The following is a 113176-nucleotide window of genomic DNA, read 5'->3' as shown; positions in this document are numbered from 1 at the left end:
GGTGTGGAACAGGTGGGCGCCGTACTTGTGTACCTCAATACCGGTCTGCGGTTCCGGCTCTGAGTAGGCATTGCCGCCGATGTGGTGGCGGCGCTCGACGACAAGCACTCGCTTGTTCAGCTGAGTGGCGGCACGCTCGGCGATGGTGAGGCCGAAAAACCCGGATCCGACGACGATCAGGTCGAACTGTTGGTTTTCTCCGGTCACGTGCAGTCAGGGTACTGGACCCCCCTGCCATCGCCGGGCAGGGCGCTCGCTCGCGGCCGCCAGCGCGACGTACCCATCTGATCGCAATTGGCTCACGATTTGATTTCGTCCCACTAGTAACACCAGTAACTCTGGTTACCATCGAAAGCGTTGGTTCCGGTGCCGATCCGCCGATCCGACACCCGCGGGAAATCCCGCGACATCACACGCAAAACCGCAGAACACCATAAGTGATCGACCCGATATTGAGGAGACTTCCGTGCCTAATAGTCGCCGCCGCCGGCTTTCGACAGCCTTGAGCTCGGTCGCCGCGCTGGCCGTTGCAAGTCCGTTTGCCATCGCCCTCGCGACCAACATGACCCAGGCCGCCGCGCCCGCGCCCTCGCAGCAGGAATTCGTGCAGGCCGCGATCGTGTCCGACCTGCCCGGTGAGGTCATGGGTGCAGTTCAACAGATGACGTCGCAGTTCGGCGTCCAGATCCCCGGTCTGTCCGGTCTCAACATCCCCGGTTTGGGTGGTGGCGCGCTTGGCGGTGCCAACTCGGCGATTTCACCGGGTGGCCTCACCACGCCGGGCGGCCTGACCAGCCCGTCGGCGCTGACCAACCCAGCGCTGACCAACCCGGGCCTTACCAGTCCGACCGGATCCACTACCCCGGGTCTTACCGACTCGGCGTTGACCAACCCCGGCCTCACCAACCCAGCCGCTCCGGCGACGACCGCGGGGCTCACTCCCGCAGCGGGTACCAGTGCGACGGGTGTGAACCCGGCTCTGACCGACCCGGCCGCGACCGGGGGGCTGACATCCCCCGCCGGTGAAATCCCGATCACGCCGAACCCGGCGCTGGGCACCGGCCTGACCAACCCGGCCCTGGCCGATCCCGCGCTTGCGGGCCTCGGTACCCCCGGGCTCGGCGGCGGCAGTGGACTGGGCGGCGGCAGCAGCCTGATCAGCGATGCCATGTCGGCCGTCAACCAGCTGGGTATCACCCAGGCGGTCGACCTCATCAAAGGCGCCATCCCGGCGGCCGCCTCCGCGGCGGCTCCGGCTCCGGCCGGCTGATCCACACAAGCTAGATAGCGAAACGACACCGCAGGGCACAGAGGCTCTGCGGTGTCGTTGCGTGTGATGAACCCGTCAAATATCAAGATCGCCCATTGGCGCGTGTCGAATCACCAGTCACATTTGTCTCATACGTAACATTCCTGGTGGTCGTGTCACTCCGTGTGACACGTCCGGTGTCATCCAGGAGATAAGACGTGCGCGTACGACCAGTACGACTCAGCAAGATGCCCGTGAAGCGGCAGCTTGCGCTGGCCGTTGCCGCGACCGCGACGGTAATGACCGTCAGCGTGGTCGATCACCTCAAGACCGAACAGGCCGACGAGACCGCCATCACCACGCAGTCACTGCAGAATGCCGCGACTCATGACGTCTTGACCGCTGAGGTGGGGCTGCCCGGCCCGAGCACCCCGGCCACCGTGCACGACATTCATCAGGCCGACTCCTTCAGCCTCATCGCGGTGCGCGGCGGGGACCTCGCCTCCGTCGACGTGTCGGTACGGGCACAACAGACCGACGGCAAATGGGGGCAGTGGTACGAACTCGATCCCGTGGAATCCGGTGATCCGACCGCCGAGCACAAGGGGATCCCCGCAGCGACGGAACCGGTGTTCGTCGGCTCCACCCATTCGGCGCAGATCGCGGTGCAACCCAAATACGGCGCAAACGTCAAGCCCCCGAGTGGCCAGGCGCAGGCCGCCGGTGCGGCCGCGCCCAGTCTGGGTTACCGGCCCGCGAGCATCGAGCAGCCGCTGACCACCGGACTCGATGCCATCCTCATCAGCCCCAAGCTGGCACCCGACGGCGGACGGTTCGAAGAACGGTGGTCGGCACCGGTGGCGCTGCCACAAGCGGGACCACGGATCGTCACCCGCGCCCAATGGGGCGCCAACGAATCGGACCGCTGCCCACCGGTTTTCAACAGGGACGTGCGCGCGGGGGTGGTCCACCACACCGCCGGAAGCAACAACTACTCGCCATACGATTCGGCCGCCATCATCCGGGCGATCTACGCGTATCACACCAAAACTCTCAAGTGGTGCGATATCGCGTACAACGTCCTGGTGGATAAGTACGGCCAGATCTTCGAGGGCCGCTTCGGCGGGATCACCAACAATGTGCAGGGCGCACACACCGGTGGATTCAACGAGCACAGTTGGGGCCTCGCGCTGATCGGCGACTTCACCCGTGACGAGCCTTCCCCCGCGATGCTGCAATCCGCCGGCCGGATGCTGGGCTGGCGGCTGCGGCTGGCCGGGGTGGATCCGCGCGGACAAGTGGACCTGGCTTCGGAGGGCGGCCCGTTCACCATGGTGCCTGGCGGAAAAGTCGTCACGCTGCCAACGATTTTCACGCACCGCGACGTTGGCAACACCGAATGCCCGGGTGAGGCCGCCTACCGTCTGATGCCCCGGCTGCGCGATATCGCGGCGGGTGCGGCCAATGGAGACCCGCCCGATCTGGTGGATTCGATGCGCGGTGGCGCCATCTACGACACCTGGATGCGGCTCGGCAGCACCGACAGCGACCTTGGTGCACCCACCTCCACTGAGCAGCAAGCCGCCGGCGACGCCCGCTTCGCCACCTTCCGCAATGGCGCGATGTACTTCTCCCCCGGCACCAGCACGCATCCCGTCGTCGGGGCGATCTACCACGCCTGGGCCGAAACAGATTTTGAACGTGGGCCTTTGGGCCTACCGGTGACCGATGAATTGAGCGAGCCGAACATCATCGTGCAGAACTTCCAGAACGGCTCCCTGATCTACGACCGGGCCAGTGGCCGGGTATCGAGTGTGGTCAGCGGGGAGACCCGTGAGGTGCTCGGGGTGGCACCGGTGGCGCCTAACGGCTTACCTGAACAGTTCTCAGCACCCGCACCCCCCGCGGCACCGCCACCACCCCCGCCAGCCCCTCCGCCTCCGCCACCGCCGATGGAGCAGTTCGTTCCCGCCGCCTAGGCATCAGCCGGAAGCGAGACGGGGCGTAAACGCCTCAGCCCCACCAGCGTTCGAGAACCTTAGCCACACCGTCGTCATCGTTGGTGGCCGTGACCTCGTTTGCCGCGGCGCGCGCGTCCGGGTGCGCATTGCCCATCGCCACTCCATGGCCGGCCCAGCGCAGCATGGCCACATCATTGGGCATATCGCCGAAGGCAATGACCGAATCCGGCTGCACCCCCGCTTGATCCGATACAGCGGCCAATCCGCTGGCCTTGCTGATCCCGGCGGGCATCACCTCGATGAGCCCGTTATCGGTCGAGTAGGTGATGGCCGCACCAGCCGCGAGCACCAGTGGTTCCAGCACCGCCGCCATATCCGAGCTGCGCGCTCCGGCCTTGCGCACCAATAGCTTCACCGCCGGAAAGCTCAGCAGATCGACCAGGGACACCTCGGTGTTATCGGGGTTCAACCAGGCGTGCTCGTATCCGGGCGAGCTCACAAACTGCGGCGTCGCGGCGTCGTGTGCACTACGGCCCACCCGCTCCACCGCCAGACCCGCCCCGGGAATGGCCGACTGCACGAGTTCAGCGAGCACGGCCAGCTCCTCTGCTTCCAGCGTCGCCGCCGATATGATCCGGTCCTTATCAGCGTCGTACAACACGGATCCATTGGCACACACTGATATTGGCGCAAAACCGAGCGCATCGACGATCGGGGTGATCCAGCGGGGTGGACGTCCGGTGGCAAGCACGAAGTGGGTGCCGGATTCGACGGCGGCAGTGATGACGGCACGAGTCCGGCCGGACAGCACCTCGTCGGAATCGATCAGCGTCCCGTCCACGTCGGACGCGATGAGCGCGGGATGGGTCATCGGCGACCCGGGTCTGTCCTCTTACGCGCACGCTCTGCCAGTTCAGCCTGATCCAAGAGCTGAGCTTCTTCCAGCGTCGGCGCGCTGCCACCCAGGCGACGCGGCAACCAGTAGGCACCGGGCTCACGTGAGTAATCGGCCTGCGCCTGCTCCAACAACTGCTCCATGACGTTATGCAATGCCGTGGTGGTCCTTTCAAAATCCTCGCTTGCGGCCAACGACGGCCCTACCACCACATTGACAGGAATCTTGCTGTGGCGCAGATTTTTTGGATGGCTCTTGGTCCAGATGCGCTGGGCACCCCATACGACGAGTGGGACTATCGGCACGCCTGCCTCATGGGCCATGCGGGCGGCGCCGGTCTTGAACTCCTTGAGTTCGAAGCTGCGACTAATGGTCGCCTCCGGGTACACACCGATGATCTCACCGCTTCGGAGGCTGCCCACTGCGGCCTCGTAGGCCCAGTGGCCCGCACTGCGGTCGACGGGAATCGCCTTGGTGTGCTTGATCAGATAGTTGACGATCGATACTTCCTGCATCTCGGCCTTGACCATGAAACGCAACCGGCGGCCCGCCTCGACGCTCGCCAACGCAGCCGGGAGAAAGTCGACGTAACCGGTGTGGTTGATCGCGATCACCGCACCACCACTGGCCGGAATCTCTTTCAGGCCTCGATATTCGATCTTGGCCCCGGTCAGGAAGACCGCTGTGTTGGCGGTCATCTCGAGGAGTCGGTAAACCGGTTCCATCTAGATTTCCTTCTGGGCCTGCTTTTCTGCCTCACGTGCGGCGCGCTGAGCTTTACGTTCGGCCGCGTCCTGGGCGTCCCATTGGGCGGCCTCGGCCAGCGTCGGCGCGGATCCACCCAGCCGATGCGGCACCCAGTACTCACCGGCCGGATGCTGGCCGTAATCGTCCTGCACCTCGAGCAGCAGGTGCTGCATGCGTGCATGAAGTAGCGCGGTCAGATCCGGGACCGACAGGGTCGGCTGAATGGGTGTGCCCACCGCGATAGAGATGGGAGTGTTGCTACGCCCCAGATTCTTGGGGTGCCCCTTGGTCCAGATGCGCTGCGCGCCCCAGATGACATGCGGGACTATCGGCACGCCGGCCTCGATGGCCATCCGCGCGGCCCCCGACTTGAACTCCTTGATCTCGAAGCTGCGGCTGATGGTGGCCTCCGGGTACACCCCGACGAGTTCACCGGCCTTGAGCTTCTCGACCGCCTCGGCGTACGAGGCGGACCCGTCGGTGCGGTCGACCTCGATATGGCCGAGCGAGCGCATGAGCGGCCCACCGATCTTATGGTCGAAGACTTCCTTCTTCGCCATGAACCGCACCTTGCGCCCCTTCTTCTGAAGGAACGCCGGCAGTCCGGCGAAGGTGAAATCCATGTACCCGGTGTGGTTGATCGCCACCACCGCCCCGCCTTCAGTCGGCAGGTTCTCGATACCCGTGACGGTGAACTTCAGGCCTTGAACAGCCCATACGGTGCGGGCAAGCCCGATCACCGTTCCATAGACAGGCTCCACGTGACGAGCCTAGCGCTGACCGTCCGCTTCGCGCACTCGAGATACCCGTCCTAGGGTCACTCAAGCCTATATCGTTCATAGTTGATACGATCGTATTTACTTTGATCATTTGGAGAAGGGTTGCAACATGAGGGTGATCGCATTGGGCGGGCCGGGAGCCATGGGCGCAGTAGCGGCGCGTGTCACGGCACTGCGCGGCGATATCGACGAGCTCGTCATCGCCGACCGCGACCTCGCCGCCGCAGAACTCCTTGCTGCGCAGCTTGATTCGCAATCGAGCACCCACGTCAACGCCACCCGTGTCGACGTCACCGACACCGCAATGCTTCGCGCGGCGCTCGACGATGCGGACATCGTCGTCAACACCGTCGGCCCGTACTACCGGCTCGGCCTCGCGGTGCTGCAAGCGGCCATCGAGACCCGCACCCACTACATCGACATCTGCGACGACTGGGAGCCCACCATCGAGATGCTCGCGCTGGACGGTTCCGCGCGTGAAGCCGGTGTCTGCGCCGTTGTCGGCATGGGCGCAAGCCCCGGCGTCTCCAACCTGCTGGCCACCCACGCCGCGCGCGAACTCGATGCGCTCGAGGACATCTACACCGCCTGGCCCGTGGACGTCGCCCAGCCCGCCAACTCCGATGACCCGTTCGCCACCCCGGACGGCAATCCCACCGCGGCGGCACTGCACTGGATGCAGCAGATCAGCGGGACAGTCGCGGTGGTGCGCTCGGGCGCACTGACGCATGAGCCACCGCTACAGGCGATACAGCTGGGGCTTCCGGGTGACCGCGCGGGCACCGCCTACACGGTGGGGCACCCCGAGCCGATCACCTTGAGCCGCACCCTGCGGCCCACCGGCGCCTCCGCCAACCTGATGCTGCTCAAACCCGCGACCGCGGCGTACCTCGACGCGATCCGTCGCGATATCGACCGTGGCCTGCTCACCAACGACACCGCAGCCCGCCTCGTCCACAAGCCGACGCTGGTCCGCGGAATGCGCGCGCTATGGCAGGGGAGGCAGTACGCGACCGCGGGCACGCTGCCGCACTTTTTCGCTGCCGCTACCGGACGCAAAGCGGGCCGACCCTGGACATCGGTGGCCCATATCGACCCCATCGCGATGCCGCCCGATATGGCCGAGGCCACCGGAGTTCCGCTGGCGCTCGGGCTTTCGCAACTACTTGTCGACTCCGCCCGCACACCGGGTGTGCACCCGCCGGAGACCGCCATCGATCCGGCCGTCTTCTTCAGCGATCTGGCCGCCCATGTCGGGCGTGATTCTGTAGTGGTGGCCGAACAGGGACCGGCGGCCTAGCGCTGCACGAGCCCGCCGCCGTCGGCAACGATCACCTGACCGGTGATGAACGAACCCGCATCCGATAGCAGCAGCAACGCCGGCCCGATCATCTCGTCGGTAGAGGCCAGGCGTCCCATGAACGACTGCGCGGCCATGGCATCGATGATCTCCTGCGGGTTCTGTTGCAGCATGTAGGTGTCGACGGTGCCGGGGGCCAAGGCGTTCACCCGGATACCGCGGCCCGTGTACTCCGCCGCCATCGACCGAGTGAACGACATGAGCGTGGCCTTCATCGCCGCATACATCGACAGCATCGGCACGTACTGGAATGCCGCCACCGACACCACATTGAGCACCGAGGCATGCTCGCTGGCCGTCAGGTGGGGCAGCGCCGCCTGCACCAGGAACACCGGCCCACGCACGTTGACGTCGAACGACTTGCCCAGCGCATCGGGCGTGTAACCGCCCATGGGCTGCGCGATCGGGTTGGCGGCCGCGTTGACCACAATGTCGACACCGCCGTACTCGTCGACCGTGCTCGCGACCAGCCTGTCGATATCCTCGAGATCTCCCATGTGGGCGGGCACACCGAGCGCCCGATACCCCTTGTCGTGCAGTTCACTCGCTGCCTGAGTGCAGGCGTCGGCCTTCCGGCTCGACACCACCACCGATGCCCCGCAGGCACCGAGGGCCTCCGCGATCGCATACCCGATTCCCCGGGTACCGCCCGTGACAATGGCGGTGCGGCCCGACAGGTCGTAAAGCGCTTGGAAGTCATTGAGGTTCACGCTCGGCACGCTACTCGCTGGCCAACAACCGGCAGACTGAAACGGTGACGATTCCGACCGAGCCGGTGGCCATCCCCGAAATCGTGTCGCAGCTCGCGGCGGGACGCTCGATACTCCCGGTGTGGAACAACGAAATTGGCGGTCGCACCTTCCAAATCGGCGATGGGCCCAGCCGCGAGTTCGTGAAGGTATCGGCGCCGCACCCGGAGATCGACCTACAGGCTGAGGCCGAGAAGCTCACCTGGACGAGCCAATACATGACGGTTCCCGTCGTGCTGGGCGTCAACACCGACACACCACTGCATTGGCTGCACACCGCCGGCATCCCCGGAGATAGCGCGGTGGCGCCCCGCTGGGTCGACAACCCTGAAACGGCAGTCCGCGCCATCGGTTCCGGGCTGCGTGCCCTGCACGACCGGCTGCCCGTCGAAGGCTGTCCGTACAGCTGGTCGGTGGCCGACAGACTGGCCCGCGTGGCGGACCACACCGACCTGACACCGCACCCGCCGATCGATCACCTGGTGGTCTGCCACGGTGATGCCTGTGCGCCCAACACTCTCCTCGACGACTACGGGAACTGGTCTGGGCATGTGGACTTCGGCGACCTGGGCATCGCCGATCGCTGGGCCGACCTCGCGGTGGCCAGCTGGTCGCTGGAATGGAACTACGGCGCCGGGTGGGATGCGACCTTCCTCGAGGCCTACGGCGTCACAGCAGACTCCGAACGCATGGCCTACTACCGGCGGCTTTGGGATGCCGAGGACTAGTGCCCGGGGCGGCGGGCAAATCTCCGTAATCTGGAGTGCATGCGTCCTCCGACCCGCCGGGCATTGCTCCTGCTGGCACTCGTCACGACCCTTGTGGTGGTGGCGAGCGGTGCCATCGGCTTCTACCGTTCCCGCACCGCAACCCCGGCGTTTCCCGTCGTCAACACCTCTGCACTGTCGCCGGGACGCGCAGCCGTCGTCCGCATCCTCGGGCAGGAATACGCCGAGCAGGCGGGAATGGCGAAGTACTCCGAGGGCAACGACGAGCCGTGGTGTGCCGACTTCACCAGCTGGGTGATGCGCGCGTCGGGCACGCCGTTCGCCAACCCGAACTCAGGGCACTGGCGCATCCCCGGGGTGCTGACGTTGACCTCGTATCTCAAAGACCAAGGACGATACGAGACCCGCGACTACTCGCCGCGGCCCGGCGACATGGTGTTGTACGACGAACCGAGCCCAAAGGGCCAGCACGTCAACATCGTGCTCATCAACGACAACGGCACCCTCACCACCGTCGGGGGCGGCGAGGGCCGCGGAGTGGGGTTGTCGACCTATGCGGCCACTGATGACCTGGGCATCACCGGGTATGGGCGCTACGAGTGATCCTGCGTCAGATCACGATCGAGCGCGAAAGGCTGACCGCCGCCTGGTATTTGGCGATTCCCTCGATAGCGCAGATCGCAGCGGAGCCCCTGCGGTTGACCACCGGCGTCACCGTGATCGTCGGGGAGAACGGCTCCGGCAAGTCCACGTTCCTGGAGGCGGTGGCCACGTCATGGGGCGGTATCGACGCCCTAGGCAACCCGACGCGGCTTCCGGGTGCGGTCAAATACTGGGCGCCACCACCCGGCCGTGAAGACACCGATCTCTCGTGGGCGGTGACATTCGACGCCGAGCATCCACGCCCCGGCGGGGGATGTTTCCTGCGCGCCGAGGCCATGCACCAGCACTTCACCACGGTCGACCAGCGCACCCCCCAGCAGATCTTCACGGGCAACCTCAACGAGCGCTCTCATGGTGAGTCGTTTCTGGCCTTCCTTGCCGAGCGGGACATGGAGCGCGGGCTTTTCATCCTCGACGAGCCCGAAGCTGCGCTCTCCTTCACCTCGTGCCTGCAGTTGATGGCGATGCTCGACGCCGTCGTCGCCGCGGGGTCTCAGGTCATCATGGCGACCCACTCCCCCGTTCTGGCGGCATTCCCCGGCGCCACCATCCTGGAGTTCAGCGAGGACGGCGTTCAGCGACAGGACTGGCAGAACCTGGAGATGGTGATCCACTGGCAACGGTTCCTGGCCGATCCGCAGTCCTATCTGCGCCACCTGTTCGAGGCGCCGTGACCGGGCTCTGCTGACGCAGCACTCCTCCGCTAAATGCCGCTCGACTGCGCGGACATCCGGTGGGTAAGGCCTTCGAGAATCGCGGCGGCTTCGGCGAGGGTGCGCTGCTCATCGGACGGCAACGTGCTCAGCCACGGATCGAGAACGGACTGACGCTCGGCGCGCATGGCGACAAGGGCCTCACCCCCCGCCGGGGTCAGCGTGATCCGCTGCGCCCGCTTATCGGTGGGGTCGACACGGCGTTCGACGTATCCGGCATCCTGCAGTCGCCGCAGCTGCACCGTCATGGTCGGCTGGCTGCAGTGATCGGCCAGCGCCAGCTCCGAGATCCGGGCGTCCGCCATCTCACCTACGAGAGCGAGAAGCCGCGCCTGTCCGGTGGGTACGGGCAGCTGGGCCTGGCTGGACACCCAGCGGTTGAGCCGCGCGATCACGGTAAGGACGTCGGCGGTAAGGCCATCGGTGGTGGTCACGAACCCAATTTTACGTAGCTTCTCTAACCATCTATCTCTGGTCTAGAGGATTTCGGTGCATTTTCCCGCGGTACGCGCACACTTTTGCACCGAAACCGCAGCTCGATAGGCTGGGAGCCATGCGAGTCACCAGTGTCGGCCACGCCGGATTCTTCATCGAGACGGCGGCAGGCAGCATCCTCTGCGACCCCTGGGTCAACCCTGCGTACTTCGCCTCCTGGTTCCCGTTCCCCGATAACAGCACCCTAGACTGGGACCGACTCGGGAACAGCGACTACCTCTACGTCTCGCACCTGCACAAGGACCACTACGACCCGAAGAACCTCACCGAGCACGTCAACAAGGACACGGTGGTGCTGCTGCCCGACTACCCGGTGCCGGACCTTCGGCGCGAGCTCGAAGGGCTGGGTTTCCACACCTTCGTGGAAACCCAGGACTCGGCGAAGCATCGCATCAGCGGCCCCAAGGGCGATCTGGACATCATGATCATCGCGCTGAGGGCTCCGGCCGATGGGCCCATCGGGGACTCCGGCCTCGTAGTATCCGACGGCACCACAACGGCTTTCAACATGAACGATGCACGCCCTGTGGATCTGGACGTCCTGGCCGAAGAATTCGGCCATATCGACGTGCACATGCTGCAGTACTCGGGTGCCATCTGGTACCCGATGGTCTACGACATGCCCGCCCGCGCCAAAGAGGCCTTCGGCACACAGAAGCGCCAGCGCCAGATGGATCGGTGCCGTCAGTACATCGCACAGGTTGGCGCCACCTGGGTCATCCCATCCGCGGGGCCACCATGCTTCCTGGATCCCGAGCTGCGCGACTTGAACGACGACCAGGACGATCCAGCGAACATCTTCCCGGACCAGCTGGTCTTCCTGGACCAGATGCGCCGGCACGGCCACGACAAGGGCTTGCTGATGATTCCGGGCACTGTCGCCGATTTCACTGGCTCCGAACTGAATTCGTTGACGCACCCGGTGTCCGACGAGGAGGCCGAACACATCTTCGGCGCAGGCAAGGCCGCATACATCGAGGCATACGCTCAACGGATGGCTCCCGTGCTGGCCGGCGAGAAGGCGTCCTGGGCGCCCGCCGAGGGCGAGCCACTGCTTGGCCCACTGCGTGCCAAATTCGAGCCGATCATGACACAGACCGATCAGATCTGCGATGGCATCGGCTATCCGGTGGAGCTGCGACTCGGCGCCGAGACGGTGGTGCTGGACTTTCCCAAACGCATTGTCCGCGAGCCGATTCCCAATGAGAAGTACCGTTACGGCTTCGCGATCGCACCCGAGCTGGTGCGCACGGTGCTACGGGATGACGAGCCGGACTGGGTGAACACCATCTTCTTGTCCACCCGTTTCAAGGCCTGGCGGGTGGGTGGCTACAACGAGTACTTGTACACGTTCTTCAAATGCCTCACCAATGAACGCATCGCCTACGCCGACGGCTGGTTCGCCGAGGCCCACGACGACAGTTCATCGATCACGCTCGACGGTTGGGAGCTGCAGCGCCGCTGTCCCCACCTCAAGGCCGACTTGTCGAAATTTGGTGTGGTGGAGGGAAAGACGCTCACGTGCAACCTGCACGGGTGGGAGTGGAACCTGGAGAACGGCCGCTGCCTGACCTCCAAGGGACACGAGCTCAGATCGAAGAGGCTCAGCTAGCTCGGGACCAGCTCGAACATCGGAATCACCCGGTCGATGCGCGACTGATAATCGCCGAAGAACGCGTACTTGGCCACCAACGCCGGGAACATCTCCGCGCGCTGCGCCGAATTCAGCTCGCACACAACGGCATCGTAGGTATCCGGAACCACCTCGACCTTGACCGCGGGATTGGCGCGCACATTGAAGATCCACGCCGGGGGATTCTGCTGCCCACCATTGGATCCGACAATGAACCTGCGCCCCAGGTGCTCGAAGTAGCCCAGCGGTGTCAGCCGTTCAATTCCCGATTTGGCGCCGGTGATCCTCAAGATAAGCACCGACATCTCACTGTCCGGCACTCCCGGCAGCTTGCCGCCGTTCTCACGGAGCAGCTTGATCATCCGGTTATTGTGTTTCTGCACACCATTTTCAGAAAGTTCCCGGTAGGTATCCGAGGTCACACCTTCAGTCATGCGTCGACGCTAGCGGGAACCCCGCCGCACCGCGTCAACTCTCCCGCCTAGTGGACGCTTCGCACCCGCTGCCGCAGCTCAGACACCTCATCGGATTCGGTGGAGTAGACGCGCACCACCGCCTCGTCACCTGCCTGCAGATACGTGGACTCCCCCAGCGGTGTGTACTTGGTCGCGCCGATGCCGATCAGCACATGCGCCGGATGCCCGGCGGCCACCATGAGTGCGCCCACGTCCTCCAGCGGCGTATCCGGAGAACCCTTTTGGTTGTCCAGCCGCTCGGTGATCCAGTCCAGCAGAACCTCACCGTAGTAGGAGTATCCGAGCAACGGGCTGTCGACGCCGTACTCATGCTCCTGCCCATCCGCGGTGTGCAGCTGGCAGCTCAGCCGCAGGGTGGCGGTCGGCCCGTCCGGGGTGAGATCGCCAACCTCAAAGAACTGTTGCGCAACACCTTTCGACGCAGCACCCCAGTTCTTCTTATAGCTGATCTTCGGCGCGTTGGGCCGCCGGATCGAGCAGTCGTTGAAGGCACCCAGCGCGAACGGCTCCAATGACGCGACGATGTCTCCGCGCCAGTGCACCCGGCACGCCAAGCCCACCTCGGGCTCGATCTGCAGGTTCAGCGGGGTATCGCTCTCCGGCAGCACCGTCGCGTCGTGCGAGAGCGGGAAGTGTCCCAAGAACCCGCTATCGCCAGGGACGTACCAGGGGAAGATCCCCTTGGGGGCGGATGTCCCGGCGGGAGTATCCGTGACGACATTCACGAAATCCGCTGACTCCCCGGCCTGTTCGAGATGGCCGGCAAAGTTCCCGGCCACCCCGAAGCCGAACCAGGTACGCAGTTCCCCGAGGTCCAGCTCGATCACTTGGGCTCCAACACTTCGGTTCCGACGAACGGAACCAGAGCCTGAGGCACCCTGACGCTGCCGTCGGGTAGCTGATGGTTCTCCAGGATGGCCACCAGCCACCTGGTGGTCGCCAGCGTGCCGTTGAGAGTCGCAGCCGTCTGCGGCTTGCCATTCTCGTCGCGGTAGCGCACCGCCAACCGACGTGCCTGGAAGGTGGTGCAGTTGGAGGTGGAGGTCAGCTCTCGGTAGGCCTGCTGCGTGGGTACCCATGCCTCACAGTCGAACTTGCGCGCCGCGGACGAACCCAAATCACCTGCTGCAACATCGATTATGCGATAGGGCACGTCGATATGGGCCAACATCTGCCGCTCCCAGCCCAGTATTCTGTCGTGCTCGGCCTCGGCGTCCTCGGGCTTGCAGTAGACGAAGGCCTCGACCTTGTCGAACTGATGCACACGCATGATGCCGCGGGTGTCCTTGCCGTAGCTGCCGGCTTCACGACGGAAGCAGCTTGACCACCCCGCGTAGCGCAACGGCCCGTTACCCAGGTCGAGAATCTCGCCGGAATGGTACCCGGCGATCGGCACCTCGGATGTGCCTACCAGGTACAGATCGTCCGCCTCGAGGTGGTACACCTCATCGGCGTGCGCACCCAAAAATCCTGTGCCACCCATGATTTCGGGCTTGACGAGCACCGGCGGGATCAGCAGGGTACAGCCGTTGGCCACCGCGGTCTGTACGGCCAGCTGCAGCAGGCCCAGCTGTAGCAGTGCGCCGTACCCGGTGAGGAAGTAGAACCGCGCGCCAGACACCTTGGCACCGCGCTCCATGTCGAACAGCCCCAGCGATTCACCCAATTCCACATGATCCTTGGGGTTTTCGATGGCCGTCGGCTCACCTACCAGCTCGCGGACCACGAAGTCCTGCTCACCGCCGGCAGGGACTCCGTCGATCACCACGTTGCTGATCGACTTGTGCGCCTCGGTGAACGCGGCCTCCGTAACAACCTGGTCGGCCTCGGCGGCCTTCACCTGCGTCGCAAGTTCGGAGGCGGCCGCCAACAGTGCGGGGCGCTCCTCGGGCGTCGCCTGGCCAACCTTCTTACTGGCGGCCTTCTGCTCGGCACGCAAGGTGTCACCCGCGGAAACGGCGGACCGCCTCGCGACATCGGCATCGAGCAGCACATCGACGAGCGCCGGATCCTCGCCCCGCAGACGCTGCGAGGCACGCACCGCATCGGGGTTTTCACGCAGAAACTTCAGGTCGATCACGCACTGAAGACTACGGGGACGTCAGGCCCCGAACAGGCTCAGGTACTCGGCCTTGTTGAACATTCGTGCCGCATCGAGAGCCGACGGCGTCCCCGTCGCGGGATCGGCCCCCGCCTTCACAAGGATCTCGACGATATCGTCGGCGCCTTTGAACACCGCCCCCGCCAACGGGGTCTGCCCCTTGTCATTGGCGCGGTTCACATCGGCGCCTCGCGATATCAGCGACCGGACCGTTGACGTGTTGCCGTGATAGGCGGCGAGCATGACCAAGGTGTCGCCGGCCTCATTTGTCAGGTCCACGGGTGCGCCGGAGTCCAGGTAGGCAGCCAGAGTGGACGCATTGCCTTCCCTGGCCATATCGAACAGTTCGTGGGCGAGCGAGGCGACCTGCTCGGCAACGCGGGCCTGATGCTCTGCGTCGCCCGCTGGAGTGTCCCCGGCGTCGTCGCCGTCATAACGGTCAGGTCCCATCGTTGTCACAGAGTTCAATCTAGCCGCGCATACGGACTGCATCGCTGGGCTAACCCTTGTCGTCACCTGTAACAATGACTGCAGTATGAGTGACGAAGCCGAACCCAAGCCGAACGTCGAACAGGAAGAGTCCGCCGCGGGCGAATCCACCAACGACGAGCTGGGCCACGACACATCCGGAAACTCCACAGCCGAGTCTCCGGATGCTGCCGCGCCGCCCGTGGAAGCCTCAGACACCCCCACCGAATCTGCCGAGGCCGCCGAATCACCACAGGCGGAAGTCCAGGAATACCCCGATACCCACGATGCCGACAAGGCTCACGCCGACGAGCTCGAGGACCAGAACGACGCCGCGCCGAAATCCGAGAAACCCCACTGGTGGGAAGGCTTGAAGGAGGGGCTCAAAGAGCGGTCCACACACCGCGCATTGCTGCTCGTCACCTTTGGCGGACTGTTCATCGCAGGCCTTACCCAAGCGCTGCCGGATGGCTGGACCTCGGCGGACCGTTTGGTCAACAAGATCGACTCCAACCCCGTGCCGAGTACCGGCGCCCCGGGCAACAGCACCTTCAACTCCGCCAAGGCCGGTGAGTGCCTCAACTGGCCCGCCTCCACCGCCGATGTCAGCATCGTCGACTGTGTGAGCGATCACCGCTTCGAGGTTGCCGAATCCATTGACCTGCGCACTTTCCCGGGCAAGGAGTACGGCCCGGATTCACCGCCACCCACGATGGGTCGCATCCAGGAGATCAGCCAGGAGCAGTGCCAGGTCGCCATCAACCGGTACCTGGCAGATCGGTACGACCCGAATAGCCGTTTCACCATGGGCATGCTGTGGTCCGGCGAAAAGGGCTGGTCCGAGGCGGGTGAACGCCGAGTGCTGTGTGGACTGCAACTCCCCGGCGCCGACAACCAGCAACAACTGTTCCGCGGCAGGGTGGCCGAGCAGGATCAGTCCAAGATCTGGCCGGTGGGCACCTGTCTGGGCATCGACTCCACCACGAATCTGCCCACCGAGCTCCCGGTGGACTGCAGTAAGGCCCACGCCATGGAGATCACCGGGACGGTGAGCCTGGCCGAACAGTTCCCGGGGTCGGTTCCGCCCGAGCCCGATCAGGACGCGTTCATCAAGGACAACTGCACCCGGTTGACCAACGAATACATGGGCAACCCAGATGGGTTCCGCGCCACCACGCTGACGCTGTCGTACAACACAATCACCTTGCCCAGCTGGACCGCCGGTAGCCGGCAGGTGAGCTGCAATATTGGCTCTACCTTGGGTAACGGCGCATGGTCGACCCTGGTCAACAGCGCCAAGAGCGGGCCACTGCTGATCAACGGGCAGCCGCCGGTGCCGCCGCCGGATATCCCCGCAGACCGGCTGAACATGCCGCCGATCCCGCTGTCGACCACCCCGGCCCCCACTCCGACACAGCAACCCACCTACACGCAGCAGCCGACGTATACGCAGCAGCCAACCCGCACCCAACAACCAACACAGCAGACGACGCAGCAGCCGACACGGACGTCTCAACCACCGACATCCTCTGCCGCGCCGAACCCCAGCAACCCTCCCGGCAACACGATCGTGACGACGCTGCCTCCGGGCGCGGGTCCACCACCGCCGCCGGCTGGCCCACCGATGGACGGTCCCCCCATGGAGGGGCCGCCGATGGAGGGAGCGGTACCGGGGCAGGCGCCTGCGGGGGCTCCGCCACCCGGGCCGGCCTAGCTGTGCCTGCCTCCGACGCCGACGCCTAATGCCTGTCCAGATGAGCGAGCAACGGTTCGAGGAGCTGGTATCCGACGCTCTCGACGCTGTACCACCGAAGCTCGCCGCTGCCATAGACAATGTGGTGGTGCTGGTTCAGGACCGTCATCCAGAGGATTCGGACCTCCTCGGGCTGTACGAGGGCATCGCGCTTACCGAACGCGACAGCTTCTACGCCGGTGCACTTCCGGACACCATCACGATCTATCGCGAGCCGTTGCTGGAGATGTGCTCCAGCGAACACGAGGTGGTCGATGAGGTGACGATCACCGTGATTCACGAGATCGCTCATCATTTTGGTATCGACGACGAGCGATTACACCAGCTGGGCTGGGGCTAAAGATGCGGCTGGGGTTTGCTGGAAAAAAACGCAAAAATCTTGGAGAATGATGGAACCGAATAGAGGGATCCGCCGTCCTTCTCTAGTGAAAGGGCAAATCTGCCCTTAGGACGACGCGAGACAAGTGGGGGAAAGGGGACAGAAGATGGCTGATGTACCGGCGCCCGCCCAGCGTGAGGAAATCCGTTGGGATCTGGCCAGCCAGCCGGGGACTGTTCTGCAGGTCGATCCGGATGTGATGAAGGATGCCGCTGTCGAGTACGACGCGATGGCGCACCGACTGCAGGACGCTCTCGACAAGCAGCTCGAGGCTGCGAAGTTCGGCTCGGCGGGCCGTGACGAGGTGTCCACCGCCGTTGCGAACGCCTCCGCGAAGACCAACGAGAACTTCGAGAAGGTCGCCAAGGACGGCATCGAGCAGCTCAAGCGCATCGCCGAGGCATTCCGACGGAACTCGCAGGCCTTCGTCGACCTCGAACGCAACAATGCCGCCCGTCTCAATGGTGTGGGGGAATAGATCATGACCGGATTCACTGGTGTCAACTGGGTGGCCCGCAAGGCAAAGAAGCTGGCCCTAGACCTGACCACGGGTGCAGGCCCGACCCATGTCGTCGACAGCGCGCTGTCCTGGCAAGAGATCAGCACCGCGTTCGCCGAGGTGCACGAAAACAGCCTGCGCGTCAGCGAGCTGCTCACGGAGGGGTACCGCGGGCCTCACGCCGAGGACGCACTGAACAAGCTGACCCCGTTCACCGAATGGGTCGAGAAGATGGCGGGACTGACCCAGGAGGTCAGCGACACCGCGAACACGTACGCCGAGTCGTACAGCACCGCGGTCCTCGATATGCCGCATATCAGCGACCTGGCTCAGCTTGAGAAGGCCAAGTCCGAGGCACTGTCTGCGGGCGGACCGCTCTTCGGGCTCTCCGCCACCACCGAGGGCATGGAACAGGACCTCGATCTGCAGGCCGCCAAGGCCATGGAGACCTACGAGTCGGCCAGCGAGCCCGCAGCCAAGGTAGTCGAATTCCCGCCCGCTCCGGAGATCATCAAGTACCCGGAAGAGAAGTCCGAGGCCAACAGCGGCAACACCGGTGTTAGCGCTGCAGGCGTCGGCTTGTCCGAGATGGGCCCGAGCCCGCTGAGCCCGGACTCGATTCCCGGTGTGCAAAGCGCCCGCGCGGCGGCCGTATCGATGACTGCCAACCCGATCTCCGCCGGTGGCGGCGGTTTTGGAATGGGCGGGATGGGTGCCCCGATGGCCGGCATGATGGCCGGTGGTGCGCTGGCTGCCAGCGCAGGCAAGGGCATCAAGGCCGGCAGTGGCGGCAAGAAGGATGAGAACGAGGACGACGAGAAGCTCGCCGCCATCGGCGCCACCGGTGTCTTCATGGGTGACGAGAGCAAGCCCGTCGAGCTGCCGGACATCCTGACCAACAAGTCCGGTAGCGATAAGGTCGCCGATTTCGAAAGTGTCGACGCCGCATCGCTGTTCGAGCGCGGAGGCTCGAAGGGGGCGGTGGCGCCACCGGTTCTCGGCGCGAGCGCGGAGCTGTGACCGTCCGCCTGGACTTCGACGAACTGGAACTGACCCGCGAGATCACCGGGAACGATCTCTTGCCGGTTGTGCTGGCAGCGGGTCCGCGCCACGAGGACGAAGTCGCTCACCGAGATGCCCTGGAGGGTGCGCGTTCCAGGCTCAAGGAACGCAACCTACTGAAGGGCGAGGACCTTCACCCGACGCTGCGCGACATGCTGACCTCGGCCAGCAGGGCCACCGGCCAGGTGGCAGTGCGGCGCTGGGCGGGATCGCAGATGCTGCGGCTGTGCTTGGTCGAACACGGCGAGGCGCATGTGCTGCTGGTCAACGACGGCGAAGGTGTCGCCATGCGGTCGGTGACGGGTTCACTCGGCGCCGAACTGTGGCGCTACCTGGGCGATGCCACACCGCTGAAGTTCGGGTCGATCAACGCGCCCGCTGAGCAGCTGGCACTGGCGCTCAACGCCGAGCCCGGCGATATGGCCCGTCGACTCATGGCGCTCGGCGCCACCAAGGTCGACGCGGTAAGTGTCGCGAAGGCGATGGCTCGTCGCGGCGCGATGACCGAGATCACCGCGATCCGACGGATCGACGGCGTGACCGATCGCGCACCGGGCGGAGTTGCCGTGTACGACACCGCCTTTGGGCGGATCATGGCCACCCCGAGCACCTCCAGCGACGGCGCCCTGTGGGCGACGTTGACGCCCGCGACCCCGCAACGGATGGGGCACGCGCTCAAAAGCCTCGGCCTGGAGTAGGCGGACAACACGCCGCGGGGCCGCCGCTTTGCGAGAAGGCGCTGCCATGTCTCGATGATCTTGTCGGTCTTACGTGCAGGTGGCGCGGGCTACCCGGCGCCAGCAGTCCACGACCTGGCGGATCTCGGACGCACCGACAGGGTCAGCACACACCGCACGCCCAACACCACGAACACGTCGGTCGACGCCTACTAGCCGGAGAACCGCCCGCTCGGCTACCGCGACTTGTCGGTATCCGGTGCTACAACTCGGGTATGAAGAAATCACCGGAGTGGCGCGACGCCATCCACTGCGGTGTCGCATGCCGCGATTGCGCCCGCGATATCGACCATTGCCATGGCACGTTGATCGTGCATCCTTACCGTCACGCCGACTGCACCGCATTCGACTGCGACGGGCCGCACCTACTGCGGCACAGCCTCGTCATTGATTGCGTTACCGCACAATGCGATTGCGGTAGGCAGATACAGCTGGCCGGTTAGCCCATCGGATCGGCCGACTGCGCCAACTCCTCGGCACTGGCCGCTTCCTGATGGGGGAAGGGCGCCGCCGCCTCGCCCCAATGCACGCAGCTCCATCGTCCGTCTGTAATCGGTGCCAAGACAACCGCTTCCGTATTGAGCAGGTGACGGTTCACCGCGAAGCCCGGATCAACTCCGGCAAGCGCGGCGGCCACCAATCGGATCGCCGCCCCATGGCTCACAATCACCACGTCGCCGCCTGACGCGTCGTTTTCGAGATGGCGCCGACGCAGATCGGCGACCACGGGTAGATACCTGTCAAACACGTCCTGAGCGGATTCTCCGCCGGGCATCCGGGCATCGACATCCCCGAAATGCCAGCGCTCGTACACCCGGTCGAAGATCTCAAAGGACTCCAGGTCGCTGCGGTCCTCCAATTCACCGGCCTGCACCTCATGTAAACCCTCGGCTTGAAGTGCCGGCACCCCAAGATGTTCGGCGATTCCACTGGCAGTTTGTATGGCGCGTAACGCCACCGAATGCACCAGCACCGCGGGTGGGCGCTCCTCGTACTGTTCTGCGAAGAGACGGGCCTGCTGCATTCCGAGTTCGGTCAGCGGCGCACCCGGCGGTTTGGTGTCCAGTCGGCGCTCGACATTTCCATATGACTGTCCGTGCCGCACCAGGATCAGGCGTCCACTCACAGCACCTCCCCTTCCCGTAACCCGTTGAGCCACTCCGAGGCGTCATCCAGCACCGGTGGGTTGGCCCCCCCGGATGCCGCCGCTCGTGGCCACGATCCCAGATACCGCACATCCTGACAACGACGATGCAGTCCTTTCAGTGCCTCGCCGACAGCGATGTCGTCGACATGGCCGACACAATCCAGGAAGAACCGGTAAACGCCCAAACCGGTGCGGGTAGGCCGCGACTCGATGAACGTCAGGTCGATATCCCGGATTGCGAACTCGTTCAGAGCACCGGCAAGAGCTCCCGGCACATTCCTCAGCGCCAAGACCATCGAGGTCCGATCCGATCCGGTGGCCGGAGGCGGCGATCCTGGCTGCCCTACCAACACGAAACGGGTGTGTGCGTTGGGCTCGTCCACCACACCGCTGGCGCGGGTGTGCAGTCCCCACCGCTGGGCGGCCCATTCCGTAGACACGCCGGCGTCGGCACGCTCGGCGTGCACGTCCTCGGCGGCGGCGGCGTTCGAATTGGCGGGCACCAACTCCGCATCGGGCAGGTTGATGGCCAACCACTCCCGCACTTGCGCAGCGGCGATCGGAAAAGCTGCCACGGTCTTGACTGCATCCGCCGAGGTGCCCGGCCGCACCACGATGCTGAAGGACACCGGAAGCACGGTCTCAGCAAAAATCTGCAGTGGCGCACCGCCCGCCAGCGTGTCAAGGGTCGGCACTACTCGTCCCTCAAGCGAACTCTCGATCGGAACGCAGGCATAGGACGCGTCGCCCTTCTGTACCTGCTCCAACGCCTCGCGGGGGCTCACGACCGGGACCGGCTCCACCGAATCCGCCCCGGGGATGAGGCCCGACGCCTGCAGCCTGGTCAACGCAGCTTCCGAGAAGGTGCCTTGCGGCCCGAGGTATGTGATGCGCTGCACACTTCAAACCTTAGGCGTTCGACCGCCCGGCGAACCCTCGACACAGGCGGCAGCACAGGTGTCCCTTGCACTCTCCGCCGCCCGTTGTTAACTTAGGCTTACCTCAGTTCGTCGGGTTCTTCAGGGTTCGAAAAGGAAAGGGTCACCATGACCGCAGCACCGCCAACCACCGCCGAGCGCGTTCGTTCGGCCTGCGCACGGGCCGTGAGCTCAACCCTCGCCATTGCCGGTGCCGATGTCGTCGGCACGTCGCTGCACCATCTGTTCGACGACGGCACCTTCGCCATCGCGGTCCCATCGGAAAGTGCCATCGCTGCGACGGTGATCACCGCAGGCCGACCAGGGATGCCAGCACTCCTGGAACTGACCGATCAGGCGCCACTTCCGCTGCGTGAGCCGGTCAGATCACTGGTCTGGGTGCGCGGCAACGTGGTAGCCGCCTCCGATCGGGAGGCTCGCGGCATCGTCGATGTCATCGCCAGCCGCACACCCGATCCGGCACTCCTGGATATCCGCACCGATATGCGGCTGCGCACGGAGCCGGGCTCGGTGCTGCTGTGTCTGACCGTGGAATCCGTCGTCGTCGCCGATTCGACAGGAGCCGAATCGGTGGACGTCACGTCCCTACTCGGTGCCCGACCCGATCCCTTCTGCGCACTTGAGGCCGGGTGGCTGTCGCATATCGACCAAGACCACCGGGATCTCGTCGAACGGTTGGCGCGCCGGCTTCCGCTGAATCTGCAACACGGCGAGGTGCGGCTACTCGGCATCGATCGCTACGGCATCCAGCTGCGGGTCGAGGGCGCCGACGGCGATCACGACGTCCGGCTGCCCTTCAACCAGCCCGTCGACGACACCGCGGGCCTGAGCCAGGCCCTGCGTATCCTGGCCGGCTGCCCATTCCTCAACGGGTTGCGCGCGCGCAAGATCTAACCCAGCAACAGCTCACGTAGCACCCCGGCGAACATTGCCGGAGCATTCCGATGCGCAAAATGATCTTGTCCCACAAGCTCTTTCACTCGCGCGCCAACCACCCGCCGAGCCAGATACCCCACCGGCTCGCGGAATTGCGGCGGCGAGTTCATTCCTTCGAGAAGCAGCATCGGGGTGACCGTCCGGGTGTACTCACCGAGCACCTCGACACATCGATCCAGCGCCTCGAACTCCCGTGAGACGGTCACCGAGCGCGCTCGAACCGCCGCACTCCCTTCCCGATTCGCCGCCGCCACGCCAGCCGATACCGGAAGCGGTGGCTCGTAAAGGACCACGGCCGCCGCATCGAGTCCACGGCGCAACGCCTCCAGCACGACGACGGCGCCGAACGAATGGCCGAGTATCACCGCATCGGGTCCCGCCGCGGCCGCCACCGCGATCACATCGTCGGCCTCCCGCGCCAGGCTGTGTTCCTCCGCGTCGGTACTCGCACCGTGACCACGCCGGTCGATGAGGAAGCAGGTGAAATCCCGGTCCAGTGCCGCAGCGACATCGGACCAGCTCGATCCGGAATCCATCGCGCCATGCACCACCACCAGCGGAGGACCCGCACCTGAGACCGTCAGACTCAACCGCACCCCATCGGGCGACGCCACATAGCGGAGAGTGCTCACCACATCGGACACTCTTCCACCAATACCAGCCACAATGAGCGCCGTGGCCGAATCGGATATGTCACCGCGCACAATCCGCATCGAGATGGGGATCGTGCTCGCCATCACCTTCGGGATGAGCGCCCTCAGCGCCATCCTGCAGTTCGCCGCGGCCGCCCTGGCGGGACTGTCCGAACAAACCGTCGCGCTCAACCCTCGGCGCGCCGAGCTCAGCCTGATCGACCTCGGATTGAACCTGGTGTCGATCACACGGCTGGCGGCGTGGGGCGCGCTGGCAGTTTACCTGTTGTGGCGCAGCGGATTCCGCCCATCATCGATCGGGCTCGGCCGCTGGCGCTGGCGGGCCGACGGTCTTGGCGCGCTCGGACTCGCGGCCCTCATCGGGCTTCCGGGTCTGGCACTGTATGTCGGCGCACGCTGGATGGGCTTGAGTGTCCAAGTAATTCCCGCCTCCCTCGATGACACCTGGTGGCGAGTACCGGTGCTGGTGCTGTCCGCGTTCACCAACGGGTGGGCCGAGGAAGTCGTGGTTATCGCGTACCTGCAGACCCGGCTGCGACAACTGGGATACGGCGCGGCGACCGCCATCACGTCGTCGGCGCTGCTGCGCGGTTGCTACCACCTATATCAGGGCGTCTCGGCAGGGATCGGAAATCTGGTGATGGGTCTGGTCTTCGGGTATGTCTGGCACCGCACCGGACGGCTGTGGCCGCTGGTCGTCGCCCATGGCGTGATCGACACCGTGGCCTTCGTGGGGTTCGCGTTGCTCCGGACACACCTGGGGTGGCTCGATTAGCCTCGTGGTAACCGATGAGACGAGCCCAATGACCGAACCCACCATCCCCTTCCGTGGACGGCACCCCCGCCAACAGGAGGACAGCCAGGTCATCCGTCGGCATCCGCAACCGCCACCACCACGCGACACTCCACCCCGGCGGCAGGGTCCCCCACCTCCTCGCCGAGGACAAATGCCGCCACCGCGGCCCAGGTCCCGTGATCCCCGGCCGCGGCGGTCCGCGGCTCCAGCCCCGCCCCCTCCCCCCGCTCCACCGCCGCGTCCGCAGCGTAAAAGGCAGTGGGGCAAGTGGATACGACGCACATTCGTCCTGACAATGACCTTCGTGCTCGTTGGGTTCTGCACAATCATCGGTACGGCGTTCTGGATCGACGGACGGTTGCACCGCGTGGATGCGCTCACCGACTATCCGGAACGACCCGCGCCCGGCAGCGGCACCAACTGGCTTCTCGTCGGCTCCGACAGCCGTCAAGCCCTCAGCCCGGAGCAGGAGGCGGAGCTCGCCACCGGTGGAGACACCGGCGATGGACGCACCGACACCATCCTGTTGGTGCACATACCCGCGTTCTACGACGGGGGAGCGACCACCATGGTGTCCCTCCCCCGCGACTCATACGTACCCATCCCCGGATACGGCAGCGACAAGATAAATGCCGCGTTCACGCTCGGCGGCCCGGCATTGCTCACCCAAACCGTCGAACAGGCCACCGGGCTGCGCGTCGACCACTACGCAGAGATTGGATTCGGCGGATTCGCCTCGGTCGTCGATGCCGTCGGCGGCGTCTCGATGTGCCTCGATGAGCCCATCGACGATCCACTGGCCGGGATCAACGTGGCGCCCGGGTGTCAGATGCTAAACGGGCCCAATGCACTTGGATACGTACGTAGCCGAGCCACGCCGCGTGCCGATCTGGACCGCATGACGCATCAGCGCGAGTTCATGGCTGCGCTGTTTCACCGGGTGAGCGGCCCGACGGTATGGGCCAACCCCTTCCGCTGGTATCCACTCGCCACATCCACCGCCGACGCCATCACCATCGCTCAGGGCGATCACAGCTGGAACTTGGCCCAATTGGGCTGGGCCCTAGCAGGTTCCGTGCAGAACCTGACGATGCCCATCGGCTCATTCTCCTCGAATTGGTCAGGTGACATCGTTTCCTGGGACGAGGAGGCCGCCGGGCGGCTGTTCGACGCCCTTCGCACCGGTCAACAAGTTCCTGCTGACCTGTTGCCCGACCCGGCCACACCGACCCCTTGACGCACTAGGCTTTTCGTTGTGGCTACCACCGATCTGCATGCGCGTGCATCCTCACCATTTCTCGAACTCTTGCGTGACCAGATACGCAATGAATTCACGGCCTCCCAGCAGTACATCGCTATCGCGGTCTACTACGACGATGCCGATCTGCCGCAGCTGGCCAAGCGCTTCTACGCGCAGGCGGTCGAGGAGCGCAACCACGCGATGATGATCATCCGCTATCTCATCGACAAGAACGTCGCGGTGGCGATCCCGGGCATCGATCCCGTCGTCAACGAATTTGCCGACGCGCGCGCGCCCATCGCCCTGGCCCTCGAACAGGAGAAGCGCGTCACCGATCAGATCACCGAACTCGCTCGCGCGGCCCGCTCGTCGGGCGACTATTACGGCGAGCAGTTCATGCAGTGGTTCCTCAAGGAACAGGTGGAAGAGGTCGCCACCATGGATACGCTGTTGACCGTGGTCGACCGAGCCGATCACGACCTGTTCGATCTGGAGAATTTCGTGGAACGCGAGCTCAATCGGCTCGTCGGCCAGGATCCGACCGCGCCCGCGGCCGCCGGGGGCGCACTCTAATCAATTTTGTGCACGACGATTTCCAATTAGCGATGCGCAGAAATTAACTTTGGCTAAGTTAAGCACTTATCCAATTAGCCTCCGCGATATCCGCCTATTACTTAGGTGACGATAACCTCATTAAGGCTGACCTTGGCTGACAAGGCCCCTGACCTGGTCTATTGTCAAATCCATGACCGCGACGGACACTCCTAAAACGAAATTCAACGCGCTTCTCCACGATCAGATTGGCCACGAGTTCACCGCCTCACAGCAATACATTGCAATAGGCGCGTATTTCGATGACGCCGATCTCCCGCAGCTCGCCGCGCATTTCTACAAGCAGGCGGTCGAGGAACGCAATCACGCGATGATGATCATCCGCTATCTCATCGATCGGCGGGTCTCGGTCGAGATCCCCGGCGCCGGCGCAGTGACCAACGGGTTCACGGCACCGCGTGAGCCGCTGGCTCTGGCACTCGCTCAGGAGCAGACAGTCACCGATCAGGTCACCGAGCTCGCGCGCACCGCGCGGGACGAAGGCGACTACATCGGCGAGCAGTTCATGCAGTGGTTCCTCAAGGAACAGGTGGAAGAGGTCGCCCTCATGGACACACTGCTCACGGTCGCCGAGCGTGCCGGCGATAACTACTTCGACCTTGAAGAGTTCGTGGCCCGCGAGATCAGCGTCGAGTCAACCGCCGATGCGACTGCACCCCCAGCAGCGGGTGGCGCACTCTAGGCACTCAACCAAGATGTCCCCCACTTCGGCCCGTCGCCGAGGTGGGGGACATCTTTGTTTCGCGGGTTGTCGAATACCTATGTTCGCTGTCTGCGTCTTTCCGATAACCTTGACCGGGTCGCGGGGATAGTCGCTTTTGCCGGCACAGCGAAAAGGGGTGCAAAGGTTGTTCCGCGGTAGGCAAATTCAACTGACGCTGACCGCGTCCCGCGCGATCGAGTCACACCGAGCACTCCCCCTGTTTGTCGACGTCTTCGCCGAGCAGTTGGTACTGGCCTCGGGCGATCCCTACGCACTGGCGCTTCTCGAGTCGACCCGTGACGACTCTCCCCATGACGCCGCGGCAGACCGCACCATCTTCATCGCCCGCTGCCGCGCCCTGATGACACGCCACTACGACGATTCCCTCCAGGCCGCGGCGCAATCGGGGGTCCGCCAGGTGGTGCTCTTGGCCGGTGGGCTGGACACCCGCGCCTATCGGCTGGACTGGCCCGATGACACAACGCTATTCGAGGTCGACTACCCGGAGTTGCTCGATTTCAAGGAGCACGTTCTCGCGGAGGCCGGAGCGGCACACCGCACAACGCGGCGGCAGGTCGGCACGTTCCTGAGCGGGCCGTGGCAGTCTGATTTGACGGCAGCAGGTTTCGATCCCGATCTGCCGACCGCATGGCTCGCCGAAGCACTCATCTCCCATCTGCCGGGCCCGAGTCACGATGCTCTCTTTGAGCGGGTCATCGAATTGTCCGCACTGGGCAGCACCATCGCTACCGACACTGACGGGATCTCACCATCCGGTCAATCGTGGGCGGATGTACGCGATGCACTCGAGGCCGAGGCATTCAACGCCTCGGAACTCATGCGCGCTCACACGCATGAGGAGCGAACACGATCCAGCGAGTGGCTCTCGGGGCACGGTTGGCTGGCACAGACGACCACTGGACATGAGCTGGCGGACCGATACGGTGAGCATCTCAGCGGCGAATTGGAGCCCTACGCCGAGGAGTTCGCCAAGCGCAGGTTCCTTACCGCCACGCTGCCCGTGTCGTACTTGCACTAGGAAAGGCGCGGATACAGACCTCATCGGTTCGCCCGCGCAAGGACTCGAAGTCGAAGTCTTCCTCGCTGGCGGACTGCCGGGTGGAGAGATCAGCTAGGGCGCGGTACCCGTGAGTCCCCGCTGCAACCATGCCTTGGTCCTGCCGGGATGGTTGGTCGCGATCCAGGCGACACCTATGCTCCGGCAGAACTCGACGTCCTCGTAATGATCGACCGTCCAGCAGTAGGTCGCCCTGCCCTGCGCCGCGGCCCGGTCTACGAGTTCCGGATGTTCACGCAGTGTGGCCACGGACGGGCCGACCGCGGTAGCGCCCACCGTGGTGGCCGCGCTGCCGCCAAGGTATCGCGACGTCTCGCCTAATAGCACCGTGGGCAACATGGGTGCGGCACGACGTATCCGCCAGACCGCGGCAGCCGAGAACGACATGACGACCGCGCGCGACATATCGGCCGAGGCCGGCGCAGCAATGCCGAACCGGTGCAGCAGTGCGAGCACCTTGTTCTCCACCAATGACCCGTAGCGGACCGGATGCTTGGTTTCGATGAAGAGCTTCACCGGGCGGTTCCAGTCGAGTACGAGCGAAACCAGCTCCTCGAGCGTCAGCAGCCCGGTGCCCGAGCCGGCCTCCGCACCGCCGGGGTGCCAGCCACCGAAATCCAACGCGCGCAGCTGACTCAGCGTCATCTCGCTGACCAGGCCGGTCCCGTTAGACGTGCGGTCCACTCTGCGGTCGTGCACACAGACCAGTTGTCCGTCCCGAGTCAGGCGGACATCGCATTCCACCCCGTCGGCTCCCTCTTCGAGGGCAAGCTCATACGCGGCAAGGGTGTGTTCGGGCCGGTCCGCCGACGCGCCCCGATGCGCGACGACGAACGGATGCCGCTCGCCCCTGCCGTCTATGTCCTCGCCGCTTCGCGCAAGCGGCTCATCACCAGGCTCCGACGACTCGGTCACGCTCCAATGCTGCCGGTTCTTGCCCCGCTGGTTCAACCGCAGCGCCGGAATTGCCCTCGCGTGTCGTCAGTACATCCGGTCGATCGGCATCGATGGGCACCGGTCGCTGCAGCGACTCCACTGCCAGCCAGCGCACCGCCCGGTGATGTCCCTCCGGCGCGGTGAAGCCCTGGTACACCCTGCGGAGCCACCACGCCGCGACCGCTGCCACCGCGTAATCGACGGCGGTGAACAGTGCGTTGTCGGCGATTCCCTGCACAGTCGCCGAATCTCGGACCATCCATGCCACGAGTACCAACAGCCATGTGGTACCCCACAAGATCGACCACCAGACGATGTTTCGGTACTGCCGGTACCACCGGTTCTCGATCTTGGCGAGCTCCAGGAGCAGCAGCGGCACACCCACGATGTTCACAATGGGTGCCAGGCAGCCCACGCGGATCTCCCATGGACGCCTCGGATCGTCGAATCCGAGGTCCCGGTACGTCTCGGCGCGGCGCCCGATCATCCAGTCGGTGAGGAACCACGCGGTGGCCACCATGACCGCAAAGGCCAGCGACACGCTGAGGAGCACTAGCCCATTCGACGTGCTGGCGACGAACCGCGGGATCAGCGCTCCGCGGTTGTAAGCCATCAACGCATATCGAAGAAAATGCGCACACGAAACGATTGCCAGGGTGATGATTGTGGCGAGTAGAAGCCTTTCGAGCACACGGCTGGGGATGTGCCCCCCGGCTATCCCTTGCCGCGACGAACCTGCGGGCTCAATGTGGTCCACCAGACCCCAGCGGGGGATGTACCCGTAGCGCGGCGTCGGTCCCAGCGGACGTCGCCGACGCGCCGGCGTCGGGGGCGAGCCGGGGCGTACGGCAATCCACCGGTACCCCGCAGGGAGCCGTGTGGGACGGGCCGGAGGGCGCATTGCGGACGTTGCCACGGAGATCTGCTGAGTCGGCGGAACCCAGTACTTGCCACCAGGAAGCTGAGCCCCAGCGGAGGGCTGCGGCATGGAGGCGGAGAGACGGGGCGGGGCGGTCATCCCCGGTTCGAGGAGAGTGCCACGGCACCGCGGGCACCAGTATCGACGCTGCTCACGCACGTTCCACTGGGTACTGCAGCGGGAGCACACCTGGATCATTCGTCCAGCGTAACGGCCTGAGGCTGCAACCGGCAGCGAGTAGCGCAGTGGAGCCAATCGGCGGGGTAGGTCGCCAGAAACTCAGCTGATGGTCGGCTTACCTGCCTGTACCCACGCAAGCATGCCGCCAGAAACGTTGCTGACATCGAAACCGTTGCGGTCCAGGTAGGCGGCGGCGCGTTGAGAGCGCCCGCCCGCGTGGCAGATCACCCACAGCGGAGCATCCGGATCGAGCTCGTCCATCCGGGAGGGCACGTCGCCGAGCGGGATATGTTGCGCGCCGTCGATATGGCCGGCCGCCCACTCGTCATCTTCGCGGACGTCAAGCAACTTGACACCAAGATCCAACGCGGCCGAGATCTCGTCGATACCGACCTGTGGAACCTCGTCGCCCGAGGGAGAACTCATCGTCTATTCCTGTCGCTCGATCGGTAGGGCAGCTGCGCGCCCTGCAACTTTTCGCAGTGTGACCCACGCCACAGCAATGTCGGCTTATCCACAGTATCCACAGGTTGATCCACAAACCACAGGCTGCTCATTTGCATTTGCGCTGGCCAGGACTCCGTAGAGCCGCCCAGCAGGGCGAGCGACGGGGAACCGTAGCACTGCCTGTGCATAGTTAGCGAATTCATCTCCGCTGCCGTGGGATAGCTCACGCTTGTGCTGGATCGCCGGGTGGCACATCCAGGCCGACCGGGCAGGAGACCGACGTCCCTCCCAGTCCGCAGTATCCATTCGCGTTCTTGGCCAGGTACTGCTGGTGGTACTCCTCGGCGTAAAAGAAGCGCCGGGACGCATGCCCCACCGGCCCATCCAATGGGGCTATCTCCGTGGTGACTTCTCCGAATCCGGCGTCAGCAAGGGCCGATCCGTAGCGTGTGGCACTCTCGGCAGCCTCGGCCGCCTGGCTCTCATTCGTCGTGTAGACGACCGAGCGGTACTGGGTGCCGCGATCGTTGCCCTGCCGCATGCCCTGGGTCGGGTCGTGGCTTTCCCAGAACTGCACCAACAGCTGTTCGTACGTCACCTCGCGAGGGTCGAACACCACCAGCACGACTTCGGTATGGCCGGTGCGCCCCGAGCACACCTCGTCATACGTGGGGTTGGGTGTGTAACCCCCGGCGTACCCGACCGCGGTGGAGTAGACGCCCGGAAGATTCCAGAACCCACGTTCGGCCCCCCAGAAGCACCCTTCCCCAAACACCGCGGTCTCGAGCCCCTCGGGGAAGGGCGGCACGATCACGTGCCCGTTGACGAAATGTGTGCCGGATACCCGAATGGGGGTGGAGCGCCCGGGCAGGGCTGCACCCTCCTCGACGATTGCCGGTTTTCCCGGTTTGAGCCCCACATCGAGCCGTCCCAAGATCTGATCGCGAACGTTATCCGCCCAAGAAGCCATGCTCTCGATGGTACGCCGCGGTGTGCCCCCGATTTGCTGGTCTAGCTGGGGTTTCCAGGTATATGCAGCATGAATTTTCACGCACCGCGATTTGGAGCTATGATGACCGTCACACGAGAGATGTTGTGACTCATCTCACCGTGGAGGTGCTTGCAATAGTTAGCAGGAAAGGCAGCGATGACAGCGCAGTCGGCAGGCCATGAATCGATGCCCACTTCAGGCTGGCAGCTGACGCCACGCTGCTACAACACCTCATACCGCGTTGCGGCATTCCGCGCCCTTGTCATCGCTCTCGTGCTCGCGGCCGGCCTCGCGTTTCTCATCCTGATCTAGCCGATCCGGCAGGGTCACCCACTCCGTCAAACATTCGGTAACCAAATCGGGGATGTCTGCATCCTTGCGACGCGTTGCGCAATAGAGCAGGGTTGAATCGGTAGGCCGGCACTCCGGAGTAACCGGTTTGACCGTGTCTTCTATTGAGTGGATCTGCACACACGCGGATACGAAGCAAGCGGAAAGGAATCTCGTGGCTGAGTACACACTGCCCGATTTGGACTATGACTACGGCGCCCTGGAGCCCCACATCTCGGGACAGATCAACGAGCTACACCACAGTAAGCACCACGCGGCCTATGTGGCGGGCGTCAATTCCGCAGTCGCCAAGTTAGAAGAGGCACGTGACAAGGGCGACCACGCCGCGATCTTCCTCAACGAGAAGAATCTGGCGTTCCACCTCGGCGGCCACGTGAACCACTCGATCTGGTGGAAGAACCTGTCGCCCAATGGCGGTGACAAGCCCACCGGCGACCTGGCCGCCGCCATCGACGACCAGTTCGGCTCCTTCGACAAGTTCCAGGCGCAGTTCACCGCCGCAGCCAACGGCCTGCAGGGTTCGGGCTGGGCCGTGCTGGGCTACGACAGCCTGGGCCAGAAGCTCCTGACCTTCCAGCTGTACGACCAGCAGGCCAATGTTCCTCTGGGCATCATCCCGCTGCTCCAGGTGGACATGTGGGAGCACGCCTTCTACCTGCAGTACAAGAACGTTAAGGCGGACTACGTCAAGGCGTTCTGGAACGTGGTGAACTGGGCAGACGTACAGGACCGGTACACCGCGGCCACCACCAAGACGTCGGGTCTCATCTTCGGCTGATCGCGTTGGTTTCGCTTGGGCCCCGGGTTCGTTACGAATCCGGGGCCCAAGTGTATTTCCGGCGTGTCCGCTAGCGATTGCGGTGCGGTACCGCGCATGGTAATCCTGGAGTGAGCAGCGTCGCGCAATGTGGATTGTGATGTCGCGGAGGCAGATATGGCGAATGGTTCCGATCTCCCGATCGAGATCGCGCCCTTCCATGCGGGCGGGTCGCTCAGAGGATTTGTGGTGTGCGGCCGCTGGCCCGATTCCACCAAGGAATGGATGCAGCTACTCATCGTGACGGTGCGCATCGCCACATTGCCCGGATTGCTCTCCACCACAACAATTTTTGGCGCCCGCGAAGACCTGCCCGACGACCCGATGCCCGGTATGGTCGGTTTGGTCATCGCAGAAGGCACGGTACTCGGCGAATCGGCAGTCACTCCTGGGCATTTCGCGGAACACCAACCCCCGGCACTTCTCATGCTTCATCCACCATCCGAGACCAACCCCACCCTTCCGGAATGCCTTGGGGCAGCGTCGGGTTGTCTACTCCTTCCCGGATTGCCGCATCTGGGTCTGGAACATCGCGCGGCATGGGTCGAGGCCGAGTCGGACGGTACTGTGACGTCCGTGGTGAGCCGGGTGGGCATCGATCCGATCAGCGATCCCGACACGGCCGTATTGGCAATGCTGCTTGCCGCGTAACGGTTTTCGACAACCCTCCTTCCCGCTACTCGAAGCAATGGTTTCGGGCACCCGAAACCATCTCCCCTGCTGGCATTTTCGGTCTCACGGCGCTATCGTGGCGAAGTAAGCGAAGGGGAGTAGCCCCCAATCGCACGGTCGACATACTGGCGCCACGCGCCCGGCCGGCGAACCGATAACATTCGGTGGGCGAGACCTTCGGCAACTGCCCGGGTGCTAACCCTGGCCTTGTCGAAAGGTCCGCCATGTTGTCAGCCGCCGCAGTAAGTTTCGGCGTGGTATTCCTTGCGGAGCTTGGCGACCGTTCCCAGCTGATGGCCATGACCTACGCCCTGCGTTATCGGTGGTGGATGGTGCTCTCGGGTATCGCGGTGTCATCGGTCGTGGTTCACGGTCTCTCCGTCGCCGTCGGGCACTTCCTCGGTGCCACTCTCCCCGAACGGCCCATCGCCTTCTGTGCGGGTTTGGCGTTTCTCGGGTTCGCGATCTGGACATGGCGTGAGAACAACGCAAACAACGGCGGTGAACCAGCGACCGCCCGCACAACTCGTTTCGCCTTCCTGGCGATCATTTCGTCATTCGTTCTGGCCGAGCTCGGGGACAAGACCATGCTGGCCACCGTCGCACTCGCCAGCGACCATCAGTGGAATGGCGTGTGGCTGGGCTCGACGACGGGCATGGTGTGCGCTGACGCGGTCGCCATTCTGGTCGGCGCCCTACTACACCGCTCACTTCCGGCCCATCTGCTTCAGAACATCGCCTCGGTGCTCTTCGCGATCTTCGGGTTCTGGATGATCTTCGACGGCGCGCTCGGGTTGCGTTGGGTGGCTGTGACGCTTATCGGGTTCACCATGGTTGCTGTGATCTTGATCACAGTCCGTCGGCGCCGATTCACCGCTGGTCAGAGGGGATGCCCTGCTGACGGCCACACTTGCGGTCGACGTTCCACTATTTAACCGTTACCTCTGCGCGGCGATTCCCACCATAATCGCAAGCTGCCGTTATCGTCACGGACATGACATCGTGCCAGGTCAGCGTGGCGTGCGCGGAGAAAGCGCGGTGCTGGTGCGAGTAGCAACTCTGCAGGTTATACAGCTGGACACCGATCTTGGTCTGCATAGGAAACGAATGCGATCTATCCACACGGGCCGCGCCGGGGCCGTTGCGCCGTCGCCGTGGGGATTCATCAATCATTTGCCTGAGAACGAAGATTCCCAGATCGTCATGAACATTCGACGCTGCACGAATGTACCTGAGCTAGCAGGTTTGGATAACCGAACACCACGTCCACCCTGAGTGAACTTGACGGTTGCGCTTGGCTGCAGGCAAAACTAAGGTTACGATGGGCAGCAAATACGTCCCCCGAATTAGCAACTTTCTCTGTTTGTGGAGGTAAGGCTCGATGAGCACCACGTTCACCGCACGTTTGAATCGGTTGTTCGACACCGTGTACCCCCCCGGGCGCGGCCCCCACACCTCTGCCGAGGTGATCGCGGCCCTTCGTTCGGAGGGCATCACTATGTCTGCGCCGTACCTGTCGCAGCTGCGGTCGGGTAACCGGACCAACCCTTCTTCGGCAACCATGAAGGCGCTCGCCAACTTCTTCCGGATCAAGCCGGCGTACTTCACCGATGACGAGTACTACGAGAAGCTCGATCAGGAGCTGACCTGGCTCGCCAATATGCGCGACGAGGGTGTCCGCCGGATCGCAGCCCGCACTGTGGGGCTGTCCGTCGAGGCACAGGATCGCATCACGCAGGCCGTCGACGAATACCGTCGCAAAGAGGGTCTCGACAGCTAGTCCACCGCTTGCCTGGCCGGTCCACTCGGGGAGGGATCGGCCAGTTTGGCGTTCTACCCGCTCGTCGAGCCGGCTGGAACGCACAGGGGGACGGAGCTGTTCACAACTTAAGAACGTTCGGCACGCACCAGCCTGCGGTACTCGGAGGCGATCGCAAGGATCCATTCGCGATCGGAGTATCCGTCAGGCTGGTGTAGCCATTCTGGGCCTGGAAAATTCTCTTTCGGATCGCCCTCGGTCATGACCCACTTCACCACCGCGTGGGCCTGCTCATCGGGCAGCGCATCGAGCTGCACTGGCTCCACGTCGAGTTCGATATTGCCCTCACCCTCCGATTCGGGGTCAAGCCCCTGAGCATGCATCGCCTCCAGGAAGAGCGCATCGGAAATATAGGCCATCCGGTCAGCCACCTGGAACGCCAACGGACCACGCGGCCGTACCCCAATCGCGGCGTCCGGCTGACGCTTCTTGAGGTCCTTGTACAGCGGTGCCAGCACGAACATCTCGCGCCTCGCCACTAGCCAGGTCTCAAAGGTCGGCAGCAGCGACCCCACCGCCACCATCGCCATCGCACAGCCGATCAGCGTGGCCGCGGTGCCGATCGTCACGTACTCCGACTCCGCCACCGCGACACCGACTACCACCAAAACAGCCAGCACCAGCAGGCTGATCCCGACGGTGAAGAGGAACAGGGCGCGACCCCGACGGGTGCGGTTGGAGTAGGCCATTCCCGCCCAGAGCACCACCGACAGCGCTACCGCGATGTAGAGCATCGGGATCAGCCAGGCCGTGCCGGAAGCGAATCCGCCCAGGTCGTGTTTGAGGAATTCGCGAGGCGTCATCTCGGGCTGCGGACCGCGGGAAAAGAACACGGCCAGGCTGGCACCGGCGATTACGGTCGCGGCCAGGTACTGCCAACGCGCCCACCGCTTATTGGCAGTCGAGGTACGGCTGGCGGACATGCTGGTGATCATCACGCAGCTGCCCGCTGCGCAGGCCGTCAGCGCGGCCTGGCTCACAGCCACCGAGATATTGGGCCAACCCAACGAGCTGTCCACCAGCATCGTCAGCGGTTCCCAGTTCAGCGCCGATACCAGAGCCAGACTTCCCAGCGCGACGATCATTCCGGTGCTCACCGGGGATTGTTTGTGGACAAGCACCCACCCGATACGCAAACCCGTCGCCATCCCCAGCAGCCCGGCAATTACCCAGGCGATCACCCAAAGGCCTCCCCGAGCCTTACCTGAACTATGGATGCGCGATCAGATGGCAGCCGTCCCAGCCGGTACAGCAGCAGCGCCGCGAAATCCTCGGCCTCTTGTTCGGCTTCCATACCGGCCGCACCCATGCATCCGGTGCGCTGGGACAGCATGTAGGCGATGAGGTCGTCGCTGGCGAATTCGGCTTCGTCCCTAGCCATCTCGACCACCGAGGCGCCCTCGTGCCGCAGCACGACGTGGCCAAGTTCGTGGGCGAGCGTCCGGTCCCAAGTGGGCAGACCGCGCTGGATGATGAAGATGTCTTCGTTCTCGTATTGACGCCATTGACCGCACACACCGGGCGGTAGGTCCGCGGAGATGATCTCAATGGACCGGTCACGGTCGCGGCCGACGGCCTCCACGAGGGCGGTGAGTGTTACCTCGCCCTTACGCGGGGCCAAGTCGAGGACGGTGTTGACGGCATCGGTCACACGACGGCTTGCGCCCATGTGCCTCTCCCCTCACCGTGTGCCTTCCTGCGCAGGACCCTGTCTCGGGTCCTGCGGTGCCTTCCCGGACAGACCCCTAGCGGGGTGCTGTATCGATTCTCCCCTATTCGAGGAAGCGGGCGGCAGCGGAGGCGCGAACCGTGTGCCCGGCCTTGGCCTGCCGGTATCCGAGCGCGGCTCCGATGAAGGTCATCATCGCGATGCCGGCGGCACCCGGAATGGCCATCGCGGCGATCTCGGATGTCTTCGTCAGTCGGAGATAGTCGCCATAGCCGGTGCGGGGCGCGATGGTCTCGGCCGCGACGAACTGCTCGATCGGCTTGGTGACCGCCTCGGGTCGCTTGTCGCCGCCCGCGGTCACGACAACATCGCCACCGCGGCCAGCCTCGGCCTGCTTGATGGTGACGACCGGCGGCGCCGGAGGCACGACGGGCGACAGCGGTGCGATGACCGGCGGCGCGGGTGGCGTCGCGATCGCGACGGCAGGTGTCTTGGGCGTGGGTACGGTCGGCGGAGAAATGGGGCCGGTATGGATTCCGGGGTTTCCGCTCGGGGGTCGCGTTCCGGCCGCGCCACCGGAGGGAGCGTCCGGATTCGGCAGGCCGCCGATGTTGGGAAGCCCGGGCAGAGTGATCACGTGATCGTGGTCACCCTCGGATTCGTGCACGGGAGTCGTTCCGCCACCGGCACCTGGAGTGTGCGCGGCGGTACTCGGCTTCTTCTTCCAGATGACGATGGTGCGCCCACCCAGGGTGACGGTGCCGCTCGGAACCTTGGGCTCCTCGGACGACGCCTCGTGCTCCGTCTGTGTGGAGCCGGAGGCCGGCGAGTCGGCCGTCGCGCCCGGTGCGGTCGCGGTGTGCGGTGACGTCGCGGTATCCGTCTTGGGCGTCGTGGCGGTCTGAGTCTTAGGGGCCAGCGCACCGGTCACCGCGCCGAGGGCGCCCTTCAAGCTGGGATGCTCTTCGGTCTGAGTCGTTGTGCCCCTGGGGTTTTCAGCAGAGGGGCTTTCGGCGGACGGGCTGGTGACATTCGGGGTGGTGCCGGTATGGACGCCTGCGGCGCCGCCGGAGTGCGGCAGGTTGACCCCGATGCCTGTGCCGGTCGTGTTGGTGTTCGTGCTGTTGGGAGTGCTGCCGCCCGCACCGGGGGTGCCTGCGGCATTGTCGGACGATTTGCCGTTGGCGCCCGCCGAACCGGGCTTCGGAACGTTCGCTCCGGGGCCCTTGTCCTTGTCGCCCTTGCCCTTGTCCGAGTCGCTGGAACTGCCGCCCTCGGCGCCGTCCGATCCGGACGCGCCGTGCAGGCTCTTGCCGAATGACGGGGATGAGGGTGCGCTGCGGGTGCCGCCGCTGCCCGGACCACCGCCGCCACCGACACCGCCGCCGAACAGGCCACCGGTGATCTTGTGGATTGCACCAGCCAAACCGTGGTCGTGGTCATGGTCATTACCTGATCCACCGCCCGGATTTGCATCCGCTGCCGGGGTATTGATGGCGAAGACCCCGAATCCCCCCATCAGCGTCCCCGAGCTGAGCACCGTCACCACAGCCGCGCGTGCCGACGCACGCTTCAGCTGCTGGCTTCGCCTGCTCGGTTTTGCTCGATGTCGCCCCACGGCGACTAGCATGACGGGAATTTGCTCGCGGGTCAAATCTCAAGCGCAGATCCAGGCCTTCACACCCTATGCACCGCTCAAATCGCGGCCGTCAGGATTTCGCTGGGACCGGTCGGGAACCTTTGCAGTGCGCCATACGACCTCACCGATATGGGGTGGATTAGGACTCCCATCCGCACGGGGACGACGAGGGTCGGCGCGCTAGGGTTAGCGCCACACTCGCAACGCGATGAACGGAGGCCGCTGGGATGGGTTTACTCACCAGCCGCAAGAGCCGCTCGACGAAACGGGCCGAGGCTCAGGCGCTGAAGGCGAAGGCCAAGCTCGAAGCCAGGCTGGCGGCGCGAAACGACCGACGGCGGATGCGCATACAAGCGCGATCGGAATCTGCCGCCCGGCGTGACTCGCGCAAGACCGATCTGGCGACGTTGAAGGCCCAGCGGCTGATCGCCCAGGATCAGCTCAGGGCGGTCCGCGAAGGCAAGCTGCTCTCCCCCACTCGGATCAAACGCACGTTGACGGTGGTGCGGCTGCTGGCTCCTGTGCTGCTGCCGCTGCTGTACAAAGCGGCCATCGCGGCCCGCGGAGTGTTGGATCAGCGCCGCGCCGATCGTCTCGGCATACCGCTTGCTGAGCTTGGCCAGTACTCGGGGTTCGGCGCGGAGTTGTCGGCTCGTATCGCCGGGGCGGAGCAGTCGGTACAGGCCGTGCTGGACCGAGCGCCCAAGGACGCGGAGACCAAGAAGTTCACCTCAGCCGTCCGTGCGCGGCTCGATGAGTTGGGTACCGCAGTGGGGGCCGCCGAGCACATGCCGCCGACCCGTCGTCGTGCGGCGCACTCGGCGATCGCCCGCGAGCTCGATGGCATTGACGCCGACCTGTTGGCACGACTTGGAGTGAGGTAACCGATGCGCGTACTCCCCCGGCTGTTGGTGGCGTCGGCCGCAACGGCTGTCGCACTGTTGACTCTTGCGGTTCCGGCCTTCGCTCACGTACGCGTGACCACGGACAACACCGCACGCGGCGGCTACGCGACACTGGAGTTCTCGGTTCCCAACGAGTCCCAGACCAAGGCACTGACCACTGAGTTGACCATCCAATTGCCCGATGTCGGCTCGGCGAGCACCGAGCTACTACCCGGCTGGACCAGCACCGTCGATCGGGACACCGCCAAGGGCACGGTCCGGTCGGTGACGTGGAAAGCGGTTGCCGGCAACGGGATTGGGCCCGATCAGTTCGCTCTGTTCCGGGTGCGCGTCAAGCTGCCCGACACCGAGAAGGTGACCTTCCCGGCAACCCAGACATATACCGACGGTCAGGTCGTCAGGTGGGATCAGCAGGCGCAGCCCGGCGGTGCCGAGCCGGAGCACCCGGCTCCCGCATTGGACCTGACGCAAAGCAAGGCCGACCACGACGGACACTCGGCGCATGCGCCTCAGGTATCGGCAAACCCTGAATCCGGGGAGAACGGTACCCACATAGATAAGACGGCTCGGTGGTTCGGCGGGATCGGGTTGATCCTCGGTGCCGGCGCACTCGCGCTTGCAGTGACGAATCGGCGGAGGCAACAGTGATGACAGTTCTGCGCAAGTCGGTGTCGGTGCTCTTTTCCGCGTTCATATTTCCGGTGTTCATAGCGATGGCATTGGGCCTGGCGTTGCCAGGTGTGGCGTCGGCGCACGCGGTCAAGGTGGCCTCCGATCCGGCCGAGAACGCCGTCTTGTCCGGGCCTCCTGCCCAGGTCAGTGCGACCTTCAACGAGCCGCTGCAAAAGCGTTTCGCGGCGATTACGGTCACCGGCCCGGACGGCAAGACCGATCAGTGGCAGACGGGCGACCCGGTGGTATCCGGCGCGATGATTTCGGTGGGTATGAAGTCTGACGCCCCCGCCGGGAAGTACGCGGTGAACTTTCGGGTGATCTCCGAGGACGGGCACGCGGTCGATGGATCGTGGCCGTTCACCATCACCGGGTCGGGGGCACCGGCCTCCGCGGGTGCGCCCGCGGTGTCGCAGCAGCCATCGACAACGGCGAGCTCCTCGGCGACGTCGCCGAATCCGACCGACGGGGACATGCCCATGTGGCCGTTTGTCGTGGGTGTGGTGGTCTCGGTGGGTGTCGCGCTCTTCTGGACGCAGCGTCGTCGGTCGTAGATCTCTGGGGGGCTCGACTGGCCTTTTCCGCCGTAACGGCATGATGGATGACGGCAGGGCGGCAGACATTCGGGTGTGAGCCGCTCATCGTGGCCGCGAGCACCCGAGTACGACAGAAACTTGCGAAGGAGCAGGCGCATGGCGGACCAGGACAATTCGGCTAACGAGCCCGACCCGACACCGGAGAATCCCGCTGCGGGCGAGGCGTCACCGCCCGCAGCCCCGTCTCGGCCCGCGAAGGCCGCCAAGCGTCCCGCGGCCAAACGCGCGCCCGCCAAACGGGCAGGCTCGTCGGCACCGCCGAAGTCTGGTCCCAAGGCCGACTCCGGTCCCAAACCCGCTCCGGGTCCGAAGCCGCCCGCGGCGCCGAAGCCGGCTGCACAGGCGAAGCCCGCTGAGGTACCGGCACCGGAGACACCCCCGCCCGCCGAGCCCTCCAAGCCCGAGCCCCCGGCCGCGGCAACACCGGCACCCCAGCCCGCGGCGGAGTCGGCAGCGGCCGCGCCCAAGCCCGAGGTGCCCCCCGCACCAAAGCCTGCGGTCGACGCCCCCAAGCCTGCACCCGCACCAAGGCCTGTCGCCGCGGCTCCCAAGCCGGAAGTTCCCACCGCCGCGCCCACACCTGAGCCCGCCCAGCCCGATCTCGTGGCGGCGGCCAGGGAGGCTGCCGCCAAGGCGAAGTCGACTGTCGACTCGGCTCCACCACCGATTCCCGGCCCCGCGTCGGAAGTGGGCCGTCAATCGCCGAACCTGAAGATCGCGGTCGGTGCCGCGTTCGCGATCTTCATCTTGTTGCTGCTGCGGCGCCGGCGCCGCAACGGCGACTCCGTTGAATCGGACTGATCCCGCGGTGGCTGCCCGCCAGGACTGACTCCGTCGAAAAGGGCTTGACCCTCACGCCACGGGAGGCCGCACAGTGTCCCTATGAGCACGGCGGAATCGAACCCACGCACAACCGGCCATACCGACCTCATGACGGTCGGCCGAGTATCCGAGCTGACCGGTCTATCGGTGCGAGCGCTGCACCACTACGACGAAATCGGCCTGGTGGCACCCCGTGCCCGCACCGCGGTCGGCTACCGCGGATACACCGATACCGATATCGAGCGGCTCCATCTGGCGCTGCTGTACCGGGAGGTGGGGTTTGGTCTTGAGCAGATAGCGGCCCTGCTCGACGATCCGGATACCGATAGGCGCACGCACCTGGAAAGCCAGCGCGCACTGTTGTTGGACCGTATTGACCGCTTGCACCACATGGTCGCGGCAGTGGAGAACATGATGAACGCTCACAAAAGCGGTGTTCAGCTGTCCGTCGCGGAGCAGATCGAGATCTTCGGCGACAGTCGATTCGTCGATGAGTACGCGGTAGAAGCAGAGCAGCTCTGGGGCGGCACCTCGGTCTGGAAACAGAGCCAGGAACGCTCCGCCCGGTACACCAAGGAGGACTGGATCCGGATCAAGGCCGAGGGAGATCGCCTGCTCGCCGACCTCGCGGCTGCCAAACGCGAGGGCGTCGAACCGGGGTCGGAACGGGCCGATGCCTTGGCGCAGGCCCATCGGCACAGCATCGACGAGTTCTTCGATTGCTCCCCGCACATGCAGGTCTGTCTCGCACAGATGTATGTCGAGGACGACCGGTTCCGGGTGTACTACGACGACACCGAGCCCGGTCTGGCGCAGTGGCTGCACGATGTCGTAGTCGCCTCGAACGATAAGGCCGCCACCGAGTAGAGCCCGCGCAATAAACTCGGGGTATGACGACCGCACCTATCACCCCCCGACCGACCGCCGACCTGGGAGACGAGCTGGGCATCGAGATGGCCAGCTGCGACCTTCAGCTCGCCCAGTTCGGTGGGCGGCCGGTATTCGCCGGGGCAATCACCACGGTGCGCTGCCACCATGACAACGCACTGCTGAAATCCATTCTGTCAGAGCCTAGTTCGGGTGGTGTGCTGGTTATCGACGGAGGCGGTTCGCTGCACTGCGCACTGGTGGGCGATATCATCGCGGGGATCGCCGTCGATAGCGGCTGGTCCGGTCTGGTGATCAACGGGGTGGTTCGCGACAGCTCCACCCTGGCCACCATGGACATCGGGGTCAAGGCCCTCGGCACCAACCCCCGGAAGGGCACCAAAACCGGTGCCGGGGAACGCGATATCGTCGTGACCTTCGGTGGCGTCGACTTCACGCCGGGGGCGATCTGTTACGCCGACCACGATGGCGTCGTGGTGGTTCCTGCCTGATGTCGGTACGACGGCTGGCGGAAGCGCTGCGAGGGGCACCCGTACCGCTGGCCGCTGTCGATATGGATGCCGCACGAGCCAATGCCGCGGCATTGGTCAGCGCGGCATCCGATCTACCCATCAGGGTGGCCAGTAAGTCGATACGCAGCACCGCACTGATCCGGAAGTTCCTGGAGATACCCGGATTTCGCGGGGTGCTGGCCTTCACCCCAGCGGAGGCGGTGCATCTCGCCGATGCCGGTGTGGACGACCTGCTCATCGCCTACCCCAGTGTCGACCGTGGGGCACTGGCGACGGCGGCCCGGCACCGCTCCGTAATCCGCCCGCTGATCGATTCGGCCGACCACGTGCGTCTGCTCGCCGCCGTTGCACAGGAGACCAACGCGCCCATCCCGGTATGCCTCGATATCGATGCCGGGTGGCGGCCTCTCAGCGGCCCGGTGCATCTGGGTCCGAAGCGATCGCCAGTGCGCACCCCCGAGCAGGCGGCAGCACTCACCGATCTGGTGTGCGCCACGCCCGGGCTGCGGCTGGCGGCGGTCATGGCCTACGACGGGCAGATCGCCGGCGTCGGCGATATCGTCCCGGGAAATCCCTGGTACCAGTTGGCGGTTCGTGGCATGCAGGCGTCCTCGCTGCGCGACCTCGGGGACCGTCTCCCCCGGGTTCTGGACGCGGTGACCGCCCGCCTACGGGCCGCCGGGGCGCCGCCGCTAGAACTGGTGAACTCCGGCGGAACCGGCAGCCTGGCCCGCATCGCGGGACTGGGTTTCGCCACCGAATTGGCCGCCGGTTCGGGCTTCTTCGCCCCCGCCCTTTTCGATAACTACCGCAACCTGGACCTGGATCCGGCCGCCGCCTTCGCATTGCCCGTGGTACGCAAGCCGGCGCCGGAGCTTGCCACGGTGCTCGGCGGCGGGTACATCGCCAGCGGCCCGGCCGGGCCGAGTCGGGTTCCGGTGCCGTCGTGGCCCACGGGTTTGTCATTCGAGACATCCGAGGGCGCCGGCGAAGTACAGACTCCGTTACGCGGGGCGCGCGAGCTGCAGATCGGCGACGTGGTGTGGTTCCGGCACGCCAAGGCCGGTGAGCTCTGTGAGCACTTCACCGAACTACAGCTTGTCGAGGACGGTCAGCATGCCGGATCGGTATCCACGTATCGCGGTGAGGGAATGATGTTCCTGTGAGCGAGTGGCGTAACTGGAGCGGGCAAACATCTTGTGCCCCAGCGCTGGTGGCCCGCCCGCGCACCGAGGATGAGCTGGCGTTCACCCTCAGAAGGTCTGCCGGGCGGACGGTGCGCCCGATCGGCTCGTCGCATTCCTTCACCGAGCTGTGCGTCACCGACGGCGTACAGATCGATATCGCGGAACTGCGTCACGTCATCTCGGTGGACGAGCAGGACCGGATGCGGGTCCAGGCCGGTATCACCCTGCATGAGCTGAATCGCCAGTTGTTGCGGCACGGGCTGGCGCTGCCCAATCTCGGCGATATCGACACCCAGACTCTCGCGGGGGCCGCCGCCACCGGCACCCATGGGACGGGCCTGGGGTTCGGCAATATCTCTCAGACCATCGTGTCGGTGCGAATCATGGCCGCCGACGGCACGGTTCACGAGATCACCGGCGGCGACGAGCTGCGCGCGGCGCGGATCTCTCTGGGTGCACTGGGTGTGGTCACCGAGTTCACCCTGCAATGCGTGCCGTCGTTCCGGCTGTACCGCCGCCAGTCTGTGCACGATCTGGACTCCGTGCTGGCTGATCTACCCGCGCTACTAGCAGATACCGATCACCTTGAGCTGTATCTGTTTCCGCATACGCGGCGGGTGCTGCTACTGCAATCGACGCGCACCGACGAGAGTCCGTGGCCCCGTCACCCGGTGAAGCATTGGGTGGAGCGCGACCTCGTGGAGAACGGTGCGCTCGGTGCGTTGATGTGGACGGCCGGGCGGGTACCGGCCGCCGCCCCACGGATATCTCAACTTGTTGCGGCCCTGGCCGGTTCCAATGAGTCGCAGGATGAGAGCGCCGCGGTGTTTGCGAGCCCCCGCAAGGTGAAGTTCACCGAGATGGAGTATTCGCTTCCGCTGGCCAATGCCGGCGAGGCGATCGAGACCGCGCTGGCCACGATCGAACGGAACCGTCATCGCGTGGCCTTTCCCTTGGAGGTCCGCTTCACTCAGGCCGATGATGCGCTGCTAGCCCCCGCCTATGGCCGCGAGAGCGTCTATCTGGCGGTGCATCAAACGATTCACGGCCAGTGGGAACCGTACTTCCGAGACCTGGAGCCCATCTTGATCGGGCTGGGCGGCCGCCCGCACTGGGGCAAGCGGCACACGCTCACCGCCGATCAGCTGAGCGAGCGGTATCCGGAGTGGCAGACATTCCAGGATGTCCGCGCGCGGCTGGATCCCGCAGGCATGTTCAGCGGCGGATACCTCAGCCGGCTGCTGGGGCCCGTCAGGCCCTGAACCAGGGCGGCGGTGTCGGGACGAAATCGAGGTCGGAATCAATCACTGCGGGGGATGTCCCGGTGATCTCGCTGTCCCAGACGAACTCGCTGGGCCAGTCGTCCGTGGCGACGGGAGAGTTGTGTTTTCCCACGATGCACTCCCAATGACCAGGTCAATTATCTGGGTACAATATGTACCCAGATATACTTTAGGCGGGTTGAGGTCCAAGATTCAAGCCCCACCTGCCTGGTATTACGAGCGCCCGATCCAGCGCGGCGCGCGGCCTTCCGCGAATGCGCGTGGCCCCTCGACCGCGTCATCCGACCCCATGAGCCGCAGGTGATCGGCCGTCTCCCGCGCCGCCACCTCGGCCGCGGACATCGCCGTCAGCTGCGCGTCCCACAGCAGCCGCTTGGTCAAAGCCGCGGATTGGGGCGCCACATTAACCGAAATATCGTGCGCCATCTCCAGCGCGGTCCCGAGTACCTTCTCGGCAGGCAGACAGTGGTTGGCCAATCCGGTCTCCACTGCCCGCCGCGCCGAAAAGGGCGCGCCGGTGAGGAGCAGCTCCGCCGCCACCGCGGTGCCCACCAGACGCGGTAACGTCCAGTGCGCCATGGCATCCGGCGCCACCCCGAATCTCACCTGGGGTATCGCGTAGCGACCTTCCTCGGCGAGGATGCGGATATCGGCGTGCAGTGCCAGTGTCATCCCGATACCAATGGCGTGCCCGTTCACCGCCGCGATCACGGGCGTGCTCAGTTCGAACGCGGCGGGCCGCACCGGAGACGCCGAGAAGTCCGGATTGTCCGGCGCCGCAAATGTTTCCGCGTCGGACGAGATCAGTGCACCGCTACAGAATGCGGGTGGGGAGCCGGTGAGCACGATGACGCGCACGGCGGCATCCTCGTCGAGCCGCCGATAAGCGGCGCCGAGATCGCGTCCAAGATCGGCGGTGAAGGAGTTACGTGTCGCCGGTCCGTGCAGCGTAAGTACCGCTACCCCGTCCCGAATCTCCGTTCGGAGCTCGGTCATCTAGCTGTTGACAGCAACCGACTCAGCGGGCGATGAAGTGGCCGCGGCCTTCCTCTTGCCGAAGCGCATGCCCTCGCTGATCCGGCTGCGCCGCATCATGCCGATGTCATAGGCGTAGTTCTGCTTCAAACGCCACGGGTGCTTGTCGCCCTGCTTGGGAAGTTCCTCCAGCGCACGCAGCACGTAACCCGGAGTGAAGTCCATGAACGGCTGCTTCTCTATCGTCTCGTCGGCCAGCTCGGGAACCGCTGTGACGTAACCATTCTCGTCCATGTAGTTCAGCAAACGGCTCACGTACTCGGACACCAGGTCGGCCTTGAGTGTCCATGAGGCGTTGGTGTACCCAATGGTGAACGCCATGTTCGGGACACCGGTGAGCATCGCGCCCTTGTATACGGTCTGCGAGGGCAGGTCCACGGGCACACCGTCGACCGTCGGAATGACGCCGCTGAAGAACTTCAGGTTCAAACCCGTCGCGGTGATGACGATGTCGGCGTCGAGGTGCTTGCCCGACTTGAGCTTGATGCCCGTCTCGTCGAAGGTCTCGATGTGGTCGGTGACGATATCGGCCCTGTGCTTGCGGATGGCTTTGTACAGATCGCCGTTCGGCACCACACAGAGACGCTCGTCCCACGGGTTGTACTTGGGGCCGAAGTGGGTCTTGTAGTCGTATCCCTTGGGTAGCTGAAGTTTGGCCTGCTGCATGATGATTCGCCGCGCGGCGCGCGGGAACTTTCGGCTCGCCTGGTAGCTAAAGATCAGCTGTGCGATGTTGATCCAGCGGGCAACCGGGTAAGCAGCCTTGGCCGGCAATATCTTTCGCAGACCGTTGATTATCGGGTTCTCGTTGGGCAGCGACAGGATGTAGGTGGGCGAACGCTGCAGCATGGTGATGTGTCCGACATCGGGCGCCATCGCCGGCACCAATGTCACGGCGGTGGCGCCGGAGCCGATAACCACGACCTTCTTGCCCTTGTAGTCAAGGTCCTCGGGCCAATGCTGCGGATGCACCACCGTGCCCTTGAAATCAGCCAATCCGGGGAACTCCGGCTGGTAGCCCTGGTCGTAGTCGTAGTAGCCGCTGCAGCAGAACAGGTACGAACAGGTGTATTCGACGATTTCGCCGTCGCGATCCACCGGGATGGTCCACTGCTGAGTCTCGGTCGACCAGGCCGCACCCAAAACCTTGTGCCGGTACTTGACGTGTCCGTCGATACCGGCGTTGGCCGCGGTCTTGTGCACGTAGTCGAGGATGGACGGGCCGTCTGCCAGGGTCCGGCTGTCGTTCCACGGCGAGAACCGGAAGCCCAGGGTGTACATGTCCGAGTCAGACCGGATACCGGGGTACTTGAACAGGTTCCAGGTACCGCCCATATCGTCGCGGGCCTCGAGCACCGCGTAGGTCTTGGACGGGCAGCGGTTCTGAATGTGCCAGGCCGCGCTGATTCCGGAGATGCCGGCGCCGACAATGAGCACGTCAAAGTGTTCGGACATGCCGCGATGCTACCGCTTACAGTTCGGTGAGAAAAGTAAAGTTAGGCCCTTGCAATCGTGCGCACTCTGTGCCAGCGACACCGCAGGTCAGGGCCGTCCGGCCCCGGTGAACACGTACTCCGACCAGTCGGGACGCCGAACGGCGTGCCAGTACTCGGGCAGACGCCAGGGGCTGACGGTGTGTATCTCCCCATCTGCATTCTTGAAGTAGGAATGTTCGACGGCCGGGTGCGACCACACCATCTTGTTGATCCGCTCCTGCGTGCGCCGGTGCCAGTCCGCCGCGGGCTGCGGCTCCGGTTCCATCGCCAGTCGGCTCTCACCGGCCAAGCGTTCGAGGCATTGCGTGATGTACCGCATCTGCAATTCGGACTGGAAGATGAGGCTCCCGCCGTGCGCCAGGTGGGTGCCGGGCCCGTAGATGATGAAGAAGTTGGGGAATCCGGGGACGGTGATTCCGCGATGCGCGTAGGGCCGGTCACCCCACATGCTGCGCAGCTCGACGCCGTCACGTCCCACGATCCGCAGCGGCCACAGCACCTCGGTGGCCCTGAATCCCGTGGCATACACGATCACGTCGGCGAGGTGAATCGTGCCATCCTCGGTGACGACGCCATCCCGCTCGATCCGTTCGATGGATGTGCGTACCAGCTCGACATTGTCGCGACGCAGGGTTCGCAACCAGCTTCCGTTGTCCTGGAGCGTTCGCTTACCGGTCGCTGGGTAATCGGGCAGTACCTGTGCGAGAAGCTGTTCGTCGTCGCCCACCTGCCGGGTTATCCAGTCGGTGAACATCATTCGGGCCGCAGCGTTGATCGCACTGACCGCATAGCCCTGGTCGGGATAGTCGGGATCAATCTCGGCGGCGTCGAGCCCCTTATCGGCACCGGGCCACATGAGGAGGAACCGATACCAGCGGCCGTAGAACGGAAGATGCTTCATGGCCCATCGCACGCCGTCCTCGACCTGGTCGTGGTACATGGCGTTGGGGAACATCCACTGCGGGGTGCGCTGAAACACCGTGAGGTGCTCGACCTTCTCGGCGATGGCGGGCGCAATCTGAAATCCACTGGCGCCCGCACCGATAAGGGCGACGCGCTTTCCGGTGATATCCACCGAGCCATCCCACCGCGCGGAGTGGAAGGCCGGACCCGCGAAGGCGCCGTCGACGGCCGGGATGTTCGGGCGGTTGAGCTGACCCACCGCGCTGATGACGGCCCGTGCCCGAAGCTCTTGTATTTCACCGCTTGCCGCGCGGACCCGGACCACCCATAGCGCGTCCTGTTCCTCCCAGGTGGCCGACTCGACCTCGGATTCCCACAGCACATGCTCATCCAGACCGTGCTTGTCGACGACGGTCTGGAAGTACTCACGTAGCTCGGGCTGCTCGGCGAAGTAGTGGCTCCAGCCATCACTCGGCTCGAAGCTGTAGCAGTAGAAATGGTTGGCGACGTCCACGCGGGCGCCGGGATACGTATTCTCCCACCATGTTCCACCGGGACCGGCGTTCTTCTCGACGATGGTGAAGGGGATGTTGGCCTGTGCGAGCCTGATTCCCGCCAAGATCCCCGATTCCCCACAGCCGATCACCACGACGGGCAGCGTGTCGGTGTGGCCTGAATCCAGCGGCGCGGCGCGTCGTGGATCTACACCGTCCAGATCGAGTTCCTCCAGAATCAGCGGCAGATATTCGTTCGGAACCTCCTCGCATGCTGCCCAATTCATCATCTCTCGGACAAGGTCCGCATCCAGTGGCGCCGGCTCCGGGCATCCCCGCTCCCGGTACTCGACGATTGCTTCAAGGGCCACCTTCCGCGCCCGCTCCTTATCCTCCTCGGACATGAAGCCCTGGACTTCGTTGAGGAAGGTGGCGGCCTGCTTGAACTCGCGGATGTAGCGCGGATCGCCGGTGATGTGCACGAGAGACAACAACAGAGTGGGGATGCTAACGGCCTCGAGAGCCGCGGCGATCTCCTGCGTAGGGGTGGAAAAGGGGTGACCCGCGTACCGGTTGCGCACCGAAGTCGCCGCTCAGCCGAGGTAACTCGCGGGCAGCGACACCACGCCGTTGATCCAGCCCGACCGGAACCGGGTGGCCGCACCGGTCGGTGTCAGGTCCGGCAGCCTGTCGGCCATGGCGTCGAACATGATGCCGATCTCCAGCCGGGCGAGGTTCGCGCCCAGGCAGTAGTGAATCCCGTGGCCGCCGAATGCGAGGTGCGGGTTGGGGTCGCGCTCGATGTTGAAGGTGAACGGGTCGTCGAATACCTCCTCGTCGAAGTTGGCCGAGGCGTAGAACATTCCGACACGTTGCCCCTTCCTGATGTGCACTGCGGCGAGTTCAACATCCTGCAGCGCGGTGCGCTGGAAGGCGATGATGGGACTGGCCCATCGGATGATCTCGTCCGCGGTGGTCTGCGGACGGTGCTGCCGATACAGCTCCCATTGGGTGGGGTTGTCCGCGAAGGCGAGCACCCCGTGTGTGATGGCATTGCGCGAGGTCTCATTGCCCGCGACCATGAGCTGGATGACGAAGTAGGCGAACTCCAGCGGGGTCAGCGGACGGTCGTCGTAGGCGCCCTGGACCAGCCCGGTGAGAATGTCGTCTTGCGGATTCTTTTGCCGCTCTTCGGCCATCGCGTACGCGTAACCCAGCATGGAAACAGTTGCGGCGGTGGCAGAATCTTTGCCGATGGCTGGGTCGTCATAGGCGAACATCTGGTTTGTCCAGTCCAGCACCTGCTGGCGGTCCGCCTCCGGGATGCCCACCAGATCCGCGATAGCGTGCATGGGCAGCACTGAGGCGATATCGGAAACGAAATTGCCGCTGGACTTTTCGGCGGCCGATTCCACGATGTCCTGGGCGCGGAGGACAAGCCGTTCATGCAGTCCATTGACGGCCTTCGGTGTGAACAGCGGTGACACGATGCGCCGCAGGATCCGGTGCTTGGGTTCGTCCATGTCGATGAGCAAATTCTCGCGCTGGATGTCAAGTTGCTCGGCGGTGATGTCCTCGTTGTAGCGCACCACCGTCGTGTTCGCACTGTTGGAGAACACCTCATTGAGGCGCGATACCTCTTTGACATCATCATGTTTGGTGACCGCCCAGTAGCCGTCGTCGTCGAACCCGGCGACTCCCCTGGGCTGGGCGTTCCACCAGATGGGCTCGGTCTTGCGGAGATACGCGAACTCCTCGACGGGGATTCGCTGCTGAATGAGGTCAGGGTCGGTGAAATCGAACCCCGGCGCGAACGGACAGACGGTCATCGCTTGAGATACCCCTTGTCGACGGGAACCTGCGCGCCGGTCATGACGCCGGATGCATCGCCTGCAAGCCAGGCCACCACCTCGGCGATCTCCGCGGGTTCGACAAGCCTGTCGTTGTCCACCAGGGTCTGGCTGAAGCTCTGCAGGTATCCCGGGTACTTCTCGAACATCCTCAACACCGACTCGTCGGCCGCCAGTGGCGTGTTGGTTCCGTACGGGTGGATGGAGTTGACGCGAATCCCATACTCCCCCAGCTCAACTGCCAACGAATTGGTCAAACCCACGACACCGAACTTGGCTGCGACATAGTGTCCGCAGCCCGGCATGGCCTTGATCCCGGCCGAGGAACTGACCGTAATGATGGACCCGCCGTTACCTGCTTCGATCATCGCGGGCACCGCCGCCTTTATGGTGTTCCAGACACCGGTCAGGTTGATGTCGATGACGTCACGCCACTGGTCGGGCTCGATCTCCCAGAGCCGCGCCCAGCTGGCGATGCCCGCATTGGCGACCACGATGTCCAGGCGCCCGAATCGGGTGATGGCCTCGTTGATCACCTTCTGCTGTCCGGCGAGGTCACGCACGTCGATGCGTTCGGCGATAATCTCCCGGCCGAGATCCTGTACTGCGGAAACGGTTTCGTCGAAATCTTCGGCCGTGGTTGCCGGGTATTCGTTATAGGGCGACGGCTTGTCGCAGGTGTCGATGGCCACGATATCGGCGCCGTCAGCAGCGAGCCGGATGGCATGGGCACGGCCCTGGCCGCGCCCAGCCCCGGTGATGTAGGCGACCCGCCCGGTGAGCGGCTTATCACGCTGAGCTGGCAGGGCTGACTGGGCTGACTGGGCTGACTGGGCTGTCATCGGACACCTTTTCTCGGATGGTCGCGGGGCGGAAGGAGTAGTCGGAAAGCGGGGAATGCTTTGAAAACCAGTTCATTTCACTCACCGTTTGGGGCCGGTAGTACCGCGCCTCCCCCTTGGAGTTGACGAAATAGGTGCTTAGTGGTGGCTGGCAGTCGGTGGCGTACAGCCGGATCGCCTTGCCTTGATGGGCCATTCGCCGCACCCACTTGTCGAAGGCTCGCTGACTGACTTCCGCAACCTCGCGGTGGGTGCGACTCGATTCGGCGATGACGCGTGCGGCGTGGCGCGCATTGGCCTCCACCATGGCGTGCCACCCCTGCCCCTGGTTGCCTTCGGGGCCTACCAGCACCCATCGATTGGGCAAGCCGGGTAGCGCCGAGCCACCGTAGGTCCGCATCTCATGGTCGCGGTAGTACTCGCCGAGGTCGAACCCGTTGCGGCCCTCGATGGTTCCCGGTTTGTAGTGCTCCGGGTCGGTGTATATCTCGTAGCCGGTGGCCAAGACCAGGAGATCGACCTCGTGCTGCGCGCCACTCGCTGTCTCGATGCCGGTTTCGGTGACCCGCAGGATGGGTTCGGTGACCAGGCGCACGGTTCCGGCGTCCACCGCCTGCAGGAAATCGTTCGATAGGACGGTGCGTCGTGCGAGGATTCCGTAGCTCGGCATCAGGGCGTCGCGCAGCGCGGGATCTCTGACAGTGCCGCGCAGTAGCGCGCGGTACCAGCGCCGTGCCATATCGTCGTAGCGGGGAATCAATACGCGCAGTATCGATTCCGGTAGGAGTGGCAGCAGGTGGAACAACATGGCCTGCGCGGCGTCCATGGCCGCGACGATCACCGCGTTGATGACGGTCAGGATGAAGGGTGCGTTCAGGATCCGCTGGGCACGCGGCGAGAGATCCGGGTTGGGTTTGGGAATGATCCACGCGGGAGTGCGCTGGAATGTCGTGACCGATGCGGCCGTTTCCGCGACGGCGGGGGCAATCTGGATGCCGCTGGAGCCGGTCCCAATGACCGCGATGCGCTTGCCGGCGTGATCGTACGAGTGATCCCACGCGTTGGGCCGCACGGTTCTGCCACGAAAGTCGTCGAGACCGGGGATATCGGGTCCGGGTTTGGCGTCGATGTATCCGCCCACCGCACTGATGACATATCGGGCCCGGATGCCCGGTCTCCCGGCGATCGTCAGCTCCCAGTGGTCACCGTCTTCACTCCACCGTTGCGCGGTGACCGCGCTGCCACCCTGGAAATGTCTGCGCAGTCCCAGGTTTTCCACCACCGACAGGTGATAACGCTGGATATCGGCACCGTCGGCGAACAGCCTCTTCCACTGCCCTGTTCGCGCAAAACTCAACTGATAGAACAGGACCGGGATGTCGACACCGAGGCCCGGATAGGTATTGTCACGCCACGTGCCGCCGAAGTCGTCGGCGCGGTCCAGGATCACGAAATCGTCGATACCCTGTTCCAGCAGGTAATGGGCGGCTGCGATACCGCCGGGACCCGCGCCGATGATCGCGACCTGAAAATCGATGTCACTCATGCTATTTCCTGCCTGCGGCGGACAGTCCGCCCAGGATGAATCGGGAGAAGTAGTCGCGCACCGCGGCCGGGTCCTTCAGGTCGAGAGAGATGGCAGGCAGCACTTCGATGCTCATCAGGGTTCGCATAATCCATTCGGCCGCCTCGGTGGCGTCGACGTCCCCGCCGATCTCGCCGCGGTCCCGGGCGGCCTCGACCTGGGGCACCCAGAACTCGACGGACCGGCGCATCAGATCGTCGCCGCACTCGTCGAGGACCAGTTCCAGGACGTTGGAGACATGCAGCGTCGGGTCCAGACGATCCGACCAGGCCCGGTGGTCGCTGATGCGTACCGCGGCCTCGCCGACCTGGTCGGTGAGCGTGGTCTTGGCGCTCACGGCCCCGGCGAACAGCTCGATGAAGGCGCTCGCGATGAAGCCGACGGCGACGTCGATGGCTTCCTTTTTGCCGCCAAACCAGTTGTAGATGGTTCCGCGCGAGACACCGGCCTCATCGGCAGCGGCCGACAGGCTGAACCGTTGAATTCCCGAGCGGACCAGGGTCTGAGCGACGGCCGCGACGATTGGTTCGGGTACTTCACCACGCGGGCCGGTCGTCTTCACGAGCTTCACGTTTGAACACTTTGCGCGAATGTGTTCATAGTGTCAATAGGCGCTTAGCGGCTCTTCCGGGTTCCGGCCAACAGCTGCTCCACGGGCCGGGTGTTGATCACCCGTTCCTCCGGAACCCCAGCCTCCAGCGCGCGTTCGCATCCGTATCCGGAGAACTCCAGCTGCCCCGGCGCGTGCGCATCGGTGTCGATGGAGAAGTCGCAGCCGATGTTCAGCGCGAGGTCGAGCAGCCGACGCGGCGGGTCACGCCGTTCCGGGCGAGAGTTGATCTCGACGGCGGTGCCGGAGTCACGGCAGGCCCGGAAGACCTCAGCGGCATCGAATGCCGACTCGCCTCGGGTACCCCGCTCCCCCTCCACCAGCCGTCCCGTGCAGTGCCCGAGCACGTCGACGCGTGGGTTGGTGACGGCGGCGATCATGCGGCGGGTCATCGCCGCGGAGTCCATCGCGAGCTTGGAATGCACACTGGCGACAACGATGTCGAGCTGATCGAGGAGCTCGGGGTCCTGGTCTAGTGCGCCGTCGTCGAGGATGTCAACCTCGATGCCGGTGAGGATTCGCATGGGCGCCATCTGATCTCGCAGCTCGTCGATGACTGTCAGCTGGGCACGGAGCCGTTCAGCGGAGAGGCCGTTGGCGACCCTCAGACGTGGCGAGTGGTCGGTGAGCGCACAGTACTCGTGTCCGAGCGCCTTTGCGGTGCTCATCATTTCCGCGATGGGTACAGATCCGTCTGACCAGTTGGAGTGCAGGTGCAGGTCACCCTTAAGCGCTTTTCGCATGCTGCCGCCGCCGGTGCTTTTCGCGTTGGCCCGCAGTTGTTCGAGGGTGGCCGGAACCTTGCCTGCCCAGGCCTCGGCGGCGACGGTCGCCGTCTTGGGGCCCAACCCGGTCAGGCCTTTCCAGGTCTTGTTGGCGCCGTGGCGTTCTCGCTCGTCGGGAGTAAGCGCGGCGATGACATCGGCGGCCTTACGGTAGGCCATCACGCGGCGCGATTCTTCGCGGCCGAGCTCCTTGTAGTAGGCGATTTCCCGAAGGGCCGCAACTGGATCCATGGCCGTGAGCCTATTCCGCGTCGAAGTGAACGGCCACGGGGTTTTCCACTCCAGTCAGGAGACCGCGCTGAGATCCGCCTGGTCTTGCCAGACGGCAGCGACGTGGTTGAGGTCGAGGCCCAATGCAATGGCCAGTTGGACGACGACACCGAAGGCCGGAGTCGGTAGTCGTCCCGTCTCGATCTTGCGCAGCGTCTCCGGTGAGATGCCGGCGGAACGGGCGATGTCGTCGAGGGGGCTGTCGGCCCGGGCGGAACGCAGCAGCCCGCCCAAGCGCTTACCCGCGGCGAGTTGTTCGGCGGTAAGCGGCAGACGAACCATGCTCTCGACCTTAGTCTTGGTATTTAAATACCGAAAGCCCTAAGGTGGTATTTAAATACCGCTGAGGAGGTTCGCGTGATCGAGTTGAAGTCACCCGGGGAGATCGCGCGCATGCGAGTGACCGGAGGGTTCGTCGCCTCGGTGTTGTCCGAGTTGTCGGCGCTCGCCGAGCCAGGTGTGAACCTGCTTGACCTTGAGCAGCGGGCGCGTGACATGGTCGCCGAACGCGGAGCGGTGTCCTGCTACTGGGACTACTCCCCCTCGTTTGGGCGCGGTCCGTTCCGCAACGTCATCTGCCTGTCGGTGAATGACGCTGTACTGCATGGGCTTCCGCACGACTACGTGCTGGTTGATGGCGATCTGCTGAGCATGGATTTCGCGGTGAGCATCGACGGCTGGGTGGCCGACTCCGCGGTTAGCCTGATTGTCGGCGTCCCCGATCCCGAGGATGTGCGGCTGATCGACACCACCCGGGCGGCGCTGGATGCGGCGAGCGCGGCGGCTCGGCCGGGTAACCGGCTCGGAGATATCTCGGCGGCGGTCGCCGGGGTGGCCGAGGGCGCCGGGTATCGGATCAACACCGATTTCGGTGGGCACGGCCTGGGGCGCACCATGCACGAGGATCCGCACGTCCCGAACAAGGGAACGGCAGGACGGGGATTGAAATTGGAGCCCGGTCTGACGCTGGCGCTGGAACCGTGGTTCGGGCGCGGAACCCACCGGCTCACCGTCGATCCGGACGGGTGGACGTTGCGGATGGCCGACGGAACGCGCGGCGCGCATTCCGAGCACACCATCGCCATCACCGAGGACGGCCCTCAAGTGCTGACGCTGGTAGAGCGCTAGCTCCGAGGAGGACGGGTGACGCGTAACAAGTGGGGAGGGGTCGCTGTTGTCGCCGTAGTGGCGGTGATCTTCGCGCTCGTGGGTCCGAAGACCGGCTGGTTCGAGCCGCGGCCCCAATACAAGGCAGCACCCACTTGCGGCGAAATGCTTGCCTCGCCCAAAGCGGAGGACATCTTCAAGGTTGCCTTCTCAACACTCGCAGGTGAGCGTCGAGAGACCTCCATGGACCTTCCCGACCACCCGATGTGCGCGTTTCAAGCGGAGCACCCCATGTCAGTCGCGTCCATACCCTCGACCGGGGAGCCGTTCTGGCGGTCATTGCATGTGAGCCTTGATGTGTACCCGGAGGAATGGACAAGCCCACGGTCCCCGATCTTCCTGCGGGGCGGTGTCCGTGAGGCTCGCGAGCGGTACCGAGCGGACAGCGAGTGCAAGGCGCCGCAGGCCGAGGGCACGTACAACGAGTCCGCGCTCGGTGACGAAGCGATCTCCTGCTGGACCGTATCGGGCGATAGTGGTTACCGACTCGCGTTCCGGCATGTGATTTTCCGACAGAGCAATCTCAACGTCGCCGTCGAAACGGCGGGTTCGAACTATATGCCCGCGGGTGCAGTTGGTGACAGCCCGGCACTACGCGCGAGTCTCGAACAGAACACCCGATGCATAGCCGAGGTGCTCGCTGATTTCGTCGGAGCGCACGTCACCGAGCGCCACACCTGCGGCGGGTCCGCGCTGGCGGCCTGATCCCTCCAGGCCGCGCAACCACCTTCTGCGAGGACTGACAGTAATAATTCGGTGCGGTGTCGTACTTCCTAAGCCGGCACATGGTTCGCCAGTCGCTCCTGATGCCTCGCCGGTGGAATCCATCTTCGTACAGTTGCCGTCCGATCCAGGCAATGACGCGTTCCCTGGTCAACGCTGCGGGATATCTGCGATCTCCGTGACGTCCTCGGCGATCTGCGTGCGATTTCCGCCCTTGTCGACGAGATACAAAATGCCGCTGTTGAGGCCCTTCGGTTCGACCACTGCCGTTTCTCCGTCTCCGAGGTTCAGCGCGAAAAGAGCCGGACCGGGCGTGCTGATCCGGTCCCAGTGACCGTTCATGTACGCCCATACCACCGGGGCGGACCAGGCGGCGTTCTGATCGCATTGCCGCTGTTGGTAATTCACGTAGAGCGAGCCATCGGAGCCCCACCAGGCTCGGCGCACCCGGTACTGGATCTCACCCTCGGCGGGTGTATCGGGATGGATTGTGTTCCGCTGGCCGGTAGCCATGTCGAACAGGTCCACGCCGACGCTGGAACAGCTCCTCGCCGATTCGTCGGCGCTGTAGCTTCCGATGGCCAGGCGCTTGCGATCTGGGCTGATGGCGCCCCAGACATCACTCTCCGACGGAAAAGCGTAGTCGCCCAGGCTCATCGGTGTACCCCCGGGCCTGACGATATAGAGGGTCTGGCTAAGTTCCCAGGGCCTAGTCGGCCGGTAGACGACCGCCTGCAGGAACACGTACACCCCCTGTGCCGCATCGAGGAAGAATGTGTATGGGGCCACACTCGACTGCGCGGGTTGCGGTGCGGCGAGCGATATCGGCCCGAGATCCTTGACCTGATACTCGGAAGCGTTTAGGTCGATCCCCTTCACAGCCGCCGTGGTCGTCTTACCGTCCTGACTGGGATTGTTCGCGGCGCCGAGGTCAAAGCCGCCCACAACTCCGTCGCCCAGTGGAGCCAATGGTGGGAGAAAACCCATGCATGTTCCGCTGCAATCGATCTCCTGCTCCGCGAGGCTCGCAGTGTCTGCCACCGTGATGGCCGAAACACCCGCGCTGTAAATGTGCCGGCCGTCTCGGGTCAGCTGCACCGGGCCCGTGAGGGAACGCGCGACCCGCTTCAATTGGAGCGCGACCGTCGATCCCCACACCAGGCCAATCGATGTCTGAGTCTGAAAAACAAAGGTTTTCGGCGACGGTTCGGCCGTCCGACTGGGCTTGTCGCAGCCGCCGAGCAGCAAGGCCGCGACCGCACCGACCACTGTCCATACCCTTGTCCGGGGGTATCCGTTTCTCATCCGGCGTGCGACTCCTCTGGATGTTGCGGGTAGGGCCCCAGTGGCGGCGCTCCGAGTACCTGCCGCGCGGTCTCGTAGAACTCGGCACGCCCCCGCCAGCCTGCCATTCCACCGTTGATGGTGCGGGACATTCCCTCGAAGCCCGTACCAGATCCGTATTGCGCGAACTGCTCTCCATTGGAACCCGTTGCGTAAGTCCCCAGGAACGGCACCGAGCCCCATCCTCCGTCACCCAGCTTGCCCATGGCGTTACCCATCTCGTCCGAGGTTACGAACCAGGCGGCGATCCGAAACGCATACCGCGGGTCGCTGGCCAGACCAGGGTTGTTAATCAGGTCGATACCCAGCGCATTCCGGCGGCCTCGTAGTTGCCTTCGCCCGTCAGCTGGATGGGTCCGCGCCCAACGTTGTAGCCGGAGGCGGGAGTGTTAGGACGGTGCGGGCGGGGATACGGTTCCATCAATTTTTCGACACGATGGCCCGGCACCCACGGCTACTGCCGACAGCGGAGACGGTTACAAGTCAATAACGATTGTAAGGAACACCGCGTGTCAACGCCCCAACACGCGGGAGACTGCCGTTAGCAACGCTCAGTGACTGAAGCGCAGCATCTCTTCGGGAGTAATCAATCGCTCGTTCTTAGCGGGGAAACCATGACTCTTCATGGGATGACGGATCAATGACCAGGCAATTCGGCCAACCCATGTCTTCGCGGCGGGTGTGTTGGGCACGAGAACATCTCCTGCATCGGCAATCTTTCAGAACCGGTCAGTAGCATAACGCAAATTCTTGTCGATCTCACGTGTAAACGCTGACGTCAGGCAAACATATCTGGTAACGCGGATCGAAATCATTCGGAGCTACTGATCTCCGCGGCCCCGGCAACGCAGCTTTTAAGTCGCTGTGTAACAGGAAGGGCGTCCAGTTCGGCCAACCCGTAGCACCGATCGGCTCTCCCCACCGAATTGAGCGACAACCCTGGGTCCGGATCGTTGGGCATTGGGACGGATCGCGTCGGACCTGCTCGACCGCAACATCCTCGGGGATCATCACGGCATGAAGCATCACGGTGTGTCGGCCCGGCCCAATTCAACCGGCCGAACCCTCACGTAAGCGGAGCCCAACCGTCGAGCGTCGAGCGTCGAGCGTCGAGCGTCGAGCGTCGAGCGTCGAGCGTCGAGCGTCGAGCGTCGAGCGTCGAGCGTCGAGCGTCGAGCGTCGGAGAAACTAGCGCTGCGGTGCGGCGGTCGGCTTGATCGGCGCAGGCAGCGCCGTCTCGCCGACGAGGTATGCGTCCACTGCAGCGGCGGCGGAGCGGCCCTCGGCAATCGCCCACACGATCAGCGACTGGCCGCGCCCCATGTCCCCCGCCACAAACACGCCGTCCACCGACGTCGCGAACGCGTCGTTGCGCGCCACGTTCCCGCGGTCGGTCAGCTCGACGCCCAGGTCCTGGATCAGGCCCGGCTTCTCCGGTCCGACGAATCCCATTGCCAGGAAGACGATATCGGCCTCCAGCTCAAAGTCCGAGCCCTCGACCTTCTCGAACTTGCCGGCGTTGAAGACAACCTCGTGGGCCCGCAGACCGGTCACCTTGCCAGCCTCACCGAGGAACCGCTCAGTATTGACGGCGTAGATCCGCTCGCCGCCCTCTTCGTGTGCGGAGGCCACCCGGAACAATGTCGGGTAGGTCGGCCACGGGTCACGCTCGGACCGAATCTCGGGCGGGCGGGGCATGATCTCGAACTGCTGGATGCTCGCCGCACCCTGCCGGTGGGCGGTGCCCAAGCAGTCCGCACCGGTATCGCCACCACCGATGATGATGACGCGCTTACCTTTTGCGGTGATGGGCGGCTGGCCGTCCTCGTCCACGACGGGATCGCCATGCTGCACCTTGTTGGCCCACGGCAGGTACTCCATGGCCTGGTAGATGCCTTCGAGCTCACGCCCCGGGACGGGCAGATCGCGCGCTGCGGTCGCCCCGCCTGCCAGTACCACCGCGTCAAAGTTTGAACGGAGGTGATCCGCTGTTATATCAACTCCAACGTTCACTCCGGCCTCGAAAACCGTGCCCTCGGCCCGCATCTGGTCCAGACGCCGGTCGACGTGATGCTTTTCCATCTTGAACTCGGGGATGCCGTACCGCAGCAGACCGCCGATGCGGTCGGCCCGCTCGTACACGGTGACATCGTGTCCAGCTCGGGTGAGCTGCTGTGCCGCAGCCAATCCCGCGGGTCCCGAGCCCACAACCGCCACCTTCTTACCGGTCTTCACCTCGGACGGGATGGGCTTAACCCAGTCGTTCTCGAAGGCGTTGTCGATGAGCTCGACCTCGACCTGCTTGATGGTCACCGGGTCCTGGTTAATACCCAGCACGCAGGATGCCTCACACGGCGCCGGGCAGAGCCGGCCGGTGAACTCGGGGAAGTTGTTGGTGGCGTGCAACCGCTCGATGGCCTCGCGCCAGTTCCCGCGGTACACCATGTCGTTCCACTCGGGAATCAGATTGCCCAGAGGGCAGCCCTGATGGCAGAACGGGATTCCACAGTCCATGCAGCGCGATGCCTGCGTCTGCAGCGCCTCGTGCTCGAAGTCTTCGTAGACCTCTTTCCAGTCGAGAAGCCGCAGCGGCACAGGACGCCGTTTGGGCAGTTCACGCGTGGTGTGGTTCAGAAAGCCGCTTGGGTCACCCACGAGCTGCCGCCATGATCGCTTCGTTCACATCGCCTCCGGTCAGCTCCGCATCGGCGATGGCCAACAGTACGCGACGGTAGTCGCGAGGCATCACCTTGACGAAGGAGTCGCTTTGGCCGCTCCAGTCGGCCAGAATGCGTTGTCCGACGGCAGAATCTGTCGCCGCCACATGCTTTTCGATCAAGCTGCGCAGCACCTGCTCATCGTCGGGATCCAACGCCTCAAGATCCACCATCTCGTCGTTGAGATTGTCCATCAACTGCTTGTCGGGGTCGTAGACATAAGCCACGCCGCCCGACATGCCCGCAGCAAAGTTACGTCCGGTCGGGCCGAGCACCACTACCGCACCTCCGGTCATGTATTCGCAGCCGTGGTCGCCAACACCCTCGACGACGGCGGAAGCACCGGAGTTGCGGACCGCGAACCGCTCCCCCACCACACCGCGCAAGAACAGCTCACCGCTGGTGGCACCGAACAAGATGACGTTGCCGCCGATGATGTTCTTCTCGGCCACAAAGCCTTCCGGCGCCTCACGCGACGGGCGCACCGCGATGTGTCCGCCGGACAGGCCCTTGCCGACATAGTCGTTGGCGTCGCCGAACAGCCGCAGGGTGATGCCGCGCGGGACAAACGCACCGAAGCTGTTACCGGCCGAGCCGGTAAAGGTGATGTCGATGGTGTCATCGGGAAGACCTTCGCCACCATAGGCTTTCGTCACCTCGTGGCCCAGCATCGTGCCGACGGTGCGGTTGACGTTGGTGATCAGCGTCTCGAACTTCACCGGGTTGCCACGGTCCAGCGCCTCGCGGCTCATCACTATGAGCTGCTGATCCAGCGCCTTCTCCAGGCCATGATCCTGCGAACCACTGCAGTACAGGTCCTGGTTCATGAACGCCGATTCCGGCTCGGTCAGCACCGGAGTCAGGTCGATCTTGCTGGCCTTCCAGTGCGCCACCGCGCGCTCGATATCCAGCGCGGTGACCTGTCCCACCGCCTCGTTGACGGTGCGGAAACCGAGCTCGGCCATGAGCTCACGCACCTCTTCTGCGATGAACAGGAAGAAGTTCTCCACGAACTCCGGCTTGCCGTTGAATCGTTTACGCAGTACCGGGTTCTGGGTGGCCACCCCAACGGGGCAGGTGTCCAGGTGGCACACGCGCATCATGATGCAGCCGGAGACCACCAGGGGAGCGGTCGCGAAACCGAACTCCTCACCACCCAACAACATCGCGATCATCACGTCGCGGCCGGTCTTGAGCTGGCCGTCGACCTGTACGACGATGCGGTCACGCAGACCGTTGAGCAGCAGCGTCTGCTGCGTCTCGGCCAGGCCCAGCTCCCATGGCGCACCGGCATGCTTCATCGAGGTCAGCGGGGTGGCGCCCGTTCCGCCGTCATGCCCGGAGATGAGCACCACATCGGCGTGCGCCTTGGAGACGCCCGTGGCCACCGTGCCGACACCGTTCTCACTCACCAGCTTCACGTGCACGCGTGCCTGCGGGTTGGAGTTCTTGAGGTCGTGGATCAGCTGCGCCAGGTCCTCGATCGAGTAGATGTCGTGGTGCGGGGGAGGCGAGATGAGCCCCACGCCCGGCGTCGAGTGACGCACCTCGGCCACCCACGGATACACCTTGTGCGCGGGAAGCTGGCCGCCCTCACCGGGCTTGGCTCCCTGGGCCATCTTGATCTGGATATCGGTGCAGTTGCTCAGGTAGTGCGACGTGACGCCGAACCGGCCGGAGGCCACCTGCTTGACGGCGCTGCGGCGCCAGTCACCGTTCTCGTCGGGAGTGAACCGTCGCGGATCCTCGCCGCCCTCACCGGAGTTCGATCGGGCCCCCAGTCGGTTCATGGCGATCGCCAGCGTCTCGTGCGCCTCTGCGGAGATGGAGCCGAAACTCATCGCACCCGTCGAGAACCGCTTGACGATCTCGCTGGCAGGCTCCACCTCGTCCAGCGGAACCGGCTGGCGCAGACCTGGTTTGAACTTCAGCAGGCCGCGCAACGAGGCCATGCGCTCGCTCTGGTCGTCGACCAGAGCGGTGTATTCCTTGAATACCGAGTACTGCCCGGAGCGGGTCGCGTGCTGCAGCTTGAAAACGGTGTCCGGATTGAACAGGTGGTACTCGCCCTCACGGCGCCACTGATACTCGCCGCCGACCTCGAGCTCACGGTGCGCCCACTCCTCCGGGCGCTCCAAGAAGGCCAGGTGGTGACGCGATGCCACATCGGCGGCGATCTCGTCGAGACCGATACCTCCTGTGGGGCAGAACAATCCGGAGAAGTACTCGTCGAGTAGCTCTTGCGACAGGCCGATGGCCTGGAACAGCTGTGCGCCGGTGTAGGAGGCCAGCGTGGAGATGCCCATCTTGGACATCACCTTGAGCACACCCTTGCCTGCCGCCTTGATGTAGTTACGGACCGCCTTGTCGCGGTCCACACCGGGGATCATGCCGCGGTCGATGAGATCCTCGATGGACTCAAACGCCATGTAGGGGTTGACGGCGGCGGCACCGAAGCCCACCAGCGCCGCAATGTGGTGCACCTCGCGGGCATCGCCGGCCTCGACCAGGAGGCCGACCTTGGTGCGCGACCGCTCACGCACCAGGTGGTGGTGCACCGCGGAAACTGCCAAAAGCGAAGGAATGGGAGCCATCTGGTCGTCCGACTCACGGTCGGACAGGATGAGTACCTGCGCGCCGTCGGCGATGGCCGCGGACGCCTCGGCGCGCACCGATTCCAGCGCAGTCCGCAGCCCGGCACCGCCCTCGGCGACGGGGTACAGGCAGCGGATCACGCGGCTGGAGAAGCCGTGGGGGCGTCCGTTGACCTCGTCGGCGGGATCGAGGTGGATCAGTTTGTCCAGCTCGTCGTTGTGCAGCACCGGCTGCGGCAGCAGGATCTGGTGGCACGACTCGGGCGTCGGGTTGAGCACATCGCCCTCGGGGCCGATCACACCACCGAGGCTGGTGACCACCTCTTCGCGGATGGCGTCGAGCGGGGGGTTGGTGACCTGTGCGAACAGCTGCTGGAAGTAGTCGAACAGCATCCGAGAACGGTTGGACAGCACCGCAATCGGAGTGTCGGTGCCCATGGACCCGAGCGCTTCGGCACCGGTGCGCGCCATCGGCGACACCAGAACGTTGAGCTCCTCGTAGGTGTATCCGAAAGCCTGCTGGCGCAACACGATCCGGTTGTGCGGCATGTGCTGGTGCGGGCGGTCGGGCAGCTGCTCCAGTCGAACCAGGCCCTCGTCGAGCCACTTCTGGTACGGCTCGGCGGCGGCGAGCTCGGCCTTGACCTCTTCGTCGTCGAGGATGCGGCCCTGGGTGGTGTCCACCAGGAACATGCGGCCGGGCTGCAGACGCGTGCGCTGCACGACGGTGGACGGATCCAGGTCCAGCACACCTGCCTCGGAGGCCATCACGACGAGCCCGTCGTTGGTCACCCAAACACGGGACGGCCGTAAGCCGTTGCGGTCGAGCACGGCCCCGACGATGGTGCCATCGGTGAAGCAGACCGAGGCGGGTCCGTCCCATGGCTCCATGAGGGAGGCGTGGTATTCGTAGAAGGCGCGGCGCGCCGGGTCCATGGACTCGTGCCGTTCCCACGCCTCGGGAATCATCATCAGCACCGCGTGATGCAGGGGGCGGCCGCCCAGGTGCAGCAGTTCCAGTGCCTCGTCGAACCGCGCCGTGTCCGAGGCACCGCGCGTACAGATCGGGAAGATCTTGTCGAGCTGGGCGTCACCGCCGAAGACATCGGTCGTGATGAGCGCCTCGCGGGCCCGCATCCAGTTCTCATTGCCTGCGACGGTGTTGATCTCGCCGTTGTGCGCCACCCGGCGGTACGGGTGCGCCAGCGGCCAGGACGGGAAGGTGTTGGTGGAGAAGCGCGAATGCACGATACCCAGCGCACTCTCGACCCGCTCGTCCTGCAGATCGAGATAGAACGCCCGCAGCTGCGGGGTGGTCAGCATGCCCTTGTAAACGAAGGTGCGACCGGAAAGGCTTGGGAAGTAGACGGTTTCCTCACCGAGGCTGCCCCGGCCGGAACCCTGATTACCGAGCTCATGCTCGATGCGCTTGCGCACGACATAGACGCGCCGCTCCAGGTCCATGCCGGAGGCGCCGGCGATGAACAGCTGCCGGAAGGTGGGCATGGCGTCGCGGGCGAGGGCACCCAGCGAGGAATCGTCATGGGGAACCTCACGCCAACCCAGGACGGTCAGACCTTCTGCCTCGACGATCTTCGCGACGGCCTCGGATGCGGCGGCGGCGTCCTTGGACCCCTGGGGCAGGAAAGCAATACCGGTGGCGTAGCTGCCCTCGGCGGGCAGCTCAAAGTCCACGACGGCACGGAAGAACTTGTCCGGGATCTGCAGCAGGATTCCTGCGCCGTCACCGCTATTCGGCTCGGCTCCCGCGGCACCACGGTGCTCCAGGTTCAGCAGTGCGGTGATGGCCTTGTCCACGATGTCGCGGCTGCGCCGGCCGTGCATATCCACGACCATGGCGACACCGCACGCATCGTGCTCATAGGCCGGGTTGTAGAGCCCGGTCGCGGGGTGTGGCATGGCTGCTCGTCTCATCTCCGGGGCCTGGCCGGCTGCATCGCGTGGATGCACCCGTCAATGCCCTCCTCGAAGGTGCCGCACAGACCGACGCGGAACGGTGCTGGAATCCCGCGGCTGGCCCGTTGGCCCTTGTCTGTAGCGTCCTTCTCGGCCGTCTGCTGGGTGTGCTCGCGGTGACGATGAGGCACCCACCGGACACCTTTGACCAGCGGATCTCGTGCCCCGACGCGACAAGTAATCAAAACGATATGTCAGGAACCCCGTAGTACGCCAACTCGGGTGGTTAGATGGCGCGACACCCTGCGGTGCGGTGCTCTCAATGCGTAGGTCAACGCATGTTTCCCCTCGATAAACCCCCGGGAACCCCGTAATGGGCGTCACGTCTTTTTTCCTCCTGTGCAGGTGATTTACAATCTCCTCCATCACGTAAGCGCACTGGTGCGCGGGACTCGGAGGATGCATGACATCCGGCAGCGCACAGCGCAACAGCCTGGTAGTAGTGACCGGCGGCGGAAGCGGTATCGGCCGTGAAACGGCGCTGGCGTTCGCCCGCAAGGGCGCACGCGTCGTCGTCGCCGATATCAACCTCGACACCGCGAACGAGACCGTCGGACTCATCGAGAAATCAGGCGGCACCGCTCATTCGTATGCCTTGGACGTCGCCGACGAAGCTGTCGTGACCGCATTCGCCGACGATGTATGCGCCAACCACGGTGTGCCGGACGTCTTGATCAACAACGCCGGCATCGGTCAGGCCGGCAGGTTCTTTGACACCCCTTCTGCCGACTTCCAGCGGGTCCTGAGCATCAATCTCAACGGAGTCGTCTACGGCTGCCGCGCCTTCGGGCCGCGGATGGCCGAACGAAAGCGCGGTCATATCGTCAACATCTCCAGTGCCGCTGCCTACACGCCGCTCCCCGAAATGAGCGCCTACGTGACCAGCAAGGCAGCCGTATTCATGTTCTCCGACGTGCTGCGTGGTGAGCTCGGGCGCGACAAGGTGAAGGTGAGCACCATCTGCCCAGGCATCGTCAACACGAACATCATTCGCACCACGCAGTTTTCGGGGTTGTCGCCCGAAGACGAGGCCAATCGGCAGCAGCAGGGGGCGGGGCTGTACGCCAAACGCGGATACGGCCCCGAGAAGGTCGCCAAACAGATTGTCAACGCCGTCACCAAGGGCAAGTCGATCGTCCCGGTCACCCCGGAAGCACATATGCAGTACCACTTCAGCCGTCTGGCCCCAGCGCTGAACCGGTTCTTCTGGGGCCGCGTCAGCGATAAGCTCAACAAATAGGAGAGAGCCATGGCCCGCAACACAACTCAAGCCACTGGTCTACACGTCGCACCCACCGAGCCCGGCGAGGTCGTGCTGCGGCCGCGCAACGTCCAGTTCGACACCAGCCACACCCCGCTGCACTGGATCCCCAACGAGCCAATCGTGTCGCATTTCATCTCTGCCTTCAATCTCCTGCTGCCGGAAGGGGAACGGGCCTTTGTGGACACCTTCACCCGCGCACTGCCGTATGTGAAGGACGACAAGATCCGCGAGGCGATGATCGGGTTCATGGGCCAGGAGGCCGTGCACGCCGAGACACACAGCAAGGTGCTGGGCGACTTCCTGGAGAAGAACGACATCAACGTCCGCCCGGCGCTTGAGCAGATCGAGTACGTCACCCACATGCTGGAGCGGACCAACGAGCTGCGCAGTGAGAAGCTTCGCTACCGGGTGATGGTGGAGAAGCTGGCCCTTATCGCGGGTATCGAGCACTTCACCGCCGTGCTCGGCGACTGGGTGCTCAACCATCCCTTCGAGAAGTTCGACGCCGACGCGGAGATGGTGGACCTGTTCCGCTGGCACGGCGCCGAGGAGGTCGAGCACCGTAGCGTCGCCTACGACGTGGCCAGCTACTTCCAGATCCGCCGCGGGCACATGATGCTGACCTTCGTGCTGGCGACCATCCTGCTTGTCGGTGTGATGCTGCGTTACACCAAGTTCCTGGTTCGCCAGGATCCGTCCTTACCCAACTACGGCGTTTTCGGGGTGCTGCGGCAGATGAACAAGGCCATGAAGCGCGGCGCGTTCCTTCGCTGGCGCGAGCTGGCCAAGTCGGCGCTGGAGTTCATGCGCCCAGGCTTCTCACCCGATCAGGTGGGCAGCACCGCGCAAGCCGTGGCGTACCTGAGCACCTCACCGGCCGCGAAGGCCGCGGTCGGCCACTGATGTTCGACCGTATCCGCCGAAAGACGCAGCCCACCCCCAAGCGGACGCGGCCTCCACTGCCGCCGACGCTGTACGGCACCCTGCCGGTATCCCCCACGATTGCGGTCGCGACGGCGCTGTTCCCCCTCGCCGTACGCGCAATCGGCGCACTGCTGATCCTCAAAAAGCCGCCGGAGAATCACGTCGACCGGACCCTGCATCTGGTGATCGCCGACCGCTGGGTGGAAGCCACCGACGACAACGTGGTCAGCCTGGTGCTGGCCAGTCCCGACGGGGAGCGGCTTCCACCATGGCATCCGGGCGCGCATCTGGACCTGCTGTTGCCATCAGGGCGCATGCGCCAATACTCGCTGTGCGGCGACCTGACGGATCCCCTCCGCTACCGAATCGCCGTGCGCCGCATCCCCGATGGTGGCGGCGGCTCGGTCGAGGTGCATGACGAGCTGCAGATCGGCACGACCGTATCGATCCTGGGGCCGCGTAACGCATTCCCGCTCGCCATGACCCAGCCCGGGCCGCGCAAGCTCCATTTTGTCGCCGGCGGTATCGGCATCACGCCGATTCTCGCGATGATCGCCTTCGCCGAGCAGCTGGGTAAGCCCTGGACCATGGTGTACACCGGGCGGCACCGCGATTCCATGCCCTTCCTCAACGAGCTCAAGCGGTTTGGTGATCGGGTCATCGTGCGGACGGACGTCGAGTCGGGGCTGCCGACTGCGGACGATCTGCTGCCCGATGTGGGGGAGAACGACGCCGTGTACTGTTGCGGGCCCGCGCCGATGCTCGGGGTACTGCAGCGACGGCTACTCGAAATGCCTTCTGTGGAACTACATTTCGAGCGTTTCGCCGCCGCGCCCGTGGTGGACGGCCATCCGTTCGAGGTGCAGCTGGGCCCGGGTGGACCCGTGCTGGAGGTGCCCGCCGATCGCACCGCGCTGGACGTCATCAAGGAACGGCTGCCGCATGTGGCCTACTCGTGCCAGCAGGGTTTCTGCGGTACCTGCAAGGTGAATGTGCTCGCCGGATCCGTCGACCATCGCGATCAGATTCTCACCGAATCGCAGCGCGAGGAAGGTCAGCTCCTGACCTGTGTCTCGCGTGGTGAAGGGCGTCTGGTGCTGGACCTGCCCGCCGAATAGTGCGTCTCCGCCGTGACCGTGTCGGTTCACCGGCCGTTCATCGGTTCCCTGGAAACTGTCCCGATGCGCATCTCGCACGCAGCCACGGTCCTCACGTCCGCACTCATCCTGGCGCTGGCTCCGTCCGCAACAGCCGCACCGCCCTCGGACTCTCCCGAGGTGCCCGCCGGCGATATCGCCAAAACCGGCGGTGCGAACCGCACCGCGGGCGGCCGTGACGGCGATAAGACGGCGGATCTGCGGGATTCCGTGGAGGGCCGGGACGCCAAGAACGTCATCCTGCTGATCGGTGATGGCATGGGTACCTCGGAGATCACCTCGGCGCGCAACTACCAGCATGGCGCCGCCGGAACGCTTCCCGGGCTCGATGCGCTGCCGATAACCGGCGAGTACACGACCTTCGCGCTCACCAAGGACGGGTCCGACAGGGGCAAGCCGGACTATGTGACCGACTCTGCCGCCTCCGGCACCGGCTGGGCCACCGGAACCAAGACCTACAACGGCGCCATCTCGGTCGACCTCGACGGCAAGCCGCTGGACACGATCCTCGAGATCGTGCAGAAACAGGGCTTCGCGACCGGAAACGTCACCACTGCGGAGCTGCAGGACGCCACCCCGGCAGTGCTCACGGCGCATGTCACGGATCGGGACTGCAAGGGCCCCAAAGAAACCGCGGAGAAGTGCGCGGGGAACGCGATCGAGAACGGTGGCAAGGGCTCCATCTCCGAACAGCTGGTGGCCACCCGTGCCGATATCAGCCTCGGCGGCGGCGGCAAGTACTTCGATGAATCCATCGCCGGCGGTGAGCACAAAGGCAAGACCTCGCTGGAGGTTGCGAAGGCCGCCGGGTATCAGCTGCCCACCACCGCAGCCGATCTGAACAAGGTGGACAGCCTCGACACTCCGGTGCTGGGAGTGTTCGGAAAGGGCAACCTGCCGGTGCAATGGGACAAGGTGCCCGCAGCGGTCCCCAACGGCGGCAAGCTGCCCGCGACCACCTGCCGGCCCAACCCCGAGCTACCGAAGGATCAACCGCAGCTGTCCGCGATGACGTCCAAAGCCATTGACTTGCTGGTGAACTCGAAGAGGGGAAAAGACAAGGGATTCTTCCTACAGGTGGAGTCGGCGTCGATCGACAAGCAGGACCACGCGGCCAACATCTGTGGTCAGATCGGGGAGACCATCGCCCTCGACGAGGCCGTCGCCACCGCACTGGACTTCGCCCGCAAGGACGGCAACACCCTGGTAATCGTCACCGCCGATCACGGGCACTCCTCGCTGATCGTTCCCGAGGACTTTAATAACCCGACCGCACTGTCTGTTGCGGTGAAGACGGCCGACGGCGCCACCATGCGGATCATGTATCCCACCGCGCCGGAGGGAGAGTCGCAGACGCACACCGGAACCCAGGTGCGTATCGCCGCCTACGGCCCGGGTGCCGCGAACGTCTCCGGTCTCACCGATCAGACCGACAACTTCAACACGATCGTCGGTGCGCTACTCGGGCCTAAGAGCCCCGATGCCTCGGGCGGTCCGTCATGGTGGATCGCGGGCGGAATCGCGGTGGTATCGGCACTTCTCGGTGCGGCGGCCGCGTTCTTCCTGGGCAGGCGCCGGGCCTAACGGCGCCTCACCGTGGCCAGTTGTCCACGAATTGCTGTTCGCACCAACTGATCCGGTGACGGGTCCGAACCGAGGCCGAGCGCATCTACCGAGTGCGTCAGCAGTGTGAGGATCAGGCCGTTGACGGTGGAGTACAGGCCCGCGACATCGCGCTCGGTCGGTCGCAGTCCGGCGGATTCCAACAGGGCGCGCAGTACCGGCAACACCGCACCCGTCGCTTCCGCAAGCGGCGGCCATATATCGGCTGAGCGCGTGCCCTCCACGAAGAGCTCCATCATCGCCAGGGTGCGCGCCCGATTGGCTGTCATTGCCTGGTCAATCAGCTGAACCAGCCGGTCGATAAGGTCATCCATCGACAGCGAGCCGATATCTACCCCAGTCGCGCCTTCGAGCTGCTGCACCAACTGATTCGCGCACTGCTCCACCACGCTTTGCAGAAGCGCTTCGCGCGTTCGGAAATACCGTGACGTGGTCCCCACGGGCTCACCGGCGGCGGCATCCACGGCGCGGTGCGTCAGCCCCTTCAGGCCTCGCTCCGCGAGCACTGTGATCGCGACGTCCGCCAGCGCCGATCGTCGTTCGGTATTAGCGGGTGGCACAGCCTCTCCTATTGCCTCGGTGCAGCCTGCGGGGCGCCGAGCCACTGGTTCAGCACAGAAGGCAGCTGCTGCAACATTGGGGCACCTTGGGCGTCGGATGCCCATCCAACGTAGCCGTCGGGTCGCACCAGAACGGCGGAAGGTCCCTTCGGGTCGGGACTTAGCGGGAACACATTCACACTGTCCGACCACGGGCCGGCCGCTTCGCCCAACGCGCCGCCGGTTCCGTCCAGCAGAACAAACTTCCCGTCCCGCATGACCTCATAAAGCCTTGGTGTCACACCAGAGTCGCGCACACGCGTGCCCACCAGCCGGTGGTCTCCGCGCTTGTGCGCATACGCGATTCCGATACCCGTGCCCCGCCCCAGGAAGCGATCGCGGATCGGCGGGATTGTCAGCAGCCCGCGCAGCAGCATCGGTTGAACCACCTGGCGTACGCGAGACCGGCTCAAGGCCAGCGTCGTCAATCCGTCGGTGAGCGCGAGGACCTGCGCTCCCACCGGATGCCGTTCGGCCTGATAGGTATCGACGAAGCTATCGGACGCCTGCCCGCGAAGCACTGCGGTGAGCTTCCAGCCCAGGTTCATCGCATCCTGGATCCCGGTGTTCATGCCCTGCCCGCCAATGGGGGAGTGCACGTGGGCGGCGTCCCCGGCTAGAAACACCCGGGCCACGCGGTATTTCGCCGCCTGCCGTCGCTCGGAGAGGAACCTCGACATCCATCGTGGCTCACGGATGCCGTAGTCGCTGCCGCCAACCCGGCGCGCAAGCGATCGAATCTCGTCCAATTCCAAAGGCTTTTCGACGGGGACGTCCTCGTGTTTCAGATCCCATCCGATGACGCGGAAGTAGCCGTCTTCGAAAGGAAGAACGAGCATCAATCCTTCTCTGTTGAACCGCGCGAACATCGGGGAGTTCTCCGGTGGGTCCAGTCGGACATCGGCCAGCATGATGTGGGTCTCGTATTGGTCTCCCACGAAGTCCACCCCGATGAGGCTCCGTACCGCGCTATGCGCGCCATCGCATCCGACGACGTACCTGGCGGATTCGGTGTTGCCGTCGACGAACCGCATGTGCACCAGCTCACCCTGTTCCAGCCCCACCAGCTCTGCCCCGCGCACGATCTCGACTCCCAACTCCCGGGCTCGCTGTTCGAGAACCGCCTCGGTTCCGCTTTGGGCAACCATGGCGATCATCGGGAACGGGGAGTCGAGCTTGCTGAGATCTACAGTCACCCCGGGTGCCGGGGCCAGTTGAGACATCACGTTTCCGCGCGCGAGCACCTGCTCGGCGAGGCCACGTGCATCCAACAGTTCCAGGGTTCTGGCGTGTACGGCGAACGCTCTGGTGATGTTCGGCGCGGTGGTCCGGCGCTCGAAGATCCGGCAGCTCACACCGCGCATCGCGAGTTCGCAGGCCAGCATCAGCCCGGTCGGGCCTGCCCCAACGATCCCTACATCGATCACCGCGGCCTCCTCAAGCCATCATTACGCTACAAATGTAGCGCTACGTTAGTAGCGATAGCAAGTGGGGCCACGGTTCGAGAGCTACGCCACCAGCCGCCTCGGGTCGTCGATCACCGAGTAGTCGCTGGCATCCCCGGCGATCACTCGGCTGCTTTCCCCGCTGACGCTGACGGGCACATCACCAGCGAGGGTGACCCGGTGCATCCGGCGCCGCTGATCGCCGTAGTCGGAGATGGCGTAGTGCTGGGTGGCCCGGTTGTCCCACATCGCAACGTCGCCGAGCTCCCAGTTCCACCGAATGGTGTTCTCCAACCAGGTGATCCGATCCTGGAACATACGGAACAGTGCCTGGGACTCGCCGGCATTCACGTCCAGAATGCGCTTGACGAAGTTACCCAGTAGCAGCGCCTTTTCGCCGGTCTCCGGGTGCACGCGGACTACCGGATGGTGCGCCTCGAAGTGCGTGGCCCCGAACTCGCTCGCATACTTCGACCCGACGCCCGGTTTGGCCAACAACGCCGCCAACTTACCGGGATCGATTTGGGCGTAATCGAATTGGTTGTTGTGCATCGCCCATAGGTTGTCCGCCAGATCCCGCAACGGCTTGGGCAGCTGTCGGTAGGCCGCGACCGTCGAGGTCCAGGTGGTGGTTCCACCGTACGGCGGAAGCTCGACCGCCCGCAGGATGGACGCCTTGGGGATTCGGTCCACGAAGGTGACGTCGGTGTGCCACTGGTTGGCGCGGCCGCCCTCCTCGGAATCGAGCCGCATGACGCGTTCCCCGTCGAATTTCAGTGTGGGGTGCGCCGAGGTCGGGACGCCCATGCTCTGCGCAAAGGCGAATTGCGACACGTCGTCGAGGTGGTGCTGGCCACGGAAGAAGACCACCTTGTGCTCCAGCATTGCCTCGTTGATGGCGCCTGCGAGCTCGGCGTCGACCTCTCCGAGGCGCACTCCCTCGATTCGGGCGCCGATGTTCTCGCCCAGCTTCACTACACGGAAATCGCTGCTCATGACCTATCCCATCTGTTCGGCATCCCGTGTAGTCAACTGACTACACCTCGGTCATCCGCTACTGTACACACATGACTACACCGGAGGCAACGGACGCACGGCCCGTCGGTAAGGAGGAGGTCGTCGAAGCCGTCCTGAACGCGGCTTCCGAACTTTTCGCCGAAAAGGGCCCTGCGGCAACGTCCATCCGCGAGGTGGCCACCCGTGCGGGCGTAAATCATGGCCTTGTCCACCGACACTTCGGAAGCAAGCGTCAACTGCTGGCGGACACCCTGCAGCACCTAGCCGACTCCGCCGTAGCCGTGCGCGAGTCCGGGGCCCCCCTCGAGGAACTGGAGGCAGCGCATGATCTTCAGTTGCGCGTGATGATCCGCTCTACTCTCGACGGCTTTCCCATCGAGGAACTCCAGGAACGTAAGCCCGGGATGGAGTGGCTGCTCGACCAGATACGCCCCGGGCACACCGACGATCGCGATGCACGGTTGGCTGCCGCGCACGCGATAGCGCTACAGCTCGGCTGGCGGTTGATGGGCCCGAGCCTGCGGGCGGGTCTTGGCCTCGACGATATGTCCGATGCCGATATCCGCGCTGAGGTTGCCCAGCAGATCGAAAAGCTCGTTACACCACAATAGGTTTGACTATGCGACGGGCTGCGCTTCAGGGAACGCCCATCGGCCGTCGAGAACCTGCGACTGAGCGCGGTACAGGCGCACCAAGTAGTTCCAGCCCGGCGTGATGGGCAGGCAGTTCGCCGCGGAGTCCGCACATCCGCCGAATTGCATGGTAGTGCTGCCGCCGGAATCACGCTGCGCGGTGATGTTGTTGAGGGAGTAGGCATTCCGCGGGTTTACGGTGAAGTATCCGTCCTTGTTGTACACGGTGACAGACCAGAACCCATCGACAGGTACCTGCCCGACAGTGAGTCTGTAAACAGTGGTGCCGTCGTTCCTGGCGGGGTTCACGTTGAGATAGAGGGCATCCTTCTCGGGGTTACCGCCCCATGCCGAGGCGCTACCGATGAGATGGCGGACGGGGTCGGTGGAGTCCTTGGTGCCGAACATCGCCTTGGTATCGGGGAGTGTCGCGGCCAGCTGGAGCAGCCCGGCGCGCACCTTCTGTTGACTTGCACTGTCCCACTTGGGAGTTTCGAAGCTCCCCACACTGTCTTGCCGCACCGTCACACCGTCCTGCAGAGCATGGACTTGTGTGAGGTCTGAGGGATCTCCCGGATTGACCAGGGTCCGCACCGCGGCGGCGAGGTATCGGGTACCGGCCTCCTCCTTGGTGACCGTGTGCTCGCCCTTGCCGTAGAAGACACCCGGTACGTAATGATCTTCGGTGATGAGCTGCAGCGACATGAACCGTTGTCCCGGGTCTGGCATCGAGATGGTCACCGGCCCCGCGTCGAGGTCGAACACGGCCGAGGAATAGAGCGTGTCACGGTTCTGCCGGATTACCAGCTGGTTGTCCAGCGGCGACAGTTCGCGAACGTGATGGAAGACGCCGAGACCGCCATCCTTCACGATGTTCCCGAAGTACCGGTCCGATTCGGCTCGGACGAAGTTATCCGGGGTGACGATGATCGCGCCCTCGGCGGTCCGGCGTTCCGGCGACAACGTGACCGAGGTGGCTTCGGGGGTACCGACGGGGGGCGGCGTCGAACACGCACTAAGCACCGCTATCAGGGCCATCGCGGCGCCCACCGCCATCTTCGTCACGACCCTGAACCTACTCCCGGGCTTCGCCGAGTCACCACGATCAGCAGGTGGAACCGTCGTCACCGGCTATCGCTTGCAGGGTTTCGAAGAGGCCTTGGCGCTGCCCCTCCGAGATGTCCGACAACAGCCGCTCTTCGGCATCCCGCGCCAGCACTTCTGCCCGCGTGAGTAGTGCGGCTCCGGACCGGCTCAGCTGTGCCGGGCGCGCACGGCCGGAGGCCACGGTATCCGGCCTGGCCACCAATCCCGAATCCTGCAGCGCCTGCAAGACCGTGTTCATCGACTGCGGGGTTACATCCAGAGCGCGAGCCAGATCCGCATTGGACCAGCCGGGATTTTTGGACAACACCCGCATGCAGATGTACTGAGGGAATGGCAGATTCAGCGGCGCCAACGCCGCCGTCATCTCCGACCGAAGGGCCGCCGACACCCGATATATCAACGCGCCGAGCGGCTGCCATTCTTGCTGGTCCATATCAGTCATGTTGACACAGACGCCGGCCTCCCGCTGAGCGGCCCGGAGGAGCCTCGGTGGTTTGTCACGTTGCTACCCTTGCCCAATGGCAGGGACCGGTTCACCCGATGAGCCGAATCTAGCTGCCACCAGCTGGACGATCCTCGGCATGCTCTCCTATGAGGAAGAAGTGTCCGGCTATGACATCAAGAAGTGGGCGGACTGGAGTATCAGCTACTTCTACTGGAGCCCCTCCTTCAGCCAGATCTATTCGGAGCTGCGGAAACTAGAGAAGATCGGATACGCCACCTCGCGGGTCGATCACGACAACGGCGCCCGCAGCCGTCGGCTGTACAAGATCACGCCCGCTGGTACGGCGGCGATGACCCAGTGGGCCAACGAGACTCCCGCTGAGCCGCAGGTCCTCAAACACAGTGTGGTGCTGCGCGTCATGCAGGGTCACCTCACTGATCCCACCCGGCTCAAGGAAATACTGGAACGACACGTTGAATACTCCGAAAGTATGCAACGGCGTGCGGCACTGGATTCCGATGGTGCTGCGGCCCAGCCCGCCTGGGCGTATTCACGCGTGGCGCTCAAGTGGGCAGAGCGCTACTACGCGGCCGAACGCGATCTCGCGCTGATGATGATCGACGATCTTGCCGAGGCCGCCGAGGAATTCGACAAAGCCGGCCCGGACGGCGGAACGCCTCGCCTCGTCCCAGGTTATTGGCGCGAGGTCGAAAAGCAGGTAGACGCCGAAAAGCTTTCTACGCAAACGGATCCGTCGGACTAATCATCGCGCCGCCGCATCATGCGCGGCGATGTAGCCGTATACCAGGCCCTGAGCGATCGTCGCCCCCGCGCCCGGATAGGTGGCGCCGAAGGCATTGGCGGCCGTGTTGCCGATCGCGTACAGCCCCTCCATGACGCTACCGTTCTCACGTAGTACGCGGGCGCGTTCGTCGGCGCGCAAGCCGCCGCAGGTGCCCAGGTCGCTGAGCACCATGCGCACCGCATAGAACGGACCCTTCCGCAGTGGCCGCAGATTCGGATTCGGGGCCACCGTCGGGTCACCGTAGTAGCGGTCGTACACACTGCGGCCGCGGTGGAAGTCCATATCATCACCGGCGTCCGCGGATTCGTTGTATCGCCGCACCGTGACCAGGAACTCGCCCTGCGGTATCCCTATTGTCGACGCTAGGTCGGCCAAACTATCTGCGCGATAGGCGATACCGGCGTCAAACCATTCACTGGGTATGGGCATACGCGGATACAGTTGCCCCGCGAAGACATAACTGTTGCGGTATCGCTGATCGAAGATGATCCACATCGAGTCCACCGGGTCGCCGGCGCGCTCCCGTTCCAACACCCGCTGCCCGAATGACATGTAATCGACGGCCTCGTTGATGAAACGCTTACCGGTCTGATCGACGATGAACGATCCCGGTAGCGACCGCTCCGCAAGCATCACCTTCGGATCCCCACCGGGCAGTGGCGCGACAGCCGGGAACCACCACGCCTGACTCATGGAATCAATTGCCGCACCCAAATCTTGGCCGATCCGCTGGGCATCGCCGGTGTTCGTGTCGACGCCCAGGCTCATGTTCTTTCCCAGCGCTGCCGACTGGAACTTGTGGCGCATCTCCATGTTGTGGTCAAAGCCACCGGCCGCCAGTACCACGCCGCGCTTCGCCGTCACCGTGATCTCGCGACCCTCGTGGGTAACCACCGCACCGGTGATGCGCTGCCCCTCGGTGGTGAGGCGCACGAGCGATGTGTCGGTCCAGACCGGAATGTCGGCGCGCAGCACCCCGGCGAACAACCCCGCGGCCAGCGCCTGCCCACCCGCCAGATAGCGCCGACCGAGTAACGCCCCACCCACTCCCTGTGCGACTCGTTTCGCGATGATTGGCAAGGCTTTACGTGGCAATCGAGTCATCAGATTCATCCACCGATAGTCGGCACTGGTAACCGGCATCGGCACCGACGGCGGCTCCATGACGCCCGATTGCAGCCGACCGCGGTAGGCCCCCAGTACGGAGGCGTCGAAGGGACGGCACTCGCAGGTACGCCCGGCCGGGCTGCCACCGGGCTCCTCGGGGTGATAGTCCGCGTAGTCGCGACACCAGCTGAAGCGCATCGGCGTCAACCGCGTCAGCATGTCGACAGTCGCCGATTCGTGCTCAAGGAACCCGTCGCTGCGCGCATCCGGCGCACTCCCGGCGACCACCGCTCGCAGGTAGGTACGCGCACGCTCCAGGGTGTCACCCGTTCCGGCGGCCTCCAACACCGGACTGGCCGGGAGCCAGAGGGCTCCGCCGGAGCGGGCCGTAGACCCACCCACGAAATGAGATTTCTCGACGATCAGCACCGACAGACCGAGCTCGCTGCCCGTCAACGCGGCGGCCATGCCTGTCCCGGCACCAACCACCAGCAGATCGACCGCGGTGTCATCCGCGACGGTTCCAGCAGGGATCAGCCCCTGGGGTGCTGTCGCCATCTGTGCGTACCTCCGTCGAATTCGGGTGAACGGGAGCGAGGCTAAGCCGCCGGGCCCTGGGCACGGCACAGGTTTCCCTCCCAGCGGGAGACCAAATGTGCAGGCGCAGGCCGATGTCCGGTGAGCGGAACAACCCCCTGCTGCGGGTATGAATTCGCTGTACAAACAGCCCTATGACGACAGCCCAGTCAGATAGCGATACCGTCAAAATCCGGTGCATCGAGGCAGACACCGCACCAACCCGGTTCGCCCGCGGCTGGCACTGCCTTGGTCTTATCAAGGACTTCGGGGATGGAAAGCCGCACTCCATCAACGCCTTCGGTCAGAAGCTCGTGGTCTTCCGTGGCGCGGGGGGCAAGATCAGCGCGCTGGATGCCTACTGCCGGCACATGGGCGGCGACCTCAGCCAGGGCGAAGTCAAGGGTGACGAGATCGCCTGTCCGTTCCATGATTGGCGTTGGGGTGGCGACGGACGCTGCAAAAAAGTGCCCTACAGCCGACGTACTCCGAAGCTTGCCCGCACCGCCACCTGGACCACCCTCGAACAGGACGGCATGCTGTTTATTTGGAATGACCCACAGGGCAATCCGCCTCCGGAGAATGTCACGATTCCGCGCATCGCGGGTGCCGACAGCGACGAGTGGACCGACTGGCATTGGTACACAACGGTTGTCAATACCAACTGCCGCGAGATCGTGGACAACGTGGTGGACATGGCGCACTTCTTCTACGTGCACGGTGCGCTGCCTACGTACTTCAAGAACATCTTCGAAGGCTCCGTCGCCACGCAGTACATGAACGGCGGCACCCGCCCGGACATACCCAGCCCCGAGGGCGTGGAAATGATCGGGCAGACCTCTGTCGCGTCCTACTACGGGCCGTCCTTCATGATCGATGATCTCACTTACCACTTCGTGGGGTATGACTCGAACTCCATCCTTATCAACTGCCACTACCCCATCGATGCGAATTCCTTTGTGCTGCAGTACGGAATCATCGTTAAGAAGTCCGATGGGCTATCGGATGATGCCGCCATGGGCGCTGCGGTCGCACTGGGCGACTGGGTAAAGATCGGGTTCGAGCAGGATGTGCAGATCTGGAAGAACAAGGCGCGCATCGACAATCCGCTGCTCTGCGAGGAGGACGGTCCGGTGTATCAGCTGCGGCGCTGGTACCAGCAGTTCTATGTGGATACCGAGGATGTCGCCGCCGAGATGGTCGACCGGTTCGAGTATGAGGTGGACACCACTCGCCCCGGAGAAGCCTGGAAGTCGCAGATCGAGGAGAACCTCGCCGCGATGGCCGGGAGCGCATCATCGTGATCCGCGCCGACAACCGCCTGGCGGACTCACCGATGGTTTCTGTCGGCTGCCAGCTGTGTGGCGCAGAGGTTTTGGCACGCAAGAGCAGCTGGCAACAGACCAGCGTGCAGTGGAACGCCGGGGCGGAGTCCCGGTGTCCGCAGCGACGGAACTGCACGGGGCTGTTCCTGGTCTGTACCGAATTGCGTGGCTCGATTCTGGACGCCGCACGTAGCGGACGCCTCCCCGTCCTCACCGAGGAGTACGGCGTCTAGGGCTTCGTCAGCAGCTCATCAACATCGCGGCACAGCCGCTCGATCGCGATGTCCGCCAGGTTCAGGCTCGACATAGTCATGAATCCGTGAATGGCGTTCTCATACCTCCGATATCGCACCGGAACTCCAGCCTCCTTGAGTGCACGGGCGTAGGCCTCGCCCTCGCTGCACGGCGGGTCATACCGAGCCGTCACCACCACCGCCGGAGGCAGGCCCGCCAGATCCGCGCGCAGCGGCGCCGCATACGGGTGGGTGCGCAGAGCGCAATCGGGGAGGTACTGGTCCCAATACCACCGCATCGCGGCGCGGGTGTTGTAGTAGCCCTTCGCGTACTCCCGGTAGGAAGGGGTGTCGAAGTCCGCGTCCAACACCGGATAGATGAGGACCTGACCTGCTAGCGCCGGTCCTCCCATATCGCGCGCCATCAGTGCGGTGACCGCAGCAAGGTTCCCTCCGGCACTGTCACCGCAGACGATCACACGCTTGGGGTCGCCTCCCAGCGCGCGGGCATTGCGCACCACCCAACACGTCGCGAGGAACATGTCCTGCGCGGCCGTCGGCCATCGATGTTCCGGGGCGCGCCGGTAGTCGACCGACACGACCACCGCGGGCATCTGTCCGGCCAGCCGTCGGCACAGCCCATCATGAGAGTCCATATCGCAGAACACGAATCCACCGCCATGAGCGAAGACGACGGTGGGCAGCGGGCCCGACACATCGGGGCGGTACACCCGGATCGGTATCTCACCGCCGGGCCCGGAGGCTGTCTCGTCGGTCACCGTGCGCATCGGCAAGAGCGCGGCGGGGGGAGCGTATCGGGCACGAATGGCAGCGCGAGCCTTCACTCCCGTCATCGTCTCGACACGCGGGAACCCCTCGTTCAGCGCCGGAAGCAGAGCCGCGATTTGTGGATCGAGCGTCACGCGTACTGCAACGTGCGCGCAGAGATCTCGCGGCGAGCGGGGGCGGGGCGCAGCGGCCGGATCGGCTGCAGGGTCGGGGCCACCCGGGTCGGACCGTTCTCGACATTGCGCCAGATGCCCATTGCCGTCATACGCACCGGCGCCACCAGTCGTTGATCGAAAGTCATCCGGGTTATCGGCCCACAGACCGACACCGCGGCAACGGCATCGCCGATGCTTCCAATCGGGGCCGCTACGCAGCCGATGCCCTGCTGCAGCTCCTCGCGATCGAAGGCGACGCCGTGTCCACGAACCTTGTCGAGCTCCGGCCGCAGTTGAGCTGCCGAGCCGATGGAATAGCGCGTCTTGCGGGCCAGCGCGGTGAACCCGTCGAGCGTCTCACCCTGATACGCCAGGATCGCCTTGCCGGAGGCCGTACAGTGCGCCGGCTGCCGACCACCGATGCGGGTGGCGACGGCGGCGCCCATCCCCGCACCGATTTTCTCCAGGTAGACGACGTCCGTGCCGTCGAGGATCGACAAGTGGACCACTAGCCCGGTGGCGCGATGCAGCTCGTGCAGCATCGGCAGCGCCGCCGCGTGCAGCCGGTCCTGGTGCACCGCGAGGGAGCCGAGCTCCACCAGCCGCGTGCCCAGCTCATAGTCACGGCCGTCGCGTCGCAGCCAGCGCAGCTGCACCAGCCGCTCCAGCATGCGGTGCACGGAGGAGCGAGGGAGGCCGGTACGGCGGACGAGCTGCGCCAGCGTGAGCCGGCCTGGGCCGTCAAAGGCATCAAGCAGCAGAGATACCCGGTCGATGACCGCGCTCGGGGTGGCCGACTCGGCGGTGATGGTGGTCATGGATGAGCCGCTCGCGCGAAGATCGTCGGTCATGGTGCCCTCCCACGGCATTGGGGTCTCGGTCACATATGACTATTAGTCATATAACTGTTTGTACCATGGGTGTGTCCGGCGACACAACCCCGCGTGATCCCCAAACGCGAACAGACGCTTAGTGCACGCGCATCCTGCGATTTGCGTGCACTAAGCGTCTGTTCGCGAGAGAGAAGGGGGCTACATGGCCGCCAGCGGCTCACTGCCCGACCAGTCGTGGCCCCAATAGCTGTCCGCGGTGATTTCCTCGGCGGTGTACGACGTTTCTTCGACCCGCATGCCTTCGGTGCCGAACTCCATATCCCAACCGCCGGGCGCCCGGACGTAGAAAGACACCATCTTGTCGTTGGTGTGCCGTCCCAAGGTGGAAGAGAGCGAGTACTCGTCCTTGAGCACTCGATCCAGGGCCTGACCTACCGCGTCGAGGCTGTCCACCTCGACCATCACATGCACCAGTCCCGGCGCACCCCCGTGGGGCGCCGGGCACAGCGCCAAGCTGTGATGACGCTCGTTGATCCCCAGGAATCGCACGCGCATCGGGCCGAATTCCGGTGGCGCGGGTATCCGGAACGCTCCCCGAGGCCGGAATCCCAGCACCTCGGTATAGAAGGCGAAGGCACCGTTTGGATCGGTGACCGGAAGCACCACGTGACCGAGGCCCTGAACGCCGGTTACAAACCGGGCGCCGAACGGCGTCACCACGGGGCTATGGTCCAGCACCGGGCCGTGGAACACCTCGAGCGTGGTGCCGACGGGATCGGTGAAAGTCACCACCTCCTCGACCCGCCGGGCATCGGCCTCCTCGACGGACAGCTGTTTGACGGCGGTACCCGACGCCTCGACCGCCCGCACGACGTCGCGCAACGCCTCCCCGTCACGCACCTCCCAGCCGACCGTCATAGCCTGGTCCGAGTCACCCGGTACCACCACGATGCGCGCAGCGCGTTCATCCATCCGCAGATACAGCGCGTCGTGATCGGGGCCGCTGCCCTCGGCGAAGCCGAGAATCTCCAAGGCGAAATGCCGCCAACGGTCCATGTCCTGGGTCTGCACCGTGATGTACCCCAGGCTTTTCAGCTCGGCCATCAGATCATCGCCCTCAGTGGACCCTGCGGCTCGACGCCCAGCGAGCTGAGTGCCGAGGCGTGGAACACCGTGCTGGGCACGTGAATTGCGTGGGCGAGACCGGTGTGGGCGTCACGCCAGTACCGCTGCAGCGGTTTGTCCAACCGCATCGCGTTACCACCGGAGCGAGAGAAGATCTGGTCGACGGCCATCACGGCGCGCCACGCCGCACGAACCTGGGTACGACGGCCCGAGGCACGGTCCTCGAAGGACACCTCCTTGCCGGAATCGACCATGTCCCAAATCTTGTCGACGTTCGCGAGGATCTCCTGACGAGCGGCGTTGATATCCGCGGCGGCCTCACCGATCGCGAAGAGCACGTACGGATCGTCCTTGACGGCCGTGCCCTGAGCCCCGACACGCTCCCGCTGATAATCCAGATGCGCGGCCAAAGCGCCCTCGGCGATACCGATGACCGCCGAGCTGATGCCCAACGGGAACATCGTGGACCATGGCATCCGGTACAGCGTGTCGGTCATCCCGGCTTTGCGCTGCGCGGTGCCGTCGATCACCTCGTCACCGTCCATAACGCGATACGAAGGCACGAACGCGTCCTTGACGACGATGTCCTTGGAGCCCGTACCCCGTAGTCCCACCACATTCCAGGAGTCTTCGACGATCTCGTAGTCCTTGCGCGGCAGGATCATGTGCAGCATCTTCGGCGGCATCAGCGGCTTCCCGTCGGCGTCGCCTCGTAGGGCACCGAGGATGATCCAGTCACAATGATCGGTGCCGGAGCTGAACTGCCACCTCCCGTTGAAGACGTATCCACCGTCGACGGGCTTGGCGATACCCGTCGGTGCGTAGGGGGAGGCCATCCAGACGTCCTGGTCCTCGCTCCACATCTCCTCCGCGACCTTGGGGTCGGCAAATGCGACCTGCCAGGGATGCACCCCCACCACACCGCAGATCCAGCCGGAGGCCGGATCCAATGACGCTGTGGTCATGACGGTTTCGGCGAACTCCCGAGGATGCACCTCGTAGCCGCCGTACTTCTTGGTCTGCAGCAGCCGGATAGAGCCCGCGGACTTGAGCATCTTGGCGGTCTCGTCCGGCAACCGGCCCAGCTTCTCCGCCTCCCACGCCTGTTCACGCAGCTGGTCGGCGATATCGTTGATGCGATCGATTACGCGTTCGGTCATGCGCTCGATAGTGCGCCCGTGGAGGCACCCCCATAGGGCGTTTTCCCGATCAGCGGTCCGTTGAATCCGATTGACCGGTCACTGGGAATGCACCCGCGGTCCGAGGCCGCCCCAACCTAATCTCGCCGTCGTGAAGAACTTCGACGTGGTGGTGGTTGGCGCCGGTTTCGCGGGGTTGTACGCCCTACAGCGGCTGCGGTCCCAGGGCCTATCGGTGATCGTGTTCGAAGCAGGCTCCGATGTGGGCGGCACCTGGTTCTTCAACCGCTACCCGGGCGCGCGTTGCGATGTGGAGAGCATCGACTACTCGTATTCGTTTTCCGATGAACTGCAACAGGATTGGGACTGGACCGAGAAGTACGCCACCCAAGAAGAGATCCTGCGATACATCAACCACGTCGCCGACCGGTTCGATCTGCGCCGCGACATCCGCTGCAATACCCGGGTCATCTCGGCGACCCTGGACGAACAGAGCACGCGTTGGGCTGTTCGCACCGATCGGGGCGAAGAGGTGACCGCGCGGTTCTGCGTGATGTCCACCGGCGCGCTCTCCACCGCGAACACACCCGACATCCCGGGCCGCGATACGTTCGCCGGCGAGCTGTACCACACCGGGCACTGGCCGGCCGCCGACGTCGACTTCACCGATAAGCGGGTTGGGATCATCGGAACGGGGTCATCGGGTATCCAGCTGGTACCGGTCGTCGCCGAGACGGCAAAGGAGCTCCTAGTCTTCCAGCGCACCGCCAATTACAGTGTCCCCGCCGGAAATACCGATATCGCCCCCGAGCAACGCGCCGAACTGAAGGCCACCTATGACCAGCGGCGACGGCAGTCCCGGGAGAGCGGCGGCGGCTCCCCGCATCAGGTCTATCCCAAGAAGACCTTGGAAATCTCCGCACCAGAACGACGTGCAGCTTTCGAGAAGCGCTGGGATCTCGGTGGAGTCCTGTTCGGAAAGACCTTCCCTGATCAGACGACCGATTTAAACGCCAACGACGAGGCTAGGGCCTTCTTCGAAGAGAAGGTGCGCGCCGTCATCGACGATCCCGCCGTCGCCGATGTCCTCATCCCCAAGGACCACCCAATCGGCACCAAACGAATCTGCACTGATACCAATTACTTTCAGACGTTTAATCGGGGCAACGTGAATGTGATAAATCTTCGAGAGGCGCCAATCGAGTCGATCGATGTCCACGGAATCGCCACCACCGAAAACCACTACGGCCTCGACATGATCATCTTCGCCACCGGGTTCGATGCCATGACCGGAGCCCTCAATCGGATCGACGTCCGGGGCCGAGACGGGCACCCGCTCAAGGACGCCTGGCATGCGGGTCCTCGCACCTACCTGGGTCTTGGGGTCGACGGCTTTCCCAATCTGTTCATCGTCACCGGACCGGGCAGTCCATCTGTGCTCGCCAACATGGTGCTCGGCGCCGAGCACCATGTTGACTGGATTGGCGATCTACTGAAACACATGGTGGAGCATGACTTCTCGACCGTGGAGGCCGAGCCGCAGGCTGTCACGGACTGGGTGGCCGAGTGCAATGAGCGCGCGGCAGCCACCATGTTCCCCAAGTCCAACTCGTGGTATCTCGGTGCGAACATTCCCGGCAAGCCACGGGTTTTCATGCCCTTCATCGGCGGCTTCGGCGTGTACGGAACCATCTGCGCCGATGTCGCCGCCAGCGGCTACAAGGGCTTCATCCTGAGCGGGAGCACCGCGTGACACGATTGGCCGGAAGGGTCGCGGTTGTCACCGGTGCCGGTAAAGGCATGGGCCGCACGCATTGTGAACGTCTGGCCGAGGAAGGTGCCGACGTCATCGCGATCGACCTGCCCGGCTCCACCGAGCTCGCCGACACAGTCAAAGAGATTGAATACCGCGGTCGCCGCTGCGTCCCTGCTTTCGCCGATGTGCGCGATCCGGAGTCGCTCACACAGGCCGTCGACGTCGGCGTGGAGGTGCTCGGGCGACTGGACATCGTCGTTGCCAACGCCGGAATATACGAAAGCCTCGGGCCGTCCTGGGAACTGACCGAAGATGCCTGGCGACGCTCGCTCGACGTGAACCTGACGGGTGTCCTGCACACCATCCAGGCGGGAATTCCGCACCTGACGTCCGGTGGTTCGGTCGTCATCATCAGTTCCACCAACGGCCTCAAGGGCACTCCCAACACCGCCCACTACACCGCCGGCAAGCACGCCGTCGTCGGCCTGGCTCGCACAGCGGCCAATGAGCTTGGGCCGCTAAATATTCGGGTGAACACGGTGCATCCGGGTGCGGTTAATACCGGGATGATTCTCAACCCCGCAGTCATCGCCCGGCTGCGTCCGGATCTGGCGCATCCCACCGAGGAGGACGCTGCCGAGGCCCTGGCCGCCCGCACCTTGTTGCCTGTGCCGTGGGTGGAGACGGTGGATATCAGCAATGCGGTGGTCTTCCTGGCCTCCGACGAAGCGCGGTACATCACCGGCACCCAGCTGGTGGTCGACGCCGGATTGACGCAGAAGGTGTGATGAGCCGCTTGCGCGAAGAACATGGAGGTCCGATGTGACGGGACGACTGACAAGCAAGGTTGCCCTCGTGACGGGTGCCGCCCGGGGGATCGGGCGTGCACAGGCGGTGCGGTTTGCGCAGGAGGGGGCCGACATCATCGCTCTCGACATCTGTGCGCCCGTGCACACCACCGTCACCCCGCCCGCGACACGTGAAGATCTCGACGAGACAGCAGATCTCGTGGAGGCCGAGGGACGCCGAGTCATTCCAGGTGTGGTCGACGTGCGCGATCTGCGCAGCCTCGAGACCTTTGTCACCGATGCGGTCACCGCGTTCGGCGGACTGGACATCGTCTGTGCGACCGCCGGCATCACCTCGCGTGCCACCTTGTCTGAGATGACCGAAAGTACCTGGCAGACAATGCTCGATGTCAATCTGACGGGGGTGTGGCACACCGCCCGAGCCGCCATCCCGCATCTGATTGCCCGCGGCGGCGGCTCGATGGTGCTTGTCAGTTCCATCGCCGGACTACGTGGTCTCATCGGGGTATCGCACTATGTCGCGGCCAAGCACGGGGTCGTCGGGCTGATGCGCTCGCTGGCCGCAGAGCTGGCTCCACACAAGATCCGGGTCAACACCGTCCATCCGACCAACGTGGATACCCCGATGATTCAGAACGACCACGTACGACGGATGTTCCGGCCGGATCTCGAAGAGCCCACCCGGGAGGAGTTCGCTCAGGCCGCGAAGACCATGAACATGCTCGACGTGCCGTGGGTGGAACCCCTGGACGTCGCCAACGCATCGCTGTTCCTCGCCTCAGAGGAGGCCCGGTACATCACCTCGGTGGCGCTGCCGGTGGACGCGGGCAGCACGCAGCGCTAACTTCTCATCGAAAATCGACTTTCCACGGATCTAAGGTGGAGAGATGGACGTGCTCATCTCGGCCGCCGAACTCGCTGACCGGCTCTCTGACGTCCGGCTGCTCGACGTGCGCTGGACCGTCATGCAACCCGATGGCCGCCCGGCCTATCTGGAAGGCCACCTTCCCGGTGCGGTACTCGTGGATCTCGACGCCGACCTGGCGGACCACTCAGCCGCGGGTCGCGGACGCCATCCGCTGCCCACGCCGGATGCCTTCCAAACCAGCGCCCGCCGCTGGGGTCTCAACGGCGGCGACTCCGTGGTCGTCTATGACGACTGGAACGGGCAAGCGGCCTCACGTGCCTGGTGGCTGTTGCGTGCCGCCGGGGTGTGCGATGTCCGGATTCTCGATGGGGGTTGGGCGGCCTGGCAGCGCTTCGGGGGACGAATAGCGACAGGAGCCGTCGTCGCCGAGCCCGGCGACGTGACCATCACCTCCCTCGACGGGCTGGCCTCTGTCGATATCAACGAGGTTGCCGTCCAATCGAAGTGGGGCGACATCTGCATTCTGGACGCCCGCGCTTCGGCCCGCTACCGCGGAGACGAAGAGCCTCTGGACCCGCGCGCCGGACATATCCCCGGTGCCGTCTCCGCCCCGACGGCCGAAAATCTCAATGCGGACGGGACCTTCCGTATACCGGCTGAGCTCCGCGAACGGTTCAATGCACTCGGCGCCGGCGAAGGCCCCGTGACGGTGTACTGCGGTTCAGGGGTCACCGCGACCCACCAGATCGCCGCGCTGGCCGTCGCGGGATATGCGGCCACCCTGTACCCAGGATCCTGGTCGGAGTGGTCGAGCGACCCGGAGCGTCCGGTCGCCACCGGACCCGATCCGATCTAACGGATTACAGAGCCAATCCCACTGCCAGACAAACTATTCCGAGAAGCGGCGGCACCAGCTGTTTCAAGGCGGCCGAGGCCTTGTCCGGGGACGAGATCAACAGCACCAAACCGGCCGCGACCATGGATCCCGCGCCCGTGAACACCAGCGTGGCGCCGACCGCCGTGCAACCCCGCGCCCAGAACACCGTCCCGACCGCGATGGCGATCGCCAGGAACAGGTTGTAGAAGCCCTGGTTGAAGGCGAGCGGTTTGGTGACCTCGGCTTCCTCAAGGGTGCGGACACCGAAGATCTTCCGAGTCTTCTCACCGGTCCAGGCGATCGACTCCAGATAGAAGATGTATACGTGGATAAGCGCGGCAATTCCCGTCAGCACCAGTCCTGCGATGATCATGCTGCGGAAGCCTAGCCCTCATACCTTCTCGACGGGCTCGCCTCGGCGCACCGACGTATCAGCGACCGGCTTGCTCCTCGGTGATCCGCTGGTCCAGCTTTGCGTCGAACTTATCGGCAAGCGCCCCGCACGCCTTCGGGTCGATCATCGGGTTCGGATCACCCTCCACGGCAAGCCTGTTCAGCTTCTCGATATCGCCCGCCTGCTCCGGATGGACAGAGAACAGGATGTCGCAAGGTAGGTCGCGCACGGTCTGGATGCTCCGCCGGAACTGCGCCTCCAGCGGAGTGATGCGGAAATCCCCTGTCGCCACGGCATTGAGGCTGTCTGCATACACCATGTTGAGGCACCGATCACCCTCACACGATTTCCAGGTCCAACTGACACCACCCGGTGTATGACCCGGAGTGAAATGCGCCGTCACGGCAGTATTTCCGAGTTGCACCACCTCTCCGTCGGCGACTTCCCGCACCCGCTCGACCGCAGGGAAGGCGGCGTTCGCGCCATCGGAAGCCTGCGGATCATCCGCAGCCACATGCCCGTCGCGCAGCGATTTGGCACCGGAGGGGCTCGATACCGCGGTGGCGCCGCTGTCGTGGACCACCGCCGCGACACCGCCCGCGTGGTCGTAGTGGGTGTGGGAGGTTAGGACGTACTTCACGTCCTCGACGGCGAACCCCAGCGTGCGGATGTTCTCCTCGACCACCGGCGCCGACTGTGGCATGCCCACGTCCAGCAGGACCAGACCGTCATCCGTCCGAATCAACACCGAACTGATGCCCTCGGTCCCGACGTAATACGTGTCCCCATGTACCCGAATCGGCGCGCGCGGTTGCGTCCACTCCGGCTGACCGGCCATGGAGGTGATCGTCGGGGGAGTGCGTTCGAGCTGGTCACGCCCCTCGGAGGGCGCACCGCAGCCCGCGGTCAGGGCGACGAGACCGGCAATGACGGGCAGCTTCATGGTCTCCATGCCTATCACCCCACCCAACACCTCAGCACCCGAATTTAGACGCGTGCTTCGATAACACCATGCAACGCACCATCTACACCGAGGACCACGAGGCGTTCCGGGAGTCGGTCAAGGCATTCGTACAGCGTCACGTCGAGCCGCGCGCCGAGAGTTTCATCGAGCAGCGCTATATCGATCGGGAGCTCTGGGAAGAGGCCGGTAAGCAGGGCTACCTGGGGCTCGACGTGCCCGAGGAGTACGGCGGCAGCAGTGCCGGAGACTACCGTTACAACGCGGTCCTGCAGGAGGAGCTGGCCCGCTCCAGCGCCGCCCTAGCCTCCTCGATGTCGATTCATTTCGACATCGTGGCGCCCTACTTGGTCGAGTTGACCACCGACGAGCAGAAGCAACGCTGGCTGCCCAAGTTCTGTAGCGGCGAGATGATCACCGCCATCGGGATGACGGAGCCGTCCGGTGGCTCCGATCTTGCCGCCCTCAAGACGACCGCCGTCAAGGATGGTGACGACTGGGTCATCAACGGCTCCAAGACGTTCATCACCAACGGCTCACGCGCCGATCTCGTCATCGTCGCCGCGCGCACGGCGCCCGAGCTGAAGGCCAAGGGCATCACCCTGTTCGCGGTAGAGGAGGGCATGCCCGGGTTCGAACGCGGCCGCAAGCTGGACAAGGTCGGCCAGCCCGAGGCCGACACCGCCGAGCTGTTCTTCACCGATGTCCGGGTACCCGCCGAAAACGTCATCGGCGAGGTCAACCAGGGATTCGTCGCCATGATGCAGCGGCTGCCCCAGGAGCGGATGGGCTGCGCGGTGTCCAATATCGCCCATGCGGCCGGAGTGCTCGAGGAGACCATCGCATACGCCAAAGAGCGCAAGGCCTTCGGCCAGCAGATCGGCAGCCTGCAGTACAACAAGTTCCTCATCGCCGAGCTCGTCACCAAACTCGAAGCGGCACAGGTGTATGTCGATCAGGGCGTGCTGGCGCACAGCAAGGGCGAGCTCACCGCGATCGACGCCGCCAAGGCCAAATGGTGGTCCTCCCAGGTGCAGAACGAGGTCATCGACGCGTGCGTGCAGCTGCACGGCGGCTACGGCTACATGAAGGAATACCGCGTCGCACGGGCCTGGATGGACGCGCGGGTAACCAAGATCTGGGCGGGCTCCAACGAGATCATGAAGGAGCTCATCGGCCGCGACCTGGGCTTCTGAGTCCGGTCACCGGGTCGGGGTAGGAAGGACACCATGACCGAAGACGGACGTATACGAGTTCCGGCCGACCTGGACTCGGTAACGAACACGGCCGACGAGGATCACTCCGGGATCGACCCGGCCGCCGTCGAACGGATTTGGCAGGCCGCCCGGTACTGGTACCAGGCGGGTATGCACCCGGCGATCCAGGTGTGTCTGCGGCACAAGGGGAAGGTGATCCTCAACCGCGCGATCGGGCACGGCTGGGGCAATGGGCCCGACGATCCGGCCGACGCAGAGAAGATCCCCGTCACCACCGACACACCGTTCTGCGTGTACTCGGCAGCCAAGGCCATGTCGACGACGGTGGTCCACCTGCTGGTCGAACGGGGCGCGCTATCGCTCGACGATCGTGTCTGCGAATACCTGCCCACCTTCACCAGCCGCGGCAAGGATCGCATCACTGTCCGACACGTGATGACGCACAGCGCGGGCATCCCCATCCCCACCGGGCCGCGGCCAGACATCAGCCGGATGAACGACAGCGAGTACACCCGCGAGCAGCTCGGCCAGCTGCGGCCGTTGTATCGGCCCGGGCTGGTGCACATGTACCACGCACTGACTTGGGGACCGTTGATACGCGAGATCGTGCTCGGTGCGACCGGCAAGAGCATCCGCGACATCCTCGCCACGGAAATCCTTGATCCCCTTGGATTTCGGTGGACCAACTACGGTGTGGCGCCGGAGGACGTGCCGCTTGTCGCACCGAGTCACCCGACTGGCAAGCCGCTGCCCGCACCCATGCGTGCGGCCTTCCGGGCGGTCGTCGGCGGGACCATGCACGAGATCATCCCGATGTCGAACCAGCCGTTCTTCCTCACCGGCGTAATACCGTCGTCCAACACCGTCTCCACCGCGAACGAACTGTCCCGATTCGCCGAGATATTGCGCCGCGGAGGGGAACTCGATGGTGTGCGGATCATGTCACCCGAGACGATCCGCGCCGCGGCGGCACCGGCCCGACGTCTGCGTCCCGATATGGCGACCGGCGGCATGCCGATGCGCTGGGGGACCGGATACATGTTGGGCTCCAAGCGATTCGGTCCGTTCGGACGCAATTCACCCGCCGCGTTCGGTCACACCGGACTGGTGGACATCGCGGTATGGGCGGACCCTGCGCGTGCGCTGTCCGTTGGCGTCGTCAGCAGCGGTAAGCCGGGTAACCACAAGGAGGCCAAGCGGTATCCCGCACTCCTGGACCTGATCGCCGCAGAGGTCCCGCTCGCGACTATTTGACCGCTAGCGCATACTGCGTACAGTGTAAACTAGGCCGGGAACAAGGTCGGGGATCAGTGCACGACTGACCCAAAGAGAGATGCCATGAAGTTCCACCATGCACGTCTACGCCAGATCGCGCTCACCAGCGCAGTCAGCCTTATCGCAGGACTCACCGCGACAATCGTGGTGGCACCGGCCGCATTCGCGGCACCGGACTGCAGCCGCGAAAGACTGTCCGACACCGTCGACTCCACCACCATCGCGGCCCGCGGGTACCTAGACGCCCACCCGGATGCACGCACGGTGTTTGATGCCGCTCCCAACCAGTCCCGGCCCGAGGCGGCCGCCAACATCCGCACGTACTTCACCGCTCATCCCACGGAGTACCACGAGTTACGCGGAATTCTGGCCCCGATCGGCAACGCCCAGCGCGAATGCAATGTCACCGTGCTACCGGCAGGCCTGGCCACTGCCTATGACGAGTTCATGGCCGGCTGATCCCGCTGGCGCTAGAGCTCAAGCCTCTCGCCCAGAATTCTGTTGTGATCAACCCGAATCGACGGCCGTCGGCGATCGGAAGCCACCGGCCACTCGCTCGGATTTATGTCCGGTATTGCGGCGTGGCCGGCCCTAGGCCACTTCCAGATGTTCACGGCGACAATCCCTACCGGCTGCCGTCGAAGCCTTCTTACGCACTGGCAACCAAACAAGGGCTACAACGACCACACTCAGAGTAGCCACCGGGACATCACCGATCAGGTGCATGCGATGCGCAGGCGAGATGAAACCCATCGTGAACATCGAAACCATGTGCAGACTCTGCGATACAAGGAAAACGTCGATCACATACCGATACTTGACAGGGTCGTTTCCCGATAACGCCAGGTAAATGCCCATGCCAATGTTAACCGCGCAGAGCATCACCTGGTACTCAAGACCGCTGCTGCCCCACGAAACGAGGTGCCCCATCGTGCTGCCGTGCTCGTCGCCAAGTGGGGTCATCGCAAGCAGCGGCATCGCCGCGAACGAGTACGCAATGAAGGCAACACCAACGATGCGAAGTCCCCAACGAAGAAGAGGCGATTCCAAGTCTCCGAACCACCGATAGCCCTGAACCGAATTCCCAGTACGATTAGTCATAGCCTTTAAGACACCACCGACCGCTCGGATGTGACATGGGTGGGGAGTCAGGTGGGACAAAACCTCCAGGAATCACGCTCGTTGCCTGGGCCGCCGAGTGAGGTCGTCGGTGGCGAGATCCAGTGCGCGGTTGAAGACATACGTAAAAAGTGGTCGCGCAATCGCACGGGTAAGAAATGCCCCGAGTAGCGGAACCCGCAATTCGAAGCTTGAGGTCCATACAACGTGCGTGCCGCCGTCGACCTCGGCGAAACTGACCCGGCCGTTCTCGTGGCGCGCGGGGGGAAACACGCGGTAGACGTGGTAATCGAACACTTCCGGTGGCGTGTAGGCGGTGATGCGTTCCCAAAACACTCCGAATACCCCGACCAACATCCGGACAGCGCCGAGTCCGTAGCGTGCCGTCTCGCCAGGCTCGGCAACGTGCTCATGAAAGATGCCGCGTATTCGAGTGTAGTTGTGCGCGTTGCTGATCCAATCAAATACCGCCTGGCGCGGGGCGGCGATAGTGCGTTGCACGGTAACCGTTTCCATGTCTGTGCCCTTTCCTCGTGCGTCATATGCAGGATTGCGTGCCGGTTGCGGCGGTCAGGTCCTGCACTGCGTGGTTATGTCACCGCGGTAGGCAGTCCGTCCAACACGGCCAGAACCAGTAGGTGGCTGGCATCGATGAGTTGCGTGCAGGGGCGGCGGCGGTCTTCGAGTAGCCACTGGGCGGCGATCGTGGTGATGGCGCCGATGATGCCCTGGGCGATGAGATGCAGCTGTTCGGTGGGGAGCTCGCCGGCGGCGAAGACGTCCGGGGCCAGTGCCTGGACTGTGTAGGCGAATCGTTCGGTTTGAGCCACATACGCGGCGGAAACGGCTGGACTGACTCCGAGGATTTCGAGCAGCGTGATGCGGGCGCGCCGCTGGTCGGCTTCGATGGCACCGAAGTAGCCGGACAGTGCCGCACGCAGTTGGTCATCGACGGTGGTGCCCGCCTCCGTGACGGCACGGACCATGGCCTCAAGGATCTCATCCGTGCACCGTTGATAGCTGGCTAGTAGCAATTCCTCACTGCTGGAAAAGGATTCGTAAAAGTAGCGTTTCGAAAGACCGGCGCGTGCGCAGAGGTCGTCGACGGTGGCCGCCCGGTAACCGACAGTCCCAAACAGATCGACCGCCGCATCGATGAGCTGCGTGCGCCGCTGTTCGATCCGCTGTTGCGGTGTCACGCCCCGATATGGCCGAACCAATGGCTGCACTCTATTATCTTGACACGGCGTGGTTCCTAATATCAAACTAGAACGATGGCGTTTCAGAAACGAACGGGCGCGCGGCCCGGTGCCCGATAATCGCGGTGGACTGATCCGGCCCCGCACCGCAGCCGGTCACTACGCACGGTTGTTGTCCCCGAACGTGCTGTCGGCCGCACGCGTGGGCCTGGAGCGTGATGTCACGATGCGGGCCAACCGAATCGCGAACGCCGTGCGCGTGGCCCGTCGACCCGGCCACACCCGGATGCGAGGGCTAATCGCCTCACCCGGTGGCGCGTTGCGGTGGCGTGCGGTGCCCAGCCCGGCGCCTCCCGGCCCACTTGGTGCGCTGGTCCGTCCGATTGCCGTCGCGACATGCGACGCTGACCGGGCGATGATGTTGGGCCGCAGCATCTTTCCACTGCCCTTGCATCTCGGACACGAGGCCGTCGCCGAAGTCGTGCAGATCGGAGCCGAAGTGAGCGGGGTACGTGTCGGCGACCGGGTTGTCGTTCCGTTCCAGATCAGTTGCGGCCAATGCACGGCGTGCCGACGCGGTCATACCGCCAACTGTCTATCGGTGCCACCGACATCGATGTACGGGTTCGGGCTATCCGGTGGCTTGTGGGGCGGGGCCCTAGCGGACCTGATGGCGGTGCCTTTCGCCGACGCGATGCTTGTCGGCCTGCCGGCGGGCCTCGCGCCGACTGCGGCGACAGGCGTGGCCGACAACATCTGTGATGCCTACCGACAGATCGCCCCACACCTGCCCGGGCTACTAGCGGCGGACCCCGACACGCAGGTTCTGCTCGTGGGCCGTATCGACGACAAGGATCCGTTGACCTCGGCCACGGTGCTGTTCGCTGCCCTGTTCGCCCGCGCGCTCGGCGCCACGCATATCAGCGTCGTCGATGCCAGGCCCGCATTTCAAGAACGCGCCGCGGCCCTGGGGTTCCAGACTCTCGATCCGCGACACCCGCGGGACTGGCCCGTGGCAGCGCTCACGGTGGACGCCACCGGCACCCCAGCCGGACTGCGAAACGTATTGCGGCACACCGCCCCCGATGGGATCTGCACATGCGTGTGGTCGATGCACCGGCGCGGCAACATACCCCTTCAAGCGGGGTACATGCGCAATCTGACGCTACACATCGGCCGCAGCCACATCCGCTCGCACATCCCCGACGTCCTTGACCTCATGGCGACTGGCAGGTTCCAGCCAGAGCTGGTCACCACCAACGAGGCTTCATTCGACGATGCCCCCGCCGCGCTACGCGAGCACTGCTACGGAGACGCTCTCAAAACCATCCTCACAACTCAGTGAGGTACCCCCAAGTGAACGATCACCCCACCATTCCCGAGCCCATCAACATCGCAGTCCGCGCATTGCTGCAAAGTCCGCTGCACTGGACGATGAGCCACAACACCATGCTGTTGGCAATCACTGGCCGCCGCACGGGCACGGCGTATCGAGTGCCGGTCAGTTATTCGCGCGATGACAACGATCTGGTGTGTTTCACCGACTCCCCCTGGTGGATCAACCTGCGCGGCGGCGCAGCTGTCGCAGCGACAATCCGCGGCCGGTGGCGCAACGGCACCGCACAGGTGACCTACGGCCCGGCCATCACCGAACATCTGACACGTCACATCAAGCTTGTTCCCCGCGACGCGAAGTACCACAGCGTGCAACTCGACCCGAAACGACAACCCAATGCAGCTGACATCGCCCGCGCCGCGGAGGTCACCGCGATGATCCGCGTTCAGATCGACGAGCCGCGGCAGCCCCGGCCAACACATATCAACCCGACGAGGAGACTCACATGATCATCAGAACCCTCAAGACACTCGGCTGGATAGTCGGTCTCGCGCTCATCGCACTCGGCGCAGGGCGAATCCTGTTCCCCGCCGCCACGATCCCCGGAGGCGGAGCGATGAATGCCACGCTCGACAGCGAAACCCGGGCTGCTGGAGCGCTTTTAGTGGCCTTTGGCGCCGCGTATGTCTGGGCGGTACGCACCTCGCCGATTCCTTCCGCCCTGCTGAAATATCTCGCACTAACCATGGGCCTGCTCGCCACTGCCCGGGTGGTGTCGATGGTCGCAAACGGCATTCCGCACAACGTCTTCGTTGCGGCCGCCGCCATAGAATTCGCTGCCGCCGCGCTCACCTACTGGTACTCCACCATGAACAACGAGGCACCGCTGAACCGATAACCAGCCACGGGCGTTGAGCAGTCCTCGTCACGCTCGTCTAGAGCTCCAGTCCGAGTAGTGCGTTCTCGATCAGCTCGGGCAGTGCCGGGTGTATCCAGTACTGCCCGCGCGCCATATCGCGCACCGGGATCGAGAAGCTCATCGCGGTGATCAACGATTGGATCAACGCCGACGCCTGGTAACCGACGATGTGCGCACCGACCAGCAGGCCCGTCGCGCGGTCCGCAACCAGCTTGCACAGACCCTCGGTGTCCTCCATCGCCCACCCGTACGCGATATCCCCGTAGGCCTGGACCTTGACCGCCACGTCGATCCCGCGCTGCCGGGCCTGGTCCTCCGACAATCCCACCGACGCCACCTGCGGGCGGCTGAACACCGCGCCCGGCACGAACCGATGGTCGCTGGCCGTGGTCGGGGAATCCCAGCCGGCGAGCAGATTCGCCTGCACCACCCGGGCTTCGTGGTTGGCGACGTGCTTGAGCAGATAGTGCGAGCTCACGTCGCCCAGGGCGTAAATGCCGCGCACCGGTGTGCGCTGGTACTGGTCGACCGGCACGCGTCCCTCCTCGTCGAGCGTCAACCCCGCCGCCGCCACATCCAGCTGGTCTCCGTTGGGGGAGCGTCCGGTCGCGACCAGCAGGACATCGCCCGTCACCGTCGACCCGTCGGTGAGGTCCACTTCGACACCGCCGCTATCGATCTCGCGGGCTGCCACAACTTCTGTGTTCAGGCGCACGTCCCACCGCGCCGCCACCACATCGGTGAAACGCTGCGAGATCGTCTCGTCCTGTGCCCGCAACAACCGCGGGCCGCGCGCGATCACCGTCACCGCCGACCCCAGGCCACTGAACACATGCGCGAACTCGGCGGCAATGAAGCCACTGCCCACGATCACCACCCGACCGGGCAGTTCCGGCAGACGCATGATGTCGTCGTTGGTGTGGAAGGACACGCCACTGTCGGCGATAACCGGCGGGATGACCGGACGCGAGCCCGCGGCGATCACCACCTGCCCTGCCTCCAGAATCGTCCCGTCCGACAGTTGGAGACGATGGATCGGGTCGCCCTCGGTATCGGATCCCGGCGCGATGAACCGCGCTTCCTGCTGAAATACGGTGATATTCGGGCAGTCCTCGACGCGGTAGCGCAGACCACCCTCCGCGACCGGGTCGATCCGGCCGAATACGCGTCCACGGATGTCGGCCCATCGGGTCCCGCTCACCGAGCTATCGACACCGAGTCGGGGCCCGTCTCGGGCCTCATCCGCCAGGTCTGCCGGATAGACGAACATCTTAGTGGGAATGCATCCGACGTTCAGGCAGGTGCCGCCGTAGGCGCCCCCGTACACACCGCGATCGACGATCGCGATCTGCTGATCCGCAAAACGGTCGTCGGGTAAGGAGTTTCCACTGCCGGAACCGATGATGACGAGGTCGTACACCTGTTCTCCATCTCTTGAGGCCCCATCTCTTGCGGCCGGGGCACCTCCCTCACGGTGCCATAATTTGACGCCGGGCACCCTCGTTCATGAGGCCATGTCGGCGGGCACCGCGACGGATACCCGGGTGCCCGAGCCCAGTGCCGAGGTGATGGTGACACTGCCACCGGAGGCATCAATGGGAACGGTCAGCGAGGCTAGTCCGATATGCCCGTCGGCGACCGATGCGGTGAGGCCTCTGGGATCGAATCCGCTGCCGTCGTCCGCGACGACGAGGGTGATGAGATTTCCATCCCGAGCGAGCTCCATGTGGATGTTCTTGGCACGGCCGTGTTTCACGGCATTGGTTAACAACTCCTTGGCCGCGCGGTAAACCAGCGGTTGCACCGAGGGGCTGCCCACCTCCTGTAATTCGGTGCTGACCTCGACTGTGCCCCGCGCCGCATACTGCCGCCCCAGCTCACGAATCGCCGCCGACAATCCCAGCTCGGAGAGCACCTGCGGATGCAGCGAGGACACGGCCCCGCGTAGCGCCGCAGCCGTCTCCCGCAACGAGGAATGCACCGCCTCCAGCACCGGATCCGGTTGGCGTTCAAGCACTTCTTCGATCTCCAGCCGCGCCGCCAGCAGGTTCTGCAGCGGGCCGTCGTGCAATTGTTCGGCGACTGCACGGTTATGGCGCTCGTCGGCGCGCATTGCCTCCAGTACCAGCTGCTCACGCGTGTGCAACAGCTGTCCTACATGTTCGGAACGGCGTTTGAGGACAAAGCACATCCCAGCGGTGACGATCGCCAACCACAACAATGTTGCGACGGTGACGTATTCGTCGCCGGGAATGCTGTCCAGGTTGCCGTTCCTGGTGTAGAACACCAGAACGCCGAAATACCCTGCAGCGGTGATTGTTCCAAGGATAGCCGTCACGGCCGGACGTTCTTGAAATGCCACTGAAACGGGTAGCAGGAAGAACACCGGAAGCAATTCTGAGGTGCCGTAGCCGGAGGCAACGCATAGCGCCACCACGGCGGCGATGTCGACGGCGGTGGCGGCGGGGGCCACCCACAGTGGGACGTGTCCACGAACCGCGATTGCCACCCACACGATCGCCGACACCGTGTACACAGCGAGCACGCCGTAATACACGCCGTCATGCCACATTTCGATATTGGGGTTCGACCCGAGCAGCACGATCAGCACTATCAACGGAAGCCGCAGCCAGGCTGACACTCGCATGGGTTCGGCGGTGAAGTAGTCGGCCACCCGGTCCAGCTGGATCGCCATGGCTACTCCAATAGCCCGCGACGCATGGCCTCGGCCACAGCCGCCGCGCGGTCGCCGACACCGAGTTTCTCGTACAACCGTTGCACATGGGTCTTCACCGTGGACGGAGCCAGGAACAGCACCTTGGCCATTGCCGGCACGGTGTTGCCGTCCGCGATCATCCGCAGCACCTCACGTTCCCGCGCACTCAGCGACGGGCCCGTGCGCTGTGCGCGCCTGCGGATCTCGCCGGCCAGGCCCGTCGTCAGACTCGCTGTCACCACATCGCGGCCCCGCGCGCACTCGAGCACCGCGCTGACCAGTTCTGCGCGCGTGGACTCCTTCGACAGGAAACCCGCGGCGCCCTGTTCCAGGGCGTGATACACGATCGCCGCGTCATCGTGAGCCGAGAGCAGCAGCACCCGGGTGGGCAGCTCATCGCGTTGTACGGCGGCCGCCACCTGGGTCCCGTCCAGCTCCGGCATCCGGTAGTCGACAAGCGCGACATCGGGCAGGTGCTCTCTGATCAGCGCGAGCGCGCTAGCACCGTTCTCCGCCTCCGCCACCACCGTTATCTGGCCGCTACCGGTCAGCGCCCGGACCACGCCCTCACGGAAGAGCGGGTGATCGTCACCCACCACTACCCGCACCAGCTCGGCGCTCACCTGCACAAACGCAAGCTTGGCACGCCAAATCGGGGCGTGTCCCCCAATTGGTGGACATCAACATCATCCCCCTGATCGGCCACTTGCCCGACAGACTTTCCCGCCGCCACGCCGCATCGTTGCAGTATCACCAAGCAGCCCGGTGATCCAACTCAAAGCCTTACTGGCACAGGAGAAATCATGAAGAAGTACATCATCGCCGGAACCGCCGCCGCCGCTCTCGCACTCGCGCCCCTCGGCTTCGCCCTGGGCACCGCGTCCGCCCAGACCGACGGCTCGAACGCCCAGCAGACCGTCAGCGAGCTTCAGGCACAGGGTTACAGCGTGATCGTCAGCAAGACCGGGTCCAAGGCCCTCAACCAGTGCACCGCCAGCAGCGTCCGTCCCGGACAGAGCACCACTCGGTCCGATTACGGCCTACCGAGCAACAAGCGTCCGGGCGTCTTCACCACCACCACGACCACCAAGACCATGTACGTGGACGTGACCTGCTGATACGGCGGCCATACCGAGTACATACCAACCGCGTTCCATTTGATGCCGATTCAGACACGGGTGGGTAACAGCCCTCGCCTTCCGACCAACGTGCATAAGAGACTTTCGTATGCGACCAACGGGTTTCATGCTGCCCGCGCTGCAGAACGAACTGTCTCATAACGAGCAGTCGGAACGCTGGGGCCAAGCGGCTTCTGGTGGAGGAGGAGATTCCGTGAGTGCGCCCAACGATTCCCCGGCGGACGGCTCCGAGGACGAGATCCTCGACCGCACCGGCCCGATCATCCCGATCAAACTAGGAGCGCACGCCAAACGACTCCGCGCCGAAGCCGCCGCGCAGCAGCAGCCTCAACAGGAACCCCTGCCCCCGCAACCGACGCCCCAACTGCTACCCCGCGGCCCTTTGTCCATCGTCGATGCCGCCCCGCCCCACGATCCGCGTGTCGATCCCCCTCCGGCCATCGGCGACGCCTTGGGAGCCCAGCTTCGTGCCGAGATGCTGCCCCCGCCGCGTCGGCCTGCTTCCATTGGTTGGCGTAAGTGGGTGTACCGCGGAAGTTTTGGCGCCATCAATCCCGGCGAGTCCCGTGAAGAGACCGAACTTCGAGAGCTCACCGCCGTGGTGCGCACCCCCTGGCGGGGTATCCACTCTCTGGCGGTCCTGGGCGGGAACGGCGGCGTCGGCAAGACGATGATGACCGCCGCCCTCGGTTCCGTGCTGTCCGAGCTGCGCCGCAAGGACATGGTGCTGGCCACCGACGCCGATCCGGGCCAGTCGGCCAACCTGGCCTCGTGGATCGACCCGTCGGCCTCCTCAACCTTCGCCGATGTCCTGGCGCAGCACGAACCCGAGCGCAACTTCGATCTGCGCTTCTTCGTCGGTCAGAACTCGGAAACCGGACTGGATGTGCTTGCCGCCAACGCACATTCGGTGCGTCCCCGTGGGGAGCTCAACTCGGAGATCTACACGCAGGCGCACAATCGGCTGCAGCGGCTCTACAGCCTGCTCATCACCGATACCGGCGTGGACTTCTGGCATCCGGTGATGCCGGGCGTGCTGCGCAGCGCCAACGGTGTGGTGCTCGTGGCGGCCGCCACCCCCGTCGGTGCCGAGGGCGCAGTCCGGGCGATCGAATGGCTCATCTCCGAGGGCTACGAGTACCTGATTCCCCGAATGGTCGTCGTTATCAACCATGTCCGCGGCTATGACAGTCGCGAGGATCGCCGAAACTCCGAACGTCTGGTGGCGGCGATGGTCGCCCGATTCCACCGATGGATCTCGCCGAACCACATTGTGGCCGTTCCGTATGACCCACATATCGCGACCGCGGGCCCGCTGGACATCCAACAGCTGCAGCCGGAGACCTGGCACGGCTTGTTGACGGCGGCGGCTTCGGTCTCGGCCGGCCTGGCGAGCGCGTGGAGCGTGTAATCCGGCTCAGCGCAGCGAGTAGCCGCCGTCGGGGTACAACGTCGAGCCGGTAGTGCCGGTGTTCAGCAGCAGGTAGACGATGGCCTGGGCCACTTCGTCTTCTGTGACGGCCCGGCCCAGGGTGGACGCCGCTGCGATGTGTTCAAAGGCCTGCCGGCGCACCTCGGGCGCACGCTGGTTCCATAGGTGCCCGTCCACGGTGCCGGGGGACACCGCATTGACCCGGACGGGCGCCAGCTCGAGGGCGAGCCCACGGGCCAGGCCCTCGATGGCCGCATTGGCCGCAACATACGCCGGGGCATTCCCGGCGGGCCGGACGCTGGCCGCCCCCGACATCAACACCACCGAGGCATCCTCGGCAAGCTTCGGCAACGCCGTCTTCACCGCGCGGTACTGGCCCCAGAACTTCGACTGGAACGGTGTCGCGGCCTCCTCGACGGACAGCTCGGCGATCGATCCCGTCACGTAGGTGGCGGCGGTGGTGAACAGCCCGTGCACCACGTCGATGTCCGTGAAGAACTCGTCGATGCTCGACGGCTCTGAGGTATCGACCGGGTGCCAACGCGCCCTTGACCCGAGCTCGCGCGCGGCCGCGGCGAGGGTGGCAGCGGTACGGCCGCCCAGCACGACATCGCCGCCCGCCGCGGTCACCAACCCGGCCACACTCCGCCCGATGCCGGTACCCCCGCCGATCAAGACAACGGTGCGACCCGTGAAGGCCGTCTCGGACAAGAACGCGGTCATCGGTGCGAAGCTACCCGCGAGACGGTGGCGAGTCGCGTCTTGGGCGCTCGGCGATCCGAATGGCTTCCGAATGGCCATTGACTTCTGGTCCGCCGCGCGGCAACAATCCATTCATATCTGCGAACAGCTGTGTGCAGATATGAATGGACCCGACTCTCAGCCCGAGGAGCTCGTAATGACCCTTGCCGACAGCCAACTGGCCGACGCCCTCGAGATGTACCGGCCCGCACAGGAAACCCCCGACGAGACCGTGCTGCCGCTGACCGGATCAGTGCCACAGGAGCTCCGCGGCGCCCTCTATCGCAACGGCCCCGCCGATTGGGACCACGGCGGGTTCCGTGCGGCCCACCCGTTCGACGGTGACGGACTAGTCGTGAAGTTCACGATCGCCGACGGCGAGGTGCGTTTCCGCTCACGCTTCGTCGATACACCGAAGCGGCGCAAGGAAGCACGCGGCCGGGGCGCGCACATCCGCGGCGTCTATACCCAGGGAAAACACCTATGGGACAACACGGGCCGGCAGCCCGCCGACACCGCGAACACTCACGCCGTCATCCACGCCGACCGGTTACTGGCACTCAGTGACGCCGGTCGGCCCTGGGAGATCGACCGAGATGACCTGAGCACCATCGGGCCCTGCACATTCGACGGGCGGCTGCCGCGATTCTCCAGGTTCTCGCCACATCCACGCATCGATCCGGATACCGGCGAACTGTTCAACTTCGGGCTGGACGTTTCGCCCTCACTGTCAGGGCCCACCGTCGCATGCCTACGGTGTTTCCGGGTTGACCCAAACGGAGGGCTGACCCAGATCGCCAAGATCCCCACCGATCACATCTACATTCAGCACGACTTTGCCATTACCCCAACATATTTGGTGTTCGCGTTGGCACCGATCACCGTGGATCCCATCCGCGCAGGATGGGCCGGCCTAGGCCTCACGGCACTGGGCGACAGTGCCGATTATCGGCCTGAACAGGGCATGAGAATCGTGTTGGTCCCCCGTCGGGGAGGCCCTCACCGAATCGTCGAATGCGACCCCCTGGTCTATGTCCACGTCGACAACGCCTACGAAGACCGGGGTGATGTCGTGCTGGATATCGTGCGCCACCTGGACTTCGACTTCCTCACCGCCGGGTTGAAGAAGTTCCGTACCCAGGCGCCCACGCTGGGCTGGCCAACGCGACTGCGCATCACTCAGGGCGGAAGAGTGCATGTCACCGATTACCCCACGGCCCCTGCGGAATTTCCCACGCACGACGAACGTCGAACGGGCCACGAACACCGCTATACGTATCTATCCGCCCAGAGGGAAGCCGACCAGAACATGATCGTGAAACTCGACCGCGCCACCGACACGCAACGTGGCCACACGTTCGCGCCCGGCGTAGTGGCAGGCGAGCCGATATTCGTCCCGAAGAATCCAGGTGCTGAGGAGGACGAGGGCTGGATACTCGCAGTCGCCTACAACAGCGGTGCACATCGAACAGAGCTGCATATCCTCGATGCCGCCGCCATCGAGGGCCCCGCGCTCGCCGTTGCGATCCTTCCCGGTCACCACTTTCCCGGATTTCACGGCAGCTTTACCGACAGAATCTAGAGGCGGCCACCAAGGCCGGGCACGCCGCCGCCTATCGTTGCCGGAGTGTCCGAATTGTCCCGCGCCGAGCTGCGCGCACGCCTCGACGGACTCACGATTCGCGACGCGTCCCGGCTCGGCCGCCGTATCAAGAACCTGCGCAGCCCGGCCGATGCCGAGAAGCTTGTTGAGCAGATCACCGCGGCAGAAGCATTGGTCGCCACCCGGATCGCTGCGATCCCGACGATCGCGTACCCGGATCTGCCCGTCAGCGCACATCGCGAGGAGCTCGCCAAAGCCATCTCCGCGCATCAGGTGGTCATCGTCGCCGGAGCAACCGGATCGGGGAAAACCACACAGCTTCCCAAGATCTGCCTGGAACTGGGACGCGGTATCCGCGGCACCATCGGCCACACCCAGCCACGCCGACTGGCGGCACGCACCGTCGCCGAGCGCATCGCTGAGGAGCTGGGCACTCCGCTCGGCGAAACCGTCGGCTACACCGTCAGATTCACCGATCAGGCGAGCGACCGCACCCTGATCAAGCTGATGACCGACGGCATCCTGCTCGCGGAGATCCAGCGCGACCGACGGCTGCAGCGCTACGACACCCTCATCCTCGATGAGGCGCACGAACGCAGCCTCAACGTCGACTTCCTACTCGGCTATCTGCGCGAGCTGTTACCGCAGCGGCCCGATCTGAAAGTCATCGTCACCTCGGCCACCATTGAGCCGCAACGCTTCTCGGCGCACTTCAACGACGCCCCCATCGTGGAGGTCTCGGGTCGGACGTATCCGGTCGAAATCCGGTACCGGCCGCTGGAGGTTCCGGTACCCGGCGATTCCGGAGACGATCCCGATGACCCCGATCATGAGATCGTCCGCACCCAAATGCGCGACCAAACCGAGGCCATCTCCGATGCGGTCCGCGAGCTAGAAGACGAGCCGCCGGGAGACGTGCTGGTCTTTCTGTCCGGCGAGCGCGAGATCCGCGACGTCACGGAGGCGTTGCGTGGCGCCTTCCATAACACCGAGATTCTTCCGCTGTACGCACGGCTGGCAACGGCCGAGCAGCACAAGGTCTTTCAGGCGCACACGGGTAGGCGCGTGGTGCTGGCCACCAATGTCGCGGAGACCTCGCTGACGGTTCCCGGTATCCGGTACGTCATCGACCCCGGTACCGCACGCATCTCCCGATACAGCCGGCGTACCAAGGTGCAGCGCCTTCCGATCGAACCCATCTCACAGGCCTCGGCCGCGCAGCGGTCAGGCCGGTCCGGGCGTACCGCACCGGGTGTGTGCATCCGGCTGTACTCCGAACAGGACTTTGAGGCTCGCCCGCGCTATACCGATCCGGAGATCCTGCGCACCAATCTCGCCGCCGTCATCCTGCAGATGGCTGCCCTGCAGCTGGGCGATATCGAGAACTTCCCATTCCTGGATCCGCCCGACAAGCGCAGCATCCGCGACGGTGTGCAGCTGCTGCAGGAGCTCGGCGCATTCGATGCGAACGGTGCCATCACCGAGCTGGGGCGCCGGCTGGCGCGACTGCCCCTCGACCCACGGATCGGACGGATGATCCTGCAAGCCGATTCTGAGGGCTGCGTCGGGGAAATCCTGGTGCTCGCGGCCGCACTGTCGATTCCCGATCCGCGGGAGCGTCCGGCAGATCGTGAGGAGGCCGCGCGGCAAAAGCATGCCCGGTTCGCCGATGACCATTCCGACTTCAGCGCCTACCTCAATCTCTGGCGGTATCTCCAGGAGCAGCGAAGCCAGCTCTCGGGCAGTGCGTTTCGACGCACGTGCCGTGACGAGTTCCTGCACTATCTGCGCATCCGGGAATGGCAGGACCTGGTGGGCCAGCTGCGTAGCATCGCGCGCGACCTCGGTATCCGGGAATCGGGAGAGCAGGCCGATCCGGCGCGCGTCCACGCCGCCTTAACCGCCGGTCTGCTATCCCATATCGGGTTGCGCGAGGGCGACACCCGGGACTACTCGGGCGCGCGCAACACCAAGTTCGTGCTCGCTCCCGGGTCGGTGCTGACCAAGAAGCCGCCCCGGTGGGTGGTGGTCGCAGACCTGGTGGAGACCAGCAGGCTCTATGGGCGCATCGCGGCCCGCGTCGAACCCCAGTCGGTGGAGCGGATCGCTGGAGATCTGGTGCAGCGCACCCACAGTGAGCCGCATTGGGATGCCGAACGCGGAGCCGTCATGGCCTTCGAACGGGTAACCCTCTACGGACTGCCGCTGGTACCGCGCCGCCGTGTGGGCTACGCAGAGGTCGACCCCGAACTCGCCCGCGAGCTGTTCATCAGGCACGCCCTCGTCGAGGGCGACTGGGAGACCAAGCATCACTTTGTCCGCGACAATGCCCAGCTGCTACAGGAACTGTCCGAGCTGGAGGACAAGGCACGCCGACGCGATCTCCTGGTGGGCGATGACGAGATCTACTCCTTCTATGCGGCCCGGATTCCGGAGGATGCCGTCTCCGCGAGGCATTTCGACGCCTGGTGGCGCAAGCAACGGCACCAGACGCCGGATCTACTGACGTTCACCCGCAACGATCTGCTGCGTAGCGAGGACGCGGCCGCCGATATGCCCGACACGTGGAGATCGGGCGATGTGGCGCTGCCGGTGAGCTATCGATTCGAACCGGGTGCCGCCGACGACGGCGTGTCCGTGCATATCCCGGTGGAGGTGCTCGCCCGTCTCGGAGGCAACGAATTCGCCTGGCACGTACCGGCCTTGCGCGAGGAGCTGATCACCGCGCTCATCCGCTCCCTGCCCAAGGATCTGCGCCGCAACTTCGTTCCCGCACCCGATACCGCCCGCGCGGTGCTCACCAATCTTGAACCCGGGAGCGAACCCCTGGTGTACGCGCTGGGCCGGGAGCTGCATCGGATCAGCGGCATCCGCGTGCCCACCGATGCCTTCGACCTCGACAAGGTGCCCCCGCACCTGCGGATGACTTTCGTCGTCGAATCCGCGGACGGCACCGAGGTGGCGCGCGACAAGAATCTCGACACATTGCAGGAACGGCTCGCGGGCTCCACACGCCGGGCCGTGGCAACAGCGGTGGCCGGGGAGTGGGAACGCAACGGTCTACGCGCCTGGCCCGAGGATCTCACCGAATTGCCCCGTACCGTAGAACAACTCAGCGGCGGGCACACGGTGCGCGGATTCCCGGCGCTGATCGACGCGGGTACCTCGGTGGACATCCGGGTGTTCGCCACCGCTGCCGAGCAGCGGGCCGCCATGGCCACCGGCGCCCGGCGCCTGCTGCGCCTGTCGATTCCATCACCCATGAAAGCCGTTGAACGGGGCCTGGATCCACGGTCCAAGCTGCTGCTCTCGTCAAATCCGGATGGCTCGCTTGCGGCCCTGCTCGACGACTGTGCCGATGCCGCGGTCGATCTGCTGGCGCCCACGCCGATCTGGACCCGAGCAGAGTTCACCGCGCTGCGGGACCACGCCGCGCAGGGTCTCGCGGCAACTACCCTCGACATTCTGCGCCGTGCCGAGAAGGTAGTGGCGGCCTGGAGTGAGGTGCAGGTGGCTTTGCCCACCAAAGCCCCTGTCGCCCAATCCGATGCCATCGCCGATATGCGCGAACAACTCGGCGGACTGCTCCCGATCGGGTTCGTCACCGCCACCGGCGCCGCGCGACTGCTGGACCTGGCGCGCTATGTCACCGCCATCGGCAAGCGACTCGAGCGGCTGTCGCAGGGGGTGGAGACCGACCGCGGGCTGATGCACCGAGTGCACGCCGTCGAGGACGCCTTTGACGACCTGCTGCGTGACCTACCTGCCGGGCGATCCGATGATTCCGATATCCGGGATATCGCCTGGTTCATCGAGGAGCTGCGGGTGAGCCTGTGGGCCCAACAACTCGGTACCGCGCGTGCCGTCAGCGAGCAACGAATCCTCAAGGCGATCAACGCTGCTCGCTAGCCGCCTTTGTCCACTTCTAGCTCCGCCGCCTCTGCTTCTGGCTACGGCACCGCGAGATTCCTAGACTGGGTAGCGCGACCTTTGCCCGAATCGCTGAATGACCACTTCATTTCCATATACCGTGGTAGCCCCACGGTGCAGGCCGCATCGACGATCTGGCACACTGGCAACCATGGGGACTAGATTCTTGCTGCAGCCGTGGTGGGTGCGATTAGCGGTTACCGCGGCTGCTGCGGCGGTGCTGTACCTTCCGTTCTGGCTGCTGTACTTCGGTGATCGCGATACTGATCCCCGCTGGCTGGCACTCCAGGCCGGCGCCGTCGTGGTCGGCATCGCGGCCCTCGCGATCGGTATTCAGCAACGACCGCACCGCTACTGCACGGCTGCAGTCGCCGGGCTCGACAAGCACCAACGTTCGCAGGCGCTCACCGCTGTCTGGCGCGGCGATCCGCCCGACGACCCGGCCGCGCTAGCGGCAGCGATCCAAATGGGCAGCGTCATGCTCGAGACACGAAAGCAGATGCCCCGCTGGCTGATTCGCCTCTGGTGGCTCCCGATCCTGCTGATGACCAGCGGAGCTTTGTTGATCTTCTACAGCGACGGCGCTCGACGGGGTTCTGGCTACTTACTTCTCGCACTCGCGGTGTCTGCACTAACCTGCTGGAGCGAGTATCACTTCCGCCGGGTACAGCATCAGATGCAACTGCTCGACGCCGCGGCAGGTTCGCATCCCGAGGCCGCACCCGCGGTGCTGCCTCGCTATCAGCCCCCGTCGCGGTCACGTCTACTGATCGCCGCCACAGTCGCCGGGGCCATCGTCGGCGGCCTCACTGCCTTCAACGGCAGCGAGAAGCCCACTGACTGCGACACAGCCTTGAGCGTGCTCGGGATCTACGTCGACGACGAGCATCGCGATCTCACCAAAGGCGATCTGATTGGGCCCCACGGACCGCCGCTCAGCGCCTATCAGGACTGGGCCAACCGCATGCGCAACCACCCCAAACTGTCCGATCAGAATCTCGCGGGGCGGGTTCAGCACCTGACCGACCTTGCCGACCAAGCCGTAGATATCGTGAAACGAACCCGTGAAGCAGGCGCCGACGCCACCGCCTATGACGCGGTCGTGCAGCAGACACTCAATGAGGGCCAAGCCATCCTCAACGTCTGCAAAGCGCAGCGCTAGCGGCGTCGGTTCGCATGCCTGCCGGGCGAGCCGACGATTCCGATGGCCCCACCAACTCGGCACCGCATGCGCCGTCAGCGAGCAGCGGGTGTGCTACCTGTTCCTGCCGCCCGGCGGGTCGTCCAGCATGGGAGTATGCGCGATCACCGGATAGGCACCGGTGTACCCGATGCGGTCGCGGGCGAGCTGCAGCACGCGGCCCCGGCAGAGGTACCACCCCGCGGTCAGCACGGGGACGAGTACCACGATCGCGATCAGGTTCCACCAGTTCTCGTAACACATCAGCACCACCACGGCCGCCAGGAACGCCAGCGTCAGGTACCCGGTGTACGGCGCTCCGGGCATCCGGAAGCTGCCTCGCTGCAGAATGCCCCGCTGCGACCACCGGTACAGCTGGATCTGGCAGATCACGATGGTGGCCCACGACGAGATGATTCCCAATGCCGCCAGATCCAGGGCGGTTTCAAAAGCCTCGGCGGGGATGACCAGGTTCATGAATATCCCGACGAGCGTAAAAGTGCCGGTGACCGCGATGCCCATAAATGGGACACCACCGGAGGTCATGCGTGACAACACCTTTGGTGCACTGCCGTTCATCGCAAGGGAACGCAGGATCCGCCCCGTGCTGTAAAGACCCGCGTTCAGGCTCGACAGCGCCGCCGTCAGCACCACGAAGTTCATCACGTCACCGGCGTACGGCACGCCAATCCGGGAGAAGAAAGTGACGAACGGGCTCTCCCCGGCTTTGTAGGTTCCATAGGGCAACAGCAGCGCCAGCAGGATGAGTGAACCCACGTAGAAGACCGCGACGCGGAACACAACCGAGTTGATGGCGCGGGGCATCACCTTCTCCGGGTTCTCCGTCTCACCCGCGGCTATGCCGACCAGCTCGACGGCGGAGTACGCAAAGACGACTCCCGAGGTGACAATGACCAAAGCCATGAGACCGGCCGGCAAAAGGCCGCCGTTGTCTGCGATCACCGATGGCCCCGTGCTGGCGCCCTCGATCGTGAAACGACCCGCCAAAAAGACAGTCCCGATGACCAAGAACCCCATGATGGCAACCACTTTGATCAGCGCCGCCCAGAACTCCATCTCGCCGAACAGCTTGACGCTGATGGTGTTCATGGTGAGCACGATGAACAAGGCGATGAGCGCGATGAGCCATTGCGGTATCGCCTCGAACGCACTCCAGTAGTGCATGTACAGCGCGATGGCCGTCACGTCGACGATGGCGGTGGCGGCCCAGTTGAAGAAGTACATCCAGCCCGCGACGTATGCCGCCTTCTCGCCTAGGAATTCCCGTGCGTACGACACGAACGACCCCGAGGACGGGCGGTGCAAGATCAGCTCGCCCAACGCACGCAGGATGAAGAACACGAATACCCCGCAGACCGCATAGACCAAGAACAAGCCCGGTCCCGCGCTGTGCAACCGGCCACCGGCTCCCATGAACAGCCCGGTGCCGATGGCTCCCCCGATACCGATCATCTGGACTTGTCGGTTCTTCAGCCCCTTGTGATATCCCTGTTCCTCAGGTGCCTGGGCAGATGTGTCGTATGTTGCCGGAGACGCCATCGTGCGACCGTATCGACCGGAAAGTTACTGACTGGAACAATGGTGTTACAAACATGCTGCGAACGGTGCCGTAGCTGAACCGTGTAGCACCCGGCTAGAGGATGGCGGCTGCGATCACCAGCCCGACTGCCAGGTAAGCGGCGGCGACGACGACCGCTGCGGGCACGAACTTCTCGTGCGCTAGCAAGTCCCCGACATCGACTCCCACTACCCACTCGATCAATCTGATGCAGATCGTCTGGGCCGCAATGCCGATCAGCCCGAATACCAGAGTCCGGAACAAGCCCTCGGCGATGTTCCCCGACGCACTGTAGATGGCCAGCACAATCACCAGCGCCTGCGACAGCAGCCCGGCGGCGGTGACGACGGCAGCATTGGGGAGGCCTGCGCGGACCATCTGACGCAGGGGTCCTGGGGTCGTCCAGTCCAACACTAGAAATCCGACGACCATCAATGCGAAGCCGAGCGCGGCGTACAACCAGATTCCCGCCGCCCCGTGCGCGACGATCGACCAATATCCTGCTGCGTTCATGGTTGCCATCCCGATCTCTCTGGGTTACTCGGTTTCCCGAGGCCGGTGCTTATTTCTTCTCTACCGCAGTGGAATCCGGTGTGGAACGAACGCGGCGCCATCGTCGGTGATCAGGCCTGCGGTCTCCCGGATTCCCAGCCCCGCCGACTCGTCACCGACAATCCAGGCGCCCAGGACCGGCCTCATTCCGTCGAACTGGGGCAGCGGGTCCAACAGCTGATAGACATAGCCTTCCTCGCCGTAGACCCCGCCCGTGGCCGTCTCGTGCCCGGCTCCCACCACGGTGATGTTGGCACCCTCACGGCCAAGTTTCGGCTTGCGGACATACTCCGTCAGCTCGTGCGGGTCATCAAGGTAGGCCGGTAACAGGTTCGGGTGGCCGGGGTACATCTCCCATAGGACGGCAAGAATCGCCTTGTTGCTCAACAGTGTTTTCCACAGCGGCTCTATCCAGAGAGTCTCGGGTAGCAGGTCCACCGCGTGGCGGCCAAAGTCGTCATCGAGTACCCACTCCCAGGGATACAGCTTGAAGATCGATTCGATCGGCGCCTCTTCCAGATCCACCAGGCGATTCAGGTCGTGATCCCAGCCGATCTCCTCGATCGGGAGACCCACCGTGTTCAGCCCGGCCTCAGCTGCGCATTCCTGTAGATAGGCCAGGGTCACGTTGTCCTCGCCGCTCTGATCCGCCGACGACCACGTGAAATGTGTTTCAGTACTGGGGAGTTGCTGGGCGATCTGCTTCCAGCGCCCCACCAACTGCTCGTGCAGGGAGTTCCACTGATCGTCATCGGGGAAGACATCCGTCTTCCAGTGCCACTGCAAGATGGCCGCTTCCAGCAGGGAGGTGGGGGTGTCGGCGTTGTACTCGAGCAGCACCGGCGGCCGCTGCCCGTCATACCGCAGGTCGAATCTGCCGTATAGATGTGGATCTCTTCTGCGCCAAGACTTTTCGATATGCTCCCAGGTCCATTCCGGTAGCCCGAAATCTCCGTAGCGCCCGGTGAGAATCACCTGTTCGACGGCACCCAGGCACATGGAGTGCAGCACCTCGACGGTCGCCTCCAGGGAGAGCACCTCATCCATGTCGAAGACATAGTGGACCGACTCGTCCCAATAGGGCCGGTCGCTGCCGTCCGCCAGCCGCGCCGGGGTGCCGTAGCACATCCCTTGGGCAGCAACGATTTCTTCCCACCCGAGCCGCGGGTGGCCACGCTGGCGACGCATCAGCTGCCCGAACTTCCCGAGCTGCTGGACCCGAAGCCGCCGCGTGATACCGACGTGGATCTCGTTACGTCGCCCGAACCACCGGATTTGGTGATCGACGTGCCCGAACTGCTCCGAGCGGTCGCGCCCCGCGGCAGCTCTAAACTTCCACCGGAAGCGATACTGCCGATACCCCGGTTCGATCCGCCGTAGTAGTACCGGTAGGGCGAGCCTGCATAAATGAACATGCCACCCGAGGATGCGGTACCCCGTTCGCAGTACTCCTCGGGCGCAACGGCGTTCGAGCCATCGCGAACACACGTGGCCGCCACTTCTTCGTCGCGGTCGATCATCGCGTACCCCACTGCCACCACGGCCGCTATACCCACGACGACCACAGATCCCATGAGGATGTTTCCGCCCACTCGACGACGGTCCTCGGCCTTCTGGGCACGGACCTCCGCGACTCTCCGTTCGGCTTCGCGCGTCCGCCGCGCCTTGTCACGGGCTCTGGCCTCAGCGACAGTAGGCGGTCGTGGCCTGGTGATACCCGGTTCTTGCCATCGCACGGCACCCCGGCCCTGCTGCGCGCCGCGGTGAGTGGCATCCTCATCATCCGAGGAGGGATCGGGCATATCTCCCCCTTTGCCCAAATCATGGAACACACAACTCATTTGACCGTACAACAGTAGCCCCGGGCCGGACGGCATGAGGGCCAGAAACCCTGTCCGGATCTCTGGCCCTCATGCGGTGGAGCTGCTAGTCGGCGTTTATGCGCCCCATTTGGCTCCTTCGGCCATGTCGCGGGCGTTCATGGACAGGGTGTTGGTTTCGTGGGTGTTGCCCATGGCGCGGTAGGC

117 protein-coding genes and 1 pseudogene (1 of these 118 cut by a window edge) are annotated in these 113176 nt (G+C 64.5%); 58 read left to right on the top strand and 60 right to left on the bottom strand.

Going from position 1 to position 113176, the window contains the following annotated elements; genetic code table 11:
- Window positions 1–207, bottom strand: partial view of a UDP-galactopyranose mutase gene (glf, locus tag AB0H22_RS12450; RefSeq protein ID WP_358146783.1) — the start only. The gene continues 999 nt to the left of window position 1, outside the view; only the first 207 of its 1206 coding nucleotides appear in the window; the start codon lies at window positions 205–207; the stop codon falls past the left edge of the window.
- A gap of 259 nt (window positions 208–466) precedes the next feature.
- On the opposite strand from glf, the gene AB0H22_RS12445 reads away from it, so the two are divergent.
- The gene (locus tag AB0H22_RS12445) at window positions 467–1270 is read left to right on the top strand and encodes a hypothetical protein (RefSeq protein ID WP_358146781.1); all 804 of its coding nucleotides are present in this window, start codon (window positions 467–469) and stop codon (window positions 1268–1270) included.
- Between the two features lie 227 nt (window positions 1271–1497).
- Window positions 1498–3228, top strand: coding sequence for an N-acetylmuramoyl-L-alanine amidase (locus AB0H22_RS12440; protein ID WP_358147030.1), 1731 nt, complete (start codon window positions 1498–1500; stop codon window positions 3226–3228).
- Window positions 3229–3262: 34 nt separating this feature from the next.
- Here the strand turns inward: AB0H22_RS12440 and AB0H22_RS12435 are convergent, their stop codons facing one another.
- Genes AB0H22_RS12435 through AB0H22_RS12425 form a run of 3 tightly spaced genes read right to left on the bottom strand, consistent with a single transcriptional unit; the run spans window position 3263 to window position 5613 of the window.
- A complete protein-coding gene (locus AB0H22_RS12435) occupies window positions 3263–4081 on the bottom strand; it encodes an HAD family hydrolase (protein ID WP_180750493.1) in 819 nt (272 codons plus the stop codon).
- A complete protein-coding gene (locus tag AB0H22_RS12430; protein WP_358146780.1) occupies window positions 4078–4830 on the bottom strand; it encodes a lysophospholipid acyltransferase family protein in 753 nt (250 codons plus the stop codon). The genes AB0H22_RS12435 and AB0H22_RS12430 overlap by 4 nt, the downstream gene beginning before the upstream one ends.
- Complete coding sequence (locus tag AB0H22_RS12425; RefSeq protein WP_180750491.1) at window positions 4831–5613, bottom strand: 1-acyl-sn-glycerol-3-phosphate acyltransferase; 783 nt, start codon at window positions 5611–5613, stop codon at window positions 4831–4833.
- A gap of 127 nt (window positions 5614–5740) precedes the next feature.
- Between AB0H22_RS12425 and AB0H22_RS12420 the strand changes: the two genes are divergently transcribed.
- Window positions 5741–6931, top strand: a complete 1191-nt coding sequence (locus AB0H22_RS12420) for a saccharopine dehydrogenase NADP-binding domain-containing protein (protein ID WP_358146779.1) — start codon at window positions 5741–5743, stop codon at window positions 6929–6931.
- Here the strand turns inward: AB0H22_RS12420 and AB0H22_RS12415 are convergent.
- Window positions 6928–7701 carry an SDR family oxidoreductase gene (locus AB0H22_RS12415; protein WP_358146778.1) on the bottom strand — a complete coding sequence of 258 codons (774 nt, stop codon included), beginning with the start codon at window positions 7699–7701 and terminating at the stop codon, window positions 6928–6930. The two genes, AB0H22_RS12420 and AB0H22_RS12415, sit on opposite strands and share 4 nt — an antisense overlap.
- Before the next feature lie 44 nt (window positions 7702–7745).
- Here AB0H22_RS12415 and AB0H22_RS12410 point away from each other — a divergent pair, with 44 nt between their 5' ends.
- The 3 genes from AB0H22_RS12410 to AB0H22_RS12400 are packed head-to-tail and all read left to right on the top strand — an operon-like array spanning window position 7746 to window position 9805.
- A complete protein-coding gene (locus tag AB0H22_RS12410; protein WP_180750488.1) occupies window positions 7746–8468 on the top strand; it encodes an aminoglycoside 3'-phosphotransferase in 723 nt (240 codons plus the stop codon).
- Between the two features lie 39 nt (window positions 8469–8507).
- Window positions 8508–9071 (top strand): CHAP domain-containing protein, encoded by a 564-nt coding sequence (locus AB0H22_RS12405; protein WP_180750487.1) that lies wholly within the window; start codon window positions 8508–8510, stop codon window positions 9069–9071.
- Window positions 9068–9805 carry an AAA family ATPase gene (locus tag AB0H22_RS12400; RefSeq protein WP_180750486.1) on the top strand — a complete coding sequence of 246 codons (738 nt, stop codon included), beginning with the start codon at window positions 9068–9070 and terminating at the stop codon, window positions 9803–9805. Before AB0H22_RS12405 ends, AB0H22_RS12400 begins: the two co-directional genes overlap by 4 nt.
- A gap of 29 nt (window positions 9806–9834) precedes the next feature.
- On the opposite strand, the gene AB0H22_RS12395 is transcribed toward AB0H22_RS12400, so the two are convergent.
- Window positions 9835–10278 carry a MarR family winged helix-turn-helix transcriptional regulator gene (locus AB0H22_RS12395; protein WP_180750485.1) on the bottom strand — a complete coding sequence of 148 codons (444 nt, stop codon included), beginning with the start codon at window positions 10276–10278 and terminating at the stop codon, window positions 9835–9837.
- A gap of 119 nt (window positions 10279–10397) precedes the next feature.
- Between AB0H22_RS12395 and AB0H22_RS12390 the strand changes: the two genes are divergently transcribed.
- A complete protein-coding gene (locus tag AB0H22_RS12390) occupies window positions 10398–11951 on the top strand; it encodes an MBL fold metallo-hydrolase (protein ID WP_358146777.1) in 1554 nt (517 codons plus the stop codon).
- On the opposite strand, the gene AB0H22_RS12385 is transcribed toward AB0H22_RS12390, so the two are convergent.
- Genes AB0H22_RS12385 through AB0H22_RS12370 form a run of 4 tightly spaced genes read right to left on the bottom strand, consistent with a single transcriptional unit; the run spans window position 11948 to window position 15008 of the window.
- Window positions 11948–12406 (bottom strand): nitroreductase/quinone reductase family protein, encoded by a 459-nt coding sequence (locus tag AB0H22_RS12385; protein WP_358146776.1) that lies wholly within the window; start codon window positions 12404–12406, stop codon window positions 11948–11950. The genes AB0H22_RS12390 and AB0H22_RS12385 overlap by 4 nt on opposite strands.
- A 47-nt stretch (window positions 12407–12453) precedes the next feature.
- Window positions 12454–13275: a DUF5718 family protein gene (locus AB0H22_RS12380; protein WP_358146775.1), complete on the bottom strand. Its 822-nt coding sequence runs from the start codon at window positions 13273–13275 to the stop codon at window positions 12454–12456.
- The gene (gene serS, locus AB0H22_RS12375) at window positions 13272–14528 is read right to left on the bottom strand and encodes a serine--tRNA ligase (RefSeq protein ID WP_358146774.1); all 1257 of its coding nucleotides are present in this window, start codon (window positions 14526–14528) and stop codon (window positions 13272–13274) included. Before serS ends, AB0H22_RS12380 begins: the two co-directional genes overlap by 4 nt.
- A gap of 21 nt (window positions 14529–14549) precedes the next feature.
- Window positions 14550–15008, bottom strand: coding sequence for an ankyrin repeat domain-containing protein (locus tag AB0H22_RS12370; RefSeq protein WP_358146773.1), 459 nt, complete (start codon window positions 15006–15008; stop codon window positions 14550–14552).
- A gap of 76 nt (window positions 15009–15084) precedes the next feature.
- Between AB0H22_RS12370 and AB0H22_RS12365 the strand changes: the two genes are divergently transcribed.
- The 7 genes from AB0H22_RS12365 (at window position 15085) to AB0H22_RS12335 (ending at window position 19890) form a co-directional block, all read left to right on the top strand.
- Complete coding sequence (locus tag AB0H22_RS12365) at window positions 15085–16731, top strand: septum formation family protein (RefSeq protein ID WP_358146772.1); 1647 nt, start codon at window positions 15085–15087, stop codon at window positions 16729–16731.
- A 28-nt stretch (window positions 16732–16759) separates the two neighbouring features.
- Entirely contained in the window at window positions 16760–17110 is a 351-nt protein-coding gene (locus tag AB0H22_RS12360; RefSeq protein ID WP_180750478.1) for a metallopeptidase family protein, read from the top strand.
- A gap of 145 nt (window positions 17111–17255) precedes the next feature.
- Window positions 17256–17627 carry a PE family protein gene (locus tag AB0H22_RS12355; protein WP_180750477.1) on the top strand — a complete coding sequence of 124 codons (372 nt, stop codon included), beginning with the start codon at window positions 17256–17258 and terminating at the stop codon, window positions 17625–17627.
- A gap of 3 nt (window positions 17628–17630) precedes the next feature.
- Complete coding sequence (locus AB0H22_RS12350; protein ID WP_180750476.1) at window positions 17631–18668, top strand: PPE domain-containing protein; 1038 nt, start codon at window positions 17631–17633, stop codon at window positions 18666–18668.
- Window positions 18665–19408: an ESX secretion-associated protein EspG gene (locus AB0H22_RS12345; RefSeq protein WP_180750475.1), complete on the top strand. Its 744-nt coding sequence runs from the start codon at window positions 18665–18667 to the stop codon at window positions 19406–19408. Before AB0H22_RS12350 ends, AB0H22_RS12345 begins: the two co-directional genes overlap by 4 nt.
- A 54-nt stretch (window positions 19409–19462) precedes the next feature.
- A complete protein-coding gene (locus AB0H22_RS12340; RefSeq protein WP_180750474.1) occupies window positions 19463–19603 on the top strand; it encodes a hypothetical protein in 141 nt (46 codons plus the stop codon).
- A gap of 59 nt (window positions 19604–19662) precedes the next feature.
- Complete coding sequence (locus AB0H22_RS12335) at window positions 19663–19890, top strand: hypothetical protein (protein WP_180750473.1); 228 nt, start codon at window positions 19663–19665, stop codon at window positions 19888–19890.
- Here AB0H22_RS12335 and AB0H22_RS12330 read toward each other — a convergent pair.
- On the bottom strand, window positions 19887–20573 hold the full coding sequence (locus tag AB0H22_RS12330; protein WP_180750472.1) for a histidine phosphatase family protein: 687 nt from the start codon (window positions 20571–20573) through the stop codon (window positions 19887–19889). The two genes, AB0H22_RS12335 and AB0H22_RS12330, sit on opposite strands and share 4 nt — an antisense overlap.
- A complete protein-coding gene (pheA, locus tag AB0H22_RS12325; RefSeq protein ID WP_180750471.1) occupies window positions 20570–21493 on the bottom strand; it encodes a prephenate dehydratase in 924 nt (307 codons plus the stop codon). The genes AB0H22_RS12330 and pheA overlap by 4 nt, the downstream gene beginning before the upstream one ends.
- Before the next feature lie 147 nt (window positions 21494–21640).
- Between pheA and AB0H22_RS12320 the strand changes: the two genes are divergently transcribed.
- Entirely contained in the window at window positions 21641–22426 is a 786-nt protein-coding gene (locus AB0H22_RS12320; RefSeq protein ID WP_180750470.1) for a DUF2470 domain-containing protein, read from the top strand.
- Here AB0H22_RS12320 and AB0H22_RS12315 read toward each other — a convergent pair.
- Window positions 22423–23112, bottom strand: coding sequence for an alpha/beta hydrolase (locus tag AB0H22_RS12315; protein ID WP_180750822.1), 690 nt, complete (start codon window positions 23110–23112; stop codon window positions 22423–22425). The two genes, AB0H22_RS12320 and AB0H22_RS12315, sit on opposite strands and share 4 nt — an antisense overlap.
- A 22-nt stretch (window positions 23113–23134) precedes the next feature.
- Between AB0H22_RS12315 and AB0H22_RS12310 the strand changes: the two genes are divergently transcribed.
- Entirely contained in the window at window positions 23135–23896 is a 762-nt protein-coding gene (locus tag AB0H22_RS12310; protein WP_180750469.1) for a CPBP family intramembrane glutamic endopeptidase, read from the top strand.
- Between the two features lie 89 nt (window positions 23897–23985).
- Here AB0H22_RS12310 and AB0H22_RS12305 read toward each other — a convergent pair whose 3' ends face one another.
- The gene (locus tag AB0H22_RS12305; RefSeq protein WP_358146771.1) at window positions 23986–24150 is read right to left on the bottom strand and encodes a hypothetical protein; all 165 of its coding nucleotides are present in this window, start codon (window positions 24148–24150) and stop codon (window positions 23986–23988) included.
- A 62-nt stretch (window positions 24151–24212) separates the two neighbouring features.
- On the opposite strand from AB0H22_RS12305, the gene AB0H22_RS12300 reads away from it, so the two are divergent.
- The 4 genes from AB0H22_RS12300 (at window position 24213) to AB0H22_RS12285 (ending at window position 27511) form a co-directional block, all read left to right on the top strand.
- Window positions 24213–25154: an LCP family protein gene (locus AB0H22_RS12300; RefSeq protein ID WP_180750467.1), complete on the top strand. Its 942-nt coding sequence runs from the start codon at window positions 24213–24215 to the stop codon at window positions 25152–25154.
- 18 nt (window positions 25155–25172) lie between these two features.
- Window positions 25173–25730 carry a ferritin gene (locus AB0H22_RS12295; RefSeq protein WP_180750466.1) on the top strand — a complete coding sequence of 186 codons (558 nt, stop codon included), beginning with the start codon at window positions 25173–25175 and terminating at the stop codon, window positions 25728–25730.
- Window positions 25731–25902: 172 nt separating this feature from the next.
- Window positions 25903–26451 (top strand): ferritin, encoded by a 549-nt coding sequence (locus AB0H22_RS12290; RefSeq protein ID WP_180750465.1) that lies wholly within the window; start codon window positions 25903–25905, stop codon window positions 26449–26451.
- Between the two features lie 136 nt (window positions 26452–26587).
- Entirely contained in the window at window positions 26588–27511 is a 924-nt protein-coding gene (locus AB0H22_RS12285) for an SAM-dependent methyltransferase (protein ID WP_358146770.1), read from the top strand.
- 93 nt (window positions 27512–27604) lie between these two features.
- Here the strand turns inward: AB0H22_RS12285 and AB0H22_RS12280 are convergent, their stop codons facing one another.
- The 4 genes from AB0H22_RS12280 to msrA all read right to left on the bottom strand — a co-directional run bounded on the left by AB0H22_RS12280 (window position 27605) and on the right by msrA (window position 31002).
- Window positions 27605–28411: a glycerophosphodiester phosphodiesterase gene (locus AB0H22_RS12280; RefSeq protein ID WP_358147029.1), complete on the bottom strand. Its 807-nt coding sequence runs from the start codon at window positions 28409–28411 to the stop codon at window positions 27605–27607.
- Between the two features lie 28 nt (window positions 28412–28439).
- The gene (locus AB0H22_RS12275) at window positions 28440–29564 is read right to left on the bottom strand and encodes a DUF4328 domain-containing protein (RefSeq protein WP_358146769.1); all 1125 of its coding nucleotides are present in this window, start codon (window positions 29562–29564) and stop codon (window positions 28440–28442) included.
- A 120-nt stretch (window positions 29565–29684) separates the two neighbouring features.
- Window positions 29685–30011 carry a rhodanese-like domain-containing protein gene (locus AB0H22_RS12270; protein ID WP_180750461.1) on the bottom strand — a complete coding sequence of 109 codons (327 nt, stop codon included), beginning with the start codon at window positions 30009–30011 and terminating at the stop codon, window positions 29685–29687.
- A 244-nt stretch (window positions 30012–30255) separates the two neighbouring features.
- Entirely contained in the window at window positions 30256–31002 is a 747-nt protein-coding gene (msrA, locus tag AB0H22_RS12265) for a peptide-methionine (S)-S-oxide reductase MsrA (RefSeq protein ID WP_180750460.1), read from the bottom strand.
- A 177-nt stretch (window positions 31003–31179) separates the two neighbouring features.
- Here msrA and AB0H22_RS12260 point away from each other — a divergent pair, with 177 nt between their 5' ends.
- The 5 genes from AB0H22_RS12260 (at window position 31180) to AB0H22_RS12240 (ending at window position 34643) form a co-directional block, all read left to right on the top strand.
- Entirely contained in the window at window positions 31180–31335 is a 156-nt protein-coding gene (locus AB0H22_RS12260) for a hypothetical protein (protein ID WP_180750459.1), read from the top strand.
- A 193-nt stretch (window positions 31336–31528) separates the two neighbouring features.
- A complete protein-coding gene (locus AB0H22_RS12255; protein ID WP_180750458.1) occupies window positions 31529–32152 on the top strand; it encodes a superoxide dismutase in 624 nt (207 codons plus the stop codon).
- Between the two features lie 156 nt (window positions 32153–32308).
- Window positions 32309–32842 carry a peptidase gene (locus tag AB0H22_RS12250; protein ID WP_180750457.1) on the top strand — a complete coding sequence of 178 codons (534 nt, stop codon included), beginning with the start codon at window positions 32309–32311 and terminating at the stop codon, window positions 32840–32842.
- A 245-nt stretch (window positions 32843–33087) separates the two neighbouring features.
- Window positions 33088–33798: a TMEM165/GDT1 family protein gene (locus AB0H22_RS12245; protein WP_180750456.1), complete on the top strand. Its 711-nt coding sequence runs from the start codon at window positions 33088–33090 to the stop codon at window positions 33796–33798.
- A gap of 446 nt (window positions 33799–34244) precedes the next feature.
- Window positions 34245–34643, top strand: a complete 399-nt coding sequence (locus tag AB0H22_RS12240) for a secretion protein EspR (protein WP_030096169.1) — start codon at window positions 34245–34247, stop codon at window positions 34641–34643.
- 107 nt (window positions 34644–34750) lie between these two features.
- Here the strand turns inward: AB0H22_RS12240 and AB0H22_RS12235 are convergent, their stop codons facing one another.
- The 3 genes from AB0H22_RS12235 to AB0H22_RS12225 all read right to left on the bottom strand — a co-directional run bounded on the left by AB0H22_RS12235 (window position 34751) and on the right by AB0H22_RS12225 (window position 37900).
- Entirely contained in the window at window positions 34751–35863 is a 1113-nt protein-coding gene (locus tag AB0H22_RS12235; RefSeq protein WP_180750455.1) for a hypothetical protein, read from the bottom strand.
- Window positions 35860–36351: a DUF955 domain-containing protein gene (locus AB0H22_RS12230; protein ID WP_180750454.1), complete on the bottom strand. Its 492-nt coding sequence runs from the start codon at window positions 36349–36351 to the stop codon at window positions 35860–35862. Before AB0H22_RS12230 ends, AB0H22_RS12235 begins: the two co-directional genes overlap by 4 nt.
- Before the next feature lie 103 nt (window positions 36352–36454).
- Window positions 36455–37900: a hypothetical protein gene (locus AB0H22_RS12225; protein ID WP_358147028.1), complete on the bottom strand. Its 1446-nt coding sequence runs from the start codon at window positions 37898–37900 to the stop codon at window positions 36455–36457.
- Window positions 37901–38217: 317 nt separating this feature from the next.
- Between AB0H22_RS12225 and AB0H22_RS12220 the strand changes: the two genes are divergently transcribed.
- From AB0H22_RS12220 to AB0H22_RS12185, 8 genes are all read left to right on the top strand, one after another.
- Window positions 38218–38874 carry a DUF6474 family protein gene (locus AB0H22_RS12220; protein WP_180750453.1) on the top strand — a complete coding sequence of 219 codons (657 nt, stop codon included), beginning with the start codon at window positions 38218–38220 and terminating at the stop codon, window positions 38872–38874.
- A gap of 3 nt (window positions 38875–38877) precedes the next feature.
- Window positions 38878–39543, top strand: coding sequence for a YcnI family protein (locus AB0H22_RS12215; protein WP_180750452.1), 666 nt, complete (start codon window positions 38878–38880; stop codon window positions 39541–39543).
- Window positions 39543–40121 (top strand): copper resistance CopC family protein, encoded by a 579-nt coding sequence (locus tag AB0H22_RS12210; RefSeq protein ID WP_180750451.1) that lies wholly within the window; start codon window positions 39543–39545, stop codon window positions 40119–40121. The genes AB0H22_RS12215 and AB0H22_RS12210 overlap by 1 nt, the downstream gene beginning before the upstream one ends.
- Before the next feature lie 138 nt (window positions 40122–40259).
- Window positions 40260–40964 (top strand): hypothetical protein, encoded by a 705-nt coding sequence (locus tag AB0H22_RS12205; protein WP_180750450.1) that lies wholly within the window; start codon window positions 40260–40262, stop codon window positions 40962–40964.
- Between the two features lie 81 nt (window positions 40965–41045).
- Window positions 41046–41852 carry a MerR family transcriptional regulator gene (locus AB0H22_RS12200; protein WP_180750449.1) on the top strand — a complete coding sequence of 269 codons (807 nt, stop codon included), beginning with the start codon at window positions 41046–41048 and terminating at the stop codon, window positions 41850–41852.
- 23 nt (window positions 41853–41875) lie between these two features.
- On the top strand, window positions 41876–42364 hold the full coding sequence (gene rraA / locus AB0H22_RS12195; RefSeq protein WP_180750448.1) for a ribonuclease E activity regulator RraA: 489 nt from the start codon (window positions 41876–41878) through the stop codon (window positions 42362–42364).
- Window positions 42364–43551, top strand: coding sequence for an amino acid deaminase/aldolase (locus tag AB0H22_RS12190; protein WP_180750447.1), 1188 nt, complete (start codon window positions 42364–42366; stop codon window positions 43549–43551). Before rraA ends, AB0H22_RS12190 begins: the two co-directional genes overlap by 1 nt.
- Window positions 43548–44834: a D-arabinono-1,4-lactone oxidase gene (locus AB0H22_RS12185; RefSeq protein ID WP_180750446.1), complete on the top strand. Its 1287-nt coding sequence runs from the start codon at window positions 43548–43550 to the stop codon at window positions 44832–44834. Before AB0H22_RS12190 ends, AB0H22_RS12185 begins: the two co-directional genes overlap by 4 nt.
- Here the strand turns inward: AB0H22_RS12185 and AB0H22_RS12180 are convergent.
- The 10 genes from AB0H22_RS12180 to AB0H22_RS12135 all read right to left on the bottom strand — a co-directional run bounded on the left by AB0H22_RS12180 (window position 44824) and on the right by AB0H22_RS12135 (window position 55007).
- Window positions 44824–44967, bottom strand: coding sequence for a hypothetical protein (locus AB0H22_RS12180; RefSeq protein ID WP_180750445.1), 144 nt, complete (start codon window positions 44965–44967; stop codon window positions 44824–44826). The two genes, AB0H22_RS12185 and AB0H22_RS12180, sit on opposite strands and share 11 nt — an antisense overlap.
- Before the next feature lie 101 nt (window positions 44968–45068).
- Window positions 45069–45851: an enoyl-CoA hydratase-related protein gene (locus AB0H22_RS12175; protein WP_180750444.1), complete on the bottom strand. Its 783-nt coding sequence runs from the start codon at window positions 45849–45851 to the stop codon at window positions 45069–45071.
- Complete coding sequence (locus tag AB0H22_RS12170; protein ID WP_180750443.1) at window positions 45852–47345, bottom strand: NAD(P)/FAD-dependent oxidoreductase; 1494 nt, start codon at window positions 47343–47345, stop codon at window positions 45852–45854. It abuts the gene before it with no gap.
- An 87-nt stretch (window positions 47346–47432) separates the two neighbouring features.
- On the bottom strand, window positions 47433–49364 hold the full coding sequence (locus AB0H22_RS12165; protein WP_358146768.1) for an NAD(P)/FAD-dependent oxidoreductase: 1932 nt from the start codon (window positions 49362–49364) through the stop codon (window positions 47433–47435).
- Window positions 49365–49376: 12 nt separating this feature from the next.
- Window positions 49377–50612: a cytochrome P450 gene (locus tag AB0H22_RS12160; protein ID WP_180750441.1), complete on the bottom strand. Its 1236-nt coding sequence runs from the start codon at window positions 50610–50612 to the stop codon at window positions 49377–49379.
- Window positions 50609–51439 carry a mycofactocin-coupled SDR family oxidoreductase gene (locus tag AB0H22_RS12155; RefSeq protein ID WP_358147027.1) on the bottom strand — a complete coding sequence of 277 codons (831 nt, stop codon included), beginning with the start codon at window positions 51437–51439 and terminating at the stop codon, window positions 50609–50611. The genes AB0H22_RS12160 and AB0H22_RS12155 overlap by 4 nt, the downstream gene beginning before the upstream one ends.
- Window positions 51423–53021: an NAD(P)/FAD-dependent oxidoreductase gene (locus AB0H22_RS12150; protein ID WP_358146767.1), complete on the bottom strand. Its 1599-nt coding sequence runs from the start codon at window positions 53019–53021 to the stop codon at window positions 51423–51425. The genes AB0H22_RS12155 and AB0H22_RS12150 overlap by 17 nt, the downstream gene beginning before the upstream one ends.
- Window position 53022: 1 nt before the next feature.
- On the bottom strand, window positions 53023–53631 hold the full coding sequence (locus tag AB0H22_RS12145; protein ID WP_180750438.1) for a TetR/AcrR family transcriptional regulator: 609 nt from the start codon (window positions 53629–53631) through the stop codon (window positions 53023–53025).
- 44 nt (window positions 53632–53675) lie between these two features.
- Window positions 53676–54686: a PHP domain-containing protein gene (locus AB0H22_RS12140; protein ID WP_358146766.1), complete on the bottom strand. Its 1011-nt coding sequence runs from the start codon at window positions 54684–54686 to the stop codon at window positions 53676–53678.
- Between the two features lie 54 nt (window positions 54687–54740).
- Window positions 54741–55007 carry a helix-turn-helix transcriptional regulator gene (locus AB0H22_RS12135; protein ID WP_358146765.1) on the bottom strand — a complete coding sequence of 89 codons (267 nt, stop codon included), beginning with the start codon at window positions 55005–55007 and terminating at the stop codon, window positions 54741–54743.
- Between the two features lie 75 nt (window positions 55008–55082).
- Here AB0H22_RS12135 and map point away from each other — a divergent pair, with 75 nt between their 5' ends.
- Window positions 55083–55853 carry a type I methionyl aminopeptidase gene (gene map / locus AB0H22_RS12130; protein ID WP_358146764.1) on the top strand — a complete coding sequence of 257 codons (771 nt, stop codon included), beginning with the start codon at window positions 55083–55085 and terminating at the stop codon, window positions 55851–55853.
- A gap of 15 nt (window positions 55854–55868) precedes the next feature.
- Window positions 55869–56597 (top strand): hypothetical protein, encoded by a 729-nt coding sequence (locus AB0H22_RS12125; RefSeq protein ID WP_358146763.1) that lies wholly within the window; start codon window positions 55869–55871, stop codon window positions 56595–56597.
- A gap of 168 nt (window positions 56598–56765) precedes the next feature.
- Here the strand turns inward: AB0H22_RS12125 and AB0H22_RS12120 are convergent, their stop codons facing one another.
- The 5 genes from AB0H22_RS12120 to gltB all read right to left on the bottom strand — a co-directional run bounded on the left by AB0H22_RS12120 (window position 56766) and on the right by gltB (window position 65190).
- The gene (locus AB0H22_RS12120) at window positions 56766–57884 is read right to left on the bottom strand and encodes a hypothetical protein (RefSeq protein ID WP_358146762.1); all 1119 of its coding nucleotides are present in this window, start codon (window positions 57882–57884) and stop codon (window positions 56766–56768) included.
- 32 nt (window positions 57885–57916) lie between these two features.
- The gene (locus tag AB0H22_RS12115; protein WP_358146761.1) at window positions 57917–58177 is read right to left on the bottom strand and encodes a hypothetical protein; all 261 of its coding nucleotides are present in this window, start codon (window positions 58175–58177) and stop codon (window positions 57917–57919) included.
- Window positions 58178–58251: 74 nt separating this feature from the next.
- Window positions 58252–58380, bottom strand: coding sequence for a hypothetical protein (locus AB0H22_RS12110; protein WP_358146760.1), 129 nt, complete (start codon window positions 58378–58380; stop codon window positions 58252–58254).
- Between the two features lie 767 nt (window positions 58381–59147).
- The gene (locus tag AB0H22_RS12105) at window positions 59148–60614 is read right to left on the bottom strand and encodes a glutamate synthase subunit beta (RefSeq protein WP_180750434.1); all 1467 of its coding nucleotides are present in this window, start codon (window positions 60612–60614) and stop codon (window positions 59148–59150) included.
- Window positions 60607–65190, bottom strand: coding sequence for a glutamate synthase large subunit (gltB, locus tag AB0H22_RS12100; protein ID WP_180750433.1), 4584 nt, complete (start codon window positions 65188–65190; stop codon window positions 60607–60609). Before gltB ends, AB0H22_RS12105 begins: the two co-directional genes overlap by 8 nt.
- 460 nt (window positions 65191–65650) lie before the next feature.
- Between gltB and AB0H22_RS12095 the strand changes: the two genes are divergently transcribed.
- The 4 genes from AB0H22_RS12095 to phoA all read left to right on the top strand — a co-directional run bounded on the left by AB0H22_RS12095 (window position 65651) and on the right by phoA (window position 70176).
- Window positions 65651–66487 (top strand): SDR family NAD(P)-dependent oxidoreductase, encoded by an 837-nt coding sequence (locus AB0H22_RS12095; protein WP_358146759.1) that lies wholly within the window; start codon window positions 65651–65653, stop codon window positions 66485–66487.
- Between the two features lie 9 nt (window positions 66488–66496).
- Entirely contained in the window at window positions 66497–67414 is a 918-nt protein-coding gene (locus AB0H22_RS12090) for a metal-dependent hydrolase (protein WP_358146758.1), read from the top strand.
- Window positions 67414–68553: a PDR/VanB family oxidoreductase gene (locus tag AB0H22_RS12085; protein WP_358146757.1), complete on the top strand. Its 1140-nt coding sequence runs from the start codon at window positions 67414–67416 to the stop codon at window positions 68551–68553. Before AB0H22_RS12090 ends, AB0H22_RS12085 begins: the two co-directional genes overlap by 1 nt.
- A gap of 63 nt (window positions 68554–68616) precedes the next feature.
- A complete protein-coding gene (gene phoA / locus AB0H22_RS12080; RefSeq protein WP_358146756.1) occupies window positions 68617–70176 on the top strand; it encodes an alkaline phosphatase in 1560 nt (519 codons plus the stop codon).
- On the opposite strand, the gene AB0H22_RS12075 is transcribed toward phoA, so the two are convergent.
- The 3 genes from AB0H22_RS12075 to AB0H22_RS12065 all read right to left on the bottom strand — a co-directional run bounded on the left by AB0H22_RS12075 (window position 70173) and on the right by AB0H22_RS12065 (window position 73255).
- A complete protein-coding gene (locus AB0H22_RS12075; protein WP_358146755.1) occupies window positions 70173–70775 on the bottom strand; it encodes a TetR family transcriptional regulator in 603 nt (200 codons plus the stop codon). The genes phoA and AB0H22_RS12075 overlap by 4 nt on opposite strands.
- An 8-nt stretch (window positions 70776–70783) precedes the next feature.
- Window positions 70784–72241, bottom strand: coding sequence for an FAD-dependent monooxygenase (locus AB0H22_RS12070; protein WP_358146754.1), 1458 nt, complete (start codon window positions 72239–72241; stop codon window positions 70784–70786).
- Window positions 72242–72322: 81 nt separating this feature from the next.
- Window positions 72323–73255, bottom strand: coding sequence for a TauD/TfdA family dioxygenase (locus AB0H22_RS12065; protein WP_358146753.1), 933 nt, complete (start codon window positions 73253–73255; stop codon window positions 72323–72325).
- Between the two features lie 71 nt (window positions 73256–73326).
- On the opposite strand from AB0H22_RS12065, the gene AB0H22_RS12060 reads away from it, so the two are divergent.
- A complete protein-coding gene (locus AB0H22_RS12060; protein WP_180750426.1) occupies window positions 73327–73887 on the top strand; it encodes a TetR/AcrR family transcriptional regulator in 561 nt (186 codons plus the stop codon).
- 6 nt (window positions 73888–73893) lie between these two features.
- Here AB0H22_RS12060 and AB0H22_RS12055 read toward each other — a convergent pair whose 3' ends face one another.
- Together AB0H22_RS12055 and AB0H22_RS12050 are read right to left on the bottom strand one after the other, a co-directional pair.
- Complete coding sequence (locus AB0H22_RS12055; protein WP_358146752.1) at window positions 73894–74973, bottom strand: DUF1254 domain-containing protein; 1080 nt, start codon at window positions 74971–74973, stop codon at window positions 73894–73896.
- A 40-nt stretch (window positions 74974–75013) separates the two neighbouring features.
- A complete protein-coding gene (locus tag AB0H22_RS12050; protein ID WP_180750818.1) occupies window positions 75014–75448 on the bottom strand; it encodes a MarR family transcriptional regulator in 435 nt (144 codons plus the stop codon).
- 85 nt (window positions 75449–75533) lie between these two features.
- Between AB0H22_RS12050 and AB0H22_RS12045 the strand changes: the two genes are divergently transcribed.
- Window positions 75534–76223, top strand: a complete 690-nt coding sequence (locus AB0H22_RS12045; RefSeq protein ID WP_358146751.1) for a PadR family transcriptional regulator — start codon at window positions 75534–75536, stop codon at window positions 76221–76223.
- Here AB0H22_RS12045 and AB0H22_RS12040 read toward each other — a convergent pair whose 3' ends face one another.
- On the bottom strand, window positions 76224–77930 hold the full coding sequence (locus tag AB0H22_RS12040; protein WP_358146750.1) for a 3-ketosteroid-delta-1-dehydrogenase: 1707 nt from the start codon (window positions 77928–77930) through the stop codon (window positions 76224–76226).
- Window positions 77931–78103: 173 nt separating this feature from the next.
- Here AB0H22_RS12040 and AB0H22_RS12035 point away from each other — a divergent pair, with 173 nt between their 5' ends.
- Window positions 78104–79252, top strand: a complete 1149-nt coding sequence (locus AB0H22_RS12035; protein WP_180750423.1) for a Rieske 2Fe-2S domain-containing protein — start codon at window positions 78104–78106, stop codon at window positions 79250–79252.
- The gene (locus AB0H22_RS12030; protein WP_358146749.1) at window positions 79249–79506 is read left to right on the top strand and encodes a ferredoxin; all 258 of its coding nucleotides are present in this window, start codon (window positions 79249–79251) and stop codon (window positions 79504–79506) included. Before AB0H22_RS12035 ends, AB0H22_RS12030 begins: the two co-directional genes overlap by 4 nt.
- On the opposite strand, the gene AB0H22_RS12025 is transcribed toward AB0H22_RS12030, so the two are convergent.
- The 4 genes from AB0H22_RS12025 to AB0H22_RS12010 all read right to left on the bottom strand — a co-directional run bounded on the left by AB0H22_RS12025 (window position 79503) and on the right by AB0H22_RS12010 (window position 83568).
- Window positions 79503–80429: an alpha/beta hydrolase gene (locus AB0H22_RS12025; protein ID WP_358146748.1), complete on the bottom strand. Its 927-nt coding sequence runs from the start codon at window positions 80427–80429 to the stop codon at window positions 79503–79505. The genes AB0H22_RS12030 and AB0H22_RS12025 overlap by 4 nt on opposite strands.
- Window positions 80426–81268, bottom strand: coding sequence for an IclR family transcriptional regulator (locus tag AB0H22_RS12020; RefSeq protein ID WP_358147025.1), 843 nt, complete (start codon window positions 81266–81268; stop codon window positions 80426–80428). Before AB0H22_RS12020 ends, AB0H22_RS12025 begins: the two co-directional genes overlap by 4 nt.
- 213 nt (window positions 81269–81481) lie before the next feature.
- Window positions 81482–82387 carry a biphenyl-2,3-diol 1,2-dioxygenase gene (gene bphC, locus AB0H22_RS12015; RefSeq protein WP_358146747.1) on the bottom strand — a complete coding sequence of 302 codons (906 nt, stop codon included), beginning with the start codon at window positions 82385–82387 and terminating at the stop codon, window positions 81482–81484.
- Complete coding sequence (locus tag AB0H22_RS12010; protein ID WP_358146746.1) at window positions 82387–83568, bottom strand: acyl-CoA dehydrogenase family protein; 1182 nt, start codon at window positions 83566–83568, stop codon at window positions 82387–82389. Before AB0H22_RS12010 ends, bphC begins: the two co-directional genes overlap by 1 nt.
- Window positions 83569–83698: 130 nt before the next feature.
- Here AB0H22_RS12010 and AB0H22_RS12005 point away from each other — a divergent pair, with 130 nt between their 5' ends.
- From AB0H22_RS12005 to AB0H22_RS11990, 4 genes are read left to right on the top strand one after another with little or no spacing between them, the layout of a single operon-like run.
- Window positions 83699–85300, top strand: a complete 1602-nt coding sequence (locus tag AB0H22_RS12005) for an NAD(P)/FAD-dependent oxidoreductase (RefSeq protein ID WP_358146745.1) — start codon at window positions 83699–83701, stop codon at window positions 85298–85300.
- Window positions 85297–86091, top strand: coding sequence for a mycofactocin-coupled SDR family oxidoreductase (locus AB0H22_RS12000; RefSeq protein ID WP_180750417.1), 795 nt, complete (start codon window positions 85297–85299; stop codon window positions 86089–86091). The genes AB0H22_RS12005 and AB0H22_RS12000 overlap by 4 nt, the downstream gene beginning before the upstream one ends.
- A 34-nt stretch (window positions 86092–86125) precedes the next feature.
- Window positions 86126–86956, top strand: a complete 831-nt coding sequence (locus AB0H22_RS11995) for a mycofactocin-coupled SDR family oxidoreductase (protein ID WP_358146744.1) — start codon at window positions 86126–86128, stop codon at window positions 86954–86956.
- Between the two features lie 43 nt (window positions 86957–86999).
- Window positions 87000–87836: a sulfurtransferase gene (locus AB0H22_RS11990; protein ID WP_358146743.1), complete on the top strand. Its 837-nt coding sequence runs from the start codon at window positions 87000–87002 to the stop codon at window positions 87834–87836.
- A 4-nt stretch (window positions 87837–87840) separates the two neighbouring features.
- Here the strand turns inward: AB0H22_RS11990 and AB0H22_RS11985 are convergent, their stop codons facing one another.
- The gene (locus AB0H22_RS11985; protein ID WP_180750414.1) at window positions 87841–88230 is read right to left on the bottom strand and encodes a DUF1304 domain-containing protein; all 390 of its coding nucleotides are present in this window, start codon (window positions 88228–88230) and stop codon (window positions 87841–87843) included.
- Between the two features lie 58 nt (window positions 88231–88288).
- Entirely contained in the window at window positions 88289–89203 is a 915-nt protein-coding gene (bla, locus tag AB0H22_RS11980; RefSeq protein WP_358146742.1) for a subclass B3 metallo-beta-lactamase, read from the bottom strand.
- Window positions 89204–89262: 59 nt separating this feature from the next.
- On the opposite strand from bla, the gene AB0H22_RS11975 reads away from it, so the two are divergent.
- The 3 genes from AB0H22_RS11975 (at window position 89263) to AB0H22_RS11965 (ending at window position 92163) form a co-directional block, all read left to right on the top strand.
- On the top strand, window positions 89263–90408 hold the full coding sequence (locus AB0H22_RS11975; RefSeq protein ID WP_180750413.1) for an acyl-CoA dehydrogenase family protein: 1146 nt from the start codon (window positions 89263–89265) through the stop codon (window positions 90406–90408).
- A gap of 33 nt (window positions 90409–90441) precedes the next feature.
- Entirely contained in the window at window positions 90442–91683 is a 1242-nt protein-coding gene (lipE, locus tag AB0H22_RS11970; RefSeq protein WP_358146741.1) for a lipase LipE, read from the top strand.
- An 84-nt stretch (window positions 91684–91767) separates the two neighbouring features.
- A complete protein-coding gene (locus AB0H22_RS11965; RefSeq protein WP_358146740.1) occupies window positions 91768–92163 on the top strand; it encodes a hemophore-related protein in 396 nt (131 codons plus the stop codon).
- Between the two features lie 132 nt (window positions 92164–92295).
- Here AB0H22_RS11965 and AB0H22_RS11960 read toward each other — a convergent pair whose 3' ends face one another.
- From AB0H22_RS11960 to AB0H22_RS11950, 3 genes are all read right to left on the bottom strand, one after another.
- Window positions 92296–92805 (bottom strand): hypothetical protein, encoded by a 510-nt coding sequence (locus tag AB0H22_RS11960; RefSeq protein ID WP_358146739.1) that lies wholly within the window; start codon window positions 92803–92805, stop codon window positions 92296–92298.
- A 72-nt stretch (window positions 92806–92877) separates the two neighbouring features.
- Window positions 92878–93339 carry an SRPBCC family protein gene (locus tag AB0H22_RS11955; protein ID WP_180750409.1) on the bottom strand — a complete coding sequence of 154 codons (462 nt, stop codon included), beginning with the start codon at window positions 93337–93339 and terminating at the stop codon, window positions 92878–92880.
- Window positions 93340–93413: 74 nt separating this feature from the next.
- Entirely contained in the window at window positions 93414–94052 is a 639-nt protein-coding gene (locus tag AB0H22_RS11950) for a TetR/AcrR family transcriptional regulator (RefSeq protein ID WP_180750408.1), read from the bottom strand.
- A 79-nt stretch (window positions 94053–94131) separates the two neighbouring features.
- Between AB0H22_RS11950 and AB0H22_RS11945 the strand changes: the two genes are divergently transcribed.
- From AB0H22_RS11945 to AB0H22_RS11935, 3 genes are read left to right on the top strand one after another with little or no spacing between them, the layout of a single operon-like run.
- The gene (locus AB0H22_RS11945; RefSeq protein WP_358146737.1) at window positions 94132–95367 is read left to right on the top strand and encodes an alcohol dehydrogenase catalytic domain-containing protein; all 1236 of its coding nucleotides are present in this window, start codon (window positions 94132–94134) and stop codon (window positions 95365–95367) included.
- Between the two features lie 11 nt (window positions 95368–95378).
- Window positions 95379–95867: a nitroreductase/quinone reductase family protein gene (locus tag AB0H22_RS11940; protein ID WP_358146736.1), complete on the top strand. Its 489-nt coding sequence runs from the start codon at window positions 95379–95381 to the stop codon at window positions 95865–95867.
- Window positions 95864–96256, top strand: a complete 393-nt coding sequence (locus tag AB0H22_RS11935; protein WP_180750405.1) for a DUF4345 domain-containing protein — start codon at window positions 95864–95866, stop codon at window positions 96254–96256. Before AB0H22_RS11940 ends, AB0H22_RS11935 begins: the two co-directional genes overlap by 4 nt.
- A 37-nt stretch (window positions 96257–96293) precedes the next feature.
- Here AB0H22_RS11935 and AB0H22_RS11930 read toward each other — a convergent pair whose 3' ends face one another.
- The 3 genes from AB0H22_RS11930 to AB0H22_RS11920 form a co-directional block, all read right to left on the bottom strand.
- Window positions 96294–97697 (bottom strand): mycothione reductase, encoded by a 1404-nt coding sequence (locus tag AB0H22_RS11930; protein ID WP_180750404.1) that lies wholly within the window; start codon window positions 97695–97697, stop codon window positions 96294–96296.
- A gap of 84 nt (window positions 97698–97781) precedes the next feature.
- Entirely contained in the window at window positions 97782–98972 is a 1191-nt protein-coding gene (locus AB0H22_RS11925; protein WP_180750403.1) for an ATP-binding protein, read from the bottom strand.
- Between the two features lie 2 nt (window positions 98973–98974).
- A complete protein-coding gene (locus tag AB0H22_RS11920; protein ID WP_180750815.1) occupies window positions 98975–99601 on the bottom strand; it encodes a response regulator transcription factor in 627 nt (208 codons plus the stop codon).
- Between the two features lie 195 nt (window positions 99602–99796).
- Here AB0H22_RS11920 and AB0H22_RS11915 point away from each other — a divergent pair, with 195 nt between their 5' ends.
- On the top strand, window positions 99797–100111 hold the full coding sequence (locus AB0H22_RS11915; RefSeq protein ID WP_180750402.1) for a hypothetical protein: 315 nt from the start codon (window positions 99797–99799) through the stop codon (window positions 100109–100111).
- Window positions 100112–100325: 214 nt separating this feature from the next.
- Entirely contained in the window at window positions 100326–101543 is a 1218-nt protein-coding gene (locus AB0H22_RS11910) for a MinD/ParA family protein (RefSeq protein WP_358146735.1), read from the top strand.
- Between the two features lie 6 nt (window positions 101544–101549).
- Here the strand turns inward: AB0H22_RS11910 and AB0H22_RS11905 are convergent, their stop codons facing one another.
- Window positions 101550–102287, bottom strand: a complete 738-nt coding sequence (locus AB0H22_RS11905; RefSeq protein WP_358146734.1) for an SDR family oxidoreductase — start codon at window positions 102285–102287, stop codon at window positions 101550–101552.
- A gap of 175 nt (window positions 102288–102462) precedes the next feature.
- Here AB0H22_RS11905 and AB0H22_RS11900 point away from each other — a divergent pair, with 175 nt between their 5' ends.
- From AB0H22_RS11900 to AB0H22_RS11890, 3 genes are all read left to right on the top strand, one after another.
- Window positions 102463–103887: a carotenoid oxygenase family protein gene (locus tag AB0H22_RS11900; RefSeq protein ID WP_358146733.1), complete on the top strand. Its 1425-nt coding sequence runs from the start codon at window positions 102463–102465 to the stop codon at window positions 103885–103887.
- Window positions 103888–103932: 45 nt separating this feature from the next.
- On the top strand, window positions 103933–107817 hold the full coding sequence (gene hrpA / locus AB0H22_RS11895; protein ID WP_358146732.1) for an ATP-dependent RNA helicase HrpA: 3885 nt from the start codon (window positions 103933–103935) through the stop codon (window positions 107815–107817).
- A gap of 172 nt (window positions 107818–107989) precedes the next feature.
- On the top strand, window positions 107990–109000 hold the full coding sequence (locus AB0H22_RS11890) for a hypothetical protein (protein WP_358146731.1): 1011 nt from the start codon (window positions 107990–107992) through the stop codon (window positions 108998–109000).
- A 93-nt stretch (window positions 109001–109093) separates the two neighbouring features.
- Here AB0H22_RS11890 and AB0H22_RS11885 read toward each other — a convergent pair whose 3' ends face one another.
- The 5 genes and pseudogenes from AB0H22_RS11885 to AB0H22_RS11865 form a co-directional block, all read right to left on the bottom strand.
- Entirely contained in the window at window positions 109094–110578 is a 1485-nt protein-coding gene (locus AB0H22_RS11885) for an amino acid permease (protein ID WP_180750397.1), read from the bottom strand.
- Between the two features lie 94 nt (window positions 110579–110672).
- Window positions 110673–111110, bottom strand: coding sequence for a DUF350 domain-containing protein (locus AB0H22_RS11880; RefSeq protein ID WP_180750396.1), 438 nt, complete (start codon window positions 111108–111110; stop codon window positions 110673–110675).
- Between the two features lie 60 nt (window positions 111111–111170).
- The gene (locus tag AB0H22_RS11875; protein ID WP_180750395.1) at window positions 111171–112337 is read right to left on the bottom strand and encodes a glutathionylspermidine synthase family protein; all 1167 of its coding nucleotides are present in this window, start codon (window positions 112335–112337) and stop codon (window positions 111171–111173) included.
- On the bottom strand, window positions 112337–112951 hold the full coding sequence (locus AB0H22_RS11870; RefSeq protein ID WP_180750394.1) for a hypothetical protein: 615 nt from the start codon (window positions 112949–112951) through the stop codon (window positions 112337–112339). Before AB0H22_RS11870 ends, AB0H22_RS11875 begins: the two co-directional genes overlap by 1 nt.
- Window positions 112952–113086: 135 nt before the next feature.
- Window positions 113087–113176: pseudogene (locus AB0H22_RS11865) on the bottom strand (WXG100 family type VII secretion target); the annotation flags it as partial.

Origin of the sequence: Mycobacterium sp. NPDC050853, from assembly GCF_040653875.1 — a bacterium.
In the GTDB taxonomy this organism is placed as follows: Bacteria; Actinomycetota; Actinomycetes; order Mycobacteriales; family Mycobacteriaceae; genus Mycobacterium.
The sequence above is the reverse complement of the archived record's forward strand: the minus strand, read 5'-3'. Positions and strand labels throughout refer to the sequence as shown.

Excerpts from the sequence above, each read along its gene's own strand:
- AB0H22_RS12440 (WP_358147030.1), top strand. The coding sequence starts at position 1,498 with ATGCCCGTGAAGCGGCAGCTTGCGCTGGCCGTTGCCGCGACCGCGACG.
- AB0H22_RS12435 (WP_180750493.1), bottom strand. The coding sequence starts at position 4,081 with ATGACCCATCCCGCGCTCATCGCGTCCGACGTGGACGGGACGCTGATC.
- AB0H22_RS12430 (WP_358146780.1), bottom strand. The coding sequence starts at position 4,830 with ATGGAACCGGTTTACCGACTCCTCGAGATGACCGCCAACACAGCGGTC.
- AB0H22_RS12420 (WP_358146779.1), top strand. The coding sequence starts at position 5,741 with ATGAGGGTGATCGCATTGGGCGGGCCGGGAGCCATGGGCGCAGTAGCG.
- AB0H22_RS12405 (WP_180750487.1), top strand. The coding sequence starts at position 8,508 with ATGCGTCCTCCGACCCGCCGGGCATTGCTCCTGCTGGCACTCGTCACG.
- AB0H22_RS12390 (WP_358146777.1), top strand. The coding sequence starts at position 10,398 with ATGCGAGTCACCAGTGTCGGCCACGCCGGATTCTTCATCGAGACGGCG.
- AB0H22_RS12385 (WP_358146776.1), bottom strand. The coding sequence starts at position 12,406 with ATGACTGAAGGTGTGACCTCGGATACCTACCGGGAACTTTCTGAAAAT.
- AB0H22_RS12365 (WP_358146772.1), top strand. The coding sequence starts at position 15,085 with ATGAGTGACGAAGCCGAACCCAAGCCGAACGTCGAACAGGAAGAGTCC.
- AB0H22_RS12360 (WP_180750478.1), top strand. The coding sequence starts at position 16,760 with ATGCCTGTCCAGATGAGCGAGCAACGGTTCGAGGAGCTGGTATCCGAC.
- AB0H22_RS12355 (WP_180750477.1), top strand. The coding sequence starts at position 17,256 with ATGGCTGATGTACCGGCGCCCGCCCAGCGTGAGGAAATCCGTTGGGAT.
- AB0H22_RS12350 (WP_180750476.1), top strand. The coding sequence starts at position 17,631 with ATGACCGGATTCACTGGTGTCAACTGGGTGGCCCGCAAGGCAAAGAAG.
- AB0H22_RS12340 (WP_180750474.1), top strand. The coding sequence starts at position 19,463 with ATGATCTTGTCGGTCTTACGTGCAGGTGGCGCGGGCTACCCGGCGCCA.
- AB0H22_RS12335 (WP_180750473.1), top strand. The coding sequence starts at position 19,663 with ATGAAGAAATCACCGGAGTGGCGCGACGCCATCCACTGCGGTGTCGCA.
- AB0H22_RS12320 (WP_180750470.1), top strand. The coding sequence starts at position 21,641 with ATGACCGCAGCACCGCCAACCACCGCCGAGCGCGTTCGTTCGGCCTGC.
- AB0H22_RS12310 (WP_180750469.1), top strand. The coding sequence starts at position 23,135 with ATGAGCGCCGTGGCCGAATCGGATATGTCACCGCGCACAATCCGCATC.
- AB0H22_RS12300 (WP_180750467.1), top strand. The coding sequence starts at position 24,213 with ATGACCTTCGTGCTCGTTGGGTTCTGCACAATCATCGGTACGGCGTTC.
- AB0H22_RS12290 (WP_180750465.1), top strand. The coding sequence starts at position 25,903 with ATGACCGCGACGGACACTCCTAAAACGAAATTCAACGCGCTTCTCCAC.
- AB0H22_RS12270 (WP_180750461.1), bottom strand. The coding sequence starts at position 30,011 with ATGAGTTCTCCCTCGGGCGACGAGGTTCCACAGGTCGGTATCGACGAG.
- msrA (WP_180750460.1), bottom strand. The coding sequence starts at position 31,002 with ATGGCTTCTTGGGCGGATAACGTTCGCGATCAGATCTTGGGACGGCTC.
- AB0H22_RS12260 (WP_180750459.1), top strand. The coding sequence starts at position 31,180 with ATGACAGCGCAGTCGGCAGGCCATGAATCGATGCCCACTTCAGGCTGG.
- AB0H22_RS12250 (WP_180750457.1), top strand. The coding sequence starts at position 32,309 with ATGGCGAATGGTTCCGATCTCCCGATCGAGATCGCGCCCTTCCATGCG.
- AB0H22_RS12245 (WP_180750456.1), top strand. The coding sequence starts at position 33,088 with ATGTTGTCAGCCGCCGCAGTAAGTTTCGGCGTGGTATTCCTTGCGGAG.
- AB0H22_RS12240 (WP_030096169.1), top strand. The coding sequence starts at position 34,245 with ATGAGCACCACGTTCACCGCACGTTTGAATCGGTTGTTCGACACCGTG.
- AB0H22_RS12230 (WP_180750454.1), bottom strand. The coding sequence starts at position 36,351 with ATGGGCGCAAGCCGTCGTGTGACCGATGCCGTCAACACCGTCCTCGAC.
- AB0H22_RS12220 (WP_180750453.1), top strand. The coding sequence starts at position 38,218 with ATGGGTTTACTCACCAGCCGCAAGAGCCGCTCGACGAAACGGGCCGAG.
- AB0H22_RS12215 (WP_180750452.1), top strand. The coding sequence starts at position 38,878 with ATGCGCGTACTCCCCCGGCTGTTGGTGGCGTCGGCCGCAACGGCTGTC.
- AB0H22_RS12210 (WP_180750451.1), top strand. The coding sequence starts at position 39,543 with ATGACAGTTCTGCGCAAGTCGGTGTCGGTGCTCTTTTCCGCGTTCATA.
- AB0H22_RS12205 (WP_180750450.1), top strand. The coding sequence starts at position 40,260 with ATGGCGGACCAGGACAATTCGGCTAACGAGCCCGACCCGACACCGGAG.
- AB0H22_RS12200 (WP_180750449.1), top strand. The coding sequence starts at position 41,046 with ATGAGCACGGCGGAATCGAACCCACGCACAACCGGCCATACCGACCTC.
- rraA (WP_180750448.1), top strand. The coding sequence starts at position 41,876 with ATGACGACCGCACCTATCACCCCCCGACCGACCGCCGACCTGGGAGAC.
- AB0H22_RS12190 (WP_180750447.1), top strand. The coding sequence starts at position 42,364 with ATGTCGGTACGACGGCTGGCGGAAGCGCTGCGAGGGGCACCCGTACCG.
- AB0H22_RS12175 (WP_180750444.1), bottom strand. The coding sequence starts at position 45,851 with ATGACCGAGCTCCGAACGGAGATTCGGGACGGGGTAGCGGTACTTACG.
- AB0H22_RS12170 (WP_180750443.1), bottom strand. The coding sequence starts at position 47,345 with ATGTCCGAACACTTTGACGTGCTCATTGTCGGCGCCGGCATCTCCGGA.
- AB0H22_RS12160 (WP_180750441.1), bottom strand. The coding sequence starts at position 50,612 with ATGACCGTCTGTCCGTTCGCGCCGGGGTTCGATTTCACCGACCCTGAC.
- AB0H22_RS12150 (WP_358146767.1), bottom strand. The coding sequence starts at position 53,021 with ATGAGTGACATCGATTTTCAGGTCGCGATCATCGGCGCGGGTCCCGGC.
- AB0H22_RS12140 (WP_358146766.1), bottom strand. The coding sequence starts at position 54,686 with ATGGATCCAGTTGCGGCCCTTCGGGAAATCGCCTACTACAAGGAGCTC.
- AB0H22_RS12135 (WP_358146765.1), bottom strand. The coding sequence starts at position 55,007 with ATGGTTCGTCTGCCGCTTACCGCCGAACAACTCGCCGCGGGTAAGCGC.
- AB0H22_RS12115 (WP_358146761.1), bottom strand. The coding sequence starts at position 58,177 with ATGGGTAACGCCATGGGCAAGCTGGGTGACGGAGGATGGGGCTCGGTG.
- AB0H22_RS12110 (WP_358146760.1), bottom strand. The coding sequence starts at position 58,380 with ATGGAACCGTATCCCCGCCCGCACCGTCCTAACACTCCCGCCTCCGGC.
- gltB (WP_180750433.1), bottom strand. The coding sequence starts at position 65,190 with ATGCCACACCCCGCGACCGGGCTCTACAACCCGGCCTATGAGCACGAT.
- AB0H22_RS12095 (WP_358146759.1), top strand. The coding sequence starts at position 65,651 with ATGACATCCGGCAGCGCACAGCGCAACAGCCTGGTAGTAGTGACCGGC.
- AB0H22_RS12090 (WP_358146758.1), top strand. The coding sequence starts at position 66,497 with ATGGCCCGCAACACAACTCAAGCCACTGGTCTACACGTCGCACCCACC.
- AB0H22_RS12085 (WP_358146757.1), top strand. The coding sequence starts at position 67,414 with ATGTTCGACCGTATCCGCCGAAAGACGCAGCCCACCCCCAAGCGGACG.
- phoA (WP_358146756.1), top strand. The coding sequence starts at position 68,617 with ATGCGCATCTCGCACGCAGCCACGGTCCTCACGTCCGCACTCATCCTG.
- AB0H22_RS12065 (WP_358146753.1), bottom strand. The coding sequence starts at position 73,255 with ATGAGCAGCGATTTCCGTGTAGTGAAGCTGGGCGAGAACATCGGCGCC.
- AB0H22_RS12060 (WP_180750426.1), top strand. The coding sequence starts at position 73,327 with ATGACTACACCGGAGGCAACGGACGCACGGCCCGTCGGTAAGGAGGAG.
- AB0H22_RS12050 (WP_180750818.1), bottom strand. The coding sequence starts at position 75,448 with ATGGACCAGCAAGAATGGCAGCCGCTCGGCGCGTTGATATATCGGGTG.
- AB0H22_RS12045 (WP_358146751.1), top strand. The coding sequence starts at position 75,534 with ATGGCAGGGACCGGTTCACCCGATGAGCCGAATCTAGCTGCCACCAGC.
- AB0H22_RS12040 (WP_358146750.1), bottom strand. The coding sequence starts at position 77,930 with ATGGCGACAGCACCCCAGGGGCTGATCCCTGCTGGAACCGTCGCGGAT.
- AB0H22_RS12035 (WP_180750423.1), top strand. The coding sequence starts at position 78,104 with ATGACGACAGCCCAGTCAGATAGCGATACCGTCAAAATCCGGTGCATC.
- AB0H22_RS12020 (WP_358147025.1), bottom strand. The coding sequence starts at position 81,268 with ATGACCACCATCACCGCCGAGTCGGCCACCCCGAGCGCGGTCATCGAC.
- bphC (WP_358146747.1), bottom strand. The coding sequence starts at position 82,387 with ATGGCCGAGCTGAAAAGCCTGGGGTACATCACGGTGCAGACCCAGGAC.
- AB0H22_RS12010 (WP_358146746.1), bottom strand. The coding sequence starts at position 83,568 with ATGACCGAACGCGTAATCGATCGCATCAACGATATCGCCGACCAGCTG.
- AB0H22_RS11990 (WP_358146743.1), top strand. The coding sequence starts at position 87,000 with ATGGACGTGCTCATCTCGGCCGCCGAACTCGCTGACCGGCTCTCTGAC.
- AB0H22_RS11985 (WP_180750414.1), bottom strand. The coding sequence starts at position 88,230 with ATGATCATCGCAGGACTGGTGCTGACGGGAATTGCCGCGCTTATCCAC.
- bla (WP_358146742.1), bottom strand. The coding sequence starts at position 89,203 with ATGGAGACCATGAAGCTGCCCGTCATTGCCGGTCTCGTCGCCCTGACC.
- AB0H22_RS11975 (WP_180750413.1), top strand. The coding sequence starts at position 89,263 with ATGCAACGCACCATCTACACCGAGGACCACGAGGCGTTCCGGGAGTCG.
- lipE (WP_358146741.1), top strand. The coding sequence starts at position 90,442 with ATGACCGAAGACGGACGTATACGAGTTCCGGCCGACCTGGACTCGGTA.
- AB0H22_RS11965 (WP_358146740.1), top strand. The coding sequence starts at position 91,768 with ATGAAGTTCCACCATGCACGTCTACGCCAGATCGCGCTCACCAGCGCA.
- AB0H22_RS11960 (WP_358146739.1), bottom strand. The coding sequence starts at position 92,805 with ATGACTAATCGTACTGGGAATTCGGTTCAGGGCTATCGGTGGTTCGGA.
- AB0H22_RS11955 (WP_180750409.1), bottom strand. The coding sequence starts at position 93,339 with ATGGAAACGGTTACCGTGCAACGCACTATCGCCGCCCCGCGCCAGGCG.
- AB0H22_RS11935 (WP_180750405.1), top strand. The coding sequence starts at position 95,864 with ATGATCATCAGAACCCTCAAGACACTCGGCTGGATAGTCGGTCTCGCG.
- AB0H22_RS11925 (WP_180750403.1), bottom strand. The coding sequence starts at position 98,972 with ATGGCGATCCAGCTGGACCGGGTGGCCGACTACTTCACCGCCGAACCC.
- AB0H22_RS11915 (WP_180750402.1), top strand. The coding sequence starts at position 99,797 with ATGAAGAAGTACATCATCGCCGGAACCGCCGCCGCCGCTCTCGCACTC.
- AB0H22_RS11905 (WP_358146734.1), bottom strand. The coding sequence starts at position 102,287 with ATGACCGCGTTCTTGTCCGAGACGGCCTTCACGGGTCGCACCGTTGTC.
- AB0H22_RS11900 (WP_358146733.1), top strand. The coding sequence starts at position 102,463 with ATGACCCTTGCCGACAGCCAACTGGCCGACGCCCTCGAGATGTACCGG.
- AB0H22_RS11890 (WP_358146731.1), top strand. The coding sequence starts at position 107,990 with ATGGGGACTAGATTCTTGCTGCAGCCGTGGTGGGTGCGATTAGCGGTT.
- AB0H22_RS11885 (WP_180750397.1), bottom strand. The coding sequence starts at position 110,578 with ATGGCGTCTCCGGCAACATACGACACATCTGCCCAGGCACCTGAGGAA.
- AB0H22_RS11880 (WP_180750396.1), bottom strand. The coding sequence starts at position 111,110 with ATGAACGCAGCAGGATATTGGTCGATCGTCGCGCACGGGGCGGCGGGA.
- AB0H22_RS11875 (WP_180750395.1), bottom strand. The coding sequence starts at position 112,337 with ATGCGTCGCCAGCGTGGCCACCCGCGGCTCGGGTGGGAAGAAATCGTT.
- AB0H22_RS11870 (WP_180750394.1), bottom strand. The coding sequence starts at position 112,951 with ATGCCCGATCCCTCCTCGGATGATGAGGATGCCACTCACCGCGGCGCG.